The 115,343-nt window shown below is 60.8% G+C and carries 92 protein-coding genes, 1 tRNA gene and 2 pseudogenes (1 of these 95 running past the window's edge); 46 read left to right on the plus strand and 49 right to left on the minus strand.

Translation table 11 applies throughout. The features are described 5' to 3' along the window. Window positions 1–46: 46 nt before the first annotated feature. The 5 genes from D5400_RS06055 (at window position 47) to D5400_RS06075 (ending at window position 5,695) form a co-directional block, all read left to right on the plus strand. Window positions 47–1,489, plus strand: coding sequence for a helix-turn-helix domain-containing protein (locus D5400_RS06055; RefSeq protein WP_126008634.1), 1,443 nt, complete (start codon window positions 47–49; stop codon window positions 1,487–1,489). A gap of 176 nt (window positions 1,490–1,665) precedes the next feature. Further along, window positions 1,666–2,757 carry a polyamine ABC transporter substrate-binding protein gene (locus D5400_RS06060; protein WP_126008636.1) on the plus strand — a complete coding sequence of 364 codons (1,092 nt, stop codon included), beginning with the start codon at window positions 1,666–1,668 and terminating at the stop codon, window positions 2,755–2,757. A gap of 138 nt (window positions 2,758–2,895) precedes the next feature. Next, the gene (locus tag D5400_RS06065) at window positions 2,896–3,972 is read left to right on the plus strand and encodes an ABC transporter ATP-binding protein (RefSeq protein WP_425364912.1); all 1,077 of its coding nucleotides are present in this window, start codon (window positions 2,896–2,898) and stop codon (window positions 3,970–3,972) included. A 2-nt stretch (window positions 3,973–3,974) separates the two neighbouring features. Further along, window positions 3,975–4,880: an ABC transporter permease subunit gene (locus tag D5400_RS06070; RefSeq protein WP_126008640.1), complete on the plus strand. Its 906-nt coding sequence runs from the start codon at window positions 3,975–3,977 to the stop codon at window positions 4,878–4,880. Beyond that, the gene (locus D5400_RS06075; protein ID WP_126008642.1) at window positions 4,877–5,695 is read left to right on the plus strand and encodes an ABC transporter permease subunit; all 819 of its coding nucleotides are present in this window, start codon (window positions 4,877–4,879) and stop codon (window positions 5,693–5,695) included. Before D5400_RS06070 ends, D5400_RS06075 begins: the two co-directional genes overlap by 4 nt. A gap of 48 nt (window positions 5,696–5,743) precedes the next feature. Here the strand turns inward: D5400_RS06075 and D5400_RS06080 are convergent, their stop codons facing one another. After that, window positions 5,744–7,600: an AsmA family protein gene (locus tag D5400_RS06080; protein ID WP_126008644.1), complete on the minus strand. Its 1,857-nt coding sequence runs from the start codon at window positions 7,598–7,600 to the stop codon at window positions 5,744–5,746. Between the two features lie 237 nt (window positions 7,601–7,837). On the opposite strand from D5400_RS06080, the gene D5400_RS06085 reads away from it, so the two are divergent. Next, a complete protein-coding gene (locus tag D5400_RS06085; protein ID WP_245451524.1) occupies window positions 7,838–9,733 on the plus strand; it encodes an acetoacetate--CoA ligase in 1,896 nt (631 codons plus the stop codon). 310 nt (window positions 9,734–10,043) lie between these two features. On the opposite strand, the gene D5400_RS06090 is transcribed toward D5400_RS06085, so the two are convergent. Further along, entirely contained in the window at window positions 10,044–13,508 is a 3,465-nt protein-coding gene (locus D5400_RS06090) for a sensor histidine kinase (RefSeq protein WP_245451448.1), read from the minus strand. Window positions 13,509–13,763: 255 nt separating this feature from the next. On the opposite strand from D5400_RS06090, the gene D5400_RS06095 reads away from it, so the two are divergent. From D5400_RS06095 to D5400_RS06105, 3 genes and pseudogenes are all read left to right on the plus strand, one after another. Beyond that, on the plus strand, window positions 13,764–14,222 hold the full coding sequence (locus D5400_RS06095) for a phasin (protein ID WP_126008648.1): 459 nt from the start codon (window positions 13,764–13,766) through the stop codon (window positions 14,220–14,222). A gap of 190 nt (window positions 14,223–14,412) precedes the next feature. Beyond that, window positions 14,413–14,489, plus strand: a tRNA-His gene (locus D5400_RS06100). Window positions 14,490–14,694: 205 nt separating this feature from the next. Further along, window positions 14,695–15,710, plus strand: a pseudogene (locus tag D5400_RS06105) (IS3 family transposase). 659 nt (window positions 15,711–16,369) lie between these two features. Here D5400_RS06105 and D5400_RS06110 read toward each other — a convergent pair. Further along, window positions 16,370–17,860 carry a ubiquitin-activating E1 FCCH domain-containing protein gene (locus D5400_RS06110; RefSeq protein WP_126008650.1) on the minus strand — a complete coding sequence of 497 codons (1,491 nt, stop codon included), beginning with the start codon at window positions 17,858–17,860 and terminating at the stop codon, window positions 16,370–16,372. A gap of 260 nt (window positions 17,861–18,120) precedes the next feature. Here D5400_RS06110 and D5400_RS06115 point away from each other — a divergent pair, with 260 nt between their 5' ends. From D5400_RS06115 to D5400_RS06125, 3 genes are read left to right on the plus strand one after another with little or no spacing between them, the layout of a single operon-like run. Continuing rightward, window positions 18,121–18,846 carry an inositol monophosphatase family protein gene (locus D5400_RS06115; protein WP_164527809.1) on the plus strand — a complete coding sequence of 242 codons (726 nt, stop codon included), beginning with the start codon at window positions 18,121–18,123 and terminating at the stop codon, window positions 18,844–18,846. Beyond that, entirely contained in the window at window positions 18,740–20,287 is a 1,548-nt protein-coding gene (locus D5400_RS06120; RefSeq protein WP_126008654.1) for an N-acetylneuraminate synthase family protein, read from the plus strand. Before D5400_RS06115 ends, D5400_RS06120 begins: the two co-directional genes overlap by 107 nt. A gap of 2 nt (window positions 20,288–20,289) precedes the next feature. Beyond that, window positions 20,290–21,018: an acylneuraminate cytidylyltransferase family protein gene (locus tag D5400_RS06125; RefSeq protein ID WP_126008656.1), complete on the plus strand. Its 729-nt coding sequence runs from the start codon at window positions 20,290–20,292 to the stop codon at window positions 21,016–21,018. Between the two features lie 61 nt (window positions 21,019–21,079). Here D5400_RS06125 and D5400_RS06130 read toward each other — a convergent pair whose 3' ends face one another. The 9 genes from D5400_RS06130 to rfbA all read right to left on the minus strand — a co-directional run bounded on the left by D5400_RS06130 (window position 21,080) and on the right by rfbA (window position 34,171). Further along, window positions 21,080–25,057, minus strand: coding sequence for a rhamnan synthesis F family protein (locus D5400_RS06130; RefSeq protein ID WP_126008658.1), 3,978 nt, complete (start codon window positions 25,055–25,057; stop codon window positions 21,080–21,082). Further along, a complete protein-coding gene (locus D5400_RS06135) occupies window positions 25,054–26,550 on the minus strand; it encodes a hypothetical protein (RefSeq protein ID WP_126008660.1) in 1,497 nt (498 codons plus the stop codon). Before D5400_RS06135 ends, D5400_RS06130 begins: the two co-directional genes overlap by 4 nt. Window positions 26,551–26,597: 47 nt before the next feature. Continuing rightward, the gene (locus D5400_RS06140) at window positions 26,598–26,921 is read right to left on the minus strand and encodes a hypothetical protein (RefSeq protein WP_205665522.1); all 324 of its coding nucleotides are present in this window, start codon (window positions 26,919–26,921) and stop codon (window positions 26,598–26,600) included. A gap of 31 nt (window positions 26,922–26,952) precedes the next feature. Continuing rightward, complete coding sequence (locus D5400_RS06145) at window positions 26,953–27,687, minus strand: ABC transporter permease (RefSeq protein WP_126008664.1); 735 nt, start codon at window positions 27,685–27,687, stop codon at window positions 26,953–26,955. Between the two features lie 111 nt (window positions 27,688–27,798). Continuing rightward, complete coding sequence (locus tag D5400_RS06150; protein WP_126008666.1) at window positions 27,799–30,609, minus strand: rhamnan synthesis F family protein; 2,811 nt, start codon at window positions 30,607–30,609, stop codon at window positions 27,799–27,801. A 12-nt stretch (window positions 30,610–30,621) separates the two neighbouring features. After that, the gene (locus D5400_RS06155; protein WP_126008668.1) at window positions 30,622–31,539 is read right to left on the minus strand and encodes an NAD-dependent epimerase/dehydratase family protein; all 918 of its coding nucleotides are present in this window, start codon (window positions 31,537–31,539) and stop codon (window positions 30,622–30,624) included. A 51-nt stretch (window positions 31,540–31,590) separates the two neighbouring features. After that, a complete protein-coding gene (gene rfbB / locus D5400_RS06160; RefSeq protein ID WP_126008670.1) occupies window positions 31,591–32,643 on the minus strand; it encodes a dTDP-glucose 4,6-dehydratase in 1,053 nt (350 codons plus the stop codon). 101 nt (window positions 32,644–32,744) lie between these two features. After that, entirely contained in the window at window positions 32,745–33,296 is a 552-nt protein-coding gene (gene rfbC / locus D5400_RS06165; RefSeq protein ID WP_126008672.1) for a dTDP-4-dehydrorhamnose 3,5-epimerase, read from the minus strand. Beyond that, complete coding sequence (rfbA, locus tag D5400_RS06170; RefSeq protein ID WP_126008673.1) at window positions 33,293–34,171, minus strand: glucose-1-phosphate thymidylyltransferase RfbA; 879 nt, start codon at window positions 34,169–34,171, stop codon at window positions 33,293–33,295. The genes rfbC and rfbA overlap by 4 nt, the downstream gene beginning before the upstream one ends. Before the next feature lie 222 nt (window positions 34,172–34,393). Between rfbA and D5400_RS06175 the strand changes: the two genes are divergently transcribed. Next, the gene (locus D5400_RS06175) at window positions 34,394–35,563 is read left to right on the plus strand and encodes a nucleotide sugar dehydrogenase (RefSeq protein WP_280987998.1); all 1,170 of its coding nucleotides are present in this window, start codon (window positions 34,394–34,396) and stop codon (window positions 35,561–35,563) included. A gap of 306 nt (window positions 35,564–35,869) precedes the next feature. On the opposite strand, the gene D5400_RS06180 is transcribed toward D5400_RS06175, so the two are convergent. The 5 genes from D5400_RS06180 to D5400_RS06195 form a co-directional block, all read right to left on the minus strand. Further along, the gene (locus D5400_RS06180) at window positions 35,870–36,217 is read right to left on the minus strand and encodes a hypothetical protein (protein WP_126008675.1); all 348 of its coding nucleotides are present in this window, start codon (window positions 36,215–36,217) and stop codon (window positions 35,870–35,872) included. A 1,196-nt stretch (window positions 36,218–37,413) separates the two neighbouring features. Beyond that, window positions 37,414–39,405: an AAA family ATPase gene (locus D5400_RS21480; RefSeq protein WP_342635469.1), complete on the minus strand. Its 1,992-nt coding sequence runs from the start codon at window positions 39,403–39,405 to the stop codon at window positions 37,414–37,416. Next, the gene (locus D5400_RS21485) at window positions 39,402–39,830 is read right to left on the minus strand and encodes a hypothetical protein (protein ID WP_245451449.1); all 429 of its coding nucleotides are present in this window, start codon (window positions 39,828–39,830) and stop codon (window positions 39,402–39,404) included. The genes D5400_RS21480 and D5400_RS21485 overlap by 4 nt, the downstream gene beginning before the upstream one ends. Window positions 39,831–39,929: 99 nt before the next feature. After that, the gene (locus D5400_RS06190) at window positions 39,930–40,877 is read right to left on the minus strand and encodes a hypothetical protein (protein WP_126008679.1); all 948 of its coding nucleotides are present in this window, start codon (window positions 40,875–40,877) and stop codon (window positions 39,930–39,932) included. A gap of 497 nt (window positions 40,878–41,374) precedes the next feature. Beyond that, window positions 41,375–42,937 (minus strand): site-specific integrase, encoded by a 1,563-nt coding sequence (locus D5400_RS06195; protein WP_126008681.1) that lies wholly within the window; start codon window positions 42,935–42,937, stop codon window positions 41,375–41,377. A gap of 835 nt (window positions 42,938–43,772) precedes the next feature. Here D5400_RS06195 and mbhE point away from each other — a divergent pair. The 11 genes from mbhE to D5400_RS06250 all read left to right on the plus strand — a co-directional run bounded on the left by mbhE (window position 43,773) and on the right by D5400_RS06250 (window position 56,071). Continuing rightward, a complete protein-coding gene (mbhE, locus tag D5400_RS06200) occupies window positions 43,773–46,100 on the plus strand; it encodes a hydrogen gas-evolving membrane-bound hydrogenase subunit E (RefSeq protein ID WP_126008683.1) in 2,328 nt (775 codons plus the stop codon). A gap of 6 nt (window positions 46,101–46,106) precedes the next feature. Then, window positions 46,107–46,511: an MnhB domain-containing protein gene (locus D5400_RS06205; RefSeq protein ID WP_126008685.1), complete on the plus strand. Its 405-nt coding sequence runs from the start codon at window positions 46,107–46,109 to the stop codon at window positions 46,509–46,511. After that, entirely contained in the window at window positions 46,508–46,894 is a 387-nt protein-coding gene (locus tag D5400_RS06210; protein WP_126008687.1) for an NADH-quinone oxidoreductase subunit K, read from the plus strand. The genes D5400_RS06205 and D5400_RS06210 overlap by 4 nt, the downstream gene beginning before the upstream one ends. Continuing rightward, window positions 46,887–48,392, plus strand: coding sequence for a Na+/H+ antiporter subunit D (locus D5400_RS06215; protein ID WP_126008689.1), 1,506 nt, complete (start codon window positions 46,887–46,889; stop codon window positions 48,390–48,392). The genes D5400_RS06210 and D5400_RS06215 overlap by 8 nt, the downstream gene beginning before the upstream one ends. After that, the gene (locus D5400_RS06220; RefSeq protein ID WP_126008691.1) at window positions 48,389–48,724 is read left to right on the plus strand and encodes a Na+/H+ antiporter subunit E; all 336 of its coding nucleotides are present in this window, start codon (window positions 48,389–48,391) and stop codon (window positions 48,722–48,724) included. Before D5400_RS06215 ends, D5400_RS06220 begins: the two co-directional genes overlap by 4 nt. Further along, the gene (locus D5400_RS06225; protein ID WP_126008693.1) at window positions 48,721–49,014 is read left to right on the plus strand and encodes an MrpF/PhaF family protein; all 294 of its coding nucleotides are present in this window, start codon (window positions 48,721–48,723) and stop codon (window positions 49,012–49,014) included. Before D5400_RS06220 ends, D5400_RS06225 begins: the two co-directional genes overlap by 4 nt. After that, complete coding sequence (mnhG, locus tag D5400_RS06230; protein WP_126008695.1) at window positions 49,011–50,243, plus strand: monovalent cation/H(+) antiporter subunit G; 1,233 nt, start codon at window positions 49,011–49,013, stop codon at window positions 50,241–50,243. Before D5400_RS06225 ends, mnhG begins: the two co-directional genes overlap by 4 nt. Before the next feature lie 40 nt (window positions 50,244–50,283). Then, window positions 50,284–51,726 carry a sensor histidine kinase gene (locus tag D5400_RS06235; RefSeq protein WP_205665524.1) on the plus strand — a complete coding sequence of 481 codons (1,443 nt, stop codon included), beginning with the start codon at window positions 50,284–50,286 and terminating at the stop codon, window positions 51,724–51,726. Window positions 51,727–51,730: 4 nt separating this feature from the next. Beyond that, the gene (locus D5400_RS06240) at window positions 51,731–53,056 is read left to right on the plus strand and encodes a sigma-54-dependent transcriptional regulator (protein WP_126008697.1); all 1,326 of its coding nucleotides are present in this window, start codon (window positions 51,731–51,733) and stop codon (window positions 53,054–53,056) included. A 127-nt stretch (window positions 53,057–53,183) separates the two neighbouring features. Further along, a complete protein-coding gene (locus tag D5400_RS06245) occupies window positions 53,184–54,641 on the plus strand; it encodes a phosphohexomutase domain-containing protein (RefSeq protein ID WP_245451450.1) in 1,458 nt (485 codons plus the stop codon). Next, a complete protein-coding gene (locus D5400_RS06250; protein WP_126008699.1) occupies window positions 54,641–56,071 on the plus strand; it encodes a mannose-1-phosphate guanylyltransferase/mannose-6-phosphate isomerase in 1,431 nt (476 codons plus the stop codon). Before D5400_RS06245 ends, D5400_RS06250 begins: the two co-directional genes overlap by 1 nt. Window positions 56,072–56,083: 12 nt before the next feature. Here D5400_RS06250 and D5400_RS06255 read toward each other — a convergent pair whose 3' ends face one another. The 7 genes from D5400_RS06255 to D5400_RS06285 form a co-directional block, all read right to left on the minus strand. Further along, the gene (locus tag D5400_RS06255) at window positions 56,084–57,697 is read right to left on the minus strand and encodes an ABC transporter ATP-binding protein (RefSeq protein WP_126008701.1); all 1,614 of its coding nucleotides are present in this window, start codon (window positions 57,695–57,697) and stop codon (window positions 56,084–56,086) included. Window position 57,698: 1 nt separating this feature from the next. After that, window positions 57,699–58,829 carry an ABC transporter permease gene (locus tag D5400_RS06260; protein ID WP_126008703.1) on the minus strand — a complete coding sequence of 377 codons (1,131 nt, stop codon included), beginning with the start codon at window positions 58,827–58,829 and terminating at the stop codon, window positions 57,699–57,701. Between the two features lie 10 nt (window positions 58,830–58,839). Next, window positions 58,840–59,763, minus strand: a complete 924-nt coding sequence (gene oppB / locus D5400_RS06265; protein WP_126008705.1) for an oligopeptide ABC transporter permease OppB — start codon at window positions 59,761–59,763, stop codon at window positions 58,840–58,842. 114 nt (window positions 59,764–59,877) lie between these two features. Further along, window positions 59,878–61,449, minus strand: coding sequence for a peptide ABC transporter substrate-binding protein (locus D5400_RS06270; RefSeq protein ID WP_245451527.1), 1,572 nt, complete (start codon window positions 61,447–61,449; stop codon window positions 59,878–59,880). 275 nt (window positions 61,450–61,724) lie between these two features. Beyond that, the gene (locus tag D5400_RS06275; RefSeq protein WP_126008709.1) at window positions 61,725–62,258 is read right to left on the minus strand and encodes a hypothetical protein; all 534 of its coding nucleotides are present in this window, start codon (window positions 62,256–62,258) and stop codon (window positions 61,725–61,727) included. Window positions 62,259–62,504: 246 nt separating this feature from the next. After that, the gene (locus D5400_RS06280; RefSeq protein ID WP_126008711.1) at window positions 62,505–64,280 is read right to left on the minus strand and encodes a sodium:solute symporter family protein; all 1,776 of its coding nucleotides are present in this window, start codon (window positions 64,278–64,280) and stop codon (window positions 62,505–62,507) included. Between the two features lie 21 nt (window positions 64,281–64,301). Next, on the minus strand, window positions 64,302–64,565 hold the full coding sequence (locus tag D5400_RS06285; protein ID WP_126008713.1) for a DUF4212 domain-containing protein: 264 nt from the start codon (window positions 64,563–64,565) through the stop codon (window positions 64,302–64,304). A gap of 218 nt (window positions 64,566–64,783) precedes the next feature. Between D5400_RS06285 and ggt the strand changes: the two genes are divergently transcribed. Together ggt and D5400_RS06295 are read left to right on the plus strand one after the other, a co-directional pair. After that, the gene (gene ggt / locus D5400_RS06290; RefSeq protein ID WP_126008715.1) at window positions 64,784–66,538 is read left to right on the plus strand and encodes a gamma-glutamyltransferase; all 1,755 of its coding nucleotides are present in this window, start codon (window positions 64,784–64,786) and stop codon (window positions 66,536–66,538) included. Window positions 66,539–66,596: 58 nt separating this feature from the next. Continuing rightward, a complete protein-coding gene (locus D5400_RS06295; RefSeq protein WP_126008717.1) occupies window positions 66,597–68,438 on the plus strand; it encodes a monovalent cation:proton antiporter-2 (CPA2) family protein in 1,842 nt (613 codons plus the stop codon). A 3-nt stretch (window positions 68,439–68,441) separates the two neighbouring features. Here the strand turns inward: D5400_RS06295 and D5400_RS06300 are convergent, their stop codons facing one another. Genes D5400_RS06300 through D5400_RS06310 form a run of 3 tightly spaced genes read right to left on the minus strand, consistent with a single transcriptional unit; the run spans window position 68,442 to window position 71,696 of the window. Next, window positions 68,442–69,320 (minus strand): NAD(P)-dependent oxidoreductase, encoded by an 879-nt coding sequence (locus D5400_RS06300; RefSeq protein ID WP_126008719.1) that lies wholly within the window; start codon window positions 69,318–69,320, stop codon window positions 68,442–68,444. Window positions 69,321–69,342: 22 nt separating this feature from the next. Next, window positions 69,343–70,182, minus strand: coding sequence for an alpha/beta hydrolase (locus D5400_RS06305; protein WP_126008721.1), 840 nt, complete (start codon window positions 70,180–70,182; stop codon window positions 69,343–69,345). After that, complete coding sequence (locus D5400_RS06310; protein ID WP_245451451.1) at window positions 70,179–71,696, minus strand: NAD(P)H-hydrate dehydratase; 1,518 nt, start codon at window positions 71,694–71,696, stop codon at window positions 70,179–70,181. The genes D5400_RS06305 and D5400_RS06310 overlap by 4 nt, the downstream gene beginning before the upstream one ends. A 55-nt stretch (window positions 71,697–71,751) precedes the next feature. Here D5400_RS06310 and D5400_RS06315 point away from each other — a divergent pair, with 55 nt between their 5' ends. Together D5400_RS06315 and D5400_RS06320 are read left to right on the plus strand one after the other, a co-directional pair. Next, window positions 71,752–72,549 (plus strand): HAD-IIB family hydrolase, encoded by a 798-nt coding sequence (locus D5400_RS06315; protein WP_126008722.1) that lies wholly within the window; start codon window positions 71,752–71,754, stop codon window positions 72,547–72,549. Next, window positions 72,546–73,763 (plus strand): glycosyltransferase family protein, encoded by a 1,218-nt coding sequence (locus D5400_RS06320; RefSeq protein WP_126008724.1) that lies wholly within the window; start codon window positions 72,546–72,548, stop codon window positions 73,761–73,763. The genes D5400_RS06315 and D5400_RS06320 overlap by 4 nt, the downstream gene beginning before the upstream one ends. A gap of 3 nt (window positions 73,764–73,766) precedes the next feature. Here D5400_RS06320 and D5400_RS06325 read toward each other — a convergent pair whose 3' ends face one another. The 8 genes from D5400_RS06325 to blh all read right to left on the minus strand — a co-directional run bounded on the left by D5400_RS06325 (window position 73,767) and on the right by blh (window position 82,390). Further along, complete coding sequence (locus D5400_RS06325) at window positions 73,767–75,518, minus strand: sugar phosphorylase (RefSeq protein ID WP_126008726.1); 1,752 nt, start codon at window positions 75,516–75,518, stop codon at window positions 73,767–73,769. Between the two features lie 57 nt (window positions 75,519–75,575). Continuing rightward, window positions 75,576–76,769 carry an MFS transporter gene (locus D5400_RS06330; RefSeq protein ID WP_126008728.1) on the minus strand — a complete coding sequence of 398 codons (1,194 nt, stop codon included), beginning with the start codon at window positions 76,767–76,769 and terminating at the stop codon, window positions 75,576–75,578. 19 nt (window positions 76,770–76,788) lie between these two features. Next, entirely contained in the window at window positions 76,789–78,024 is a 1,236-nt protein-coding gene (locus D5400_RS06335) for a cation:proton antiporter (RefSeq protein ID WP_126008730.1), read from the minus strand. 87 nt (window positions 78,025–78,111) lie between these two features. Next, the gene (locus tag D5400_RS06340; protein ID WP_126008732.1) at window positions 78,112–79,818 is read right to left on the minus strand and encodes a SulP family inorganic anion transporter; all 1,707 of its coding nucleotides are present in this window, start codon (window positions 79,816–79,818) and stop codon (window positions 78,112–78,114) included. Between the two features lie 33 nt (window positions 79,819–79,851). Further along, window positions 79,852–80,280, minus strand: a complete 429-nt coding sequence (locus D5400_RS06345) for a YeeE/YedE family protein (protein ID WP_126008734.1) — start codon at window positions 80,278–80,280, stop codon at window positions 79,852–79,854. A gap of 11 nt (window positions 80,281–80,291) precedes the next feature. Further along, window positions 80,292–80,714, minus strand: a complete 423-nt coding sequence (locus tag D5400_RS06350) for a YeeE/YedE family protein (RefSeq protein ID WP_126008736.1) — start codon at window positions 80,712–80,714, stop codon at window positions 80,292–80,294. A 51-nt stretch (window positions 80,715–80,765) separates the two neighbouring features. Beyond that, a complete protein-coding gene (locus tag D5400_RS06355) occupies window positions 80,766–81,083 on the minus strand; it encodes an ArsR/SmtB family transcription factor (protein ID WP_126008738.1) in 318 nt (105 codons plus the stop codon). Beyond that, the gene (blh, locus tag D5400_RS06360; RefSeq protein ID WP_126008740.1) at window positions 81,080–82,390 is read right to left on the minus strand and encodes a bifunctional sulfur transferase/dioxygenase Blh; all 1,311 of its coding nucleotides are present in this window, start codon (window positions 82,388–82,390) and stop codon (window positions 81,080–81,082) included. Before blh ends, D5400_RS06355 begins: the two co-directional genes overlap by 4 nt. A gap of 109 nt (window positions 82,391–82,499) precedes the next feature. Here blh and D5400_RS06365 point away from each other — a divergent pair, with 109 nt between their 5' ends. After that, the gene (locus tag D5400_RS06365; RefSeq protein ID WP_126008742.1) at window positions 82,500–83,087 is read left to right on the plus strand and encodes a GNAT family N-acetyltransferase; all 588 of its coding nucleotides are present in this window, start codon (window positions 82,500–82,502) and stop codon (window positions 83,085–83,087) included. Between the two features lie 4 nt (window positions 83,088–83,091). On the opposite strand, the gene D5400_RS06370 is transcribed toward D5400_RS06365, so the two are convergent. The 5 genes from D5400_RS06370 to D5400_RS06390 form a co-directional block, all read right to left on the minus strand. Further along, window positions 83,092–83,790, minus strand: a complete 699-nt coding sequence (locus tag D5400_RS06370; RefSeq protein ID WP_126008744.1) for an ABC transporter ATP-binding protein — start codon at window positions 83,788–83,790, stop codon at window positions 83,092–83,094. Continuing rightward, window positions 83,783–84,526 carry an ABC transporter ATP-binding protein gene (locus D5400_RS06375; protein WP_126008746.1) on the minus strand — a complete coding sequence of 248 codons (744 nt, stop codon included), beginning with the start codon at window positions 84,524–84,526 and terminating at the stop codon, window positions 83,783–83,785. Before D5400_RS06375 ends, D5400_RS06370 begins: the two co-directional genes overlap by 8 nt. Beyond that, the gene (locus D5400_RS06380; RefSeq protein ID WP_126008748.1) at window positions 84,519–85,523 is read right to left on the minus strand and encodes a branched-chain amino acid ABC transporter permease; all 1,005 of its coding nucleotides are present in this window, start codon (window positions 85,521–85,523) and stop codon (window positions 84,519–84,521) included. The genes D5400_RS06375 and D5400_RS06380 overlap by 8 nt, the downstream gene beginning before the upstream one ends. Before the next feature lie 11 nt (window positions 85,524–85,534). After that, window positions 85,535–86,395 carry a branched-chain amino acid ABC transporter permease gene (locus tag D5400_RS06385; RefSeq protein ID WP_126008750.1) on the minus strand — a complete coding sequence of 287 codons (861 nt, stop codon included), beginning with the start codon at window positions 86,393–86,395 and terminating at the stop codon, window positions 85,535–85,537. Window positions 86,396–86,503: 108 nt separating this feature from the next. Next, complete coding sequence (locus tag D5400_RS06390; RefSeq protein ID WP_126008752.1) at window positions 86,504–87,667, minus strand: ABC transporter substrate-binding protein; 1,164 nt, start codon at window positions 87,665–87,667, stop codon at window positions 86,504–86,506. 331 nt (window positions 87,668–87,998) lie between these two features. On the opposite strand from D5400_RS06390, the gene D5400_RS06395 reads away from it, so the two are divergent. The 9 genes from D5400_RS06395 to D5400_RS06435 all read left to right on the plus strand — a co-directional run bounded on the left by D5400_RS06395 (window position 87,999) and on the right by D5400_RS06435 (window position 98,452). Beyond that, complete coding sequence (locus D5400_RS06395; RefSeq protein ID WP_126008754.1) at window positions 87,999–89,570, plus strand: benzoate-CoA ligase family protein; 1,572 nt, start codon at window positions 87,999–88,001, stop codon at window positions 89,568–89,570. A gap of 2 nt (window positions 89,571–89,572) precedes the next feature. Continuing rightward, window positions 89,573–90,391, plus strand: coding sequence for an alpha/beta fold hydrolase (locus D5400_RS06400; RefSeq protein WP_126012850.1), 819 nt, complete (start codon window positions 89,573–89,575; stop codon window positions 90,389–90,391). Then, window positions 90,388–91,953 carry a 3,4-dehydroadipyl-CoA semialdehyde dehydrogenase gene (locus tag D5400_RS06405; protein WP_126008756.1) on the plus strand — a complete coding sequence of 522 codons (1,566 nt, stop codon included), beginning with the start codon at window positions 90,388–90,390 and terminating at the stop codon, window positions 91,951–91,953. Before D5400_RS06400 ends, D5400_RS06405 begins: the two co-directional genes overlap by 4 nt. Beyond that, a complete protein-coding gene (locus D5400_RS06410) occupies window positions 91,931–92,455 on the plus strand; it encodes a DUF309 domain-containing protein (protein ID WP_126008758.1) in 525 nt (174 codons plus the stop codon). The genes D5400_RS06405 and D5400_RS06410 overlap by 23 nt, the downstream gene beginning before the upstream one ends. Before the next feature lie 106 nt (window positions 92,456–92,561). Continuing rightward, window positions 92,562–94,223 (plus strand): 2,3-epoxybenzoyl-CoA dihydrolase, encoded by a 1,662-nt coding sequence (gene boxC / locus D5400_RS06415; protein WP_126008760.1) that lies wholly within the window; start codon window positions 92,562–92,564, stop codon window positions 94,221–94,223. A gap of 30 nt (window positions 94,224–94,253) precedes the next feature. Further along, window positions 94,254–95,705: a benzoyl-CoA 2,3-epoxidase subunit BoxB gene (gene boxB / locus D5400_RS06420; protein WP_126008762.1), complete on the plus strand. Its 1,452-nt coding sequence runs from the start codon at window positions 94,254–94,256 to the stop codon at window positions 95,703–95,705. 78 nt (window positions 95,706–95,783) lie between these two features. Continuing rightward, window positions 95,784–96,989 carry a benzoyl-CoA 2,3-epoxidase subunit BoxA gene (boxA, locus tag D5400_RS06425; RefSeq protein ID WP_126008764.1) on the plus strand — a complete coding sequence of 402 codons (1,206 nt, stop codon included), beginning with the start codon at window positions 95,784–95,786 and terminating at the stop codon, window positions 96,987–96,989. Then, complete coding sequence (locus D5400_RS06430) at window positions 96,989–97,429, plus strand: acyl-CoA thioesterase (protein ID WP_126008766.1); 441 nt, start codon at window positions 96,989–96,991, stop codon at window positions 97,427–97,429. The genes boxA and D5400_RS06430 overlap by 1 nt, the downstream gene beginning before the upstream one ends. A 189-nt stretch (window positions 97,430–97,618) precedes the next feature. Further along, a complete protein-coding gene (locus D5400_RS06435) occupies window positions 97,619–98,452 on the plus strand; it encodes a helix-turn-helix transcriptional regulator (protein ID WP_425364913.1) in 834 nt (277 codons plus the stop codon). 3 nt (window positions 98,453–98,455) lie between these two features. Here the strand turns inward: D5400_RS06435 and D5400_RS06440 are convergent, their stop codons facing one another. Then, window positions 98,456–99,268: an enoyl-CoA hydratase-related protein gene (locus tag D5400_RS06440; protein ID WP_126008770.1), complete on the minus strand. Its 813-nt coding sequence runs from the start codon at window positions 99,266–99,268 to the stop codon at window positions 98,456–98,458. 84 nt (window positions 99,269–99,352) lie between these two features. Between D5400_RS06440 and D5400_RS06445 the strand changes: the two genes are divergently transcribed. After that, on the plus strand, window positions 99,353–101,422 hold the full coding sequence (locus tag D5400_RS06445) for an FAD-dependent oxidoreductase (RefSeq protein ID WP_126008772.1): 2,070 nt from the start codon (window positions 99,353–99,355) through the stop codon (window positions 101,420–101,422). A 35-nt stretch (window positions 101,423–101,457) separates the two neighbouring features. Here D5400_RS06445 and D5400_RS06450 read toward each other — a convergent pair whose 3' ends face one another. The 6 genes from D5400_RS06450 to D5400_RS06475 all read right to left on the minus strand — a co-directional run bounded on the left by D5400_RS06450 (window position 101,458) and on the right by D5400_RS06475 (window position 106,688). After that, a complete protein-coding gene (locus D5400_RS06450) occupies window positions 101,458–101,730 on the minus strand; it encodes a type II toxin-antitoxin system RelE/ParE family toxin (protein WP_245451453.1) in 273 nt (90 codons plus the stop codon). 38 nt (window positions 101,731–101,768) lie between these two features. Then, window positions 101,769–102,044 (minus strand): CopG family ribbon-helix-helix protein, encoded by a 276-nt coding sequence (locus D5400_RS06455; RefSeq protein ID WP_126008776.1) that lies wholly within the window; start codon window positions 102,042–102,044, stop codon window positions 101,769–101,771. Between the two features lie 54 nt (window positions 102,045–102,098). Beyond that, a complete protein-coding gene (locus D5400_RS06460; RefSeq protein ID WP_126008778.1) occupies window positions 102,099–102,800 on the minus strand; it encodes a glutathione S-transferase family protein in 702 nt (233 codons plus the stop codon). A gap of 71 nt (window positions 102,801–102,871) precedes the next feature. Then, window positions 102,872–103,846: a gentisate 1,2-dioxygenase gene (gene gtdA / locus D5400_RS06465; RefSeq protein WP_126008780.1), complete on the minus strand. Its 975-nt coding sequence runs from the start codon at window positions 103,844–103,846 to the stop codon at window positions 102,872–102,874. Between the two features lie 77 nt (window positions 103,847–103,923). Beyond that, complete coding sequence (locus D5400_RS06470) at window positions 103,924–105,549, minus strand: benzoate-CoA ligase family protein (RefSeq protein ID WP_126008782.1); 1,626 nt, start codon at window positions 105,547–105,549, stop codon at window positions 103,924–103,926. After that, window positions 105,546–106,688: an FAD-dependent monooxygenase gene (locus D5400_RS06475; protein ID WP_245451454.1), complete on the minus strand. Its 1,143-nt coding sequence runs from the start codon at window positions 106,686–106,688 to the stop codon at window positions 105,546–105,548. Before D5400_RS06475 ends, D5400_RS06470 begins: the two co-directional genes overlap by 4 nt. Before the next feature lie 96 nt (window positions 106,689–106,784). Between D5400_RS06475 and D5400_RS06480 the strand changes: the two genes are divergently transcribed. The 4 genes from D5400_RS06480 (at window position 106,785) to D5400_RS06495 (ending at window position 109,464) form a co-directional block, all read left to right on the plus strand. Further along, window positions 106,785–107,207, plus strand: a complete 423-nt coding sequence (locus tag D5400_RS06480; RefSeq protein WP_126008784.1) for an acyl-CoA thioesterase — start codon at window positions 106,785–106,787, stop codon at window positions 107,205–107,207. Then, a complete protein-coding gene (locus D5400_RS06485) occupies window positions 107,200–108,018 on the plus strand; it encodes an IclR family transcriptional regulator (protein ID WP_245451455.1) in 819 nt (272 codons plus the stop codon). Before D5400_RS06480 ends, D5400_RS06485 begins: the two co-directional genes overlap by 8 nt. A 98-nt stretch (window positions 108,019–108,116) precedes the next feature. After that, window positions 108,117–108,677, plus strand: a complete 561-nt coding sequence (locus D5400_RS06490) for a DUF2076 domain-containing protein (RefSeq protein WP_126008788.1) — start codon at window positions 108,117–108,119, stop codon at window positions 108,675–108,677. Between the two features lie 91 nt (window positions 108,678–108,768). After that, window positions 108,769–109,464 carry an exopolysaccharide biosynthesis protein gene (locus D5400_RS06495; protein WP_245451456.1) on the plus strand — a complete coding sequence of 232 codons (696 nt, stop codon included), beginning with the start codon at window positions 108,769–108,771 and terminating at the stop codon, window positions 109,462–109,464. A gap of 25 nt (window positions 109,465–109,489) precedes the next feature. Here the strand turns inward: D5400_RS06495 and D5400_RS06500 are convergent, their stop codons facing one another. Further along, entirely contained in the window at window positions 109,490–110,380 is an 891-nt protein-coding gene (locus D5400_RS06500; protein ID WP_164527810.1) for a LysR family transcriptional regulator, read from the minus strand. 112 nt (window positions 110,381–110,492) lie between these two features. Between D5400_RS06500 and D5400_RS06505 the strand changes: the two genes are divergently transcribed. Further along, a complete protein-coding gene (locus D5400_RS06505) occupies window positions 110,493–110,930 on the plus strand; it encodes a c-type cytochrome (protein WP_126008792.1) in 438 nt (145 codons plus the stop codon). 400 nt (window positions 110,931–111,330) lie between these two features. Further along, window positions 111,331–112,020, plus strand: coding sequence for a response regulator (locus D5400_RS06510; protein ID WP_126008793.1), 690 nt, complete (start codon window positions 111,331–111,333; stop codon window positions 112,018–112,020). Window positions 112,021–112,249: 229 nt separating this feature from the next. Here D5400_RS06510 and D5400_RS06515 read toward each other — a convergent pair whose 3' ends face one another. Beyond that, window positions 112,250–113,587, minus strand: a complete 1,338-nt coding sequence (locus tag D5400_RS06515; RefSeq protein WP_164527811.1) for a sensor histidine kinase — start codon at window positions 113,585–113,587, stop codon at window positions 112,250–112,252. A 559-nt stretch (window positions 113,588–114,146) separates the two neighbouring features. Between D5400_RS06515 and D5400_RS06520 the strand changes: the two are divergent. Further along, window positions 114,147–115,343 (plus strand): annotated as a pseudogene (locus D5400_RS06520) (peroxidase family protein); its annotated part runs 3,810 nt beyond the window's last position; the annotation flags it as partial.

Genomic DNA, 115,343 nt, shown 5'->3' on the forward strand with positions numbered 1-115,343 from the left:
ATCTGTTAATTCTGTAAAGGCGACTGACATGTAAAGGTCTTCACAAATGGCCGATCAGAAGATTTTCGCCGGGCCGCGCGTGCGCCGGTTGCGCAACGGCATGGATATGACCCAGACGGCGATGGCCGAGGCGCTCGGCATATCGGCGTCCTATCTCAACCTGATCGAACGCAATCAGCGGCCGCTGACCGTCCAATTGCTCCTGAAGCTTTCCAGCACGTTCAAGATCGACCTCGATGCCCTGCAGGGTGAGACACCCGCATCGGTAACCGCGCTCAAGGAGGTTTTTTCCGATCCGCTTCTTGCCGGTGAGCTGCCCGGCGACCAGGAACTCATCGAGATCTCCGAGGCTGCGCCAAATGCGGCGGCGGGCATGGTGAAGCTCTATCGGGCCTATCGAGAGCAGGCGGAGCGCCTCTCCGATCTCTCCAGCCTGCTGGCGCGCGAGGGGCACGAGACGGTTGCCGCAGGTGCCAAGCTGCCGATCGATGTCGTGCGCGAAACGTTCGAGCGCCGGTCCAACCATTTTGCAGCCATCGACAAGGCTGCAGAGGTTTTTCATGACCGGCTGGCGCCTGGCGAGGATTTGACGGGTGCCATTCGGGCGTGGTTGAGCCGCGAACATGGGATCGTCGTGCGGGCCCTGCCGGTTCATGCGATGCCGAATCTGCGCCGTCGCTACGATCGGCATTCCATGCGGCTTTTTCTGTCGGAGCGTCTGTCGCCATTCGACCAGTTGCGCGAGGTTGCGATGGAGGCCTGCCAGCTGGCCTTGCGCGACGAGATCGGAGCTGCGCTCGATACGCTTGGTCTCGAAGGCGACGAAGCGCGTCGGCTCGCCCGTTTCGAGCTCGCGCGCTATGCTGCGCATGCGCTGATGATGCCTTATGGCGCCTTTCTCGCGGCAGCGCAGCGCGCGCGCTATGACATCGACGTTCTCAGATCCCGATTTCGCGTATCCTATGAGCATGTCGCAAACCGGATCACGACACTGCAGCGGCCCGGGCAGGAGGGCGTCCCCTTCTTCCTGCTGGAGATCGACAATGCGGGCCACAAGTTTCGGCGCTCGGGCGCCAAGGGCTATCCGCATGCGCGCTTCGGCGGTGATTGCCCGAAGCTCAACATTCACGCTGCCTTCTCACAGCCGGGGCAGATCCTCGTCGACGCCGTCGAACTCACCGATGGTGCCGAGTTTCTGGTCGTGTCGCGTACTCTGGAAGGGCCGCAGGCGGCCTTCAACGAGCGGGTGCGGCGCACTGCGTTGCTGCTTGGCTGCGACATAGGGTTTCGCGACGACATCATCTATGGTGGGGCTATCGAGACCAGGCGTGCGGCTGGATCCTCGGTGGGCCGGGAAACAACGAAAGTCGGTGCGGCGTGCCGCCTATGTGAGCGACAGGGTTGCCTTGCGCGCGCCGAGCCGCCAGTGACGCGGCCGCTTGGGCTCGACGAAATGGTGACCGGTCTCAGCGCTTTCGACTTTCAGTAAGTCCGGCGCGTGGACAGCATGCGCGGTGCTGCTTGGAAAGCGGGCGCCACTTGCCATCAATTTAAGCTTGTGAGGCCCGGCTTTCCCGCCTAGTTTTCAGCCAACAGAATGCCCCATCCATCAATCCCACAAAGACGGGCAAACGGGCAAAACGGACATACAGGGAAGCCTTGATCATGAAGAACAGCCGAGTTTTGAGCACAGTCGCAATCCTGCTTGCGGGATCGGTGGCTGCCGGAGCGCAAGACCGCGTGGTCAACGTCTTCAACTGGTCGGATTATATCGACGATGAAATCCTGGCGGAATTCACCGCTGAAACGGGCATTCGGGTCGTCTACGACGTCTATGATTCCAACGAGATGCTGGAGACCCGGCTGCTTGCGGGCGGTTCAGGCTACGATGTTGTCGTTCCCACCGCATCCTTCATGTCTCGGCAGATCGCTGCCGGCGTCTACCAGGAGCTCGACCAGTCGAAGCTCACCAATATCGGCAATATGTGGGACCTCGTGACCGAACGCACAGCGGTCTTCGATCCGGGCAATGCCTATTCGGTCAACTACATGTGGGGCACCAACGGCATCGGCTACAATGTCGGAAAGGTGCAGGAAATTCTCGGAGAGGACAGCATCGACAGCTGGTCCGTCGTGTTCGATCCGGAGATCGCCGCGCAGTTCGCCGATTGCGGCATTCACATGCTGGACTCGCCGATCGAAATCTTCCCGGCGATGCTTGCCTATCTCGGCCGTGATCCGAACTCGACGTCGGCCGAAGATATCGCCGCTGCTGAAGAAGCGCTGATGCAGATCCGGCCCTTTGTGGAGAAATTCCACTCGTCGGAATACATCAATGGCCTTGCCAACGGCGATATCTGCCTGGCGATCGGCTATTCGGGCGACGTTTTCCAAGCGCGCGACCGTGCCGCCGAAGCGGATGCGGGTGTCGAGGTCGGCTACGCGATCCCGGTCGAAGGTGCCGAAATGTGGTTCGACCAACTCGCCATCCCGGCCGATGCGCGCAATGTCGAGGAAGCGCACGAGTTCATCAATTATTTGATGCGTCCTGAAGTCATCGCCAAGGCCTCGAACTACGTCTACTACGCCAATGGCAACGAGGCTTCGCAGGAGTTTCTGGTGGAAGACGTGATCGGCGATCCGGCGATCTATCCGCCCGCCGAGGCGCAGGAAGCGCTCTTCACCAAGCCGCCCTATGACGCGCAGGCCAACCGCCTGATCACGCGCGCCTGGACGCGCGTCAAAAGCGGCCAATAATCACGATCCGCGGGCGCGGTCGGTCGCGCCCGCGCCCTTGGCCAACCGGCCGCAATTCACGGGCAGCAGAACCGCATGAGATCCCTTGGCAATATTCGGCGCTCGTTCGCGCCGTGGTCCGATCCGAACGCCAAGGCGATGATCTCTATTCGGAACGTGACGAAGCGTTTCGGTGACTTCACGGCGGTCGACAACCTTTCGCTGGACATTTACGAACGTGAGTTCTTCGCGCTTCTCGGCGCCTCGGGTTGCGGCAAGTCCACGCTGTTGCGCATGCTGGCCGGTTTCGAGACGCCGAACGAAGGTGCGATCCTTCTCGACGGTGTCGATCTGACGGGTGTGCCGCCCTATCGGCGCCCGCTCAACATGATGTTCCAGTCCTACGCGCTCTTTCCGCATATGACCGTTGCCGACAATGTCGGGTTCGGCCTGAAGCAGGAGAAGATGGCGAAGCCCGCCATCGCCGAGCGCGTCGCGCAGATGCTGAAGCTCGTGAAGATGTCGGAATTTGCCGGCCGCAAGCCGCATCAGTTGTCGGGTGGCCAGCGGCAGCGCGTGGCGCTCGCCCGGGCGCTCGCCAAGCAGCCGAAGGTGCTTCTGCTCGACGAGCCGCTCGGCGCGCTCGACAAGAAATTGCGCGAGGAAACGCAGTTCGAGCTGACCGATCTCCAATATGATCTTGGCCTGACTTTCGTGGTCGTCACGCACGACCAGGAGGAGGCGATGACCATGGCCGACCGCATCGCCGTCATGGATGCCGGGCAGATCCGCCAGGTGGCGACACCGGCCGAAGTGTATGAAGCACCGAATTCCCGGTTCGTCGCCGACTTCATCGGAAGCATCAATCTCTTCGACGGCGAAGTGACCCGTTCAGACGCGGCCTTGACGAAACTGCAGTCGCCGGAGGGCTTTGCACTGCGAATGGTGGATGGTCAGTCGCGCAGCATCGGCAGTCGTCTGACACTTGGACTGCGCCCTGAGAAGATCGCCGTCACCCATACGAAGCCAGATTCCGGCGTCAACGCGGTGGAAGGGGAGGTCTGGGATCTCGCCTATCTCGGCGACATGTCGATCTTCCACGTTAAGCTCGACAGCGGCAAGATCATCAAGGCCAGCGTCGTCAACGCGTCGCGCAGCGGCTCGGAGGTCTTCACCTATCACGATCGCGTCTGGCTATCCTTCGCCGAGGATGCCGGCGTCGTTCTGGAGCGCTGACGATGGGCGCTGCCGCACGCAGATGGCTTCTGATTGCCATTCCCTATCTCTGGCTGCTGATCTTCTTCCTCGTCCCGTTCTTCCTCGTCTTCAAGATCTCGTTTTCGCAGACCAACATCGCGATCCCGCCCTATCTGCCGGTGTTCGAGTGGACGGATGGGTTTGCGGTCTGGATGGAGAAGCTGCGGCAGCTCTCTCTCGACAACTATCTGTGGCTGACCCAAGACCCGCTCTACTTCAACGCCTATCTCTCGAGCCTCAAGATCGCCTTCATCTCGACTGTGCTGGCGCTCGCCATCGGCTATCCGCTCGCCTACGGCATGGCGCGCGCGCCGGCGCATTGGCGGCCGCTTTTGGTAATGCTGGTCATCCTGCCGTTCTGGACGAGCTTCTTGATCCGCGTCTACGCCTGGATCGGCATCCTGCGCCGTGAAGGACTGCTCAACCAGTTCCTGCAGTGGCTCGGCGTGATCGACCAGCCGCTCACCATCATCAACACCGACATCGCCGTCTATATCGGCATCGTCTACTCCTATCTGCCGTTCATGGTGCTGCCGCTCTATGCGGCGCTGGAGCGGATGGACGAGAGCCTGATCGAGGCGGCGCAGGATCTCGGCTGCACGCGCCTTGCGGCTTTCTGGAAAATCACGTTCCCGCTGTCGCTGCCGGGCATCGTGGCCGGATGCATGCTCGTGTTCATTCCGGCCGTCGGTGAATTCGTCATTCCAGATCTTCTTGGCGGGTCGGATACGCTGATGATCGGCCGCACGCTCTGGGTGGAATTCTTCTCCAACCGCGATTGGCCAGTGGCATCGGCGGTCGCCACGCTGCTTCTGCTGATCCTGGTCGTGCCGATCGTGATCTTTCAATACTATCAGGCGCGCACACGCGAGGCCGATACGCGATGAACAGGCACTGGTCCGGCTTCAACATCGTCTCCGTGGTGGTGGGCTTTGCCTTCCTCTACATCCCGATCATTCTGTTGATCATCTACTCGTTCAACGCGTCGCGTCTCGTCACCGTCTGGGCGGGATTTTCTACGCAGTGGTACGGCGAAATGCTGCGCAACCAGGCACTTCTCGACGCGGCATGGGTGACGCTGCGCGTCGCGCTCGTGTCGGCGACAGCGGCGACGTTGCTCGGAACGCTGGCAGCCGTGGTCCTCGTCCGGATCACGCGGTTCCGCGGTCGGTTGCTGTTTTCCGGCATGGTCTTCGCGCCGCTCGTCATGCCGGAAGTGATCACCGGCCTGTCGCTGCTGCTGCTCTTCATCGCGATGAATCTCGACCGCACGATCTTCACCGTCATGCTGGCGCACACCACGTTCTCCATGTGCTTCGTTGCGGTGGTGGTTCAATCACGGCTGGTGACGTTCGACCGGTCGCTCGAAGAAGCGGCGCAGGATCTTGGCTGCACGCCGCTCAAGGCGTTTTTGACGGTGACGTTGCCAGTGATCGCGCCGGCGGTCATCGCCGGCTGGATGCTCGCCTTCACGTTGTCGCTGGACGATCTCGTCATCGCGAGCTTCACGTCGGGCTCCGGCGCAACGACGCTGCCGATGCGCATCTACAGCCAGGTCAGGCTTGGCGTTACCCCGGAGATCAATGCGGTGTGCACGGTGCTGATCGCGCTGGTGACGACGGCAGTCATCATCGCTTCGGTGATCAACAAACGCAGCATGGTCCAGCGCGAGCGTGCCGAGCAGCTTGCCCGAGCCGGCTGAGGGTGGTCGACCCCAAGTCTTTGAGCGTGCAGATCCGCGCTGATCCCGTCAGTTGCCCATCACAGGCGAAATCACCGGGGCAGGCCAGGAGCCGCCGACGAAGAACCGCAAGGCCGGCGGAGCCGCGGGGGCTTCGGCACCCTCGGCGGCTTGAGCCGGCGCATCGGTGATCGCTCCCGACATGGCAAGACTGCCGCGATCGAATGGAATAAGGCCAGACAGCGCGACCGTCGTGTTTCCGGACAGGATCTCGGCCATGTCGATCTCCGCCGTGCCATTGGCGAAGGTGGTGGCGAAGCGTGCGGAGCGGAACGGCAACTCGCCTTCCGATGCGCGTGTGAGGCTGAAGAACCGTTCCTGGGAGGCCAGCGTGCGGAATGTCTGCAGGTTGAAGCCCGGGATCGATCCTTCGCCCATCGCCATTTCAAGCCGGCCCTGCAGGTCGCGTGCAGTCGTTGCCCAGACGGGGTTGGGCGAAGCGACGGTGAGATTGAGCGTGCCACGGCCGCGCGGCAGCGGACCTGTGACACCTACGGCCTGATAGGCGGCACCGAAATCGACGTTCTCGGCCGTAAGCTGGATTTCGCCGCCACCATCGAAACCGTTCTCCGATATGATGATACGGCCCATGATGTGGCCACCATAGGCGGAGGCATCGCCGATGTCGAACAAAGCGCGCCCGCGTTCGATCCGCGCGGCTGCTGCGAGATTTTGAAGTTCCAGCCGTCCGATGCGAGCGGTCTGTGCGGAAAAACGAAGATCAAGCCCGAGCTGACGCAGAAAACCCGTGTCGATCGACGGGGTCAGCTGTCCGCCATCGAGTGGCAGGGGCGCAAACGCGTTCAGGAACGCGCCGACGTCGAGCGCACTGTAGGCCAGGGTCCCGGAGATGGCCGGTGGCGCACCTTCGGTCCAATTGAGAGAAAGCGCTCCGATCCCACGATTGTTGTCGATGTCGAGCAGCACATTGGCTAGGTTCACCTGGCCCGCCGCAGCCTGAATTTCGGCCTCCAGCTCGAGCGCGCTGATCGCTTCTCCGGGCTTCAGTTCTGTCCCGGACCATTGCAGCGCACGGCGCACGGAGGGGCTGGCGAGTTCCAGATCCCCCACGAAGGATGGCGATGCTGAAGCGAGGTTTGCCGTGCCCGAGAGATTGAACGTCAGAAGCTCAGAGGACACGTTGAGCCGGAGCGGCGCCGGCGTGCCATTCAGCAGTTCGATCGGCCGCTCGGCATTGACAACCAGGCGCACGGGCTCGCCGCGCAGAACGCCGCCGAGTTCCAGCCGCGCTCCCATGCCGACCCGTGGCCAGACCAGATTGCCGTTGATCGCGCTGACGCTTTCGCTGCGATCGTTGCGTCTGTCATCGTAGAGAAGCGTGCCGTCGCGAAATTCGAGATTGCCGATCCGTGACATGTCGAAGGCGAAAGGCTGCGCCTCGGCTCCGCTGGTGCTCTCCAGCTCTTCGTCTGTCGCCGAAAGGTGGTCTGCATCATGCCAGTTGCTGACGCCGTTTTCGTCCAGCACCACACGTGCAACAGGGCGCTGCAGGGCAATGTCTGAGAACTCCGGACCACCGAGCACCACGGATGCCAGACCGAAATCGGCCTCGATGGTTTCTGCCGTCAGCAAAGGCTGTTCAGGATCGGAATCGGAATGGATCGTGACGTTGGTGATCTTGATGCTCGGAACCGGGAAGAAGACGATCTCCACGGCGGGATCGAAATCGACGCGGTGACTGGTCGCATCTTCCAGCTCGATGCGGAGATGTTCGCCGATCCGCTGCTCGGACACAAAGAGAGGGATACTCAGCGCGCCGCCGATGATGAGAGCGACGGCAAGGACAAGCACGAGGAGCCATCGGACGCGCCTGAAGCCTTGCCGGGATGTGTCGTCAGCGACCAAATGCGTGTTTCCGAAAAGCCGAATGCGATGATCCTGCCCTGTGGTTAGAGCCTCCTTTCCGCAAATGCAATCAAAGCGAAGGACGGGCAGCCGTGGGTCGCCGCTCCTTCAACAGCGGTCCGCACAATGCTATGCGGATATCGCGTGAGCCTCAGGGAGATGAATCAAGCGATGAAGACGGACGACAATCAATTGCTCTGGACGCCTTCGAGCGCTGACATCGACGCCAGCCGCATGATGGAATTCGCGCGCTTTGCCGGTGCGCGAGCCGACAAGACGTTTGATACGTTCGACGCGCTGCACGCATGGTCGGTCGCCGACATTCCTTCCTTCTGGTCGTCCGTATGGGACTATTTCGAGGTCAGGGGCGAGAAGGGCGAGACGCTGGCGGAGCATCTCGACCGGATGCCGGGAGCATCGTTCTTCCCGGATGCGCGGCTGAATTTCGCCGAAAACCTGCTGTCACGGACAGGTGGCGACGATGCGATCATCTTCCGCGGCGAAGACAAGATCGAAACGCGGCTCTCCTGGGATGAATTGCACGCGCTGGTGTCGCGCCTGCAGCAGGCCATGCGTGCCATGGGCATCGGAGCCGGTGACCGCGTGGCCGCGATGCTGCCGAACATGCCGGAAACCGTAGCGCTGATGCTGGCCGCCACATCGATCGGTGCCATCTGGTCGTCCTGTTCGCCGGATTTCGGCGAAAGAGGCGTGACCGACCGGTTCGGCCAGATTGAGCCAAAGCTGTTCATCGCCTGCGACGGCTACTGGTACAATGGAAAGAAGCAGGACGTTTCCGCCAAGCTCGTGCCGATCGAAGCGTCACTGGCGCCCGAGCTGACGCTGATCATTCCCTATCTCGGCAAGGCGGACGGCATCGCTGGCCAGCTGAAGAACGCGACCACACTGCCCCAATTCATCGCAGCCTATGAGCCGCAGGCCGTCACGTTCGAACGGCTGCCATTCGCGCACCCGCTTTATATCCTCTTCTCCTCCGGCACGACGGGCGTGCCCAAATGCATCATCCACTCCGCTGGAGGCATGCTGCTGCAGCACCTAAAGGAGCATGGTCTCCATTGCGGCATCCGGTCCGGGGAACGGCTATTCTATTTCACGACCTGCGGCTGGATGATGTGGAACTGGCTCGTCTCGGGCCTGGCAGTCGGGGCCACGCTTTGCCTTTACGATGGCTCGCCCTTTTATCCCGACGGAAACGTGCTGTTCGACTATGCCGCCGCCGAGCGCTTCGCCGTCTGCGGAACGTCGGCAAAGTTCATCGATGCGGTGCGCAAGGCTGACCTTGCGCCTGGCCGCGATCACGATCTGTCGGCACTGCGGCTGCTCACCTCCACCGGATCGCCGCTTTCGCCCGAAGGCTTCTCGTTTGTCTATGAGGAGATCAAGAGCGATCTGCATCTCGCATCGATTTCAGGCGGCACGGACATTTGCGCGTGTTTCGTGCTTGGTGTCCCGACGAAGCCCGTGTGGCGCGGCGAAATTCAAGGTCCGGGGCTCGGCATGGCGACGGATGTCTGGAACGACGACGGCAAGCCGATCGTCGGCGAGAAAGGCGAACTGATCTGCCACAAGCCGTTCCCTTCCATGCCGATCGGCTTCTGGAACGACACGAATGGCGCCAAGTACCACGAGGCCTATTTCGATCGCTTCGACAATGTCTGGTGCCACGGCGATTTTGCCGAGCGGACCGAGCATGGCGGGTTCGTCATTCATGGCCGATCCGATGCGACGCTCAACCCAGGTGGCGTACGGATCGGAACCGCCGAAATCTACAACATCGTCGAGCAGATGCCGGAGATCACCGAAGCGATCTGCATCGGCCAGGATTTCGATGGGGACGTGCGCGTCGTGCTCTTCGTGCGCATGGCGGATGGAAAGACCCTGTCGGAGGACCTTCAAAAGTCGATCCGCACGCGCATCCGCCAAGGCGCGTCGCCACGGCACGTGCCGGCAAAGATCATCGCCGTCAGCGACATTCCCCGCACGAAATCAGGCAAGATCACTGAACTGGCCGTGCGCGATGTCGTTCACGGCCGGCCGGTCAAGAACAAGGAGGCGCTCGCCAATCCGCAGGCGCTGGATCTGTTCATCGACCTGCCTGAACTCAGCAGCTGAAGCAGCCCGGCGGTAGCCGCCCCATTGAATGAACGGTCTTTTTCGGAGGATGATGGTTAACCAGCCCTTTCGATCAAATTAACCAAGCAACGACAAGTGTTGCTGATCCGTTAAAATTGAGAAATTCCGTTAAGAGGTTGGTAACGCCGGGCGCGCCATCTTGTGTGCAACTTGAGTGCAGCCACTTGTTGCGACCGTCCCAGCCGATTCGCGTAATGGCTGAGGGTTGTTTCTGCTCAAGCCCGCCGAACAGCATTTTGACTTGAAGGAGGCCGCCGTGCCTCCTTTTTTTTGCGCTGCGTCCTAACGCTTAGTCTGCGAGGACGCGCTGGGACGGGAAGGTCACCTGGACCAACGTGCCTTCGCCCGGTGCGGATTCGATGGCGAAATGCGCCCGGTTCGCTTCGACCATTGCCTTCGTCAAAGGCAGGCCGAGGCCCGTGCCATCGCCACGCGGGCGCATCGGGCTGGTGGGGCCTTGGCGAAATGGCTTCATCGCATGGTCGAGTTCGCTGCGGGACATGCCAATGCCCGTATCGCGAACGCGCATCACGACCTTGCCGCTCGCATCATAGACTGTGGAGACCACGATCTGCCCGCCCGGAGGCGTAAACCGCACGGCGTTTGCCAGAAGGTTGATGGCGATCTGCTTGACCGAGCGTGGATCTGCCACGACGTCCGGCAAAGCGGTGGACAGGCTGGTGCGAATGATGACGCGCTCGGCATTTGCCTGCGGCTGAAGAAGCGACACGGCTTCAGCAAGAAGCTCGTTCAGCGAGACAGCTGCGAAATCCATGTCCTGCTGGCCGGCCTCGATCTTGGAGATGTCGAGCAGGTCGTTGACAATATCCAGCACATGCCGCCCCGAACGGCCGATGTCGTGCGCGTATTCGAGATAGCGTGCAGAGCCCAACGGGCCGAACCGCTCGGTCGACATCATCTCTGAAAAACCTATGATGGCGTTGAGCGGCGTGCGAATCTCGTGGCTGACGCGCGCGAGAAACTCGCTTTTATGGGCGTTGGCCGTTTCGGCGCTGCGCTTGGCAGCACGCAGTTCCTCTTCGGTCCGCTTCCAGTGGGTGATGTCGCGCATCACCGCGCAATACCCGTTGGACCCCCGCAGCCGTCCAAGAGTCATGAAAAGCGGAATGAACCCACCTGAGGCTTCCCGACCGATGACTTCGCGGCCATCATTCAGCACGCTGGCAACGCCATGATCCGAAAGGCTCGCCACATAGTCGAGCACGGCCCTCTGGCTCTCATGGGCAAACAGCATCGCGAAGGGCTGATGCAGCGTCTCGTCGGCCTCATAGTCGAAGAGGGCGCTTGCCGAACGGTTCATCGAACGGATTGAGCCATCTTCGTCGAGAATGACGACGCCATCGGTTGCCGTTTCGAGAATGGAGCGTAGTTCCTCCATCTCGATTTCGGCGTTGGAGGGCGAGGCGCGACGCTCTTCTTCGACATCGACGACAAGCTCCTCGCGGAGCGGCTCGACAACAAGCAGCAGTGCCGAGCCATCGTCCCAGCCGACGGATTGCAGCTTGGCGTCGACCGCGATGGCATCGCCGTTCAGGCGCATGAGGCGCAGGCCCTTGGCGGTCGGGTCGACCGCTGACAAGGCGCTGTCTTCCATGTCGAGAAAGAGCGCGTCGAGACCGCCCGAGCTTTCGAAATGCGCGCTGTCGGTGTAGCCGGTGAGGCTCAGGAACTTTGCATTCGCGTACAACATCCGCTCGCCCCGCAACACGGCCAGAGCGACGGGCAAAGCTTCGATGAAAGCAGCGTTGAGATGGATGCGGCCGGGCCGTCTTGGCGCTTCGCTCGCGACTTCGACCGGCGGGACTTGCGGAAGTTCGGTAACCTCCGCTTGAACCGGATCGATGCGTTCGTCACTGCCACCTTCGGGCGCAGCAGCCGGCTGTGCCGCCGTCACGGCAATCGACAGGTCCGGCTCGGGCAGGGTGACCGCTCCGACGAATTCTGCGGCCGGCAAGGCCTTCGGCAATGTCCGCGCGATAAGCGCGACCGCTGCGACGGGTTCGGCCGGAGGAGGGGGTGCAACGGGGGCTCGCGCTTCTGCAGCCGTTGGGGCAGCCGCATTGCGATCCGCATCTGCGTCTTGCTTACGTGTGGCATCACGGCTTGCTAAACGACGGCCGAGCTCCTCGCCGATCTGATGGAATACGGCCTGATCGATCTTCGACAAGCCCTCGCGCCCGCGGCTGCGATGCTCATCGAGGTCGATGACCTTGTCCGACGAGCGCCTCGCCGGCGTTTCCACGATGTGCAACGCTGGCACCTCACCGCGGAAGGGATCTTCCGCGAGGTTCTCGCCCGGATTTGACGCGCGATGTTTCGCGGCGGGTGGCGCGCTGTCGTCGTTGGACGGCACGGGGATCACCGCCGGCGGGCTTTCCTCGGACGGCCGGCGGAGCGGTAGTTCGATGACAGGATCCTGCGCCTTAAGGTCGAGGATCGCGGGTATCTCGGATAGAAGTGATGGGTCCGCTGCCAGAGGCTCCGGCGTCGGCGACACCTTGGCTTGTGGCGTGAGCGAGAGACCGAGACGACCGGCATCTTCGACAGCTTCGACCACGCGCACGATGCCGAAGCCCCTGAAGCCTTCAAAGGCGCGGTCACGGGAATAGGTGGGCAAAGCGGCCAGGTCGACGGGGACGACCAGAGGCGTGCCCTGCACGGGCCACATCACGGTCTTGCCGGACCAGGTATCGCGGCGGTGCAGCAAATCGATGATCTTGCGCTCGGGATCGAGATTGAAGACCGTTGCCACATCCTCGAAGGACCGGCCGACGATATCGGCTGCATTCGGCCCGACGGTCTTGCCGAATTCCGGCGAGACTTCGCTGAAGCGCCCATCAGACCCAATCTTCCAGGCAAAGCGCACCGGACGCGCCGTGATGTCGAACTCGAACCGATCGACTGCAGAAACGCCCGAGACCGTATCCAATTCACGGGACCTATCGGCACCGGGTGCGGCGGATGCAGGTGCAGGCGGTTGCGTGATCTGAGGTAGCGCTTGCAGCATCGGCGACGGTGCGGCGTCGGTGGTCTGCGGAGATGCGGGAGCGGCCTGCGGCGCAGCCGCTGCCGCCATTTCAACGACGAAGATGAGGTTCAGCGGCTGGCTGTCGCCGATCCGCGCGATAGCGGCGGGCATCGCACCATGGGCCGTGACAATGCTGCGCTTGATCAAGCGGCTTGGCTCGCGATCGACCGAGTCGACCAGGGCCACCAGTTCATCCGGAGAAATCCGCAATCCATCGAAGGTCATCGACTGGGCGAGCATGTTCGCATCGCCATCGAGCACGGCTACATGGGTCTCGGTGTCGCCGAAGCCGGAAATCATCGCCTGGGCGCGGTGGATGCTGTCTCTCAAGCGCTTTTCCGGGGGCATGGCCAGCAGGAGGGCAGGCTCACCGCCACTCAAGGTCATCGGCTCCAGAACGCAAGGCGTGGCGACGCGCCGAAAGCCGGAGCCGACGCGCAAGATGAGCTTCTCGGCCTGGCCGGATGCGGCGACGCGGCCCGCCGCGGTTTCAACCTGGCGCGCGAGCAGGCCTTCCTCGAAAGCCTCGTCCTCCAAAAACGTGTAGATGCTTTCATAGCCGAACTGCGTGGCAGCGGCGCCGTTCGCCCAATAGACGTAATCCACCGTCGGCGACAGCACCGCAAGGCCGGCCCCTTCGGAGTACCGCTCACGGACCGAAGGATGAACGGCGATCTCGATGAACGGATAGTCGTGCGCCGGCATATAAAACCCTATCCGCTGGCCGAATTCGCTGGCAAGGCTTTGTTAATCATAGGCTTCATTAAGGCTTTTTTAATAATGCCCGCGCGCCCGTGGGTCCACCCAAAGCCTCTGCCAGTGCCCTGCTTTCGCGGCAAAAGGTTAACGCTGATGCTGCGTCGCAGGAAAATGTTGCAATGCACAATAACATCCCCTATATCAGCTTCATCGCCAAGGGACGCCTCATGAGAGGGTTCCAAACCAAAGGAGCGCATCATTATGGCTACTGCCAAGAAAACTGCTGAAGCAGAAATCTTCGCTTTTCCGAATTTCGACCCCGCAAAGGTCACCGACACCTATCGCGAATTCGCTGAAAAGGGTGTTGCCCAGTCCAAGGAAGCCTATGCCAAGATGAAGGCTGCCGCCGAAGACGCCTCCAAGACCATGGAAACCACCATGGAAAAGGCGCAGGCCGGCACCGTCGAGCTCGGCCTTAAGGCGATCGACACCATGCGCGTCAACACCGAGACGACGTTCTCCCACATGGAGAAGCTGCTCGGCGTGAAGTCCGTCGCTGAAATGATCGAGCTGCAGTCGTCCTTCCTGCGCACGCAGATGGAAGCCGCCGTCGACCAGGCCAAGGGCTGGCAGGACGCCGTACGCACGGTTTCTGAAAACGTGTCCCAGCCTGGCAAGGTCGCCGTTGAGAAGTCCATGAAGGACATCAACGTCGCCTGATGCGCTGGTTGCCCGGGGCGGGTATCGACAGTCGAAAAGGGTTGGCGCAAGCCAGCCCTTTTTTTCATGTCCCACGGGACGATGCTCCTCAGTCGGACGGCAGTTTCCCTGCAGCTTTCCGCTTGCAAAACCGAAAGCCAGCCGGTATCAGACGCCACACGTGACGCCCCTTATGGGCGCCGACCCTTATGCGGTTGTAGCTCAGTTGGTTAGAGCGCCGGATTGTGGATCCGGAGGTCGGTGGTTCGAGCCCACCCAACCGTACCATTTTATCCAATTAAATCTGATACTTATTGCCAGAGCGGTTTCCGCGAAGTGGACTTTGCCACCTCGATTTTCGCCATTCGTACCATTCTCGTACCATTTTTTAGACTCTAGGCGCTGTGGATGTTTGTCAACAGACTGCGCCGCGATGGTGTTCACAACCCCGGCGTGTATCCTCTTTAGGGACTGGAAGGAGCATAAGGCGGGCATGACGGCCAGCGAGCTTTGCCGCAAGCATGGCATCTCAGACGCGACCTTCTACACCTGGCGCACAAAGTATGGAGGTGTCGGAGGCCAAACGGCTGAAGGCTTTGGAGGAGGCGAATGTCCGCCTGAAGAAGCTTCTGGCAGAGCCGATGATCGATGTATCGACGCTGCGCGAGATGCTGGCAGAAAACTTCTGACGTTCCGCTCAAGGAGAAATGCCGTGAGTTGGGCAGTCGAAGAGAACTCGCAGCGGCGGGCCTGTGCCCTGGTCGGCATTGCGCCGCGTGTCTACCGATACAGATCCAGCCGGTCGGAAGATGCTGCTTTGCGAGCACGTCTGCGGGAACTGTCATCGCAGCGACGGCGGTTCGGCTACCGCCGCATGTACCTGCTGGTGAAGCGGGAGGGTGTTTCGGTGAACTGGAAGAAGCTCTACCGTATTTACAAGGAAGAGCCCCTGACGGTCCGAAAACGTGGTGGGCGCAAACGGGCTCTGGGCACGAGAGCGCCGATGGCCATTCCGCAGGATCCAAACCAGAGATGGTCGCTCGACTTCGTGTCGGACGCGTTGGTCGACGGCCGTCGCTTCCGCATCCTGTGCGTGATCGACTACTTCAGCCGGGAGTGCCTGGCGACAGTGGTCGACAACTCGATCTCGGGCGAACGTGTCGCTCGTGAACTGGATGCGATCGCCGAACGGCGCGGCTACCCCTGCTTGATTGTCAGCGACAACGGCACGGAGCTGACGTTAAACGCCATGCTGACTTGGCAGCAGGATCGCGGCGTCGAGTGGCACTACATCGCACCCGGCAAACCCAAGCAAAATGGCTTCGTGGAGTCATTCAATGGCAGGCTTAGGGACGAATGTCTCAACGAGCACCTGTTCCGAGCTACCGCCATGCACGCGAGATCATCGAGACATGGAGAATAGACTACAACCTGCACCGGCCCCACACAACCTTGATGGGCTCACACCGAACGAATTTGCGATCCTGTCTGGGATGGACCACAGCGTGAACAGAGATAGCCTATGAATGGGGACATTCAGGTGAGGCATGTCAGGTTGGATCTAGAGCGGGTAACTCGTCCCCTAATATGTCAGCGGCAGTTCCGCGATCCGCTCCAGCCCGGGTTGACAGAGATGGACATTATATTGCCAGACGGCGACGATGCTCGCGCAAAATGTCAACATAAGTCCTAAGCAACGCCATCCCGATAGGGCAAAAATGTCAACATTACCGAACGAGCAATCATAACTGCCAGCGATGATCGGGAAAAAATTCGTCTCCTGTACATATTTTTTGTTTGACATGACCTTTTTTATCGATTGTCGGCATTGTTGTTAATTATCGAGAAAATTGATTCGTCAGCTGTTATTCTGTAAGATGGCGCGTAGCCATTCTTACAGTTGAAGGGTCTGTCGGTATGATACTGGTTGGAACTATGCTGTGGCCGAGCGTTCCAGCAGAGTTTCTGATGTCCAGCCTGTGAAGGATCAAATTCTACTGAGATTCGCCAACTGTTGTGACTGGCAAGGGTGGCGCGAAGCGCCTTATCCCAACCTTGAAACCACAAAAAGTCAAATTATCTTTGGCGTGCACCTATTACTAAGTTTGAACGGCATGTTCGATCATAGCATATCAAGATTACAGATTGCAGCGTTATAAGGCAGGCGCTTATTCAATGGAAGTCTTCCCAATTACGTATGTATTTCCGTCGGCTACTGAAGTTATTTGGCCGTTGAATGCAATCATTTGATCAGCCTCCGTCTGATCGAGCGATGAGAAGAGAACCTCTGCGCCGTACATCGCGAACAATTTCGGGTCATTTGATAGTTTCACATCCCATAGGCTTGAAAACATATCGATGACCGGTTTGTAGATCGCGACTACGCCTCCCTCATTGGAGATCAACGACTCAACAGCGTTCGAATTATAAGTCGACAGCTCGAATCCCAAGATGTTCGCCGTCGCAACTGTCCCCGTAGTAAACGCGATGTTGCTTCGGTTTCCTGAGCCCTCGAACAGGATTCGAGGAGCGCTGAACATTTCGATAAATGGAAAACTGGTGTCGGGAAATGCGATTTCGATCTGCGGCTGACCGTAAGCGACAATGTAAGCGTCTGCTAGGTTAATTCCCTCAGTCCTTGCTATGTAAACCGGACTTCTTGTCTGACGGCGAATGGCGACACCGCCACCGGCGTAGGTTCCCAGATTGGTCGTGTCCAAATCAGTTGTAACAGTATCGGCCGTGACAGCGGTGACTTTAGCGATGAGCTGGGACAACTCTCTCATGCCATCGACATAAGCGAAAACCACTTCATCACCTATTTCAAGGCTGTGATCACTCAGCGTGAGTACTGCACTGCGGCTGCTTGTGACGTTGGAAAGGTGCCATTGGTCATGTGTCGGCAGGTAGCGAAAATCACAGTTTCCTTGCAAAGATATGTTGACGTTGCTTGTTGATCCGCGAATGACTTTGCCGAACTCCGAAACGAAGGGATGCGCATCATACCCTTCGACAACCGCAACCCGCCCCTTGTGGTAGCTGTTGTAGTAGGTGCAGTGGTCATGTTTGGCTGTCTCTTGACCAAACGCAATCCAGCAAGCCTCTGAAAAAAAGCCATCGGTCGCCACGTCGTTGAATTGGACGTTATCGCAAAACTGCGCATGCTCCAGCCGCGCAGCCTGCCATGCCGAGCGCGGCATGCGTTCACGGTCTCCGTGAAAGCCGATGCCGTTCATCTCGTAGCCACGCGATCCGCTGAGGTCGAGCATCGGCTTGCCTTCGCATTCCCCGTACAAATGGCCTCCGCTCATTTTCCAGTTCCATGCGGTGATTGCGGTGGCGTCGACGGTATCGGTCAACCGCCATCTTCCTCCGGAAAAGCTCATCTCGATCGGAGCCTGCTGGCCTCCGCTCTGAGCCATCAACTCGCGAAAGTATCGAAACATGGCGTTGATCGCGCCGGTATCATCCTGGATCCCGTCGCCGCGCCCTTGAAACTGGAAGGGAGAGAGTACGATCTCTGATTGGGTTACCCTGCCAGGTGCGATTGCGCCGCTCTGCTGCTCAGCCGGAACAAGGGGCTGTGCTCTCGACACCGATGTGGAGGCAGCGAGGCATCCGGAAGCATATAGGAAGTTCCGTCGTGTCAGTTCTGTCATCAATCAATCCAGTGCGTAAGTCGTCATTTTGGGCGAAGTTGCAACTGGAACGGCGCTGATCAAAGCACCCCTCAGCCGCCCAATACCTTGGAGATTTATTTCTTCCTGAAGGCCTTCACACCGTATCGCTCCGACGACGACTGGCCTCGCTGCGTCCATGCAGATATGTCGGATTGCCCCTGCCCACGTCCAGCCTTGAGGGTAGAGACGAGCGCCACTTTTGTGTAACTAGGCGCAACCATGCCGCCAGGAGTTCCGACTTGACCGATATCCCCTCCCTGCTTCAGCAGTTGCGACATGTGGTAGAGGGCTCCCTGCCAGCACTTCAGGAGAGACGGTTCGACATCACATGGAAGCCGGATGGCAGTCCTGTCACGGCTGCTGATGTGTATCTCGAAGATCTGATCCGAGATTGGCTGACCAACGCGCTTCCCGGCCTCTGTTTCATCGGCGAGGAGAGTTGGACTCCCGATCTCGTGGTGGGGGACGAATGGGTCGCCGTGCTCGATCCTATCGATGGCACCGAGAATTTCTGCTCAGGCCTGAAGGAGTGGGGAACGTCCCTTTCCATCTGGCGCGGTGGAAAGCACGCAGGCAGCATGTTGCTGATGCCGGAACTCGGTGAGGGCATGACGTCGGGAGCGATCCCGCGTGTTCCCCGGTCGCGTATCGTCGGCTTCTCGTCATCATTCAACGACGCGATCGGACAAGGCCTCGCCGAAAATGCCGAGGGTCGGATCATGGGATGTGCCGTCTACAATCTTTTCAATGTCATTCGCGGCGCGTATGCGCGTTTTGTGAATCCGAAGGGTGCCTATAGCTGGGACTTGCTGGCTGGTGTCGCCCTTGCCGAAGAAGCCGGATGTGAGGTGATAATCGATGGTGAAGACTATGACGGACGCTTTCTCCAGCCAGGTAGGCGCTATCGCGTCGACATACGGCACCGATACGATTTTCATCCTGGGGAAGGGACCGTCCGTCGATGAGATACCTGCCGAGGTATTCTCTGGATCTCTCGTCATCGGCGTCAATGACGCAGAGCGGATCTACCCCGCAGACATCTCGATCTTTCATGCAGACTGGGTTGCCCAGGCCCTGCTCGAAAATGGCGCGCGGGCACAGCTTTATCTGACATCGACCGATTTTCGACCGGATCGCGGGCGCGTTTTGCGGGTTCCTCATGCGGAGCTGACGCAGGAGACGGCCGACCTGATGGTGCAGCGGCTGCTCTCCGACGAAGTCGTCATCGAGGATGTGCTCTTCATGTCGGCACTGCGCGTGGCCCGCGAAGTCGCGGATCAACGGGGCAGGCCGCAACAGGTCTATATGGTCGGCTTCGACTTCCGCCCGGAGCTTGGCTATGCCCACCCGGCCGGCCGTCAGTTCACGGTCGGCGATGAAGTCGAGCGCGCGATGCGGATCGGGATGCAGGAGAACTACCTGCTGAACGCGCTCTACATGCTGCAGGGCACGGGACTTGAACTGAACCATGTCGGCAATCGTCCTTACTCGCGGCTGTCGGTCGATGAGCTGGTCGAGAGCTTCAGCCGGAACCGGAGTGGGGACCATCACGAGCGCGATTGGTCCGTGAGTGTCGTCGCGGAGCTGACGACCAATCATTTCGGCGATCGCTTCAGGCTGGAACGCATGGTTCGTGCAGCGGCGGCTGCGGGAGCCGACTTCATCAAGGTTCAGAAGCGCGATGTGGAGAGCTTCTACAGCAAAGAGCAGCTGGCTGCTCCCTATCGCTCACCTTTCGGGACCACCTTTGGTGATTACCGGCGCCAGCTCGAACTGGATGGTGATGATTTCACCTTCATTGCCGATCTCTGCAAGCAGCTTGAAATCCGCTGGTTCGCGTCGGTACTCGATGAAGCGTCCTACAATTTCGTGCTGGACTTCAACCCGGCCCTGATCAAGCTCCCCTCAACCATCTCGGAGTACACGGACTATCTCGCGCGTGTTGCGGCCAGCACGGATCGCGGCATCGTGCTGTCCACCGGCATGACGGACAAGGCCTACGAAGAGTGGGTTCTGCAAACGTTCAAGGAGGCGCCGGAATTGTACCTGATGCAGGCAAATTCCGCCTATCCGACCCCTGCGCGTGATTGCAATGTGGGCGTTGTGCGGCACTACAGTCGCCTGGCAAAATCCAACCCGCGCATCATCCCAGCCTATTCCAGCCACGACGAAAACTGGTTCGGGTCAACACTTGCAGTGGCCGCCGGCGCACGCATGGTCGAAAAGCACGTCAAGTTCGGCAACAGTGAGTGGGCTCACTTCGACGCCGTTGCACTGGATCTGACGACGCCTCAGTTCCGCGAATATGTCGAAAAAATTCGCGAGGCTGAGATCATCGTTGGGTCGGAAGAGAAGTCAGTCGCTCCTAGCGAGCATCATAAATACCGGATAAAAAAAGGCTATTGAACATGCAAAAAGATACTCGCATTGTTGCCTTGATGATCGGGCGCGGCGGGAGTTCGCTGCCTGGCAAAAATGTGCTTCCTGTACACGATGTGCCGCTGCTGGTCTGGGCTGCTGCGGCAGCAAAGCGCAGTCGGTATATCGGTCGGTACTACGTCAGTAGCGACGACGATGAAATTTTAGCGACGGCGGCACGAGCAGGGTACGTGCCGATCCGGCGACCTGCAGAGTTGAGTACGGCGACTGCACAGAGCACTGATGCGGTACGGCATGCTATGGCCATCATTGAAGCAGAGGAGCCTGCTGATATTGTTGTTGTCCAGCATGCCAATGTCGGCACGATAACTGAAAACATCATTGATGACTGTATTGAAGGTCTTATCAAAGACCCCTCATTGTCAGCAGTTGTTCCAAGTCACGAAAAGGCTGAGTACCATCCATATAGGGGGAAGCGAGTCGATAAAGAGGGGCTTATGCTGCCATTTGTTGCAACCGAAGGTCCCGTTTCGGCAAACAGGCAAGATCTTCCAGTGTGTTTATACTTTGATCATTCAATATGGGCAATTCGATCTCAGGCGATCAACGATCCCAATGGACAAGGGCCATGGCCATGTATGGGGCAGAGGATCAAGCCATATTTGACGGAGGGTTGTCTCGATGTCCATGATCTTGAAGATTTGAAGAAGACAGAAGACTGGATCCTCCATCATAAGGTTGCGCGACCAGAGTGGTAACGTAATCATTGCCCGACATCGCAATTTTATGACTTCGGGGCGGCAGCTAGATTTTCGTAGGCTAGATGACGTCTAGCTGCCTAAACTCTCGGAGTGGATCGTTTTGAAATAGGTGAACCACTTCCTGCATGTAATGAGGATAGCGAGTGTTCATCACACTACGACCGGCAAGCTTCCATTTCATCACATCTGTCCCGAAGCTCGTGCTACCTGCATGGCCTATGAAAACATTTGTAGCTGCCCCGACGAAATAGCCGGCGGCGCGAAGGCGCATACTGAAGTCGTTGTCCTCTCCTTGGCCAATTCCAAAGCTCAGCTCATCGTAAAGTCCGACGCAGTTTAAAGCGTTGCGGCGTATGTATGTGCAAAATCCATGGGCAACAGGCATCTCAACGAAAAACGGCGCTCTGCTCTTCACCTTGTTGTCGCGTGCGACAACCCAATGCAAGGGTTCATTCGATAGCTCACTCCCATCTGGGAATGGTATGCTGTAAATTGTTGCATTGTTTGACAAAGGGACGACCGCGGCGACTTTAGGATGGCAATATGCAGCATCTTGCAGACGCACAGCCCAGTCTGTGCAGGGAACGGTATCGCTATTTAGCAGAATGATGTCATCGTCGCTCGCATACAGCATGCCAGAATTAACTGTGCCGCTGAAGCCAACATTTTCGCGATTTTCTAAGTAAGTGAAACCGAAGTTTTTTTCATAGTAAAGACATAGATCTTTCAGGCGCAAGTCCGGCCCGCGGTCCCATACAGTTATGACGCGATAGCTGTTTTCTGGCTGATGCTTCAACAATTGCTCAAAGCACAGCTGAGTGCCTTCATAGTCACCGTAAATCGGCAACACGACGCTAATGCGAGGGCGTACATCACGCGTAAGGCGGCGTGGATCTATGGGGATGGCGGCGCGTCCACGGCTAGACACATCATCAAAAATTTCTTTACTGAGATCGCGATCCCCCTTTAGCTGGTCTGATAAGAAGCCAGTTTTCATTCGTTGAATTCGACCGCTCAAAAGACTTGCCAGCTGGTCGACATGATGACGCGTGGGTACTGTTTTATCTATTCCAATCAAATGATTATCAAAAAGACTGGCAATTTGGTGTCGATTGATGTTTTTTGGATAAGGGTCTTTGTAATCACTCCATATATATTGTCTTAGTGCAGCCAAAAAATGCGCCTCATCAACAATATGCTCACCAACATCCTTACCATTTAGCTCTGATAGGCCCAATGTCAGCAGCGGTTTCTCTTTGAGAAGGCAGATCGAACTGGCTGTTGTTGAGATTGTTATACATATATCGGCATTCTCGATAAGCTCATCGAGAGAGCTCTCACGTGCGATAAGAACAAACTCGGCGGACTGAGCTGTCTGTGAGGGGTGAGGGCGGAGAACAAGAAGCGCATCGGGAAACTTTGATGATACAATTCGACGGATATTGCTGAATGCATCGTCGGAGTTGTTGAACCAATTTACTCTCAGAGGATCCGGGGTAGGGCCGGTTACACCGGCTCCTGCGTCATTCCCGCCAATGACGAGTATCACAGGCCGGCGTTGATCTCGTGCCCGCCGGATAATGGCCAGATCAGACGTCTCCTTTTTCTGAAAAGCGGCGTAAGCTGCATTGGCTTGCTGAGAGCCGTACCATTCTTTGATTTGTGCAAAGCGGCTTTCGGTATGCTGTTCATCGCTGCTCTGAGCAGACACATGTTCGATTAGTCGAGCCCGGCTGGCCGTACCAAACTGGCCAATCGGGTCAATGCTGAATGTCCCCGGAAAGTGGCCCCGCTCGATGATCTGATATTCGATACCGAGCTCTTCGCACAAATATATGAAAAGGCGGCTTTTCGGCGCGGTATTGCCCCAGATGAGGAACATTTTGACGCGGTGACGCACGAGTGCGTCTCGCCAGAACGCATAGACTCTCTGTATGCGCGAAAAGCATGCCTCCAGCTGGTCGCCTTCCGGGTAGTCCGTCTTCAGAAAGATTGCTTCAGAGCGGACCAGAAGCTGCAGCATTTTATCCGGCAAACCATCACATTCCGGCGCCGGAGCGTCGACGGGGATGTGGGAAGGCAGATGCAACATCGCGCGTTCAAGCAGAACGTTCGGGCAGGATCGCGTATGCAGGTATTCAACCGGCGGACCACCGGCCACGACGCAGGCGCTGGTTAATCCTTGCATGCCGAGTTCATGCTGGAGATTTGCCAGGCCCTCGTGCAAGGGCTCCAGGTTGCCCATCCAGCAGTTGATGATGATATCGATCGCGCCGTGCAGAGCCGTGTCCGCATCGGGAAAGAGGCTATGGGTGTTCGCCGCCTGAGAAATAGTGGCAATGCCCTTCGACGCGTTGACAGCGCGAGGAGCCGACAACGACTTGAGATAACTGACGAGAAGACGCCCCACATCTTCGCCGGGCTTCATCCTTAGGCTGTCTTCGGATGGGTGAGAGAGAAGTGCAGGCTCTAAGTTCCAGTCGCTACCGTCGAGCAGCGCGAAAGTCCCGCCGAGGATCGAAGTGATAAGACTGAAAACGCGTTCAACCGCATGAGCCATCTGGCCATTGCGCGTGACTGTTTCCTCGTTGAAGGAGGCTTGATGGATTGTGTCTGCAATCACGCCCGCCAATTGCGCGTCGATCCAGAAGCAGGTCCCAGCGAAAAAGGCCCAGTCGCGGCCAAGCGATCCTTTGCCCAACCCAATCCTGTCCAAGAGCTGAACCAGTCGATCAGCGCTGCCCAGCTCAAAGTCCTGCCCGTTCAGCCAGAACTCGCGCGGACCCGCCATGAGAATCCGGGAATTCGATCGGAACAGTTCAACGACGTCCTGCACGCGCTGTGGCGTGGCGGCGAGCGCATCGAACATCACGCGTCGCCACGTGTCAGGGTATTTGTTGCCCTTCTTGGAGTGCACCTTGCAGAAGAAGCGATAGTTGCGAGGCTTTACTCGGCGAACGGTTTCGAGAAAGGCGGCGACGTCTTGTCCGCGGTTCGGAACCTGGAAGATGTCGCGTGCCCGCGGGAACATCTCGGCGATACGGACGGGATCATGATCCGGTGAGCCTTCCGGAACGCTGATGATGATGTCGACATCTTCCGGAAAGTTCGCGACGAACCGCTGGAGATCGGGCACCGTGTCGAGATGATAGAGATGGATGAGGACGGCATAATCCTTGTTGCCGGTCGGCGCTTCGGCGTTGCGTCCACCCAGTCGAGCAGCGCCGGGCCACCAGGTGGGATGGCCATGGATCTCATAATGCAACAAGGGCAGGAGAGGTGACTGGCTCGCGTCCGGTGCTGCCTTGAGGTATCCCGCGGTATCGAACCACGGGCCGGGGTTGCGCTCCAACTCGTTGCCGATGCGCAGGTAGTGTTCCAGAGGGGAGAGGCCGGTCAGGGCGACTTCGCCGTAGGTCGTCTCGTACCAGTTCTCGGAAAAGAACGGGCTTGAACGTAGCAGGATCGCTTGATCGACGCTGCCTAGCGGAACTTCGGAGCCATTGACCTCAATTTCAGAGCGCAGACAAACCGCAGCCGCGTGCATCAACGGGCCAAGCGCCGCAGCCAAATCGAAGAGGATGCCGGTATTTCGGCCGCCGTTTGGGACCCGGTGGGCGGTTCCACCAATGCAGATCGACACGTCGAGCCCGAGATCGAGCTGTGGCAGTTCACCATCGAAATGGCGGAGAAGATCGAGAGCGCCCCGAGGGTGAAACGTCCTCATGTCGAACTTGAAGCCGGTATTTGCCGGGCTGGTTACTCCCAAGAGCTTGTCGATGTCACCGCGCGGTTTATCGCTTGTGGTGCTGGCGATGTGAAAGCCATGCACAAACAAATCAAGCGTCAACGTCTCGTGCGGATTATCCCTGCAAAAGAGCCAGCCGTGGAGTTTGCCATCCTGGGACATGCCGTCGAAGTGGCCGCGCCACTTGGAGCCACCCTCAAGATTGGCAAGACCGCTGGTTACATGGACCATAATGATCGCTTCCGTCTTTCGAATCAGCTTGGGAGGACTGATGAGGTTGCCCTTCAACGCTTCGTCTTAAATGGGAGGCGCCGTGCCATCATGCGAAATGGGCGTGTCAGACGCCAAGAGAGGGTGGAGCGGGCTTCCGCCAGTTTGACTTCGGCCGAGGCCGCCCGTGCTCCCAATGTCGCGAGCTGGTGCTGGACGTTGTTCAGCTGCTGACGCACGGCATCTCGATCCGCTGCAATCTGCGATCGATCCAGTTCGACTGCGGCTGCGTTTTCCACCAGTGCGGCAAGATGGCGATGTGCCTCATCGCGCTCCGCGGCAATCCTCGCGCGATCCAGTTCGACCGCAGCGGCGTTTTCCGCTAATGCCGCTAGATGCTGATGAGCTTCATCGCGCTCATGGCTGATGGTTGCAAGGTCTTCCGCATGTTGGGCCGAGCGCGCGGTCGCCTCGTCCTGATAACGAAGGATGACTGTCTGGATCTTGGCGAGTTCAGCGTCCCGACGCTCGGTCGCTGCCCTCAGCTGAGCGTTCTCTTCGCTTCGTTTCTTCACTTCGACTTCAAGCTCAGCAAGTCTCTGCTGTGCTGCGGCGAGGGCAGTGCGGGCTTCGCTCAATTCATTCCAAACGTCGTCACGTTCCGCTTTGCTTTGGGCGAGCATGCTCGTGTGACGATGGACTTCGGCCGCCAGACCATCGCGCTCTGTCGTCAAAGCTTCGATCTGGTTCTGTTGCGCTACAGTGCTTTCTCTGAGTTCCAAGAGTTGTTGTTCTACGCGTTGAACCTCATCATCTCCTTGCGGGCGCAAGGCGGATAGCTCGGCGATCCGAGCGAGAGCCCCGTCGCGCTCCTCCTTGAGGCGAACGATGACGTTATGTCGTTCATTGCTTTTGGCGCGCACCGCCTCGATCTCAGTTCGGATCGCATCACGCTCGCCGCGTGCCTCATCCCTTTCAAGGAGCAGCGCCCGCACCTTCGGGGAGACCGCGCCGCTGAATGCTGCAGCACTCTCGTCGAATGATGCCTTGATGACGTCCAACCTCTGGTGATCGTTTAGGTCTTCGCCCTTTGACGCCCATCGCTCAAGGATCGTGTACACTTCATCGATCCAGTTCGTGAGAAGTGCATGAGAAGCGACGGCCGAAGCCGCAGCCTTGTTGTGTCTCAGTTCTGGCCGGATGATGTCGTTCAGGTCCTTGGCGTTGGACGCCGCGAGCTTCGGCCAGGCCAAATCAAATTGACGCGAGATTTTCTCCGCGACAGCGGGCCAGTCGTTAAGAACCGCATCATAACTGGTGAAGGTGCGCCGCTGACCGCGGCTTCCAGCTTCAGCGTCCAGAACGTAACGCAGCCAGACCAGCTTCGAATAATCAAGGTCCAATCCGTTCCGATTATGCAGCGATGCCGCAACCTCGCTTGGTTCGCGATGTGTATGAACGAACAGCGGTTCGACATCGAGATCGTCAAGGGCATCCACCCACAGCGGAACCAGCCTGCACGTCCGCGGATCCTTGGCGACGAAAAGCGCCGAACTTCCGAACTCGGACATCGCCACCTCTTTCAAGGCTGCTCGATACTCGTGAGCTTTCGGCGATTTCATCCAACCTGGGGGAAGGGTCTGTAGTCGTCCCACGTGAGCCCTGCGCTCGCAAGAACCTTGTCCTGGAGCATATAGATCGGTCGGGACTCAAAGTGACCGAGTTCGTTGTTGGCAGTTGGGCCAAGCAAGTTCGCTGGTCCGTCTCCACCAAGCCGCATCATCAACCCGGCCAAAGCGGACGTGCCCGAGCGGTGCATGCCAAGGACCACCAGTGCCTTCCGAGCACGAGCGGCGCTACGGTTCCGCGAATCGCCGCTCGAATCGAGCGGGCGCTTTTTCTTGATTTTCATCGCTTTTCCTCTGCGCTGGGCATCGATCACGGGAGGTACTTTCCAGGCTTTGTAGGAAGCCCTAATACACCAATGTCCGCGAATAGCGCTCCACGAGCAGTCCAAGAAGAAGCGTAATTGCGCCACATGCGATCAGGTATCCCTTGTCGAGAACCTGGGTGGGATAATCCAGATAATAGGCCGACCGCAACCATTCGACGCCGTGCAATACGGGGTTCCAAGCGAGGACCTCGATCACTGGGGCGGGCAGTGATGAAGCAACAAAAAGCGTCCCCGAAAGAATATAAACGAGGATGGTGGCGAGCATGTATGCCATCGCGACTGCCGGTACAATGGCTGCAGCCAAGCTCATCAAGAAGCCAACGCCTATTGCCAGTACGAGGGTGGCTGCAAGGGCTGCTACGGCGTTTGGTACATCAATCGGCAATGCCGGTTGCCCCATGAGAGCAAAGATCAAGACGACGAGCACTGCCATCAGGCATGATCCGAAAACTTCTAACACTGCGCGTCCGAAAATGATGTCGGTCACGCGGATCGCCGGAAACGATAGCATTGGTCTGTTGGCCTGGATCGAAACCACCATCATCCGAGATACATACATGAAGGCCAATGTCGGGACCAAGCCGGTACCAAAAAAAAGCATTAGGCTGTCGCCGTACGGTGCTGAGCGTCCCAACACGCTGTAGATCAGCAACAAGATCATCATGTGTCCGAGCGGAAAGAAGATGACGATCAAAAATCCAAGACCGTGATCGAAAAAGCGCGTACGCATATCACGCAGCATCACTGCCTTCATGACATTGCCCTTACGACGGGCTGCGGTCAGGAAAGACGTACGACTTGGCACAGCGGTTTCCTCTTCGAAGGCATTCGAGCATCAGTCACTGAAGCAGCACGATGATCTCGGCTACCTGGTTAAGCCTCTGCCATGAATGGCTTTCACGCTGTATCCGGCATCTTCCACGATAACCGGAGTGAGGCGTTCTAGCGCGTGTAGGATTGTCCCATCATAAGCTACCGGTTCTTCTGGAAAATCGGACAATTCAAATTCGGCACCGAAAAGTCTACTCAGCGCTTTCGTTCTGGCGAAGAACATGTTTCCGACTGGAAATTCAATAAACTCCGGGACCGACGACAACCCGACGCGCGGCGCAATCCGAGTGGCAACGTCAAAATTATCGGTCCATCCGACGGATTGAGGATCCTCGGGATAAATGAGCCCTAATTCTGGGTTTCGATCGAACGCTGCTAAAATTTGGTCCAAGGATTTATATCGGCCTCCCAGCAACGTTTCGAGTAGAAAGTCGCGCCAGACTGAGACCGTATCTTCTGCGATGTCCATGCTCTTCTTGCTATGGATGTGCCCGATCACTTCGAAATCAGACATGCGGTCTTTGAACCCACACAGGAATGGACCGATGTCCCGGCCCTTATTCGGAACAACCCGAATTTCTACAGAACCCGAATAATTTGAGAACGCCTCAGCTGCGACCGACGTATTGATCGTTTCGGTGACGGTGATTAGCAAGGTCGGGCGCGAACGATTGAGGGAGATGCGTCGGCAGATTTCCAGAGCTTGGTCCGGATAATGAAGATGAATATGCAGGGCCACATCCGCGTCCCTCAAGGGAACAGCCGGTTTGTCGCTCTGCTTAAGCTGCACGACATCACGGACCCATGGCCCAGATGGTCGACCTGCTCGCAAGAAGTGCGCATAAGCGTTCTCATATGGCAGCTTTGCAAGCGAAGGATGGGACGCGGCATAGTGAGCTGGATAAAAGCCGGGTATTGGCCGGCGTTCTATGCCATTCGACGTTCTGTTTACGGATGCAGCGCACAGCCGGACATAGTTGGACACGACGTCTTTCTGATCAGGATCGTCCTGGATACCGAGCATGTCGAAATCGACACCGCCATGCTTTAATATCGTCTCGACATCTGTTCGCTCTTGTCGGCTAATGGCCACGGCTTGCTCAAGCAGGTTTTGAAGGTTGTCGACATAGTCGACCATGTTGAATTGCTTGGAGGCCAGCCGCTTCAGATGCTCGCTGGTCTTTCGGCTTCTCTTCTCGTTCGACTGCAGTTCAATGAGAGCCGCAGCCGCTGCCTCGATGTCCAGATATGGAACGACGAGCGATGAAAGCAACTCATCGGACTCCAGGTATTCGGAGACGCCATTGGCGTCTTTGAATGAGACCAACGGCAGTCCTTCAGCGATTGCATCGATCGCAACGTTCGGAAACGGATCCAGCCGCGAACTAAGAAGCATCGCATCTGCCGTTCTATACAGTTTCAATAACGCCTCAGCATCCATTGCGGGCATCAGAGAAACGACATCATCGAGACCACTGCGTTCGATTTGATCCTTCAACCAAGCGGAGTAGCCAAGATCGCGCACTGGATCATAGCCCTCTCCAACCCACACAAAAGCGACATTGGTTTCGGGGTTTAGTCGCTTATAGGCTGCCGCTGTGGCGATGAACAGATCAACACCTTTCCGGTACTGGACGTATCCGCAGCCGATGCAAACAAAATCAGCCTTGTCGAATTCAACTGAGGGCTTAGCGGCGACAGTATTGTCCGAGACTGTTGCTCCTACGTTAGGAATTACGCAGCGGCCTTGTGGTCGAACCACCGAATGTCGGAAATGGCCGGTGATGCCAGCTTCTAGTGCTGACTTCTGGGTCAGGGATGACGAAAAGACCACTCTCTGCGAGCTTGCTAGCACAGTCGCAAGGGTGAGCGGTTGCACATAAGTCGCGAATTCATGAATGAGCGACACGATGGGGACATTGGCAACTGAAAGCGCCGCCACGATTGCGGCCGTTTCGACGCTGTTTGCGAGAGCAGCGGTTACGTTGAATTCCGAGACCAGCGGCTGAATAAGCTTTGCCGCTAGCAACTCCGAACTCATTCTGCCGATGTTCACATCGCCGACAACAATCTTAACCGCGAAATCGCCAGCATAGCGAAGCAGCGGGCCATCTCTCAAAGAGATGAGGACGACGTTGTGCGTTCGAGCAAATTGCTCAAGTAGGTTTATCCCGAGAATGGGGGCGCCCGTGAACGATCCCTCGTGAATAACCAAAGCGACTGTTTTTTTGGAACTATCGTAAACGCGCTTTCCGGGCCGAAAACACGAGCCGAAATCGTAGTGACCAATTCGGCCCTCCTTTCTGCCATGAAGCAAATAATGATAGAAAAGGGCGCCGTAATTTTTCAGATCGGAATAGGAGCGGTAAACAACAGGGTCGAAATTGGGGTTTGGCCTAAAGCCTCGCGATTCACCCTTTGCCAGATAATGACGTACGGCTTGTTCAGCGTTTTTGAAACGCTCGCCACTTTGCCCTGCGTAATAGTCGACGTCGAATTCCCCTGAATCGATGATTACTCTTTTGATGCTTTTAGCAACGCCGTCAGTGGAACTGATTGGTGACTTAGCCGCCCGTCCCTCTTTGTGCCCATACCGGACATAATGGACGAAAAGGGGTAGCGACCAACCACTCAGATCGGGGTTGGCAGTAAGATAGTATCTGGGATCAAAACCGGGATTGGCGCTAAGGCCTCGGCGTTCGCCCGATTCGATATAATGATATATGGCTGTATACAGGCTAAGATGTCTTTTGCCAGACTGCTTCCGATAATGGTCTAAATCAAACAGTTTGCTATTCTTAATTTCGATCAGAGACCGAATAGTGTCTTTATGAGAGAGTCTCATTACATTGTCCAATCATCTGGTTTTTTTGGCCTGAATGGCTCTGGCAAATGCTCGAACACTACTTTCTGGATCAGCGCTTGGTTTCCACTGCAACAAATCTGAGGCGCGCTGAACATCAAGAATGCTGGCTTGTATGTCAAAAGGCCTTGCGTCCAGATACTTGACGTTGGCCTTCAAGCCAATTTCTTCTTCAAATATTGCAATTAGTCGATTTAAGGATAATCCAATACCTGCGCCTATGTTAAAGACAGAGGGCCTTCGGACGGATGCGCCTTCTTGCAGCATAATTTTAGTGAGCGCTATGGATACATCACGAGCCGGAATGTAGTCGCGCAGATTTTCTCCATCACCCCAAATTGTAATGGGTTCACCTTTTGCGATTTTCTTTGCAAAGATGGGGATGACGCCCTGAAGGCGTGCGGCGGACTGCCCCTCTCCAAATGGGTTGCTAACACGGGCGATGCGTATATCGGCTCCAAGATGCGAATAGTAATCAGCATATTGCTCGGCGGACGATTTTCCCAACCCGTAGGCACCGATCGGATTGAGGGGACATGTTTCCGGCGTCGGAGTAATTGCCGCATTGCCATACACAGTTCCACCAGATGAGACGAAAACGATCGGGATCTTTTGTGATCGAGCGAACTGAAAGAGGGCGACTGTGCCCGCTACGTTTGTAGCAATGTCTTGATAGGGATTTGCTTCCGCAACAGCGGGTGTGGTCGACCAAGCGAGGTGAAATATTCCATCGGCTCCCGTCGCTGCCAGGTTCGACAGAGTGGTCAAATCGCCAAGATCGAAATGCACCATCGTTTGATGCGCGACAGAGTGCCGACCGGCTCTAATCACCTCATGACCACTATGATCGAGGTGTAAGGCCAGATCTGAACCCAAAAAGCCAGTCGAGCCGGTCACAATGTATCGCGCCATCGGATCAGCCTATGTCTGAAGGCGTTCGGTCATTTCCCCCAATCAGCACTCTCATGCGTATTGCTTCTCCAGCCAGTTCTTGTAGGCGCCGGATGTGACGCGGTCGACCCAGCCCTGGTTGGCGAGGTACCAGTCGACGGTGCGGGCGATGCCGGTGTCGAAGGTCTCGGCGGGCTGCCAGTTCAGTTCGGTCGCGATCTTGGTGGCGTCGATGGCGTAACGCTTGTCGTGGCCGGGCCGGTCGCGGACATGGGTGATCTGGCTGGCGTAACTCTGGCCGTCTGAGCGTGGGCGGCGTTCGTCGAGCAGCGCGCAGATGGTGCGCACCACCTCGATATTGGTCTTCTCGTTGAAGCCGCCGATATTGTACTTCTCGCCGAGCCGACCGGCTTCGAGCACGCGGCGGATCGCCGAGCAGTGGTCGCCGACATAGAGCCAATCGCGGATCTGCGTGCCGTCGCCATAGATGGGCAGGGGCTCGCCCTTGAGCGCCCGGTGGATGACGAGCGGGATCAGCTTTTCGGGGAAGTGATAAGGCCCGTAATTGTTGGAGCAGTTGGTGATGATCACCGGCAGCCCGTAAGTGTGGTGATAGGCGCGGGCAAAATGATCCGCCGCCGCCTTGGAGGCCGAATAGGGGCTGTTCGGCTCGTAAGTGTTGGTCTCCGAAAACGCCGGCGCATCGCGATCGAGCGAACCGTAGACCTCGTCGGTCGACACATGGATGAAGCGGCGTCCGTCTGAGGCAGCATTCGGTCCCCAGGCGTGGCGGGCGGCTTCGAGCAGGCGGAAGGTGCCGGTGACATTGGTGTCGAGGAAGGCTTCGGGGCCATGGATCGAGCGATCCACATGGCTTTCGGCGGCGAAATGGACGACGGCGCGGATATCGTCGGAGGCGAAGATTCTCTTCAGCGCGTCTGCGTCGCAGATATCGGCCTGGACGAAGCGGTGCGCCGGGTTGCCTTCGAGCGAGGCCAGATTGTCCATGTTGCCGGCATAGGTGAGTTTGTCGAGATTGATGACAGGCTCGTCGCTGGCCTTCAGCCAGTCGAGGACGAAATTGCTGCCGATGAAGCCGGCACCGCCGGTGACGAGAATGGTCATGGAAAAAGCTGTCCTGTCGTCTGTTCTTGCGCCGCTACATCGTTCAACCGGGTGAGGCAACCATCACGAGCGTATTGCAACCCGCTTCCTGAGAGTGCCGCTTATTCAAAATGCTTCGCGTCCTTCAGGGGCGGAGCCTTGCCATCCTTCTCCGACACCTGGATGACGGCCGGATCGAGATGCCAGTCGATGCCAAGCTCCGGATCGTTCCAGGCGATCGCACCCTCGCATTCCGGCGCATAGGTGTCGGTCGTCTTGTAGAGAAACTCGGCATGGTCGGAAAGTGTGACGAAACCATGGGCAAAGCCCGCCGGGATCCACAGCTGCCGCTTGTTCTCGGCCGAGAGCACCGCCCCCACATGCTGGCCGAAGGTCGGCGAGGAGCGGCGGATATCGACGGCGACGTCATAGACCTCGCCGGAGACGACGCGCACGAGCTTGCCCTGCGCATGCGGCGGCAGCTGGTAGTGCAACCCGCGCAAGACGCCACGCGACGAGCGGGAGTGGTTGTCCTGAACGAAGGTGACGTCGGCACCGGTGCCCTCGCGGAACCGTGCCGCGTTGAAGCTCTCCATGAAGAAGCCGCGCTCGTCGCCGAAGACCTTCGGCTCGATCAGGAAGACGCCGGAAAGCGCAAGCTCCTCGAACATCATGCCAGAACCCGATCGCTCAAGAGCTGGATCAGGTAACGGCCGTAATTGTTCTTGGCGAGCGGAGCGGCAAGCGCCTTCAGCGTATCCGCATCGATCCAGCCGGAGCGGTAGGCGATCTCCTCGGGGCAGGCGATCTTCAGGCCCTGGCGATGCTCCAGCGTGGCGATGAAGTTGCCGGCATCGAGCAGGCTGTCATGGGTGCCGGTGTCGAGCCAGGCATAGCCGCGCCCCATGATCTCGACGTTCAGCAGGCCCTCGTCGAGATATTGCTGGTTGAGATCGGTGATCTCCAACTCGCCCCGGTGCGAGGGCTTCACCTGGCGTGCTCGATCGACGACGGAACCATCATAGAAATAGAGCCCGGTGACCGCATAATTCGACTTCGGTTGCTTCGGCTTCTCCTCCAGGCTCAGCACCTTGCCGTCCTGGTCGAACTCGACGACGCCGTACCGCTCCGGGTCCTGGACGTGATAGGCAAAGACGCTGGCGCCCTTCTCGCGCGAGGCCGCATTGTCGAGCAGTCTGCGCAGATCCTCGCCATGGAAGATGTTGTCGCCGAGCACCAGCGCGCATGGCGAACCATCGAGGAACTCAGCCCCGATCAGGAACGCCTGCGCCAGGCCGTCGGGCGACGGCTGCACGGCATAGGAGAAGCTGATGCCCCAGCGCGAGCCATCGCCCAGCATCTGCTCGAAGCGCGGCGTGTCCTCCGGCGTCGAGATGATCAAAATGTCCCGGATGCCCGCATGCATCAGCGTCGAGATCGGATAATAGATCATCGGCTTGTCGTAGACTGGCAGCAGTTGCTTGGAGACTGCGCTTGTCACCGGATAAAGCCGCGTTCCGCTGCCGCCTGCGAGTATGATGCCTTTCATGACGCGCCCTTTTTTGCTGTCGATGCCGCGTGTCGATGATCACGCGAATTAGACGTTGGCAGTAAGGATGTGTCTTTTTCCCGTCAAATGGTTTGTTGGCGGGAGTGAATTACAATAGGTCACGATCCGGCAAGTGACTGGTCGCCATTACGTCTGTGATTGTGAGCCAGATAAGCTTTGCTGCAGGCTCAGCCGTATTCAACAAGAAAGCTCTGATTTCTGATGATGAAAATCGCCGTTGCCGGTGCCGGCTATGTCGGTCTCTCCAATGCCGTCCTTTTAGCCGCAGCGCACGATGTTGTTGTTTATGATGTCGATGACGATCGAGTTGCCAAGATCAATGCCAAGAAGTCACCGATTGCCGATGAAGATATCGAAAGGTTCTTACTCGAACGCGACTTATCGATCTCGGCGACCACGAATGATCAGGCTGCCTTTGAGGGGGCCGACTATGTGATCGTCGCAACGCCGACGAACTACGATACGCATACCAACCGTTTTGATACGCAGAGCGTCGAAGGTGTGGTCCAGACCGTTCGGTCAATCAATTCGACGGCGGTCATAGTCATTAAATCGACAGTTCCAGTTGGTTACACGGCTCACCTCAGCGCTAAAACCTCCGACTGTCGGATACTATTTTCCCCAGAATTTCTTCGCGAGGGGCGCGCGCTTCGGGACAACTTATTCCCCTCACGCATTGTTGTGGGGGGACTGCGTCAGGATGCTGAGGCATTTGCAGACATACTTCGTTCTGCTTCGAGTAATCCCGATGTATCGATCCTCCTAACTGGATCGTCAGAAGCAGAGTCCATCAAGCTTTTCTCCAATTCCTACCTTGCTATGCGCGTAGCCTTTTTCAATGAACTCGATACTTATTCGATTACAAATGGGTTGGACACTCAGTCGATCATCGAAGGCGTAGGATTAGACCCGCGCATCGGAAGCCATTACAACAACCCGTCGTTTGGATATGGAGGCTACTGCCTGCCAAAAGACACTAAGCAACTCCTAGCAAATTTTGAAAATATTCCGCAGAGCTTAATCCGTGCAGTCGTCGAGGCGAACGATGTCCGCAAAGACTTTATCGCTGATAGGGTGGCATCAATGTCCCCACGCGTCGTTGGGGTTTTTCGTCTCATCATGAAGAAGGATTCGGACAATTTTCGCGAGTCGTCGATCCAGGGGATTTTGCAACGGATCCGAGATCGCGGAATCGAGGTCTTAATTTACGAGCCAAATTTGTCTGAAAATCGATTCCTGGAGTGCGAAGTGGTCCGAGATGTCAGCGACTTTAAAAACCGGTCAAATATCATCATATCCAACCGCAAATTTGAAGAACTGGAAGATGTGACCCATAAAGTATATACCCGCGATATTTTCGGGAAGGATTAAGGCAGCTAGCCATGATCGTTTTAGAACACGTTTCGAGTGCACCTCGAACGCGATCCTTGCCGGATCGAAGGATCATCGCGTCGACTGATACTGGGTGGCTGCGGCGATCGAGGATAGGCGTGCTCGACAGGAGGGAACACTGTTCCTGGATTCGATTTTGCGCGCCTAACATTTCTGATTCACATTCGGAGAATCCCGTTTCTAAAGTAGGGAGTAACGGAGGGAATGCCGGGATTGGTGTTGAACGGCGTTTATAAGGTCGTCCCGTAATCCTTTGGTCGCGGCGGGCAACCCAGGCTGCTGATGTCAGTCACCCATATCGCTCAGGTGCCGCTTCCGGCGAAACGGAGGCTTGTTTGATTGACGGTACCGCTCAACGAGTTCGTCAAGCGCGATCTCGCTTTGGCGCTCGTCGAAGCCCTGAGCTTTGAGCGCTTCAAGAACAGTACACTGCATCCAGTCGCGGTGTTTCGGCTCAGCTTTCTCTGCCATCCGGATCGACTTCCACAGCCAAACGCGTGCGATGTCGTCGCGATCAGGACGTCGCAAGTCCCGCATCTCATCTCGATAGGCCTGTTGCCGCTCACGCTGCTCTCGCCGCCGGATGGCTGCTTGGCGCGTTTCTGTTGTGCGCTTCTTGGAACGGCTGGTCATGAGCAGCATCCCTTCGGTCCAATGTTGACACGGCGGCGCATGCGCGGCCGGTGGCGTGACGTTCTGGACGTTGGGTGAGTTTGGCAGGCGTCGAGGCGGGTGATGGTCGTTGGCTTTGGTCGATGGGTCATGGAGAATGCTCTGGAGCAAGATGCCCCTTTATAAGGGTGCGTCGCCAAGCCTGTCGGCGCAATCCATCGCATTGGAATTCGTGCAGATGCGGACAGCGCACTTAGCCCATGCTGCCCAGGGTCGGCTCATCCCGTCACCAGCCACACGTGCAAACGCCGTTCAGCGGGTGAATCGCTTTCGTTAACGTCTGAATCTAAAACATCGAAATCGGATTGAATTACTTCAAATCGACCCGAAGTGTTTGAATGTTCGCACACATCGGGATGCCTTCAGGCGAGGCCTCATGAGAAAGCGGCTTTTTTCTTCGAATATAGGCCGCGAGCGATTCCAACCGGCCAAATTGCGCACATTTAGGGATGCATGCCGGTCGACCATCCGGCCGTGACGTCAACACTGATGCCGATAGCGAGAATGGGTGTCATATCCCCTAACGGCGTTTGTCGATGAATCGCAAATGTCACGACGTGAATCAGCATTGTCGACGGCCACCGGGGGGCTGCGGTCGGTAGAGTGCCAACGGCTCTCTGCCCCGATTGCGTCGGCTGGAAGAACGCTTGGAAAAGGACCGTCGAAAGCATGGGGCGAAGCACGTCCCTGCGGATCCGAGCGGACTTGGGCGGTCTTCTCGGGACAGCTTTACGCTCAAGAGCAGTGCCGACCCAAGATCAAACGCCGTTGCTGCGTGACTCGCGTTTATCGCATTCAGAATCGCGAAAATCGATCTATGGATCGCCGAAGCAAGCATTGAAGCCATGTGCGGAGACATCATCTCAATTGAATCTGCCCAGCACGCAAATCGAAATGTCTTCATCCGCCAAGCCCTGGGGGCGTGGCCCTTACGTGGGAAGGGGCATGGCGCAGGGAGTCGACGTACCGGATGCAGGTCGTCCCGTGGTTTCAATTGTGCCGTCATGTCAACATCGCGCATCTTGGCCGACCACCGCGCATGGCCTGCAAACGCCGTTTGCCGGTGAATCGGAAATCTCAAGCTGCTTGATGGATGGGCGAGGGGACTGCATTCGGGAAGTGATCTCCATCCGTTCGTGCTGCCCCTCGCTATTTAATCATGCGACGTTTTTCGTCTGCGCTGCACCACAACGTTTCGCTGATGTCCGCTGCCTCTCCATGAGGCTCTTCACCTGATGCCCAGGCATCGATCCATTTCGCACCAAATGCTTTGCGATAGCCTCGACCGCCTGCCGATCAGCCGAAACAATGTCCTTTGCTGTCTTCAGGCAGGATTTGAGGATGGCATCTACCCGCCCTTTGAGTTTGAGGTCGGATCGACGTAACCGATCGAGAGAATAAGCGTCTTGCGCGTCGTGGTAGACTAAAGACGAGCCAAACCCCATTGAGGTTTCCATGATTGTGGCGAGGTCAGTTGCCCGCTGCAGGTCGCTGCCGGGCACGGCACCCGCGCCATCTGCATGTTCGCCGTAAAACACGGTCTCCGCTGCGATGCCTGCCATCAGGATGGTGACTTCTTCTAGATAGCTTGCACGCGATCGCCGCTTCAGCGGCTGCTGCTGAATCGTAACGTGGCCGCCTAGCCCAGCATGATCGCGCCGGATGGTGCGGTTGATCTCGATCATCTCGACACCGCGCCCGAGTGCAGATGCTACGACCGCATGGCCAGCTTCATGGATTGCCATGACGTCAACGAGGTCGTCGGGCACCGCGATCTCTTGCGGAAGTTCGGCCATGAAGTCGTCGAGGGTGACGGCCCGACGTTCCTTGCGCGCACGCCGCCTCGCTCGGCGACAGAGCGCTTCGAGGTCAGCACCCGACCAGCCATCGGTCACCGACGCGATCTTCTCGACCACGTCATCGGCCAGCGCATCTGTCTGATGGACACGCAGGATGGCTCGCCGTGCTTCTTCGTCAGGAAGTGGAATGTCGATCTGACGATCAAGCCGTCCTGGGCGCAGTAGAGCCGGGTCGATCCCGTCGCTGTCGTTACAGGCACCGACGATGACGACACCTTCACGGTCGTCGAGCCCGTCGATGCACTCCAACAAACCGTTGACGACCTGAATCGAATAACTGGCGTGATGATCGCTAAACCGCGCTCGATCTCCGATCGAGTCGAACTCGTCGATGAACAGAATGCTCGGTGCATGTTTGCGGGCCTCCGCAAAATCCTTGCGCATGGCCTTGAGGAGATCACCGAGATGACCGGTCGCTTGCCATCGTGCAACAGACGCAGCGACGAGATGAGCGTCGCAACTCCGCGCCAGTGCCGCAGCGAAGGTCGTCTTGCCTGTCCCGGGCGGTCCGCACAGAAGAACACCGCGATCGACATCGGCCCAAGCGAGCGCTCCGGCTTTCCATGCAGCCAGGTCTGACGCGAGGTCGAGGCCCCAGCTCTTAGCGGCACCGTAACCGGCGAGTTCCTGGAGCGTCATCAAGCGCGGCTGCCGCGATGATGCGTCGGGCTGCTTTGACCGGCTCTCTTTCGCATCGTCCTCCGCGATGGCTGCTTCGACTTCATTGATGATCTCGCTGACTGATCGCCGCCGTCCCGTTGCAAGCGCCACGAGATCGATCGGCAGGCGCGCAATACGGTCGATCTCCCCGTTTGTGGCGGCCAGGCCGAGACAGACTTTCAGCGCTGCCCGCCAGTGCGCAGGTGTCGGAGGCTGCATCTGCAGCACAGCATCGAAACCCAAACGACACCTATGGGGGATGAAATCTAGGCTATGCGTTAGGAGCAGATACCTTGGCATCTCCATCAGCCGGACGGGCAGATCCTCCAACCACAATGGCGATGTCTCTGCATCCACTGGGTCGACGTCATACTCGAATAAATCCTGGAGATCGGGCTTACACTTAGACAAAGCGCGCCTTGCAGCGCTGACCATTGTCTTGGGCTCAAAACTCGGCGGCACGAGCAGGATGAACCGTCCCGGTTGCCCGGAGCGGAATTCGCGCTCGTTCCGGAGAGCGCGGACGATGATCGCCCGGCGCAGGAAACGCGCGAGACTCATGAAGCTTTTGTGCTCCTGTCGTTGTGACTGATCGGTGATGTGTCGAGGAAACGTCGCGTAAGCTTTCATGCGGCACCCCCGATCGCGTTGTTGGTGTTTGGCTGGAGCCGGACGCGTCCGTCTGGATCGGTGATGTACAGAAGCACCCGACTGTGGATGTGCTTGAGAACAAGAAGGGCGGCGTGATCCCCGGCGAGCCCGTGCCATCCGAGCTGCGCCAGGATGACGTTCGGAACAGAGCCTGGGCGGAAATTGCCCATCCGTGCAAAGTTCATTGCAAGCCCGATGAGCACTGCGGCATCCGGCAAATCAGAAACGAGGCGCGCCTTGCCGGATGCGGGCCGTGCTTGCTCGATGACTTGATCGCCAGCTCCACATGGCTGTTGAGAGCGAGCGATTGACGGATCGGATGTCGGACGGACGCGACGGGAAAGACGTTTCTCGGACGCCGCTTCGAGGGTGGGATTGACGGGGAATTTGATTGGCTTTTGCATGACACAGCTCCGCTGCTGCCGCTGCTCTCTCTGGGCGCGGCGCAGTTCAAAAGATGATGAGGGATGAGTAGCGGAGGGCAGGGGCCGAGCCCCTGCGCCTCAGGCGCTGACGCTGACTGGGTGCAGTCGCGCGAGACCGACCGGCGCTATGGGTGCAGCCCGGCGGTGTGGTGGTATTCGCTTCGTGCCGTTACCGAGATCGTCTTCGTCATCAACATCGGTCGATGCAGCGTCGCCAGATGACGGATCGGAACCGATCGTCGTTGCGAACCGCGACAGACTGAAAATGCCGACAGCGATTTCCCGCAAAAGCGCGTCGACTGCTGCCCGATAGACAACCCGGCATTGCTGCAGATCAGCCGCGAGGCCCGGCATACCGAGCAACGCGTCTAGATGACAGAGACCGAAAATGCCGTCTCCGTACGAAGCACGGCTGTCGGCCAGATCGAGGATCGCGATCTCGGTGCGCGTCACCATAGTTCGCTGATGCTCGGTGTATAGGATCTGCGGAGCAACCAAAGCAGCGGCCAACATGCGGGTCTTCAGCTGGTTGAGTTGGCGGTTGCCGGAATAAGACGAGAGAGACCGTTTGACGTCGACAATGATCGCGCGGCTGGTCGCTCTCTCAATGACGATGAGGTCGGGACGATAATGACGCGTCGCCCGTCGATCCGGATCAACTGCCAAGCTCGAAAGTCGCGACCACTCATTCAACGCAAGCATGCGCTCGGCGTCTTCGAGCACGGGCAGATCGATGCCGCTATCGAGAACCCGGAATCGGGGTTCGGATGAGACCTTTTCCCGTAGCAGCTGTTCCAGCATGCGCCCCTCGGCCGCGGCTACCTGCGCAGCAAGGGCAATGAGGCCAGCGGACTGCCAGTGCGCATCGACGCTTGCGGAGTGGCAGGATCGAAGCTGCCGAATGGCATCGTCGACGACCCGCCGATGCTGTAGGTCGACTGCATGCGACGACGCGGTCGATGATGGTGTTGAAAAGGAAGCTTGGTTTGCGGACGCAGCAAGGCGCACGGCATTGGAAGATGACATGATAGATTCCATCCTGGAACTGGCGCATCAGACGCGGAGGCGAGCGCAGATCAGGCGGCATCGAACCGGCGCAAAGGGAAGCGCTGGAAAAGATGACGCGACTGTTCAGCAGCTTGGGCGACTGGATGCGGAAGATTGAACTGAGGTGAGAAAGCCGTGGCGGCCGGGTCTACAGCGGACGACTGGCTATGCCGGGGTCGCGCAAGTCTGGGTGACACGATGGCGCTATTGGCGAAACGACGCGGTTGTGGGTGCTCGTTCTCAGTTCTAGGCAGGATGGGGGAATCTGGATATCTGTGTGCATAGCCTGGTGAACCTTTCAGGAGGTTTGGCGGGTCAGGCCTTCGGCAGTGTTGGTAGCACTGGCGGAGGCCGTCTCTCACGATGTGAGAAGATCTAGAATATGCGGTAGATCTGATAATTCAATTGGATAATGCCTCTCGGGCTATCCTTCCGTATCTAATGGTTAATGGCGTGCAGATCTGCATTCTTGCAGATCATGCTGCTTCTCGCTGATCCATCTGCTTAGCCTTTTCTTCCTCATACGCATCAAGGATGCTGTCGGTCCAGGCGGTCATCGCCGTCGACTTGAGGTTGATGTGCTGCGCGCCGCCGTAGGCCATCAATGTGATGCGCGCGGCGCGCTGTCGCCGAAACTCCTCCCGCTGCAGCATCGTCATCCGCTCGTCGTCGAGGCTTTGCGACAGTTTAATCTCGTGCGCCATGATGGCGGATGCGCCGCCAGGCATTCCCAGCTCATCCATTCGCTGGAGCAGGGTGCGGCGGATGTCGTGGGGCGACCACCATAGAATGCCTCTCTCGCTGAAGAGGTCGACCCGGGTCTTCTTGCGCGTCGGTGCGTCGTCGGTGCCTTGTTTCTTCGTGCGCTTTTGGTCCCTCATCGCCATGCGCTTCATCACGTTGTTGATGACTGATTTATGGGTGGGCTTGTCGGGGTTCGTTGAACTCGGGAAGGCCCAGTCGCTTCGGCCGACATATTTGCATTTCGCCAAGTGCTCCTGGATTTTGGCCGAGGCGCGCGGTGGTATCGGCAACACATGCGTCTGCCTGTTTTTCATGACGGACCCGTCCCAGGCCGCGAGCATCCAACCCTCGCGACCAGGCATCGTGTCCGCGTTGAAGTCATATGATTTCAGCATCAAGCCCGCTTGGGCCCGCTGGGCGGTCAGGGCTAGCCACCAGAGCCCCGCCAAGGCGCTCGGTGCCACGCCGACTTTCTTGTTGTATCGGCCCGGGAACGGCTTCGTCGAATACTCCTCTGCAATCAGCAGAGTTTTTACGATTTCCTGAATAGTTGGTCTTCGTGTCCTCGGCCTGACCCCGAAGGGGCTCGAAAGCATTCGCCACCACGGCTCGACTGTCTCCAGTCCCGCCTCCATCGAGTGAAACGCCGCTACGTGATCCATGACCGATCGGAAATTTGTGAGAAGCTTCTCCGAGGGTCGGATGCCATGCTTGTCTTTGATGGCCTTTCGCAGCGTTTCGATTTCACCTCGGGTGATGGAAGTGACCGGCTTCTCCAGCAGCGGCTGAAGGATCGGGCGGCTGAACGTGTGGCGGTATTCATCGACCGATCTGGGTCGCAGCGGTCGCTGCGCACTCGCATCCGACCGTTCCTTCAACGTCTCCTCAAGGCATGTTCGAAAAGTCCAAGTTTCTGCAACTGGCCTCACCGCAGAAACGGCCTTGTCATGATCCTTCAGGGAATGCCGGTTGGAAAGGTAATCGTCGACGAGCGCCTCTTCGCCATTTCGGATCATCGCCTGGACGTGACCAGCAATCTCCTTGGCTTCGATGATCCCCTTGATGGCCCACGGGTGCGTCTTTGGATGAGCGTAGCCGATGACCTTGGAGACCTTTGTGGTCTTCACCATCCAGGACACTTTGCCGCCTCGAAGGCGGAGCGCCAGGCCACGATGGCCTCGGTCCGTGAGGGTGTAGCTCTCATCGATTGCACCCTTCTTCGAGTTCTTGAGCGCTGCCCGGGAAGCCGCATCTACGTGGTGCATTTCAATGTATAGGTTGTGCTTTCCAACCATGAGTTTTGGGCTCCCAGAAAAATCCGTACCATTCTCGTACCATTTCAAATTTGTTGACAAGCCCTTTTCGCACAACGTGTTGAGTGATTCGTTAATGCCGAAACGAGCTCAAAACGTCAAAAAATGTCAACATTATCAGAAATTTATGCCCCAAAAGCGCTGCGCCATCGGGAGTTGTCAACATTTTTGGCTACAACCGAAAAAACCTCTACTTCGGATTGTGGATCCGGAGGTCGGAAGTGAAGGTCGAAGACGATTTCTGTGGGATACACAACCTGAAGACGAATCCCAATTAAGCATTGAAGATAGCAGAGATGGCTGCGGCGACGTTGATCTGCATCAGACGCAACTGGTCCCGTTCAACGCGTTGGGATTTCTAACCGATAGTTCGAGATGGATCCGTAGGGTAGTTTCGGATCGGGTGACGCGTGTAGAAGCTAGGTTCTTTCGAGCCGGCTGAGGCAACGACACTTATTCAGGTCGCTCCGCGTCACGGTATTAGGTCGTGCCGGCGGGGCGGGTGACGCGCACGTCAAAAAATCAGTGGTCATCGCCGTTCCCCCTGCATCTCAACCTGGATGTCCAGATGTTGCCGAGCGGTTAGCAGGCATCCAGCGGCCATGTCTTAAAAGTGCAGCAGGCGGCGATGCTCCGCCGTGCCGTCTTTATTCATGTCCCCTATAGCCGCGCATGTTCGAAATTTCGAACTCAAGTCGTGAAGCCGTGTTCGGCTTTCTGAACGTCCAGCCAACTGAATTATCCCAAGCATCTGAATACGTGGAACTTTCCATTCTGGCATGCCGCTTGCTGCTCTGATCGTGACCAGCAAAGAGGAATGCATGCCGTGACATTTGAATGGAGCATATTGATCGCTTTGGCGGGGGCCGTGGTTGCCCGGCCGGTTTCGTCGGTTTTGGGGCGGCACACGGGGTGGGCGATCAGTCTCATCCCGCTGTTCATCTTCGTGTCCATCTTCCTTCACGTCGCGCAGGTTGCGGGCGGAGAGGTGCTGTTTTCGCAGCTGTCCTGGGTGCCTTCGCTTGGGGTCGAACTCGCCTTCAGGCTCGATGGTTTCTCGCTCCTCTTTGCCTTGCTCATTACCGGGATCGGCACGCTGGTGACGATCTATGCGGGCGCCTATTTTGCCGAGAAGCCGAGCGGTGAGCTTGGCCGCTTCCTCAGCCTCATCATGCTGTTCATGACGGCGATGCTCGGCACGGTTCTGTCCGACAACCTCATCGTCATGTTCGTCTTCTGGGAACTGACGAGCCTCGCATCGTTCCTGCTGATCGGCTTCGACGGCCACAAGGAGGCTGCCCGCAAGTCGGCTCTTCAGTCGCTCATCGTCACTGGCGGCGGCGGGCTCGTGCTGTTTGCCGGCATCGTCGTGATCGGCATGACGCTCGGCACGTTCTCGTTCACCGAGGTGCTGGCGCGTTCCGACGAACTGGTTGCCAGCCCCTGGGCAGGCACAATCGCCGTGCTGGTCATGATCGGCGCTTTCACCAAGAGTGCGCAGTTTCCGTTCCACTTCTGGCTCCCGAATGCCATGGCGGCGCCGACACCGGCATCGGCCTATCTGCACTCGGCCACGATGGTGAAGCTCGGTGTGTTCCTTCTGGCGCGGTTCGATGGGGTCTTCGCCGAAATGCCGGCTTACGGGCATACGCTCGTCGTCGTCGGTTCCCTGACGATGATCGTCGCGGCGCTCCAGGCACTGCGCGCCGAAGGCTTCAAGGCGGTGCTGGCGCAATCGACCGTCGCGTCGCTCGGCATTCTCGTCATGCTGATCGGACTCACTGGCGAGGTCGCAGCCGTGGCGACGGTCGGGTTTATCCTGGCGCATGCGCTCTACAAGGCGGCGCTCTTCTTCTGCGCGGGCACGGCTATTCACGCCACGGGCGAGGCGAGCCTCAACAGGCTCGGCGGACTTGCCCGCTTCCTGCCGATCACGGCGGTTGCAGCCGTGCTGGCCAGCCTGTCCATGGCCGGTCTGCCGCCATTCGTCGGCTTCATCTCGAAAGAGTATCTATTCGAAGCCCAACTCGCCAACGACTGGAACATCATCCCGATCGCAGTGGCGGTGCTCGTTAACGCGGTGATGGTGGGTGTCGCCGGCGTCGTCTCCATCCGTCCGTTCTACTTCAAGCCGGAACGGGTCTCGGAAGTCCATCACGGCGAGACGGCCGGCCTGCTCATCGGTCCGATGCTGCTTGCCGCCGGCGGCATCCTGATCGGTCTCGTCCCGGCACCGGCCGCGCAATGGCTCATCGGTCCGGCCGCTTCGGCCCTCTATGGACAGCCGATCGACGTGTCGTTCTCGCTCTGGCACGGGCTGACCCCGATGCTGTTCCTGTCGGCGCTGGTCGTCTCCATCGGCGCGCTGATCGTCATCAAGTGGACGCAGATCCACACGGCGCTGAAGAGCTTCGATCATGCCTATGGGTTCCTTGGCGACCGCTTCTATCATGGTGCGCTGAATGGCGTTCTCGGTGCGGCGCGTATATCGACACAAACGCTGCAGAATGGCGACCAGCATCGTTACACGACGATCGTTCTGCTGACGGTCATCGCCGGGCTGGTCATTGCGTTCTTCGCAGCGCCGAGCGGGGATTTTCTGGCGGGTGAGGGCGATATCCGCATCTCGGTCGCGCTGGTTCTCCTGCTCACCGTCGTCGGAGCGGGGGCGACCATCGTGGTGCGCTCGCTGATCGCCGGCCTCGTGTCCGTCGGCATCGTCGGCTTCGGTTCGGCAGTCATCTTCATGCTGAACGGTGCTCCCGACCTGGCGCTGACGCAGATCGCGGTCGAGACCCTTATCGTGATCCTGATGACGGCCGTTCTCCTGCGGCTGCCATCGCGCACCCGTCATTCTCGCACGGTCTCCGAACGGCGGCGCGACGGGCTGATTGCGGGTGGCTTTGCCGCCGTGATGTTCGTCGCGCTCGCATCCATCGGGGTGACACCGGTCGATCTCAGGCTGTCGGAGTATTTCGGCGAGACGAGTTATCTCGAAGCCTATGGCCGCAACGTCGTGAACGTCATCCTCGTCGACTATCGCGCGATCGACACGCTTGGCGAGATCGCCGTCGTCGCCATCGCCACCATCGCAGCGTGGGGCCTGCTGCGCGGTGCCATCAAACCCCTTCGCACAAAGGAGTAAGCGGTCATGTCCGTCATCTTCTCAACCATGTCGCGGCTCTTCTTCGTGCTGATGCTGGTCGCCTCGATCTACATGCTGTTTCGCGGTCACAACGAGCCGGGGGGCGGGTTCATCGGTGGGCTGTTCGCAGCGCTTGCCTTTGCGCTTCTGGCGCTCGCCGACAGTGTTGCGGCGGCACGCAAGGCCTTGATCGTCCATCCGGTCGTGCTGATCGGCTCCGGGCTCTTCCTCGCCTTCCTGAGCGGTCTTCCAGGCCTCTTCTCGGACGGGTCCTTCCTGACCCACTGGTGGGCGGAACTCGGCTCCACGCATCTCGGCACGGCAACGATCTTCGACATCGGTGTCTTCATGGTCGTCATTGGCGGCGTTCTCGCCCTGGTATTTCGTTTTTATGAAGGAGTGGAGCAGTGAGCCTGATCTACGCTTTCGCAGTCGCGGCCCAAATGGGTGCCGGCGTCTATCTCCTCTTGTCGCGTCACGTGATGCGCATCCTCTTCGGGGTGGTGCTTTTGTCGACGGCGGCAAACCTGCTGATCTTCGTCTCGGGTGGCCTGCAGTTCACCGCTCCGCCGGTGATCCCGCAGGGTCAGCAAATGCTCGGCGAGGGAGCGGCCAACCCGCTGCCCCAAGCTCTCATCCTGACCGCAATCGTCATCGGCTTCGCGCTCGTGGCCTTTGCAGCCGCGCTCGTGTTGAAAGCCTATCAATCCTTGGGCTCGGTCTTCACCGACGAACAGAACGATGCCGAAGAGCTCGGCTCGCCCTTTGCCAAGAAGGCTGCCGACAATGTTTGATACGCTTCTCCTCTGGCCCGTCATCCTGCCGCTTGCCGGTGCGGCACTGGCAGCTGCGCTACATGCCTTCCCGGCTGTACAGCGGCAGGTGGCGCTCATCACCATGGTCCTGACCTTCGGCGCCTCGCTGTTTCTCGTCGATGCGGTCATGGAAGGCGCGATCCTGACCAAGGCATTCGGTGGATGGATGCCGCCTTTCGGCATCGTTTTCGTTGCCGATCGCTTCAGCGCCGCGATGGTCGTGATCTCGAGCCTGCTTGCGCTCTGTGCGCTCGTCTTCGCCATGGGCGATCTGCGTCAGCGGCAGGTGCGTTCGGGTTTCTATCCGCTCTTTCTCGGCCTGATGATCGGCGTCAATGGCGCGTTTCTGACCGGCGACATCTTCAATCTCTATGTGTGGTTCGAAGTGATGCTGATCGCGACGCTCGGTCTCATCACGCTCGATCGGACACGGGCGCAGATCGACGGCGCGATCAAATACGCCGTGCTGAACCTCTTCTCCACCATCCTGTTCCTGATGGCCGTCGGTCTGCTCTATGGAGCAACCGGCACGCTGAACATGGCGGATCTGGCGGTGGTGCTGCCGCAGACCGAGCCATCGGCTGCGCTGACGCTCACGGCGATGATGTTCCTGCTTGCCTTCGGCATCAAGGCCGGGTTCTTCCCGATGTTCTTCTGGCTGCCGGCCTCTTACCACACGGCGTCCATCATCGTTTCGGCGGTCTTTGCCGGCCTGCTGACGAAGGTCGGCGTCTACGCGCTCTTCCGCGTCTTCACGCTGTTGTTCGAGGTGGATAACGGCACACTGAAGCCGCTGATCGCGGTCATCGCGGCTGGAACGATGCTGTTTGGCGTGTTCGGAGCCGCGATCCAGTGGGATGTGCGCCGTATCCTGTCGTTCCATATCATCAGCCAGATCGGCTACATAATGCTGGGCCTGGCGGTGGCGACGCCGCTCGCGCTTGCCGGCGCCGTCTTCTACATCATCCACCACATCGTGGTGAAGGCGAACCTCTTCTTCGTCGCCGGCGCCATTCACCGGGCCACCGGGTCGTTCGACCTGCGCAAGTCCGGTGGGTTGATGAAGGCTTCGCCGCTTCTGGCAGTGCTTTTCGCCATTCCGGCGCTGTCGCTGGCAGGCATACCGCCATTGTCGGGCTTCTGGGCCAAGTTCATGGTCGTCGATGCGTCCTTCCAGGGCGAGGCGGCATGGCTTGCCGCCGTTGCGCTGTTCGTCGGGCTTTTGACGATCTTCTCGATGAGCAAGATCTGGATCGAGGCTTTCTGGAAAGAACACCCGCGTGCCGTGCGTGCGCGTCCGGTTCCGGCGGTCATGCTGGTGCCGATCGCGGCGCTCGGCATCATCACGCTCGCCATCGGCTTCAATCCCGAACCGCTCGTCGCATTCTCGAACCTGGCTGCGGAGAGCATGGGCGATCGCACGCAGCTCATCGGCGCCTTCTATGGCGGTGAGCACACAGCAGGAGTAACGCCATGAACTTCCTCAATCGCTCCGTTCAGGCGGTGGTTCTGTCTGCCGTCTTCATCAAGGAACTGGTGCTCTCATCGGTTGCAGTGGCGCGTCAGGTTCTCGGAGACAGCGCTGCTCTGCGGCCGGCAATCCTGGCGGTTCCGGTGGGCTTGCGCAGCCGTGCGGGCATCACCACACTCGCCAATTGCGTCAGCCTGACGCCTGGAACCACCTCGCTGCATGTGAGCGAGGACCTGTCCACACTTTACGTCCACGTTCTCGATGCACCGGATCCGGACGCCGTGGTGACAAGCATCAAGAATACATTCGAGACGCGCATCAAGGAGATTGAAGGATGATCGAGTTTCTGGACGGCATTCTGTCGACCTTCGCCGCGGCGATGATCGTGATTCTGATGGTGCCGCTCACGCTGGCGGCCATCCGCATGATGACGGGGCCCGGCTATGCGGATCGCTTCGTTGCACTCGACATGCTGACGGGGATAGCGGTCGCCATCGCGGCATTGACGATGATCGTGACCGGGCGCCGGGAATTTCTCGATATCGCCTTCGGCATCGCGCTCATCGGCTTTCTCGCGACATGCTCGCTGTCGGCCCTGCTCGAGAAGAAGAAGGAGAACGAGAAATGATCGCGCTTCTCTCCATTCTGTTCAAGCTCGCGGGCGTTGTCTTTCTCTGCATTGCGGCACTTGGCGTGATGCGCCTGCCCGATCCGTTCCAGCGCATGCATGCCGCCACCAAGGCTGGCACGCTCGGCGCTGGCCTCGTCATCATCGGCAGCGTCATCGCCCATGGCGCGCTCGATGCGACGATCCTCGGTATCTTCACCGTCATCTTCCTGCTTCTGACCGTGCCGGTTGCCGGCCATCTTCTTGGCCGGGCCGCCTATGTATCGGGGGCGCGGCTGTCGCTTGGCGGTGACAACGCTCTCGAAGGCGTGCTCGAGCGGTCGAGCCTGCCGCTGGACGAGCGCATGGGCTGGCTTCCGGCGAATGTAGATGGCGTGAAGTCGCCGGCACCAAAGGCATTTGCGCCGGAGCGATCGAAGGCCTCGCTGCAGCGCCTGGAATCGGTGCGTTTCGCTGTGATCGATGGCAATGTCGATCTGGTCGCGCAACGTGCCTCCAGCGTTGCGAAGCAGAACGAGGCCAAGCTTTCCGCGCACGTGCTCATCGATGGCCATGCGATCGACACGGCGGAAGATCCGGCGCAGATGCGCCGGCTCATCCGCGACCGCGCAAGCAAGGCCGTGAACACGCTGAAGAGTTTCATCGGCGTCGATGCCGTGCTCAATTACAGCGAGGGCGATCCGGAACAGCTGCTCGCCTGCGACGGGTCGGGAGAGGAACTTCTCGTCCTGCCATGCCAAGGCTGGTTCCATCACCAGGTCGAGGGGCGCCGCAGCCTGACGACATGGGAGCCGGATGGTCTCTTGCGGCTACCGTCCGTTCATCGGGGCCCTGTGCTATTTGCCGGCAAGCACCTCGCGTCGGGTGCGGCGACGATCGTCGTGCGCGACTGTGCGGAGGACCATCTGCCCGCGCTGGTGGAATGGGCGCTCTTGGCGCAGTTGTGGCCAGTGGAGAGTCTCGTCCATGTCGCGGATCGCAGTGCCGACACGCGCGCGATCGAAGAAATTGCCAGGAACTTCCGTTGCGGATACCGGCTCATCGAGGCGAGTGCAGAGGGTTGCGCCATCCCGGATGAACTGCGGGATGCGGACGCCGTCATCCTTGGTGCAACACCCAAGCCGCTTCGCACCAGCTGGTTCGGCGCCCATTGGCGGTCGCGCATCGCCCCAGACATGAGCGGCGACGTGCTTATCATGGAAGCGCCGGCAGGCCGTGCTTCTGCCTGAGTCTGTTGCAGCGGCGGCAAGGTGATGTATGGCTGTTGCCATGCAGTCGCGACTTCGCCAGACCTTGCCGCTGACCCTGGCTTTGCCGCTGTTCGTGGCGGTCGCGATCTTCGTCGTCGCGGTCGGTACGACCCAACTCGGTATAAGGCTGCTGCAGTCCAACAGCGAGTCGGCGCTGCGCGATCAGGCTGCTGTCTTTCTCGACGCGCTTGCGGGCAATATCGCAGCCGAGACGTCCGACACGCCGGCGGCCGTGGAACGGCAACTCGAGGCGTCGCTGACCTATCGGACGGCGCTGCTCGAAGAAGCCATGGCGGCACGCTGGACGGACGTATCCGGTACCACGCAGACGATGGTTCTTGGCGAAGCCCACCGATCGCTTCTCGCCACGGCACTCGATGACGCAGCACATCTTGGTGCCGGCGAAACGGTCTTCAGCGCGTTTCCCGATCGGGGTCTGCTTCTCGTTCTCAGAACCTATGCCATGGACGATCGCGTCCTGTTTCTGGCTGCGACCTTCGACACGACGCCTGTCAAGGAGACGGCCGACACGGCTTCGGGGGTCGCACTCGGCATCGATTTCCTGGTCGCGATCATCGCCGCCATAGCCGTTTACATGATCACCCGGCGCGCGCTTGCCCCGCTCGACACATTCATCAACCGGCTGGCTGACCAGGACGCGCTGACGACGGCGTTGGCCTCGTGGCGTCAAGGCGACGAGTTGCGCCAGCTGGAAGCGGCTTTGGCACTCCGCGAGCGATCTGAAGCCGAACGCATGAAGCTGCTCGAACAGATGGCGCAGCAGGAGCGCGATGCTCTTCTCGCGCGCATGGCGGCTGGGATCGCACACGAGGTGCGCAATCCGCTGGCGGGCCTGAAGAACGGCGTTTCGACCTTGAAACGATATGGCGACCGCCCGGAGGTTCGCGAACAGACGCTCGACTTGCTCGAAAAGGGTCTCGACAGCATCGGTCGTGTCGTCGACGTGACGCTTTCGACCTATCGTCGGCGCTCGGGCACCAGCCGCCTGTCTGCACGCGATATCCGCGATCTCGACCTTCTCATCCAGCCCGAGGCAAGACGGTTCGGCGTTCAGCTTGAGTGGGTACTCGACGAAGCTGTGGCGATCGATGTTGACGGCGATGCGTTACGGCAGATCCTCATCAACCTGCTCTTGAATGCCGTGCGGGCTTCGCCTGCCGAGGGGAAGGTGACCGTCACGCTCGCACAGGATGTGCGAGACCACACCGTTTCGATCGAGATTCAGGATGAAGGCCAGGGAATGCCGCCTGAAATGGTCGCCGCGATCATCTCGGGCCAGTTGGAAGCGATACCGGCCGAGCGGGGCATCGGTATCTGGGTCATCGCCAATCTGGTCGAACAGATCGGTGCCAGCCTTTCGATCCGCAGCGAGGATGGCGCCGGAACGATGGTCAGGATAACGCTTGCCGCACCAACCGCTCCAGCGGCAACCAACGGGTGACTTGATGTCTGGTGCACTGATCTTGCTGGTCGAAGATGATGCCACGCTTGGAGCATCTCTGCGCCAGCGGCTGGAACTGGAAGGGTTCGGCGTCAGCTGGGCGCGATCGGCCGCGGAGGCGCGCACTCTGCTGGCGTCGCTGCAGCCGGCGATCATCCTTTCGGATATCCGCCTGCCGGATGGCGATGGCGAGACGGTCATGCGCAGCCATTTCGACCGCAATGGCCTCGTGCCGACGATCTTCATGACGGCATTCGGCGACATCGACCAGGCCGTGCGGCTCGTGCGTGCCGGCGCGCTGAACTACGTGACGAAGCCCTTCGACCTTGATCAGCTGATCGAGGAGCTTCAAAACATCACCCGCAGATCGCTGGTGAAGGAGGCTCCGGCCGATCCGTTCGAAAACAGCCCGGCCATGCGCGAGATCGGGCAGATGCTGAAGCGTGCGGCGGCGACCGACATGCCCGTGCTGCTGCTTGGCGAGACGGGCACGGGCAAGGAGGTCGCCGCGCGCTATCTCCATGCCAGCGGGTCACGGTCGTCGGCGCCGTTCGTTCCCGTCAATTGCGGGGCGCTGCCTGCTGATCTTGCCGATTCGATGATCTTCGGTCATGAGCGTGGCTCATTCACCGGCGCGGTCGGCGCACATCGCGGCTTCATCGAGGAAACGGAAGGCGGGACGCTGTTCCTGGACGAGATCGGCGATCTCCCGCTCCCACTGCAGGTGAAGCTTTTGCGGGTGCTGGAATCGCGCGAATACCGACGGCTCGGCGGCAGCGATACGCGGAACTTCAATGGTCGGATCGTCTGTGCGACGAACCGGGATCTCGCCGCGCTCGTCGCGGAGGAGAAATTTCGCGAAGATCTCTGGTTTCGTATCAACGTCATCACGCTGCAGCTTCCGCCGTTGCGCGAGCGTGGCAGCGACATCGGTGGGCTGTTGAGAACCTTCGTCGCTTCGGCGGCGCAAAAAGCAGGTCGACTGCCACCGGAAATCCATGCGGAAGCGATCGATGCTGCGCTGGCGCATGGCTGGCCGGGCAACATCCGCGAGATGATCAACCGCGTCGATCGGGCGGTGGCGCTCGGCAACGACACCGTGCTGACCGCACGCGATCTTTTTCCCGACGGCAGCGTCGCCCGATCGGAGCCACGGGCACAACCCGTGGACGACACGCTATCAGCCGCCCGGGAGGCGGCCGAACGTGCCCAGATCGTCTCGGCTCTCGCCAAGACAAACGGCTCTTTGAAGGACGCCGCGGAACTGCTCGGCGTGTCGCGCACGACGTTGTGGGACAAGATGCGCCGTTACGGGCTCGGCGACCAATGATGCCCTTGATTGAAACTGGCCACCTTTGCGGGAAGCGCTATCTGTCATGTCTTGCGCCCGCATTTCAGGATTGTCCCGCCTCTCATGAATTTGAATCTACCTGTGCTCAGGCCTGTCCGGTATCCACGTGAGCGAACTAACCGTGTCTGAGGCCGTCAAATTCGGCACCAGCGGCGTCCGGGGCCTCGCTGATCGCCTGCTCGGCGGCGATGCGGGCATCTACACACGGGCCTTTATCGAGCATCTCATGCGCTCCGGCCTAGTCGCGGCGGGCGGCTCAATTGCTGTCGGCGAGGATTTGCGGCCGAGCTCTGCTGCAATCGGCGAGGCGGTGTGCGCAGCGATCTTTCAGGCTGGCCTAAAGCCCGTGCGCTGTGGTGCCGTCCCGACGCCCGCTCTGGCGTGCTTCGCGATGGGCCGTGGCATGGCGGCGATCATGGTGACGGGTTCGCACATTCCAGCGGATCGCAATGGGCTGAAATTTTACCGACCGGATGGCGAAATCGACAAGCAGGACGAAGCCGCGATCATGCAAATCCTTGCCGAGCAGAGCTCGCATGCGGTCGGCGCGCATTCGACAGGCGAGGTGGCCGCAGCCGAAGCCGACGCGCTCGCGTTCTATCGCGATCGGTATCGCGGCTTTCTGCCCGACGCGGCGCTTGCCGGTCGCCGGGTCGGGATCTGGGAACAATCCTCCGTCGCGCGGTCGTTGCTTGGCGAGATCGTCACCTCATCGGGTGGCGAGCCTGTGCTGCTCGGTCGCTCTGCACAGTTCGTGCCCGTCGATACCGAGGCGCTGGGCGCGACCGATGCCGCTCGGCTTGCTGCCTGGATCGTCAGCGAGCAGCTCGATCTCATGATTTCGACCGATGCGGATGCCGATCGCCCGCTTGTCATCGACGAAAAGGGGCGGCAGGTGCGCGGCGATGCGCTCGGCCTGATCGCCGCGAAAATTCTCAACGCAGGCAGCGTCGTCACGCCCGTGACCTCGAGTTCGGGAATCGAAGCGGGCCTCTCGGCGCCCGTGCTGCGCACCCGGGTCGGTTCGCCCTTCGTGATTGCCGGCATGGCAGAAGCCGTCTCTGCCGGCCACCGAAACGTCGTCGGCTTTGAGGCCAATGGCGGGTTTTTGACCGGCAGCGACATCACCTATTCAGGCCATGTGCTGCCGGCCTTGCCGACGCGCGATGCGCTCTTGCCGATCCTCTGCATATTCATTGCCATGGGCGAAACCGGCGCGGCTGCCTCGGAAATCGTTTCGGGGCTTGGCCTGCCTGTGGCGCTCAGCGATCGGCTTCAGAATTATCCGATCGCCAAGGGCCAGACGCTCATGCGCCGGCTGGCGGACGACGCGGCGTTTTGCGAGCAGTTTCTCGATGGTCTCGGTGCCGTCGAAGGAAAAGATGCGACCGACGGCGTGAAGTTCTTCCTGGCTGAACGGATGATCTTGCATTTACGCCCGTCCGGCAACGCACCTGAAATGCGCTGCTACGTGGAAGCGCCGAACCGAGATGCCGCGGAGGCACTGCTTACGGAAGGGCTGAGGCGCCTGAAGGCGTTCGCTCTCGTGGGAGTGGAACACTGATGCCGGCATCGGCGCCGCTCATTCCGGTGCTTCTGGCGGGCGGGTCCGGCTCGCGGCTTTGGCCGCTGTCGCGTCAGCTGAACCCAAAGCAGTTTTTGCCGCTGACCAGCGATCGCACCATGCTGCAAGAAACGGCGCTGAGACTTTCCGGCATGGCGGCCGACCCGATCCTCATCTGCAACGAGGAGCACCGGATCCTGGCCGCCGAGCAGTTGCGCGGCATTGGTGCCAAGGCTCAGTCGATCGTGCTCGAGCCGGTCGGTCGCAACACGGCACCGGCCATCGCGGTCGCAGCGCTGAGGGCGCTTCAGGTGCATGAGGATCCGCTTCTCATCGTTCTGGCAGCGGATCACCTGATCCAGAATGTCGGTGCTTTTCGGCAAGCCGTCGAAAAGGCGCTGCCGCTCGCTCAGGACGGCCGGCTGGTGACCTTCGGCATCGTGCCGGACCGAGCCGAGACGGGGTATGGTTATATCCAGCAGGATGCTGCGATCGGTGAAGTCGGCTTCGAAGTCGCCTGCTTCGTCGAGAAGCCGGATCGGTCGACCGCTGAGGACTACATTGCTTCTGGCGACCACCTCTGGAACAGCGGCATGTTCCTTTTCCGGGCAAGCGATTATCTTAAAGAGCTCGAGCACCATGCGCCAGAGATCGTCGCGGCGTGCCGCCAGGCGCTCGACGGGGCGGTCGCCGATCTGGATTTCCTGCGCCTGGACCGGGCCGCATTCGAGGCGTGCCCAGCGGTCTCCATCGACTATGCCGTGATGGAGAAGACGACGCGGGCGGCGGTCGTGCCGCTGGATGCGGGATGGAGCGATATCGGGTCCTGGTCGGCGCTGTTCGATGTCCGGGAAAAGGACGCCGACGGCAACGCCTTTCGCGGCGATGTGATCGCGATCGCAAGTTCCCGTAGCTTCGTGGAAGCCGATCACCGACTGGTCGCCCTTGTCGGCACGACCGATCTCGTGGTGATCGAGACGAAGGATGCGGTCCTCGTCGCACACAAGGACAAGGTTCAGGACGTGCGCCACATCGTCGACGCCATCAAAGCCGATGGCCGTCGCGAGCATCTGAACCACCGCGAGCTCTATCGCCCCTGGGGCGCGATCGACACGGTCGATAGGGGCGGGCGCGATGCGGTGAAGCGCATCACCGTCAAGCCGGGAGCGGCCATGTCGACGCAGATGCACCACCACCGCGCCGAGCACTGGATCGTCGTGAGGGGCACGGCGAAAGTAACGATTGGCGATCGCGAGGTGATGCTTTCGGAGAACCAGTCGACCTACATCCCAGTCGGCGAGGTCCATCGGCTGGAGAATCCGGGCGTCATCCCGCTGGAGATCATCGAGATCCAGACCGGCAGCTATCTTGGCGAAGACGACATCGTGCGCTTTGCGCCGCCGAAGCTGCCCGGCGACGACGATCGTTGAGCCGACAGTCGATCAGGCGATGCGCCGGAACCTCGTCTGGTCCACCGCCGCCGCCATCAGTGCTTGCGTGTAGGCTTCCCGCGGATGATCGAAGATCGCGGCTGTCGCACCTTCCTCGACGATCCGGCCCTCCTTCATCACGATGATGTGGTCGGCCATGGCCCGCACCACCGCCAGATCATGGCTGATGAATAGATAGGCGAGGTCGTGCGCCTTCTGGAGGTCGCGCAGGAGATCGACGATCTGTTTCTGCACCGAGCGATCGAGCGCCGAGGTCGGCTCGTCCAGCACGACGATCTTGGGCTTGAGGATCATCGCGCGTGCAATCGCGATGCGCTGGCGCTGGCCGCCGGAGAATTCGTGCGGGTAGCGGTTGCGCATCAGCGGATCCAGACCGACTTCGGCAAGCGCCTCGATCGCACGGGCATCGCGTTCCCGTCTGGTGAGGTGCGGTTCGTGCACCAGAAGGCCTTCCGTCACGATCTGGCCGACCGTCATGCGGGGCGACAGCGACCCGAAGGGATCCTGGAAGACGAGCTGCATCTCGTGCCGCAACGGCCGCATGGCCTCGCGATCGGCGTGGGAAATGTCTTTGCCTTGAAACCGCACTGCGCCCCTGGATGGCGCGAGCCTTAGAAGCGCCCGCCCGAGCGTCGATTTGCCTGACCCCGATTCACCGACGATCCCGATCGTCTGGCCTTGTCGTAACTGCAGGGAAATGCGGTCGACGGCCTTCAGGTCGATGGCGGGCCCCTTCATGAAGCCGCCGCCGACGCGGAAAGTGACGGCGACATCGCGGCCCTCCAGCAGCACCGGTGCCGTCGGTGGCGGCGGTGCCTTGATGCCGGTCGGCTCGGCCGCGAGCAGCATCTGCGTGTAGGGGTGGGCAGGGGCGGTGAACAGCACTTCGGCGTCGTTCGTCTCGACCACCTCGCCCCTCTGCATGACGTAGACGCGGTCGGCAAAGCGCCGGACGATACCGAGGTCGTGGGTGATGAAGACGATCGCCATGCCGAGCCGCTTCTGCAGATCGGCAAGAAGTTCGAGGATCTGCGCCTGGATCGTCACGTCGAGTGCCGTCGTCGGTTCATCGGCGATCAGGATGTCTGGGTCGTTTGCGAGCGCCATCGCGATCATCACGCGCTGGCGCTGGCCACCCGACAGCTCGTGCGGATAGGCATCGATCCGCCGTTCCGGGTCGGGCAGCCCGACGAGCTTCAACAGCTCGATGATGCGCGGCCGCACCTCGCTGCGCTTCAGCTTGCCGTGGTGGATGATGGGCTCCGCCAGCTGCCGGCCAATCTTGTAGAGCGGATCGAGCGAGGTCATCGGTTCCTGGAAGATCATGGTGATCTTCTCGCCGCGGATGCGGTTCAGCGCCCGGTCGGAAAGGCCGATGATCTCCTTTCCGCGGTATTGCGCCGAGCCATTCGCCCGGCCATTGCCGGCGAGCAGGCCCATGATCGCCATCATGGTCTGGCTCTTGCCGGAGCCGGATTCGCCGACGATCGCGACCGTTTCACCCGGCATCACGTCGAGGTCGATGCCTTTGACGGCGTAGACGGGCCCGTCATTGGTACCGAATTCGACCTTCAGATCGCGCACTTTGAGGATCGGGTCGCTCATTCTATCGGTCCTTCGGATCGAGCGCATCGCGGAGGCCATCGCCCAGGAAGTTCAGCGCGAAGAGGATGATCGTCAGCGTCACCGCCGGATAGATCAGGAGCCAGCTCGCGCCGCGCATGTTCGCTGCGCCATCGGAGATCAGAAGCCCGAGGCTCGTCAGCGGCGGCTGGACGCCGAGGCCGAGGAAGGAGAGCAGGCTTTCCAGGAGGATCGCCTTCGGCACAAGAAGCGTGACGAAGACGATGACCGGGCCGAGCGTGTTCGGGATGACGTGCCGGCGCAGGATACCCCAACTCGTCACGCCCATGGCCTGGGCGGCTTCCACATATTCCTGCCTTTTGATGGTGAGCGTCTGCCCGCGCACGATGCGAGCCATGTCCAGCCATTCGGTGCAGCCGATGGCGATGAAGATCAGCACGAAACTTCGGCCGAAGAAGACGACCAGCAAGATGACGAAGAAGATGAAGGGCAGCGAATAGAGGATGTCGACGAAGCGCATCATGACGTTGTCGACGCGGCCACCGAGATAGCCGGCGACGGCGCCGTAGGTGACGCCCAGCACAAGCGCCATCAGCGAGGCGAGAAGCCCGATCGCAAGCGAGATGCGGATGCCGATCATCGTGCGGGTCAGCACGTCTCGGCCATTGGCATCTGTGCCGAAGAGGAAGCGCAGCCGCTGCACGTCGGCCACCATTTCGGCGCTCAAGCCGTCGGCGCTGAGGTTTTCAAGGCGCGCATTGGAGAAGAGGTCGGAGCGGTCGACATAGCGGGTGATGCGGTCGTCGATCGGCTCGTCGTTCGAAATGAGCGCCCGTGCGGTCTGGCCCTCGATCGTGATTTCGCCGATCGTGACACGGCCGCGTTCGATCGCGCTTTCGAAGGCCGGCGTGATGTTTTCGGCGCGGGGATAGGCTTCGAAACTGGCCGGCGCGCGTACATATTGCGGATAGATGCGGTCATAGGGGTGCGGCGAGAGCATCGGCCCGAAGATGCCCGTGAGGGCCAGGGCGATGAGCACGATCATCGAGACGACGGCCGCCTTGTTGCGGCGCAGGCGAAGCCAGGCATCCTGGCCGAGGGAGCGGCTTTGACGGTAGTCCAGTTCGGAATGGGCGGAGATTGTCTCGGTCATCGCATGGTCCTCAATCGTAACGCACGCGCGGATCGAGCCACGCATAGAGGATGTCGACGATCAGGTTGAAGATCACGACGAAGACGGCGATGACGATCACCGTGCCCATGACGAGCGTATAGTCGCGCCCGAGCGCCCCTTGCACGAAATAGCGTCCGATGCCGGGAATGCCGAAGATGGTTTCCACGACGACGGAGCCGGTGAGCAGGGCGGCTGCCGTCGGGCCGAGATAGGAGACGACGGGCAGCATTGCAGCACGCAGCGCATGGGTGACGACCACGACGCGGGTCGGCAGGCCATAGGCGCGGGCGGTGCGCACATGGTTCGATCGCAGGGCCTCGATGGTGGCGCCACGCGTCAACCGCGCAATGATCGCGATCTGGGGCAGGGCAAGGGTCGCAACCGGCAGGACGAGATAGCGGAACTGCCCGCCGCCCCAGCCGCCGGCTGGCAGCCAGCCGAGCATGACGCCGAAGAACAGCGACAGGACGGGTGCGATCACAAAGGGCGGTATGGTGATGCCGAGCGTCGCGGTGCCGACCACCATGTAGTCGATCCAGGTGTTTTGACGCAGAGCCGCAAGCGCGCCGAGAGCCGTGCCGACGATCAGCGCCAGCGACAGCGCCATGGCGCCCAGCTGGATGGAAACGGGCAGCCCGGTCCGGAACAGATCCATCACCGAAAAGTCGCGCCGCGTGAAGCTTGGGCCGAGATCTCCCTGCGCCAGATTGCCGAGATACAGCAGATATTGCTGCCAGAGCGGCTTATCGAGATTGTAGGCGCGGTTGATGTTTTCCATGATCAGCGGATCGAGCGGGCGTTCGAGATCGAACGGACCGCCGGGCGCGATGCGGATCATGAAAAAGGCGAGGGTGACGATGATGAACACCGTCGGTATGGCGCTCAACAGACGCCGCAGCACATAGCCGACCATTTAGGGTTTCCTGACGACGCCTATCGGCGAAGGACGGCGCTCTCAGCGCTCAGAGAAATCAACCGGCGATCCAAGCCATCGCTGGCCTGAGATCGCCGGGTGAGGGCTGAAAGCCTATTCGGTGATCGACATCCAACGGCTGCCGTGGACGTTCATGACGTTGTCTTCCCAGCCGACGAGACGATCCGACACGAGCGCATTGGCCGTGTAGTAGAGGATCGGGATGACCGGCACTTCCTGCAGCAGAAGCGTTTCTGCCTCTTTCAGGATTTCAGCGCGCGTATCAATGTCCGTTTCCACGGAGGCCTGATCCATCAGCTCGTCGTAATCCTCGTTCACCCAGCGGGAATAGTTGAAGCCGAGATTGTCGCTCTCATGCAGGAAGAGGAAGTTTTGCGGATCGGAATAGTCGCCGATCCAGCCGGCGCGAGCGACATCGAAATCGCCGTCTTCACGCAGATAGTTGAAGTAGGTGGCGCCTTCCATTTCGACGGTCGTTGCCTGGATCCCGATATTGCCCAGCATATCGGCGATCGCGGTCATCGTGTTCGCGTTGTTTTCCGACGTGTTGTAGAGCAACTCGATGGACAGCTCGTTCTCGCCGTAGCCGGCTTCTTCCAGAAGCGCGATCGCGGCATCTTCGCGGTCCAGCATGTCGTCATCGGCATAGGGCATTTCCGCCGGCTCGCCGTAATTGCCGATGCCCTGCGGCACGTAGGAGTGGGTCGGGATCATTGCGCCCTGCCAGATTTCCTCGGCCAGGAACTCACGGTCGATCGCCATGGACATCGCCTGACGGACGCGCGGATCGGAGAGACCCTCCTTCGTCGTCTTCACCGGCAGGTAGTAGGTGCCGAGATAGGGGACGATGCGCAGCGCATCGCCGAGATTGGCTTCCATATAGTCCATCTGCTCCAGCGGAACGTCGGAACAGGAATGGACCTCGCCGGCCTCGAAACGGCGCAGGCAGGTCGCGCGCTCTTCGAAGGGGATATAGTTCACGACGTCGATCGCGACGTTGTCTGCGTCATGGAACTCTGGGTTCTTGCGCATCACGATCTGGTCGTTCGGCGTGAAGCTTTCAAGCATATAGGCGCCGTTGGTCACCAGATTGCCGGGGCTCGTATAGTTCGAACCGTGCTCCTCGACAGACGCTTGATGAAGCGGCAGGCCAGTCTGGTGGGTCAGAAGCTCAAGAAAATAGGGAGCCGGTGTCTTCAGGGTGATTTCCAGCGTGCGGTCATCGATGGCGCGGGCAGCGATGTCCTCGAGCGCGCCATCGGCCGTGTTCGCCTCTTCGGCGCCTTCGATGACATAGAGCATGTTGGCGTATGGCGCTGCCGTTGCCGGATCCTGAATGCGGCGATAGGCGAAGACGAAGTCGTTCGCCGTCACCGGATCGCCGTTCGACCAGCGTGCGTCTTCGCGCAGATAGAAGGTGTAGGTCATGCCATCTTCGGAAATGTCCCACCGCTCGGCGACGCCCGGCACCACTTCGGCGTCGGCGCCTTGCACGACGAGCCCCTCGTAGAGATCGCGCATAATGTGGCCTTCCGCCACCGTCGACGTCAGATGGTGATCGAGCGTCGAGGGGTCGGTGTCATTGCCGCGGTTATAGACCATCTCTGCGTCCTGCGCGGAAGCGCCCGTCGGAAGGGCTGAAATGGCCAGCGCGGAGGCCAGCATCGTCGAAGTGAAAAGGCTCTTGAGCATCGATCGGTGTTCCCTGTTGTCTTGTTCTTCGATGGCCCCTGCAGCGACGTGCGACCACGTCTTCTGCACCCCCACCTGTGAAGGTGTTGGAATAAAATTTCCGAGTCAAGCTGAAGCGGACAGGCCGCACACGCTGTCAAAGGGCTTTGAATGGATCGAACGCCCGGCGTCCGGTTTTGATCGTAAAGTTGCGCAAGCGGCAAAAGCGACAGCCTCAGGTGGCTGCATCGCCTAAGCCTTAGATGGCTTCAACCGATCGGAGCGGGCTCGGCGCAGACGATGGGGATCAGCGGATGATCATCCTCGAGATCGACCCAATTGACGTTTTGCGGCATGCCGCGTTCGTCGAACTCGGTGGAATCGGTGAGATCGGCGCGGCGCGTATCGCTGCAATCGAAGATCTGGCGCGCCTGTAGCGTCGGCTGGTAGCGCTGAACGAAGATGATGTCCGCCATGACATAACCCGGCAGCGCTTCGTTGCGCTGGATCGACGCCCGATCGACGGCGGTGAAGCGGTTGATGCGCGGCTTGATGAGCGTCCAGGGCTGGAGGGCGCCACTATAGGTGAAGCTCTCGACGACAGCGACACGCTCGGGCAGTTCCGCAACGGTACGGCCGTACCAGGAGTAGTCGTTCCAGAGGACGAAGACGAGAAGCGATATGCCGCCGACGATCGGCATCAGGCCCCGCGGCACGGGCTTTTTGGCAAAGCGATAAGGCAGCGAAGCGATCGCCCCGGCGCTGACGGCCACGAGCAGGCCCCCGATCAAGATAAAAAACATCGTCTCTTCCCGCCAGGATCGCGTCGGTGCTCCCCCAAGCCCGTGCGTGATCCACCCCGATCATCGAGCGTGGACGAAGCATCCCACGCCGCTGTGCATTCCAAAGCCCCTCATCGCCCGAATTGCGCTTCGGATCAACCAATCGCGGGCCAGAAGGTAAAAAGACCCCGCAAACAGAAGCTTGCGGGGTCTTTTCTGGTCATTTCGACCATTCCCGGACGTAAAGACCGGGAGCGGTCTTATGTCTTAGTGGTCCAGCGCTGCGCTGGCGCCACGCGGCGTGCGAACGCTTTCGACGAGGTCCTGGATTTCGCGCGGCGGTGCTTCGGTCGCGTTGGACACGAAGTAGGCAACGGCGAAGTTCAAAATCGCGCCGATCGTACCGAAGGATGCCGGCGAGATGCCGAAGATCCAGCCAGCCGGATTGTCCGGCAGGATGTTGGTTTCCGGAATGAACAGGAAGCCCTTGTACGCGAAGACGTAGGCGCAGGTCGTGATCAGACCGACGAGCATGCCTGCGATGGCACCCGACGAGTTGATGCGCTTGGAGAAGATGCCCATCATCAGTGCCGGGAAGATCGTCGCTGCAGCAAGGCCGAAGGCGAGTGCCACGGTCTGGGCTGCGAAGCCGGGCGGGTTGAGCCCGAGCCAGGTTGCAAGCGCAATGGCGCCGGCCATGGCAACACGGGCGGCGAACAGCTCGCCCTTTTCAGAGATGTCCGGCTTGAACACGCTCTTGATCAGGTCGTGCGAGATCGCCGAAGCGATGGCGAGCAGCAAGCCTGCCGCCGTCGACAGGGCAGCAGCGAGACCACCGGCAGCGACAAGTGCGATCACCCAGCCCGGAAGATTTGCGATTTCCGGATTGGCGAGAACCATGATGTCGTTGTTGACGGTCAGTTCGTTGCCCTGCCAGCCACGCTGCGTGGCCGTTTCGGCATAGGCTGCGTTGTTGGCATTGTAGAACTGGATGCGGCCGTCACCGTTCAGGTCGTTGAAGGTGAGGAGGCCGGTGGTTTCCCAGTTGCGCATCCACTCAGGACGATCTTCATAGACGAGAGCAGTCTCTTCCACGGCGCCATTGCCGGGGTAGATCGTCTCGATAAGGTTGAGGCGCGCCATCGCACCGACGGCCGGAGCCGTGAGGTAGAGAATGGCGATGAAGACAAGCGCCCATCCGGCAGACCAGCGTGCGTCGGATACCTTCGGCACGGTGAAGAAGCGGATGATGACGTGCGGCAGGCCGGCAGTACCGATCATCAGGGACATGGTGAACAGGACGATGTTCAGCATGGAATCCGTCGAGCCGGTGTACTGGTTGAAGCCGAGATCGGTCACGATCTGGTCAAGCGTCGCGAGAAGTGGCTGGCCGGATGCCGTGTGCTCGGAGAAGAGACCGAACATCGGAAGCGGATTGCCCGTCAGCTGCAGCGAGATGAAGATCGCTGGGATCGTGTAGGCAAGAATGAGCACGACGTACTGGGCGACCTGCGTATAGGTGATGCCCTTCATGCCGCCGAAAACCGCGTAGAGGAACACGATCGCCGAGCCGATCAGAAGGCCGGTGGTGGTGTCGGTTTCCAGGAAGCGGGCGAAGGTGACACCGACGCCGGTCATCTGGCCGATAACGTAGGTAACCGAGACGACGATGAGACAGACGACGGCCACGATGCGCGCTGTGCGCGAATAGAAGCGGTCGCCGATAAATTCCGGAACGGTGAACTTGCCGAACTTGCGCAGGTAGGGCGCAAGGAGCATGGCGAGCAGCACGTAGCCGCCGGTCCAGCCCATGAGATAGGTCGAGTTGTCGTAACCGACCGAAGCGATGAGGCCCGCCATCGAAATGAACGATGCGGCCGACATCCAGTCAGCAGCCGTCGCCATCCCGTTCATCACCGGATGAACGCCGCGGTTTGCGGCATAGAATTCGCCGGTCGTTCCGGCGCGTGAATAGATCGCAATGCCGATATAGAGCGCGAAGCTCAGCCCGACGACGATCAGATTGAGTGTATATTGATCCATGTTACCCCTCCCTCTCGCGGTCTACTGTTCGTCGACGTCGAATTCGCGGTCGAGCTTGTTCATGCGCCAGGCATAGAAGAAGATCAGACCAAGAAAGACGAGGATGGAGCCCTGCTGGGCGAACCAGAAACCGAGATCAGTGCCGCCGACTGGAATGCCGGAGAGCAGTGGGCGCAGAATGATGCCGAAACCAAACGAGACCAGCGCCCAGATGACGAGCGAGAACTTGATGATCCGGAGATTGGCCTGCCAATAGGCATCGGCCTGTGCGGACTTGGGATCCAAAACGATTACCTCCCATTTCGAGCCGTGGCGCGGCCACGGCAAACCCCTGCGGCCAGCCTATGCCACCGCAATTGAACCGTACTGCCGAGCCCGAAATGCGACCAGTTAGCCGTTCGGATTATAAACGAAGGGCGAATGCGGCCAGGAACCGGCACTTTGCCCTTTCGGCCTAGAGCACTTAGGATATGTTCAGGCTGGGGCGAGAGGAGAAAGCTGCAATGATCTCAAGGTCTTGGTGTGCACCCATCGCTGCCCTGCTCGTCTTAACCAGCGGCGAAACGCTTGCGCAGGAGGCGCGCCCTGCGCCCGAGCAGGCGACCGGGCGGATCCAGCAGGCGACTGTTTACGCACAGGATTTCATGGTCGCCGCTGCCCATCCGGCCGCAAGTGAAGCGGGAATGACGGTTCTGGAAGCCGGCGGCAACGCCATCGACGCGATGGTTGCGGTGCAGATGATGCTCAATCTCGTCGAGCCGCAGAGCTCCGGGATCGGTGGTGGTGCCTTCCTCGTCTATTTCGACGCCGAAACTGGATCGGTGCGCACGTTCGACGGGCGCGAGACGGCGCCGAAGGTCGCGGGCCCGAACCTCTTCCTGGGGCTCGACGGGAAGCCGATGGAATTCTTCGATGCGGTGGTCGGCGGGCGCTCGGTCGGCACGCCGGGAACGCTGAAGCTGATGGAGGAGACCCATGCGCTCTATGGCAGCATGCCGTTTGCTGAGTTGCTTCAGCCGGCCATCGACCTGGCAGAGGACGGGTTCGAAGTTGGCCCGCGGCTTGCCGGGCAGCTTACCGGCGACGGCGCCGCGCGGCTCCAGACGTTCGAGACCGCGCGCGACTACTTCTTTCCAGGAGGAAAGGCACTTCAAGCGGGAGATATCGTTCGCAATCCGGAGTTTGCGGAGACACTGCGGCGCGTGGCGGAGGAGGGCACCGAGGTCTTCTATGGCGGCGAGATCGGGCAAGCGATCGTCGAGACGGTGCGCACCGCGCCCGGTCGCCCGGGGCTGCTGTCGATCGAGGATCTCGAAGCCTATGAGATCGTGGAGCGTGAGCCGGTGTGTCATCCCTACCGCGTCTACGAGGTGTGCGGCATGGGGCCGCCGAGCTCGGGCGCGACGACTGTCGGCCAGATGCTCGGCCTGCTCGAACATTTCGACATGGCGTCGCTCGGGCCAGACGATCTTGATGCCTGGCACCTCTTCAGCGAGGCAAGCAAACTCGCCTTTGCCGACCGCGCGATGTTCCTGGCCGATGCCGACTTCGTCGACGTGCCTGTCGACGGTCTTCTCGATCCGGCCTATCTGACCGCTCGCGCCCAATCGATCTTGCTGGATGAAGCCGCCGCTGCACCGGTTGCTCACGGCAATCCGCCGTGGCGCGCGCGAAGAGCGCAGGGACCGGACATGTCCCCAGGCCGCGCGGGAACCAGCCATGTCTCCATTGTCGACGCGGACGGCAACGCGGTCTCTCTGACCACGACGATCGAGGGCGGGTTCGGCTCGCAACTGATGGTCGGTGGATTCCTCCTCAACAACGAGCTCACCGATTTCTCGTTCTCGCCGCGCGACGAGGCTGGCCGACCGATCGCGAACCGTGTGGAAGGCGGGAAGAGGCCGCGCAGTTCCATGGCGCCCACGATCGTGCTGGAGGATGGAGAGCTCGAACTCGTCATCGGCTCGCCGGGCGGCGTCTCGATCATCGGCTATGTGGCGCAGGCGCTGGTGGCGACGCTCGATTGGGACATGGACCTGCAGGCCGCCATCGATCTTGGCCATGTCTTCAATGCGAATGGCGCAACAACGCTCGAAGCAGGAACCGAAGCCGAGCGTTTCGCCGATGAGCTGACCGCGCGCGGCCATGAGGTGCGCATCGGTGACATGAACAGCGGCCTGCATGCGATCCGCGTCGAAGATGGAGGCTTGGCCGGTGCGGCCGACCCGCGCCGCGAGGGCCTCGTTCTCGGACGATAGACAAATCCGGGCGGTCGTTTAGAGGTTCATGATCTGAACGCCGACGAGAGAGCGCAGCATGGCAGTCGAGGGATCCGGATCCGATCTGGCGCAGGTGGTCGTTTTGCTCTCGGCTGGCGTGCTGGCCGTGCCGATCTTCAAGCGCCTCGGCCTTGGCTCGGTGCTCGGCTATTTCACGGCGGGCCTCATCATCGGGCCGTTCGGTCTCGGATTCTTCTCCGATCCTGAAGCGATCCTGCACATCGCCGAACTCGGCGTCGTGATGTTCCTCTTCGTCATCGGGCTGGAAATGCAGCCTTCGCGGCTCTGGAATCTCAGGCGTGAAATCTTCGGCCTTGGTCTATCGCAGGTGTTCTTCTGCGCTTTCCTGTTGACGTTGATCGGGGTCTATCTGCTCGACCTGTCGCCGGTCATCGCCTTCGTTGCGGCCTCCGGTTTCGTCTTGTCGTCGACGGCCGTCGTCATGCAGATGCTCGACGAGCGGGGCGAGACATCCACGACGGAAGGGCAGCAGGCGGTATCGATCCTGCTACTCGAAGACCTGATGATCGTGCCGCTTCTTGCGATCGTCACCTTCCTGGCACCGGGAGAAAGCGCGACGTTGACTGAGCGCTTGGTCGACATCGCGATCGCGATCGGCGCGGTTGCGGCGCTCATTCTCGCCGGGCGCTTCCTGCTCAATCCGTTCTTCAGCATTCTGGCGGCGGCGCGGGCGCGCGAGGTGATGACGGCCGCCGCCCTTCTGGTCGTGCTCGGGTCGGCGTTGCTCATGGATGTCGGCGGCCTGTCGATGGCGATGGGCGCGTTTCTTGCCGGTGTGCTTCTGTCGGAATCGACTTTCCGGCATCAGCTGGAAGCCGATGTCGAACCATTCCGCGGCATCCTGCTCGGCCTCTTCTTCCTCGCCGTGGGCATGTCGCTTGATCTCTCCGTCATTGGGGCGGAATGGCAGATGATCCTGCTTGCCGTTGCGGCTTTCATGGTCACGAAGGCGATCGGCATCTATGTCATCGCGCGGATCTTCGGCACGGCCAACCGGGCGGCGATCACCCGCGTGGCACTCTTTGCCCAAGGCGGCGAGTTCGCCTTCGTCCTTTATGCGGCGGCGCTTGCCGGCGGCATTTTCGACGCGCGCACCAACGCGATATTCTCCGCCGTGATCATCCTTTCCATGGCGCTGACGCCGTTGATCGGGATAGCGCTTCAACGCCTGATGCCGCGCGCGCCGACCGATCTCGACGGTATCGACAAGGCCGATGGGCTTGAAGGGAACGTGTTGATGATCGGCTTCGGCCGGTTCGCGCAGGTGGCCAGCCAAGGCCTGCTCGCGCGCGGCTTCGATGTCTCGATCATCGAAAACGACGTGGAGATGATCCGGGCCGCAGCCGATTTCGGCTTCAAGGTCTACTATGGCGACGGGACGCGCCTCGATACGCTGCATGCATCGGGCGCTCGCGAGGCGGAAGCGATCCTCGTCTGCGTCGACGATCGTGCTGCCGCCGACCGGATCGTGGAACTGGTCAAGCACGAGTTTCCATTGGCCAAGCTCTTCGTGCGTGCCTTCGATCGCGGCCACGCGCTCGATCTCATCGCCAAGGGCGTCGATTACCAGATCCGCGAGACCTTCGAATCCGCGATGCGCTTCGGTGAGGCCGCGATGATCGAGCTTGGCGTGTCAGTCGAGGATGCGCAGGCGATCAGCGCGGATGTGCGCCGGCGAGACGAGGCGCGGTTCGAGCTGCAGATCGTCGGCGATATCTATTCCGGCAGCGATCTCATGCGCGGCAACATGCCGAAGCCTACGCCGCTGACGACGCCGCGGCGGGCCGGCAAGGTCTATGGCGCCGACACGCTCGGTGAGAGCGCGACATCCGACCGCGACAACGAGCGGATCGAATAGTATTCAGCGTTTGGTGCGGCCGATCAGCTCGAGATAGAGCGCCGCGTGATCGAGATCCGGTTCGTTCATCGTGTGGACAAGCGTCTCGTAGCGTTCGCGAATGCTCTCGGCGAGCGGCAACTCGATCGCGAGCGCATCCGCTTCCTTCACGATGTTGTTCATATCCTTCAGCTGGATCGAGGATTTGGCACCCGGCGTGAAGTCGCGGCTGTCCATGCGCCAGCCATGGAGCTGGAGGATCGCGGAATCGGCAAAGCCTCCCTTCAGCGCATCACGGAACGCTTCCGCGTTGCCGCCGCCGGACTGAACGAGCAGGGTCGCCTCGGCGACCGCACCGATCGTGATGCCGACGATCGCCTGGTTGGCGAGCTTGGCCAATTGGCCCGTGCCGGATGCACCTACGCGCACCGGCCGTCCCAGTGCCTTAAGAACGGGGGCGGCTTCATCGAAGGTCGCTTCGCCGCCGCCGGCCATGATAGCGAGCGTTGCGGCTTCGGCGCCCTTCGTGCCGCCGCTGACCGGGGCATCGAGGTGGCGTAGTCCGAGCGCCTCGAGCCTTTCGGCATGGTCACGGGCTTCGGCCGGGGTGATCGAGCTCATGTCGATGAAAATCGCGCCGCTCTTCATGGACGCTGCCACGCCTTGGCCGAACAGAAGATCGGCAACGGCCTCGCCATTGCTGACGATGGCGATGACCATGTCGGCTTCTCTCACCGCGTCGGCGGCGCTGGCGGCGATCTCGGCGCCGAGCTTGCCGAGCGGCTCGGCTTTCTCCCTGCTTCGGTTCCAGACCGTCAGGCGGTGGCCGGCCTTGAGCAGGTTTTCGGCCATGGGCGCGCCCATGAGGCCTGTGCCCAGGAAGGCGATGTGTCGCGACGTCATGGTGAAATGCCCCGAAAGTCCGTCAGAAAGAAGTGAGAAGTGCCTGTGTCAATGGGCTGTCGCGCCGAGCAAGGCCATCGATGACATCGAAATGGTGCGTCGTTTCATCGACGTGAAACTTGGTCTCGACGCCGAAACCGTCCCAGAGTTCGGGCAGGATGCGGCTCTGGCGCAGAAATTCAGGCCGCTCCTTGCCACCCACCCAGGCGAGAAGGCGCGTGCCGGCAAGCGGGCGCAGGAGCGCCGGGCTTTCCCGATATGCCTCTTCCTCATCGATCGCGAGGATCGCGTTCATCTCGGTCAGCATCAGCGGGCGAAGATCGTGCACGCCCGAGATTGACACCACGTTGTTCACACGCTCCCGGACGGGTACGGCAAGCGGGGAATGCTCCGAAACCATGCGTGAGACGAGATGACCGCCGGCCGAGTGACCAGCAAGCCGGATCGGGCCAGCGACCCTATCGCTCGCCTTGACGATCGCTGCCGCGACCTCGCGGCCGATCCGCGTCAGCCGCGCCTCGGGTGCCAGCGTGTAGGACGGCATTGCCACGGCGAAGCCTCCATCGACCGCGCCACGTGCCAGATGCGACCAGAAGGATTTGTCGAAAGCTTTCCAGTAGCCGCCGTGGACGAAGACGACGAGGCCCTTTGGCGATCCGACCGGCAGGAAGAGATCCAACTTGTTGCGCGGCTCGGGGCCATAAGACATATCGATCTCAGCGCGACCGTCCTGTTGAAGCTCGGCGCGGAATTGAGCTGCCTCTGCCGCCCAGCGATCTGGATAGGCTTCTGCGCCGTCGATATAGGCACCGTTCGTATAGGCGTCGTCCCAATCGGTGATCGGGTATTCCGGTTTCGTCATGTGGTCCTCCCGATCCCGGCCGTTGTGCCGAGATCCTCGATCAAAGCGCCTACCGCCTGATGCAGGGCCTTGTCCAGATCGTCCGCCGTCAGTCCAGGTCCCGCGATTTGCCCTGCACGTCCGTGAAGCCACGCTGCAGCGCTCGTGGCTTCGAAGGGTGGCATGCGCTGTGCGAGCAGCCCGCCGATGATGCCGGCGAGCGTATCGCCGGAACCAGCCGTGGCGAGCCAGGGCGGTGCGTTCGTGTTCACCGCTGCGCGACCTTCGGGCTCGGCGATGACCGTGTCGCCGCCCTTCAGCAGAACCGTCGCGCCGCTGGCGACGGCGGCCCGCTCGGCGACGTCGATTTTCGAAAGGCTTTCGTTTTTCCCCAGATCTGGAAACAGCCGTGCGAACTCGCCGGAATGGGGTGTCATGACGACTGGCGCGCGACGCTCATGGATGCGCGTGAAAAGCGCCTGCGGATCATTCTTGAAGACCGTCAAGGCGTCGGCATCCAGCACCAGTGCGGCGCTGCTCTCTAATGCCGCCAGCACCAGATTACGGCTTGCATCGTCGATGCCGAGGCCCGGACCGATAACGACAGCATTCAGGCGCTCGTCTTCGAGCAAGGTTTTCAGATCGTCGGCATCATCGCAGCGGGCGAGCATGATGGCCGTGAGATGTGCGGCGTTCACCAGAAGAGCGCTGCCCGGCGAAGCCACGGTCACCAATCCGGCGCCCGCGCGCAGGCAGGCGGTTGCCGCAAGGCGCGCGGCACCCGTGCGGGTGGGGCCGCCGGACATGACGATGGCGTGGCCTCGTCCGTATTTGTGCCCTTCCGCCGAGGGAACCGGGTAGGCGGAAGCCCAGAGTTCACGGACATTTTCGAAGCGCCGGATGCCGAGCGTTTGAAGCACCGCGTCGTCGATGCCGATCTGCGCAATGCGGATTTCGCCGCAATGGGTACGGCCCGGGAAGAGAACGTGGCCCGGCTTTTTGCGGAAGAAAGTGACGGTGCGCGTCGCTTTGATCGCCGTCCCCCGCACCGTGCCGCTTCGACCATCGATGCCGCTCGGCAGGTCCACAGCCAGCACGGGGATACCGGATCGGTTGACGGCGTCGATCGTCGCGGCAGCTTCGCCCTCGACGGTGCGATCGAGACCGGCGCCGAAGAGCGCATCGATGACGATCCCGAAGCGGAACAGGTCAGCTGGCAATGCCGAGGATGTCTCACCCTGCCAATCGGCAAAAGCCAGTGCCGCATCGCCGCGCAGCCGCTCACGCCTGCCGATGAGAACGACGCGCACGGGCAGTCCCCGCAACCGCAGCACTTCCGCCGCCACGAAGCCGTCGCCACCATTGTTGCCGATGCCGGCCAGCACGAGTACACCGCGTTGCGCCGACGGAAACTTCAGCGCTGCCTCGGCGACAGCTTGCCCTGCCACGCGCATGAGATCGATGCCGGGCGTGCCCATCTCGATCGCCAGGCGGTCCGCTTCGCCCATTTCGCCTGGGGTCAGAAGTTCATGCATGGAATTTCAGAGGCTTGTCATTTGTGCAGAGCACAAAATCTGGTAGCTCAAGATCATGATCATCTTTTCCGATCTCGACGGGACGCTGCTCGATCACGCGACCTACTCCTTCGACGCAGCCCGGCCTGCGCTCGATGTCGTCAAGGCTAACGGCATCCCGCTCATTTTCGCAACCAGCAAGACGGCTGCCGAGATCGAGCCGCTGAGGGAAGCGACCGGCATTCACCTGCCCGCGATCGTCGAAAATGGCGCTGGCATCGCCTGGCCTGGCCATGCCGACGGACAGGAAGATGCATACCGACAGGTCCGCGCGGCGTTGGACAGGGTGCCGAAGCCGCTTCGCGCACTCTATCGCAGCTTCGGCGACATGGACGATGCCGAGGTGGCAGGGCGCACGGGCCTGTCGCTCGAGGGAGCCAGCCTTGCCCGTCGCCGGCTCTTTTCCGAGCCGGGGCTGTTTTCCGGCAGCGCTGAAGAGCGCGCCGCTTTTCTGGATGCACTCAAGGCGGAAGGCTTGTCCGCGGTGCAGGGAGGACGTTTTCTCACGATCTCGGCCGGCGCGAGCAAGGCCGATCGCATGACGGAGATCGTCGCCTGGCACGAAGCTGAAACAGGGCGAGCAGGCAGGCCGACGCTCGCGCTCGGCGATGCGGCCAACGACATCGCAATGCTCGAGGCAGCCGACTACGGCGTGGTCGTCGCAAACAGGGCGCACCCGCCGCTTGCGCCGTTGGCAGGCGAGCATGCAGGTCGGATCAGCCGTACCGAAAAAGAAGGTCCGGCCGGATGGAACGAGGCGGTGCTCTCGTTCATTCGGCGCGTCGGAGCGATCGAGAAGGGGACAGCACAATGACCGATTTTCACCAGACAGGCGCGATTGCGACCCTGCACAATCTCACGCGCCGGCCGGTCGAGGAGATGGAGCGCGAACTCGTCGCCTTCAGCGAAAACAGGCCGATCTCGTTGATCCTGCCTTCGCTCTATTCGGAACTCGAAGGCGAGGCGCTGCCGCTGATCCTCGATCACCTGACGAAGGTGCCGTATCTGAAGGAAATCATCATCGGCCTCGATCGGGCGAGCGAAACGGAGTTCCACAAAGCCAAGGAGTTCTTCGGTCGCCTGCCACAGCACCATCGCATTTTATGGAACGACGGGCCGCGGTTGACGGCGATCCACGACAAGCTGATGGACTATGGCGTCGCGCCAACCGAATTGGGCAAGGGGCGCAACGTCTGGTACTGCATGGGCTACGCGCTGGCATCCGGGCGATCGGATGTTGTGGCGCTGCACGATTGCGACATCGTCACCTACCACCGCGAGCTGCTCGCGCGCCTGGTCTATCCCGTTGCCAATCCGCGCTTCGGCTATGTCTTTGCCAAGGGCTTCTATTCCCGCATCGCCGACGGCAAGCTCAACGGGCGCGTGTCGCGCCTGCTGGTCGGACCGCTGCTCGATGCTTTGGAAAAGACCATCGGACCCCAGCAATACATCGATTATCTGGCTGCCTTCCGCTATCCGCTCTCCGGCGAGTTCGCGATGCGCATGGCGACCATTCCGGATATCCGTATTCCGACCGATTGGGGCTTGGAAATCGGGGTGCTGTCGGAGATGCGCCGCAATGCCAGCCAGCGCTCCATCTGCCAGGTTGATATCGCGGACGTCTACGACCACAAGCACCAGGACCTGTCGCAGGACGATGCGGAAAAAGGCCTTTCGCGTATGTCGATCGACATCACCAAGGCCGTGTTCCGCAAGCTCGCGACGGAAGGCGTTACCTTCACCTCCGGCACGTTCCGCTCGGTCAAGGCCACCTATTACCGGGCGGCGCTCGACATGATCGAGAGTTATCACGCCGACGCGGTGATGAACGGCCTCCGGCTCGATCGCCACCGGGAAGAGCAGGCTGTGGAGCTCTTTGCCGGCAACATCATGAAGGCCGGCGAGATGTTCCTCGAAAATCCGATGGAGACGCCGGTGATCCCCAATTGGCGGCGGGTCAATTCAGCCGCGCCAGGCATTCTCGATGATCTGCGCGATGCGGTGGAGGCCGACAACCGCGGCAGTTAAGCGTTAAGCGGTTCGGTTGGCGAGCCAGACGCACTGATAGGGGTGAAGCTCGATGGCGGTGCCGATTTCGGCATCGATCTCGTTGCCGCTCAAAAGATCCGTCCAGGTCTCGCCCTTGATCAGGTTCAGGCTAACGAGAGGCAGCGTGATTGCACGATCCGTCACGTTGTGGATGGCGAAGATCGACTGTTCCCGGTCGATGCTCTGGCGCCAGACGCCGAAGAGGCCTTCGCCCAGTTGCAGCGTGAACTGCGTCGCATTGGGATGAAACGCCTTCTGGGCGGTGCGGATGTCGATCTGGCGCTTCAGTTCGCCAAGGACGATGGCCTGCTCGCTTTCGGCGTCCGCAAGGCGCTCTTTCAAAGCATCGTAGTCCCATTGGTGGCGGTTGAGCGACCGGTTGTGGCCTGTGCGCGCGCGCCGATCGTGGTCGTTGGGGGTGGCGAGCAGGCTGTGGATATAGAAGGCGGGCATGCCTTCGAGCGCCATCATGATCGTCTGCGAGCACAGGAAGCGCTCGCGGCGCCATTCGTCCGGCGTGCCGTCGATCTTGCCCTGGAAGGCGTCGAATAGCGCAATGTTCATCTCGTAAGGCCGGTAGGTGCCGTCCGGCATGGCGCGCAGAGACACCGCGCCGCCGAATGCTTCCACGGCGGCGATCATCATGGCGATCTCCTCGTTGGGCAGAAGGCCCTCGGCTGGCCGCAGACCAATGCCGTCATGGGATGCGACGAAATTGAAATAGAAGCAGCCGGCAGGCGCCGGCGGCATCGTCATCTGCCAGCGGTTGAGCGCTGTCGCGTCGCCCGAGAGAAGCGCGTGAACGACAAGGGGCGGAAAAGAGAAATTATAGACCGCATGGGCCTCGTTGCGGTTCCCGAAATAGGAGAGGTTCTCCATGTTCGGAACGTTGGTTTCCGTAATCAGAAGCAGCGGCACCTCGGCGTAGTCGGCGAGCGTGCGCATCAGCCGGACGATCTCGTGCGTCTGGGGCAGGTGGATGCAGTTGGTGCCGATCTCCTTCCAGACGAAGGCGACGGCGTCGAGCCGGATCGTGCGGACGCCGCGATCGATGTGAAAGCGCATGATGCGCAGAAACTCGATCAACATCTCCGGATTGGCGAAATTCAGATCGACCTGGTCTTCGGAGAAGGTACACCAGACGTGTCGCTCGCCATGCGCCGTTTCCACCTTCCGCAGAAGCGGATGCGGACGTGGACGCACGACGGCGGAAAGATCGGTCGCGGGGTCGACTTCGACGAAGAAGCCGCTACCGGGCTCCTCGCCGCGCAGATACTGCTTGAACCAGAGCGATGCAGAGGAAACGTGGTTCAGCACCAGATCGGCCATCAACCGGTAGCGCCGGCCAAGCCTCTGGAGGTGCTTCCAGTCGCCGACATCGGGGTTGACGCTGTAATAGTCCACGACGGCAAAACCATCGTCGGATGTGTAGGGGAAGAACGGCAACACGTGGACGCTGTTCACGCTGCCATCGAGATGCGTATCGAGAAAATCATGCAGCAGCGCGACGGGGGCGGTCTTCTCGTCGATCAGCGAATTGCCATAGGCGATCAGAACGGTGTCGCGCTCGCTCCAGGGCGGCTGGTTGGTCAGACGGCCTTTGCTGCGCGGCTTGGCCTTCCCGCTTTCGGGCCAGAAGGCCGCAATCATCGCATCGGTCAGAGCAGCGCTGTCGCGCTCCGGGTAGATGAAGGCGAGATGGCTTTCCAGGCGCGAACGGAGAAATGAGGGCATCGAACAAACTTACCGCGCTGCAACAGCAAAACTCAATGGGTTAAGCAGGAACGTGGCTCAAGTGCGGCGGGGCGCCATACGGCGCGTCGCGAGATAGACGCAGACGCCACCGGCAATGGCGGCAAGCAGGATGATGATCAGCACGGTGTCGTAGCCACCGAATTCCCAGACCAGCGATCCGAAAAACGGCGCAACCGCAATGCCGAGCAGGTAGGGCGCCGCGAGCGCGCCGGCGACCGCGCCGAAATTGGTCGCGCCCATGGATTCGCGCGTGATGGCAGGCTTTGCGATGCTCATGACGCCGAAGCAGGCGCCCTGCAGCAGCACGAACCCCGCCACGAACGGGGGAACCGCTGCGGCGGCGATCAGGGCCAGCGTCGCGAGCGTGATGCCGCTGAAGCAGGCGAGCACGATCGCCCTGTTGGATGTTCGATGGGCGGTCAACATCATTGCGATCCGACCGACGACCTGCATCGGCCCGATCATGGATGCCGCAAATACTGCGCTCGACGCATCGAAGCCGCGTTCGCGCAAAAGCGGCAGAATATGGTTCAGGATTACCCCGTGATTGATGGCGATCAGCGTGAAGCCGGCAGCCAGCAGCCAGAAGGTTGCGCTGCGAAGATGCGCGCTCCCATGATGGAGCCCTTCAGGTGCGCTGGAGGTCGTCGTGCGGCGGAAGCCGGTTTCGAAATGGCGCGCGCCGAGCCACATGAGCGGTGCGGCGATGAGGATGATCAATCCGGCATAGGTCATGGCAGCCACCCGCCACGACGCGGCCTCCGACACATAGTGGCCGAGCGGAAACGACAGCGTGCCAGCGAAGCCCGCAACAAGCGTAACCAGCGTGATTGCGCGTGTTGCCGTCGGCCCGATCGCCCGGGTCATGAACGCGAAGGTCGGTTCATAAAGGCCGCCGCCCATTGCAATGCCGATCACCGCCCAGGCCAGGTAGAACTGCCAGAGCGTTTGCACCTGCGACAGCGTGAGCATCGTCAAGCCGCCAAGCAGAATGCTGCCGGTGAGCACGAGGGGGCCGATGCCTCTGTCGATCAGCCGGCCGACCAGGGGCGACACCAGCGCCGAGGCGACGATGGCGAGGGTAAGCGCGCCGGTCAGCGCCGGCTTCGACCAGCCGAAGTCGGCTTCGAAATGCACGAAAAGCGCTGGAAACGCATAGAACGTGCCGCACCAGATCAGTGTTTGGGCAACGGCGATGGCGGCGATCGCCCATGTGTCAGTGCGGTGCATAGGGTATCCGTCTCATCGGTCAGGCGGTCGTGTCTGTGTAGCGCTTGACGACGATGCCGGCCGTGAAACCATGCACGATCGATGACAGGACGATGACAAGTGCCGTCGCCGCCCACAATTTTTCCATGTCGGCGAAGGCTGCGTGCCCACCGGCAAAGGCCATGTAATAGATCGAACCGACACCGCGCACGCCGAAAAAGGCAACGTCGTTTCGCGCCTGGCCGCCGAGCGAGGTGCCCACGAGCGACAGCCATGCAATGACCGGGCGGATCACGAAGATCAGGAGAGCGGCCAGCGTTGCAAGGCGCCAGTCGATCAGCGGCAGGAGATCGAGGAACACGCCACCCAGCATGAACAGCATGACGGCGGTCAGCGCGTATTCCAAAGGCTCGATGAAGTCGTGGAGCTTGCGATGATAGACGTTCTCCGGCTCGTAGCGCCGGATCGTCAGACCCGCGACGAAGACGGCGACGAAGCCATAGCCCTCCACCAGTTCGGTCGTGCCGTAGCACAGGATAACGGCGGCAAAGGCGATGACGCCAGCGCCGGACTTGGCGATCGGGTTATGGCTCGGGATGGAAAAGACGATGCGTGAGAGGATGTAACCGGTGACGAAGCCGCCGGCGATGCCCATGGCGATGCGGTAGACGACATCGCGCAACAGCCATTCGAGCCCCCACTCAGCGGGTACGAAACCCTGCGCCGCAACGATGATGGCCAGATACACGAAGGGGAAGGCGAGCCCGTCATTGAGCCCGGCCTCGGTCGTCAGCGCAAGGCGCACCGGATGCTCGTTTCCCCGCTGCGGCGGGCCGACCTGGAGGTCGCCGGCCAGGACCGGATCGGTCGGCGACAGCGCGGCTCCGAGCAGGATCGCACCGGCGATCGACAGGCCGGCGAAGGCCCAGCCGGTCAAGGCAACAGCCGCAATCGTCAAAGGCATGGCGATGAGCAGCAGGCGCATGGTCGGCGTCAGCAACTGCCGGTTGAAGCGCGTATCGATCCGAATGCCAGCGCCGAAAAGCGCCACGATAACGGCAAATTCGCTGGCAATCTCCCACAGATACCCATCCTCGATCGGGTGCAGGATGTCTGGCATGCCAGGAAAGAAGGTGTAGGCAACGAGCCCCGATGCGATCAGCAGGGCGGAGGCGGCCGGCTCCCAGCCGGGGATGAAGCGGGGGAACCAATAGGAGTTGACGACGCTCGCGCCGATTACGAGAAGCAGGACATGGTAGCTGCTGAAATCGAACATGCATATCCAGGGCGGCGGTTGCCTGGTGGAATCGTGCCGCTTGTCCTGTCTATAGCGTCTCTCCGCGCGCGATGACGACGCCTTTTCTCAATCGGTCGCACGCATCGCGGCGAATTGCGAGAGATGAACGCCGCCCGTCAGATGTGCGAGAAATTGCGTGGTCCGCAACCGGTCCATCACTGGCCCCTTCACCTCGCTCAGATGCAGGCGAATACCGGAATCCTTCAGTCGCTGATTGATCTCTTCGAGGCTTTCCAGCGCGCTTGAATCGATGGCGTTTACGGCCGAGCACATGAGGATGACGTGGCGCAGCGCTGGCCGTTCGGCGACAAGTTCGGCGATGCGGTCTTCGAGGAAACGGCTGTTGGCGAAATAGAGGCTCTCATCCACCCGCACCGTAAGCACATGGGGCACTGTCTGCACCTGATGGCGGTCGACGTTGCGGAAATGCTCGGTGCCCTCGACATTGCCGACGATTGCGATGTGTGGGCGGCTCGTACGGTGCAAATGCAGGACGAGCGAAAGGACGACGCCGAGCACCACGCCAGGCTCGACGCCGAGCAGCAGCGTGCCAATGATCGTGGCAGCCATGGCGGCGAAATCGGTTCTCGAATAGGCCCAAAGCCGCCACAGCGCACCGAAATCCACGAGTGAGAGCACGGCGACGATGATCGTGGCCGCCAGCGTGGCGCGGGGCAGATCTGCGAGAAACGGTGTGAGGAACAGCGTCGCCAACGCGATGCCGAGCGCGGTGAAAAGACCGGCAGCGGGCGTCTGCGCGCCTGCATCGAAGTTGACGACGGACCGGGCAAAGCCGCCTGTCACAGGGTAGCCGGCCGAGAGGCCCGAGGCGATGTTGGCGGCGCCAAGCCCGATCAGTTCCTGGTCCGGAACGATGCGCTGGCGGCGCTTGGAGGCGAGCGTCTGTGCAACCGAAATGGATTCGACGAAGCCGATCAGACTGATCAGCAGCGCCGGAACGAAGAGTGCCTGCACGACGCCGAGATCGATTACGGGCCAGCCGGGGACCGGCAGACCTTGCGGGATTTCGCCGACGAGGGCGATGCCACGTGCACCGAGATCGAGAAGCTTCACGGCAACGACGGTGACCAGAATAGCGAAAACCGGACCTGCCTTCGCGATCATGTCGGCCGGGCGCGAGCCGAGACCGAGGCGCATCAGCATGGCTTTGAGGCGCAGGCGGATGGCGTAAAGGAAACCGAGCGTAAGCACGCCCAGAACAAGCGTCGGGACATTGATCGCCTGGGCGTTGGCAAACAGCGCAGTGCCGATTTCCGGCAGCGTGTCCCCGCGCACGGGAACGCCGAGGATCGTCCCGAACTGGCCGATGGCAATCAGCAAGCCCGATGCGGTGATGAAGCCGGAGATCACCGGATGGCTCAGGAAATTGGCGAGAAAGCCGAGGCGCAGGATTCCCATGACGAGCAGGATCGCGCCGGAGAGTAGCGCAAGGACGATCGCGGCCGTGAGATAGTCTGCCGTGCCTGCAGCCGCCACTTCGCCCACGGCCGACGCCGTCATGAGTGAGACGACGGCCACCGGGCCGACGGCAAGCGTGCGGCTTGTGCCGAAGACGGCGTAGGCGGCGAGCGGAAGGATCGATGCATAAAGCCCGACCTCCGGTGGCAGGCCCGCGAGCATGGCGTAAGCCAAAGACTGCGGAATCAGCATGATCGTCACGATGACCGCCGCCAGCAGATCGTCCGCAAAGGTCACGCGGCTATAGCTGCGGCCCCAGGTCAGGATCGGAAAATAGTGGTGGAGCGCGGCCATGGACCAGGTGCCTTTCGTTCGAAAATCAGCCGTTCAGGCCCTGCGCGGTTGCGGCAGGGCGCCGATCATGCGCGCGCCCCACATGCCGATCAGCATGGCCGGGACAAACGCCAACGTGCCAATCGCACCAAGACTGAGCGCGGTCAGTGCAGGACCTGGGCAGAAGCCGCCAAGGCCCCAGCCGATGCCGAAGATCGCCGGCCCGATGAGGATGCGGCTGTCGATGTCGGTGCGGGTCGGCAAATGGAAGCGATCGGCCAGAAGCGGCTTGTCGCGCTTCAGCACAAAGCGGTAGCCGATGAAGGCGACGATGACGGCGCCGCCCATGACGAAGGCGAGCGACGGATCCCAGGTGCCGAAGACATCAAGAAAATTAAGAACTTTCGCCGGGTCGGACATGCCGGAGATGACGAGGCCGACGCCGAAGAGCAGACCGATGACGAGATTGATGAGAATGGACATGGTGCTGTTCCTCAAAGGACGTGGCGCGTCGCGAACACCGTGACGAAGGCGGTGGCCATGAAGACGATTGTCGCAACGAGGGACCGGGCCGAAAGGCGCGAAAGGCCACAGACGCCGTGGCCGGAGGTGCAGCCATTGCCGTAGACCGAGCCGAAGCCGACCAGCAGGCCCGCCGCCACCATCAGGGCGACATTGGAGGACACGGTTTGCGTGACGGGTGCGCCGGTTGCGAACCCATAGGCGAGCGGTGCGGCGATCAAGCCGATCACAAAGGCGAGGCGGCTTCTAAAGCCAGCGTCCTCATAGGGCGGAAGCAGGCGGCCGGCGATGCCGCTGATGCCTGCGATACGTCCTTCAAAGGCCATCAGCAGCACAGCGGACAGGCCGATGAGCGCGCCGCCGGCAAGCGAGGCGAGGGGGGTGAATTCGGTCATGGTTCAAGATCCGATCGGGGCTAGGGCCAGGCCCCGGGCCAGGGGGAAGTGTCAGGGCTTTTCGCAGAACATGCGGTGCATCATCGCCACGAACTCCGCGACGCGCGCATCTGCGAGGCTGTAGAAAACGGATTTCGACTCCTTGCGGCCGGCGATGAGGCCGGCTTCGCGCAGTTCGGCGATTTGCTGGGAGAGGCCGGGCTGGCGAATGCCGAGTCCGTCCTCCAGTTCGCGCACGGAACGTTCGCCTTCAACGAGAGCGCAGACGATCATCAGCCGGTTGGGGTTGGAAAGCTTTTTCAGAAAGTCGGATGCTTCGCCGACATTCTTCAGCATGTCCTCGACGGCTGCGGTGGTGAGTTCGCTCATCCGTCGGTGTCCCATGGTGCGCCGCCGAGAGCATCGAGCGGCAGTTTGAGATAGCGCCGGCCATTGCTCTCCGGCTCGGGCAGGCGACCGCCATTCATGTTCACCTGCAGGGAATGCAGGATGAGTTTCGGCATCGGCAGGGTCTTGTCGCGCGCCTCGCGGATTGCGACGAACTCGGCCTCGGACTTCGCTTTCGAGATGTGCGTGTTCTTCGCCTTCTGCTCAGCGACGGTCGACTCCCAGAGCGGCTCGCGGCCGTCCGGCTGATAATCGTGGCCGGTGAAGATGCGCGTGTCGTCGGGAAGCGCCAGGATTGCCTGGATCGAGTTCCAGAGCCGAGAAGCGCTGCCGCCGGGAAAATCCGCGCGCGCCGTGCCGCTGTCCGGCATGAAAAGCGTATCATGCACGAAGGCGGCATCGCCGATCACGTAGGTGATCGAGGCAAGCGTGTGGCCGGGTGAGAACAGGATATTCCCGTCGATCCCGCCCAGCTTGAAGGTCTCGCCCTCGGCGAAGACCTTATCCCACTGCGACCCGTCGGCCGGGAAGTCCGGCCAGTTGTAGATGTCTTTCCAGAGCTTCTGGACCTCGACGACCTTCTCACCGATCGCCGTCGGCGCGCCGGTCTTTTCCTTCAGGTAGCGGGCGGCGGAGAAATGATCGGCGTGGGGATGCGTGTCGAGGATCCACTGAACCTTGAGCCCGTGCCTTTCCACATAGGCCAGGATCTTGTCGGCGTTCTGCGTGCCCGTCGCACCGGATTTTTCATCGAAATCCAGGACCGGATCGATGATGGCGCAATCCTTCGTCGCCGGATCGGAAACCACATACTGGATGGACGAAGTGCGCTTGTCGAAGAAGCCGGCCACATCCGGGCGTTGTTTCTTTGCTGCACGCTTGGTGAGCCACGCCTTGACGCTGCCGAGGTCGGCGCCGTGTTCGGCGGCAAGTGCATCAAGGTCGTCGAGCGTCATGCGGCCATCCAACACTTCGCCTGCTGCCCAGAGTCCGAGCGAACGGCCGCCGAGCCTGCAATGGGCGAGAACCGGCCCGTCAGCGCCCTCAAGTGCCTTCTGGAACTGGCGGACGCGGTCTTCCGTCACGACGCCCGGCGTCATGGGAATGTAGACGAAGTCCATATTGCGCGATGTTGCCGCTTTGCGCGCGGCTTCCAACGCCGGCTGGTCATCTGCCTCGCCCGAGACGCGATTGTTGATCACGCGGGTGACGCCTGCCTGCCGGGCGCGATCGAAGTCGGCCTCGCTGGGCTGGCCGGAAATCCATAGCTTGTCGGTGATCTTTTTCATGTCGTCATCTTTTCGATAGTGTCATAGGAGCCGGTGTCGGCTTGGTAGCGATTAAGTAATATCGATTGCAAAAAAATGCAATAGAAAATTTGCATGTGATGAGGCCGGGATGAGATTGGAGCTCCTCAGGGGATCGGCGATCGGCCCGCATGTGGCGGATCTTGCGCGATTGAGAACGACCGTCTTTCGTGCCTTTCCCTATCTCTATGAAGGCTCCGATGCCTATGAAGAGCGCTATCTCGCCACCTATGCCAGGTCAGCGGATAGCGTTTTCGTTCTCGCATTCGATGGCGAGCGGGTGGTCGGTGCGGCGACCGGCATGCCCATGGCCGACGAGACGAATGAGGTGCGGGCGCCCTTCCTCGATGCCGGATGGGACGTCGATCGCATCTTCTATTACGGCGAATCCGTGCTCTTGCCGGACTATCGCGGGCAGGGGATCGGCGTACGCTTCTTCGAGGAACGCGAGGCCCATGCGACGGGCCTCGGCCGGTTCGACTGGACGGTGTTCTGCGGGGTGATCCGACCAGAGGATCATCCGAACCGACCGGCCGATTACGTCCCGCTCGACGATTTCTGGTGCAGACGGGGCTATGCGCCGCTCACGGGTCTCGAGACGGCGTTCAGCTGGCGTGACATTGGCGATGATGCGGAAACGGCCAAACCCATGCGGTTTTGGGGCAAGCGGATCGGCTAGAGCTTCAAACGCCGAGCCACTTCTTCTGGACGGCCTTGTCGGCAATGATGTCTGCGGACGAACCTTTCCAGACGGTCTCGCCGCGGCCAATCACATGGACGTCGTCAGCAAGCTCCGTCGCAAATCCGAAATTCTGTTCCACCAGCACCATGGTCATGCCGGCGGCTTTTAGTTCCGAGAGCTTCTCGTGGATCTGGCGCACGATGATGGGCGCTAGGCCCTCCGTCGGTTCGTCGAGCAGAAGCAGTCGCGGGTTCATGAGCAGCGCGCGCGCAATCGACAGCATCTGCTGTTCGCCGCCCGAGAGTTCGTTCCCCCCGTTCGACAGGCGACGAGAGAGGTTCGGGAAGAAATCGAGCACCCGCTCCATGGTCCATTCGGCACTGGCCGGCGCCAGGCGCGTGGCGAGCTGCAGGTTTTCCTTGACCGTGAGGGATGGAAAGATGTCGCGCGTCTCGGGCACATAGGCGATGCCGCGACGGGCAATGTCGAATGTCCGCTCGCCGGCTATATCCTTGCCCTCGATCCGGATCGCGCCGCGCGTTGCCGGCAGGAGGCCCATGATGGCCTTCATGGTCGTCGTCTTGCCGGCGCCGTTGCGTCCGAGAATGGCAAGCACGCGCCCTGCGGTGGCACGGAGATTGAGGCCGTAGATGACCTGCGTTTCGCCGTAGCCGGTGTGGAGGTCGTCGATCTCAAGCATCCGCGCGCCCGCCCAGATAGATTTCGTTGACGAGGCTGCTGCCGCGCGTCTCGTCCGGCGTGCCTTCGAAGACGAGTTCGCCGTAATTGAGCACGCTGACGCGGTCCGCGACATCGAGCGCGAGATCCATATCGTGCTCGATGATCACCACCGTCAGGTCGCGGGGCAGCGTCTTCAGCAGGCGGTGAAAGCCGTGGATCATCTCTGGGCCGACGCCGGATGTCGGCTCGTCCATCAGAATGACGCTCGGATCGGTCGCCAGCGCAAGACCGACTTCGAGCTGCCGCCGTGCGCCATAGGAAACCGCATCGACCGGATGGTCCAGAAGTTCAGACAGCCCGACCTTAGCCGCTACATCGCGAACCTTGGCCAAAATATCGGTGTCGTTCAGCGTATCGCGCAGAAACCAACCCGATGCCCCGGATGCTGTTGCGACCGCCAGCGCCAAGTTCTCCTTGAGCGTCAGCTCGGTGAACAGGTTGTTCTTCTGGTAGGAGCGGGCAAGTCCGCGTTTTGCCCGCGCTTCCACCGTGTCGCCCGTCACATCGCGGCCATCGAGGTGGATCGTGCCGGCGGATGGCTTCAATTCGCCGACGAGGATGTTGAAGAGCGTGGTCTTGCCCGCGCCGTTGGGGCCGAGGATGACCCGGCGTTCGCCCTTCTCAACCAGGATCGTCACGTCATTGGTGACGTTGATCTGGCCGAAGGATTTCTTGAGGCCGCGTGCTTCAAGCATGGCTGGCATCCTTCTCGGCGGCGACTTCGAGCGCAGAAGCCTTGGGGGCTACCTTCTTGCGGCGTTCCAGCAGGTGTTCGATCTGGCCGTAGGCTCCGCGGTTGCCGAGCACGACGACGAGAATGAGGACGAGGCCGACGACCATGTGCCAGTAGCGGGTGACCTCGCTGACTTCGTGCTGGAGGAAGACGAAGAGCACGGCGCCAACGGCAGCGCCGACCAGGGTGCCAAGCCCGCCCAGGATGACGATGACGAGCGCTTCGCCGGACATCATCCAGCTCATCATTTCAGGCGAAACGAACATGGTTTGCTGCGCGGCGATCGTTCCAGCGAGGCCTGCCAGCGCCCCTGAAATGCCGAAGGCGAACGCCTTGTAGCGCAGTACCGGCAGACCAAGCGCGCGCATGCGCACCTCGTTGGAGCGGATGCCGACGAGCGTGCGGCCGAAGCCGGAGCGCATGATGAAGGCGGCGACAGCGTAGGACAGCGCCGCGAAAACGATGGCGAGAAGCGCGAATTGCAAGGAATCGTTCGTATCGATGCCGATCATCGACAGATCGAGGCGGGCGACGCCCGACATGCCGTCATCGCCGCCGAGCGCGCGATTCTCGAAGGTGTAGACATAGACCATCTGGCCGAAGGCGAGCGTCGTCATGATGAAGAAGATGCCGCTGGTGCGCGACGTGACGGCACCGACGAAGAGCCCGAACAACCCGCTTGCCGCTATGGCGGCAACCAGAGCGATGAAGGGCGAAACGCCCATCATGCCGGTCAGAACGGCGAAGACATAAGCACCGATGCCGAAGATGGCGCCGTGGCAGAGCGAAACCATGCCGCCATAGCCGGCCACCATGTCGAGGCTGATGGCCAGGATGACGAGATAGGCCGCCTCAATCACCAGTTCGCGGCCGTAAAAGCCTGCAAAGACGGTGTAGATCGCCATGCCGATGAAGAGTAGGAGGATGGTGACGGTTTTGGTGGTCGTCTGGTGAAACATGATGCCGCCCCTTACGCCTTCGCCGGAAACAGGCCGGCCGGCCGGAAGATCAGCACCGCCGCCAGCAGGGCGTAGATTGCGACTGATGCCAGTTGCGGCGCGAGCACGGCGCCGAAGGTCTGGATGAAGCCGACGAGCAACGAGCCCGCGATGGCGCCCTTGAGGCTGCCAAGGCCGCCGATGACCACGACGATCAGAACCGGGATCAGAAGCTGAGTGCCCATGCTCGGTGTCACTGAAAGCACCGGCGCCGCGACCGCTCCTGCAAGTCCAGCCAGCGCGCAGCCGATGCAGAAGACGATGAAAAACAGGCGCTCCACATTAATGCCGAGGCAGGCGGCCATCTGGTCGTTGTCGACGCCGGCGCGGATCATCGCGCCGATCTGGGTGCGCGAGAGCAGCAGCCAGAGGCCCGCCATGACGGTGAGGCCGAGGCCGATGATGAAGAGACGGTAGGTCGGGTAGGCAACGCCCAAGACTTCTGAGCGGCCCGTGAACAGCTGCGGCTCGGGGATCGACAGCGCGAGGTCGCCCCAGATGATGCGCGTGATGTCGAGAAGCACGAAGATGAGGCCGAAGGTGACGAGCACCTGGTTCATCGGCCCGGCTTTTCGCATGCGGCGGATGAGACCGAGATAGAGCACGACGCCGGCCAGCGCGACGGCGATCGGAGCCAGCAGAAACGCGCCCCAATACATGCCTGTCAGCGCGAAGGCCGACACGCCGACATAGGCGCCAAGCGCATAGAGCGCGCCATGGGCGAGATTGACGAAATGCATCAGCCCGAAGATGACGGTCAGCCCGATCGACAGGAGAAAGAGCAGCATCGACAGCTGGAGCCCGTTCAGGGCCTGCACGATCCAGAAATTCATGGCGTCCGCTTCGGTCCGGTAGGGATAAGGGTGGCGGGAACACGAGAGCTCCCGCCATTCATGCGATCGGTGTCGCGACGAGCGACGCCTCAGGCAACCGTTTGCGGCTTAAAGTTCGCAGCCGTTCGGTTCGTCGCGGACGGCTTCGACCGTATCGAGCAGTTCCTGCGTCAGCTTGCCGTCTTCGCCTTCGACGATGTCGTAGATATAGACGTTCTGGACGATGTTGTTGGTGGCCGGATCGATTTCGAGCGGACCGCGCGGACCTGTGTACTGCACGTCGCGCAGCGCTTCCTTGATGGACTCGCGATCCGTGGCGCCGGCCTTGACGGCTTCCACGAGCGCGCGGCCGGCGTCGTAACCCTGAACTGCGTATTCGGAGGGCAGGCGGTTCGCCTTGGCCTGGAAGGCTTCGACAAAGGCCTTGTTTTCCGGCGTATCGAGCGTCGGCAGGTAATGCAGCGACGTGATGACGCCCAGTGCTGCCGGACCTTCAGCGTCGAGATAGAGCTGCGACGTCAGGAAGCCTGAGCCATAAAGCGGCGTCTCGTCCTTGATGCCGAAGGAATCATACTGCTTGACGAAGTTGATCGCCTCGCCGCCGGCATAGAAGACGAAGATCGCGTCCGGATCGGCAGCCTGCGCCGTCGTCAGGTAAGGTCCGAAATCCTGTGTCTGGCCGAAGGGCGTGTAGTCCTGGCCGAGCACTTCGCCACCGGCGGCCTCGAAGGCCGTGACGAAGGCGCCGATGTGCTGGCGGCCGGCGGCGTAATCGGGAGCGAGTGTGTAGACGGTGCGCACGCCCTGATCATAGAGCCACTGGCCCATGGGGCGGTTGACCTGCGCATTCGAGAAGGACACGCGGGTGATGTAAGGGCTGCAATCGGCGCCGGTTGCTTCGTCGTTACCGGCGTTGGAAACGATCAGCGGCGTCTGCGACTGGTCGACGAAATCGCGGATGGCTGCCAGAACGCCCGATGAAACGAGGCCCGTCAAGACGTCGACTTCGTCCTGCAGAACGAGCTTGCGAGTGGCCGCGACGCCGACCTGCGGCGAGGCTTCGGTGTCCTCGCGGATGATGTTGAAGCGATCCGTCATGCCCGCTTCTTCGAGCGCCAGCACGAACCCTTGATCGATCTCTTCGCCGAGCGAGGCGTAGACGCCGACGTAGGGCAATATCATGCCGACATCGATAACGTCTTCCTGCGCCATTGCAGTCGTCGCGCTGAGTGCAAACGCGCCCGCCAATGCAGATTTTACTGTCAGATTCATGGTGTTCTCCTCCCGTTTTCTCCTCGACCGAGCTTTCCCGTTCGTGAACCGGAAAGCAAGCGGCCGTCTCCTCCACCCAAACTCTAATCAAGCAGCGAGCGGCATTCAAGCAATATAATGCACAAGCATCCAGATTTCGGCCTTGCATGTCCATCTATATGATAAATATGTATAAATTGACTTGGACAGGTTGTTTGACGTGTCGTGGGCCGGCAAAAGAATAGGCATTATCTTGCAACATGCGGTTTGCTAGGCCATAGTGCCGGTATCGGAAGCGGCGCGGGAGATCGCCGTTTCGGCCGCCAAAGCGGTGCCGATGTGCTTTGGAAAAATGGGAGGACTGGCGTTGCGTAGGGAGAACGCGAACGCTGCGGAATTCTTCGTGGATCGCCACGTGGAAACGCAAGCAGCCGACAAGAACGCCTTCGTCGAAGGTGTCGATCAGGGCAGGTCCCTGACCTATCGCCAACTTGCCGAGCAGGCCGGGCGCATGGCTTCGCTTTTCGAGCGCCACGGGCTCACTCGGGAAGACCGCGCCGCGATGATCGTGCTCGACACGATCGAGTTTCCGGTGATTTTCTGGGGCAGCCTGAAGGCGGGCATCGTGCCGGCCCCGTTGAACACGCTGCTCTCTGCCGATCTTTACGCCTTCATCCTGCGCGACAGCCGCGCCAAAGCGCTGTTCGTCTCCAAGGCGTTGCTGCCGGTGGTCGAGCCCGTGCTCAAGGACATGCCGTTCCTGAAGGCCGTCTTCGTGATCGGCGGTGATGGCAATGAAGGTTACCTCGATTTCGCAGCGGAACTGGATCTCAGCGCGTCGTCGCCGGACACGCTTGAGGTCTGCGGCGACGAAACGGCTTTCTGGCTCTATTCCTCAGGCTCGACGGGCGCGCCGAAAGGGGTTCGGCACGTTCATTCCAGCATGCGCGCGACCTACGAGACCTACGGCGTCCAGGTTCTTGGGATCCGGCCCGACGACGTCGTCTTCTCGGCGGCAAAACTGTTCTTCGCCTATGGTCTCGGCAACGGCATGACTTTCCCGATGGGCGCCGGGGCGACCGCGGTCCTCTATCCGGGCCGGCCCGTGCCTGCGGATCTCTTTGCCGTCACCGAGCGCGTGCAGCCGACGATCTTCTATGGTGTTCCGACGCTCTACGCCTCGATGGTGCAGGCGATGCGGGATGCACGTCCTGCCGGTTTCGAGCGCCTGCGCCAGTGCGTTTCCGCGGGCGAGGCGCTGCCCGAGGAAGTCGGAAAGCGCTGGCACGCGATTACCGGCGTCGACATTCTCGATGGTGTCGGGTCCACCGAGATGTTGCACATCTTTCTCTCCAACGCGCCTGGCTCGGTCGCCTACGGCACGTCCGGGTTCGCCGTGCCTGGTTACGAACTGCGTCTCGTGGATGAAGCAGGCGCCGATGTGCCGGTCGGCGGTGTCGGCGAGCTTCTGGTTAAGGGCCCCTCGGCTGCCGACGGTTACTGGAACCAGCGGGAGAAATCCCGCAGCACCTTCGAAGGCCATTGGACGCGGACAGGCGACAAATACGAACGGCGGGCCGACGGGCGCCTCGTTTACTGCGGCCGTACCGACGACATGTTCAAGGTCTCCGGCATCTGGGTCGCGCCGTTCGAGATCGAGCAGGCGCTGATCACGCACCCTGCCGTGCTCGAAGCCGCGGTCATTGCGCAGAAGGACGAAACGGGGCTCGACAAGCCCAAAGCCTTCGTTGTCGTGAAAGACAAGCCTGCGCCCGCCGATCTCCGTGACGTGTTGAAGGAGCATGTGAAGGAGAAGGTCGGGAAATGGAAATACCCGCGTTGGATCGAGATCGTCGACGAGTTGCCGAAGACCGCGACAGGCAAGATCCAGCGCTTCAAGCTGCGCCAGCAGGAGGTTGCATGACCATGCGCTGGGAGACGGGCAGCGAGCTTACGATTCAGGCTGGCGGCAAGAGGCTGGAGGCGCGGTGCTTCGGGCCTGCGCCCGGCGATAAGCCAACGATCGTCATGCTGCATGAGGGCCTCGGCTCGGTCAGCCTCTGGCGCGACTTTCCGGAGCAGCTTGCAGAGCGGACAGGCTGCGGCGTCTTCGTCTATTCGCGCGCCGGCTATGGCAAGTCCGAGGCCGCAGAGCTGCCGCGTCCGCTCGACTACATGACGCGAGAAGCGGTCGATGTGTTGCCGGAGGTGCTTGATGCTATCGGCTTCCAGGAAGGCGTGCTTCTCGGGCACAGTGACGGCGCCTCGATTGCGGCGATCTATGGCGGGAGCGTTCAGGACCACCGGGTTCGCGGTCTCATTCTGATCGCACCGCACTTCTTCACCGAAGCGGAAGGCTTGGCCGCTATTGCCGAGGCCAAAATTGCCTATGAAACCGGTGATCTTCGCGAGAAGCTCGCGCGGCATCACGCCCAAGTGGATGTGGCGTTCAATGGATGGAACGAGGCCTGGCTCGATCCTGCGTTCAAGGCATGGAACATCGCCGAGGTGATCGACTATTGGCGCATTCCCGTGCTCGCGATCCAGGGCCGAAACGACCAGTACGGGACGCTGGCGCAGATCGAAGAAATTGAGAACCGCATCTATTCGCCGGTCGACGTCGAAATCTTCGACGATTGTCGGCACGCGCCTTTCATCGACCAGAAGGACAGGACGCTCGACGTCATCTCCGACTTCGTCGCACGGCTCGACCGGATCGAGCACAGTAAAGTGGAAATCGCATGAAACTGGAAAGCTATGTCGGGGACCAATGGCGCGCCGGCGACGGTCACGCACGGGCGTTCATCAATCCGACCACCGGCGAAGCGCTCGGTGAAGTGGTCGATGGGGGCTTCGACATTGCGGAGGCACTGAATTTTGCGCGCGAGAAGGGCACGACCGCATTGTCCTCCATGAGCTTTGCCGAGCGCGGCAATCTCCTGCGCGGCATCGCGGATGTGCTGACGGCAAATCGCGAGAAATATGGCGAGATCGCTCGGCTGAACTCGGGCAACACGGCGGGTGATGCGGCGATCGACATTGATGGCGGCATCGCGACGCTCAAGGTGTATGCCCGCTACGGCAAGACGCTGGGTGACGCGCATGCGCTCATGGAACCGGGCCAGGATCAGCTGGCCAAGGAGCCGGTTTTCTTCGCGCGGCACGTCTGGACCACTCGACCGGGCGTCGCGCTGCAGATCAACGCCTTCAACTTCCCATCCTGGGGCCTGTGGGAGAAGGTATCGACTGCGTTGCTCTCTGGCGTCGCCAGCGTCGCCAAGCCTGCCTCAGCGACGGCGTGGCTTTCGCACGAAATGGTGCGCGACGTGATCGCCGCCGACATTTTGCCCGCCGGCGCGCTTTCGCTCGTTTGCGGTAGCGGCGCCGGTCTTGCCGATCACCTCGGTGCGATGGACAGTCTCGCCTTCACGGGGTCGGCCGATACGGGGCTGAAGCTGCGCTCGGGTGAGCGCCTGTTGGAAAGCGGTGCGCGGGTCACGATCGAGGCCGATAGCGTCAACGCGACGATCCTCGGGCCAGACGCCGCGCCGGGAACGGCCGTGTTCGATCTCGCGGTTCGGGAAGCGGTGAAAGCGCTGACCGTGAAAGCGGGGCAGCTTTGCACCAACATCCGGCGCATTCTCGTTCCGGTGCAGCATCGGGCGGACTTCGAGGAGGCCGTCGCGGCCAAGCTCGATCAGATCGTCGTCGGTAATCCTGCACTCGAAACGGTCCGGATGGGGCCGCTCGTCGATCTCAAGCAGCGCGATACGGCGCTTCGCGGCATCGGGGCGCTGAAATCCGAAGCGCGCGTCATTCGTGGCGGCGGCATCGGGCAGGCGGAAGGCGCGGACGCGCAAAAGGGTGCCTTTTTGCAGCCGACGCTTCTGCGATGTGACGATCCCGTTGGTGCGCGGTTGGTGCATGAGACCGAAGTGTTCGGGCCGTGTGCGACCGTCATGGCCTATGAGCGTGCTGACGACGCCGTTCGCCTTGCGGCGCGCGGTGGCGGTTCGCTCGCCGTCAGCCTCTTTTCCGATGACGTTGCAGTCCAGGCGCAGATGGTTGCTGGACTTGCGCCGTGGCACGGCCGGCTGCTGGTTGTCGATGAGACGGTCGGGAAGAACCACACGGGGCATTCGATCGTCATGCCGCAATGTGTGCATGGCGGTCCGGGTCGTGCCGGCGCCGGCGAGGAACTCGGCGGCCTTCGCGGGCTGCGCTTCCACATGCAGCGGTCCGCCATCCAGGGCTCGCCCGCTCTCTTCGAGGCGCTGCAAAGCGATGCGGTCGAAGCCGGTCTCTGAAACCGCGCGGGCGCAGGCGGCCTATCGTGCCGCATATGAGTGGCCGCTCCCACCGGAACCTTACCTGCCGGGACTGACGAAGCGGCCGGATAGCAGCGATGACGTGCATCGCGTGGCGGCTCTCGCGCCCGATCCGACCGACCCGAATGCGTGGCGCGAGAACGCCGCGTATCTGGCGGGGTTCAGGCTTTATAATGCAGGGTTCGGTTGGGAAGCGCATGAGGTTTGGGAGCCAGTCTGGATGCATGCGCCGCCCCACGGCGCGGAACGTTACCTGCTGCAAGGGCTGATCCAGCTTGCCAATGCCCGGCTGAAATTCGCGATGAAGCGCGATCGGGCGGGCGGCAGGCTGGTGGGGATTGCGGCCGGGCTGCTCGAACTCGCCGATTATGCGGCACGGGGAGAGGACGTGATGGGCGTCGATCTCCCGACGCTTCTCGGAGACACCCGTCTCGCGAGCGATATGCCTGGGCGAACACCAGAACTGCATTATAATGCATAAATTGATATTAAGATTTCACGATAGCGCAGTTTTATGCCCATGATGGGTGGACAGCGTGCATTAAAATGCACTAAACGTTATCAACGAACGACAAGGGAGGACAGTCGTGTCCAAGCGCATCGATTTTCAGGTCGACCCGGAGAGCTACCGCCATTGGCGTGTGGAGTATGAGGGCGACGTCGCGAAGCTCTACATGGACGTCGACGAGAAGGGCGGCCTCTTCGAAGGCTACGATCTCAAGCTCAATTCCTACGATCTTGGTGTCGACATCGAGCTTGCGGACATCGTGCAGCGTATGCGCTTCGAGCACCCCGAGGTGAAGGCGATCGTGCTTCAGTCTGGCAAGGATCGCGTGTTCTGCGCCGGTGCGAACATCCGCATGCTCGGCAGCGCCACCCATGCCCACAAGGTCAATTTCTGCAAGTTCACCAACGAAACGCGCAACACGTTCGAGGCTGCCGGCCGTGAGTCGGGCCAGCACTACATCTGCGCCGTGAAGGGCGCCTGTGCGGGTGGCGGCTATGAACTGGCGCTTGCCTGCGACCACATCATGCTCGTCGATGACGGTGCGTCCAACGTCGCGCTGCCGGAAGTGCCTTTGCTGGCCGTGCTTCCGGGCACGGGCGGCCTCACGCGCGTGACCGACAAGCGCAAGGTGCGCCGCGATCTGGCCGATGTGTTCTGCTCGATCGAGGAGGGCGTGAAGGGCAAGCGCGCCGTCGACTGGAACCTTGTCGACGAGATCGTCGCGAAGTCCAAGTTCGAAGAAACGATTTCGGAGCGCGCCAGCGAATTCGCCGGCAAGTCTAGGCGCGCTGCGGCCGAGAAGGGCGTCAAGCTGACGCCGCTCAACCGCACCTTCAACGACGATGGCGGCGTGACCTATTCCACCGTGGAGGTGGACCTCGATCGCACGAAGGGCATCGTCACCATCACCATCAATGGTCCTGATGGCCAAGCACCGAAGGATGCCGCAGACCTGCTCGCGCAGGGTGCCGATGCCTGGATCCTGCGGGCAGCGCGCGAGCTCGACGATGCGATCCTCCATCTGCGGCTGAACGAGCTGGAACTCGGCACCTGGGTCATCCGCAGCCAGGGCGATCCTGCCGCTGTGTTGGCGCATGAAAAGGTGCTGACGGACAACGCCGATCACTGGCTGGCCAACGAAATTCTTCTCTATTGGAAGCGCGTGCTGAAGCGTGTCGACGTCACCTCGCGCTCGCTCGTGGCGCTCGTGGAGCCGGGCTCATGCTTTGCCGGCGTGCTGGCCGAACTGCTCTTCGCCGTCGACCGTTCCTACATGGCCGAAGGCGATTTCGAGGGCGACAATCGCCACGTCGCGTCGATCACGCTGTCCGATGCGAATTTCGGACCGTTCCCCATGGCCAACGATCTGACGCGTCTTCAAACGCGGTTCCTCGGCGAGCCTTCGAAAGTCGATGAGGCCAAGGCGCGGATCAGTGAACCGCTCGAAGCGTTCGATGCCAACGAGCTTGGCCTCGTGACCTACTGCTTCGACGACATCGACTGGGAAGACGAAGTGCGCATCTTCCTCGAAGAGCGTGCGTCGTTCTCGCCGGATGCCATGACGGGCATGGAAGCCAATCTGCGCTTCCCCGGACCTGAGACCATGGAGACACGCATCTTCGGTCGGTTGACCGCCTGGCAGAACTGGATTTTCCAGCGGCCGAACGCCGTTGGCGAAAATGGGGCACTGCAACGCTACGGGACGGGGATCCGCGGCGATTACGACATGCGCCGCGTGTGACGGCGTCGGACATCATCGAGGAGAAGACGAATGCTTGATCTCATCAATGTCGCCTACGATACCCAGATCCCGAACAATGTGGGTCTGTCCTCCGACAAGCGCGTGCTGAAGGCGCTGGAAAAGTGGCACCCCGGCTATATCAGCTGGTGGAACGACCTCGGGCCGGACGGCTTCCAGGAAAGTCTCGTCTATCTGCGCACCGCGGTTTCGGTCGATCCCAAGGGCTGGGCGAAGTTCGACTACGTGAAGATGCCCGAATATCGCTGGGGCATTCTCTTGGCTCCGCAGGTGGAGGGTCGGACGATCCCGTGCGGCGAACATGCAGGCCAGCCGGCCTGGCAGGAAGTGCCCGGCGAATACCGCAACATGCTGAAGCGGCTGATCGTCATCCAAGGCGATACGGAGCCGGCGTCGGTCGAGCAGCAACGCCATCTCGGCAAGACCGCGCCGTCGCTCTACGACATGCGCAATCTCTTCCAGGTGAATGTCGAAGAGGGCCGTCACCTCTGGGCTATGGTCTATCTGCTGCAGAAATATTTCGGTGCCGATGGCCGCGAAGAGGCGGACGACCTGCTGCGCCGGACCTCCGGGTCGGAAGAAGCACCGCGCATGCTGGGCGCCTTCAACGAGGCGACGCCGGATTGGCTGTCCTTCTTCATGTTCACCTATTTCACCGACCGTGACGGCAAGATGCAGCTGGAGTCGCTGGCCCAATCGGGCTTCGACCCGCTGTCGCGCACCTGCCGTTTCATGCTGACGGAAGAAGCGCACCACATGTTCGTCGGCGAGACGGGCGTCGGCCGTGTCATCCAGCGTACCTGCGAGGCGATGAAGGAAGCCGGTATCGAGGATCCCTACGATATCGAGAAGGTTCGCGCGCTCGGCGTGATTGATCTGCCGACGATCCAGAAGAAGCTCAACCTGCACTATTCGCTGTCGCTCGATCTCTTCGGTTCGGAAGTGTCGACCAATGCGGCGAATGCGTTCAACGCGGGCATCAAAGGGCGCTACCAGGAAGCCAAGATCGACGACGACCACAAGCTTCACAACGACACCTATCCCGTCATCCAGCTTAAGGACGGCAAGATCGTGTGGGAGGAAGTCGCAGCACTTTCGGCCATCAACATGCGCCTTCGCGATGACTACGTCCGCGATGCATCCGGTGGCGTGAAGCGCTGGAATGCGACGATCGAAAAGACCGGCATCCAGTTAGAGATGAAGATGCCGCACCAGGGCTTCTACCGTCACATCGGCGTCTTCGCCGACGTCAATGTCGATCCGGACGGCACCATCATCTCCAAGGAAGAGTGGGATGCGAAGAAGGACGACTGGCTGCCGACCACGGCAGACGGCGATTTCATCCAGTCGCTCATGAAGCCCGTCTGGGAGCCAGGCAAATTCGCCGGCTGGATCGCGCCGCCACGCGTCGGCATCGACAACAAGCCGGGCGATTTCGAATACGTTAAGCTCCACATGGCTTGACGGCAGGCTCGCGAATTTCAGTGGCGAGCGCCAATCTCGCCACTGATCGCATTGGTGACCACGGGAGGCACCCGCCCCATGAACGCTCCGCTGAAACAGCACCTGATCGACCCGGAAATCTGCATCCGCTGCTATACCTGCGAGGAAGCCTGTCCGATCGATGCGATCACGCACAACGAAGACAATGTCGTCGTCGATGCTGCGAAGTGCGATTTCTGTATGGCGTGCATTTCGCCTTGCCCGACCGGGTCGATCGATGCCTGGCGGGTCGTCATGCAGCCCTATTCGCTCGAAGAGCAGATGAGCTGGATGGAGCTTCCCGAGCAGGAGGAGATTGCCAAGCCTGATGGGACGGGGCCTGCTGAGGGTGGTGACGTCGAGGCGCTCGAGGATTCCGTCGAGCGGTTGCTCGCCGAAGCCCATGCGGGTGCTGGCGGCAAGGCGCGCGCGCCCGCGACCGCATCGAAGCCCTCGATCAATCTCTACAATCTCAAGAAGCCTGCTGTCGGTATCGTGCAGGGCAATTACCGGCTGACGAGCGAAAGCGCCGACAGCGACGTGCGCCACATCATCATCGATCTCGGCAATCAGCACTTCCCGGTTCTTGAAGGCCAGAGCGTCGGCATTCAACCACCCGGCACGGATGCCAGCGGCAATGCCTATCTGCCGCGGCTTTACTCGATCTCCAGCCCACGCGATGGCGAGCGTCCGAACACCAACAACATTTCGCTGACCGTCAAGCGCGAGGAGCAGGGGGTCTGCTCCAACTATGTCTGCGATCTGCAGAAGGGCGACGAGGTTCGGCTGACCGGGCCGTTCGGCGCGACGTTCCTGATGCCGAACGATCCCCAGGCGCAGATCGTCATGATCTGCACGGGCACCGGCTCGGCACCTTTTCGCGCATTCACCATGCGCCGGCAGCGGCTGACGGCCGATGGGGGAGAGCGCATGCGGCTCTTCTTCGGCGCCCGCACGTCCGATGCGCTGCCTTACTTCGGGCCGCTCAAGAAGGTGCCTGACACCATCCTCGAAAAGCACCTCGTCTTCTCGCGGGCCGAGGCGGTGGAGAAGGAATATGTGCAGGACCGTATGCTGAAGCAGCGCGCGGATTTGGCCGGGCTGCTCTCAGCACCGCACACGCATATCTATGTGTGCGGGCTGAAAGCCATGGAGCACGGCGTCGAGGCCGCGTTCGAACAGATTGCCAAGGATATCGGGACCGACTGGGTGAGCCTGCGCGATCAGATGCGCGAGAGCGGCCGTTACCATGTCGAGACCTATTGATGGCTGAAGCTGGCGAGCCTTCGGACCTCTTCGTTCACGCCATCACGGTTCAATGGGCAGACTGCGATCCCGCGCGCATCGCCTATACCGGCCAGATCCCGAAATTTGCTCTATCGGCCATCGATGCATGGTGGGCCGAGCGCGTGGGCATCGACTGGTTTGCGCTCAATGTCGATCACCGGATGGGGACCCCCTTCGTGCATCTCGACATGGACTTCCGCTCGCCGATCACGCCGCGGCATCCGTTGTTTTGCACCGTGATGCTTAGCAAGCTCGGGACAACGTCGCTGACGTTCAGGGTGGTAGGCCGGCAAGATGGCACTGTCCGCTTTGAAGGCAATTTCGTGTGCGTTGCCGTATCCGCGGATGATTTCAGGCCGGGATATCCTTCGGCGGAAATTCGCACCCGGCTGGAGAGCCTTTTGAGCGAGCGGCTTTGATCGATTGCGTTGCTGTGGACCGGCAAAAAGTAGGGCTGTTCAATCAGTAAGATGAAATATAATGCATAAAGCGTTGGCCCTTCTGGCCCGCTGCATTATGGTTCGGCTATGGATGAGATCGTCACATTTGGCGGCAGAGTGACGCTTGGTCAAGACCGCCAGGCGGACGATACCGAGCGTTTTCTCGAAATGGTGGGCGATCGGGTGCGCGCGGCGCGCAACCGCCGCAGCATTTCGCGCAAAACGTTGTCTGAAATTTCAGGCGTCTCGCAACGGTATCTCGCCCAGCTGGAGAGCGGCACGGGCAACATCTCTATCCTGCTTCTGCGACGTGTGGCGGAAGCGCTCGATCATAAGATCGAATGGCTGGTGGGCGAGGAAGATCCCTATACGTCCGATGCCGTTGCCATGATGTCGCTCTATCGCCAGGCGACCGGTGAGCAGCGCATGCGCGTTCTCGAAATCCTCGACCCCGACAATCCGCATCTGCGGCGCTCGCGGCGACTGGCCTTCATCGGCCTGCGCGGTGCGGGCAAGTCCACTATCGGGCGTCTCGCCGCAGACCGGCTCAAGCTTCCGTTTCTCGAACTCAACGAAGAGATCGAGCAGGCGAGCGGCATGCCGGTCAACGAAGTGATCGCGCTTTATGGCCAGGAAGGCTATCGGCGGCTGGAGAAGCAATCGGTCGAGCGGATTGCTGCGACCTATGACTCGATTGTGCTGGCGGTTGCGGGCGGCATCGTCTCGGAGCCCGAGACGTTCAACTATCTTCTGCGCCACTATCACACGATCTGGCTGAAGGCGCGGCCGGAGGAGCATATGGGCCGGGTGCGCGCACAGGGCGATGAGCGCCCCATGGCCGGCAACCCGGCGGCGATGGACGAACTGCGCAACATCCTGATGAGCCGGGAAGCGCTCTACGCCCGTGCCGAAGCGCAAATCGACACGAGCGGGCGCGGTCTCCCAGAAACGCTGGATGCCGTGCTCGACCTCATCGAAAAGCGCGGCTTCCTCCGCGCCTGACGATCAGCGGCCCTTGAACGTTGCCGGACGCTTCTCCAGGAACGACAGCACGCCCTCGCGGTAATCTTCCGAGCGGCCAGCGACGCCCTGAAGACGCGCCTCGTCAGCCAGGTACTCATCGAACGACATTGTATCGGCTGCAGCGACGGCTTTCTTGATCAGCCCGTAGCCGAGCGTCGGGCCTTCGACGAGGCGGCGGGCAAGGGCGCTCGCCTCGGCTTGGAGTTCGTCTTCCGGCATGCTTTTCCAGATCAGGCCGGCGGCGGCGGCTTCGCTGCCTGACAGGCTGCCTGCCGTCAGCAGAAGTGCGCGTGCTCTTGCTGCGCCGAGCGCATGGACGAGCGTGTGTCCGGCCCCCGCGTCGACCGAGAGACCGACCTTCGCGAACGACCAGATGAACTTGGCATCATCGGCAGCCAGCACGATGTCGCCGGCGATGGCGATCGATGCGCCGGCACCTGCAGCCGCGCCATGAACGGCGATCACGACGGGCTTCTCGATCGTGCGGATCAGCGTGACGATCGGATGGAAGAGCTGTTTCTGGATCGCTTCGAGATCGAACGGCTCGGTGAATTTCCGCGGGTCGCGTGCCGAGAGGTCCTGGCCCGTGCAGAAGGCACGGCCGGCGGCCCGAATGAGCACCGCGCGGATGGCCCGATCGGCGGCGGCACGTTCGAGCGCTGCGCGGAACTGTAGGAGCATCGCTTCGGTCAGCGCATTCATGCGCTCCGGCCGGTTCAGGGTGATGGTCATCACGCCGGCTTTGATGGTCTCTTCGATCAGGCGATCGGCCTGATCGTCATTCTCTTTTGACATTCGTCGGGAATCCACGCAGTTGGCAGTTTGAATATCGTCACGATGCACTATACCGCATCTCGCAACAAGGCTCGGAGGAACATCATGGCCGTCACAGTCGCGCGCGAAGGATCCATCGCTATCGTCCGGCTCGACAACCCGCCGGTGAATGCGATCGGGCTTTCGGTGCGCCAGGGGCTGATGCGGGCGCTGGAGGAACTGGCCGATGCTGCCGATCTCAGGGCAGTGGTGCTGACCGGATCGGACACGATCTTCGCCGCCGGCGCCGATGCACGCGAGTTCGACGCGGACCCGGTGGCGCCGCATCTTCCCGATATTCTGGACGCCATCGAGAATGCGCCCCAGCCCTGGATCGCCGCGCTGACGGGCGCGGCGCTCGGCGGTGGCTGCGAACTGGCCCTTGCCTGCCGCAAGCGGATCGCCGGCCCGAAGAGCACGATCGGCCTGCCGGAAGTGACGCTCGGCGTGGTGCCGGGTGCCGGTGGCACACAGCGGCTGCCGCGCCTGGTGAGTCTCGCACCCGCACTCGACATCATCGCGAATGGTCGGACGTTGAAGGCCAACGAAGCGCTCGACGTGGGGCTGATCGACGAAATCGCGGAGGATCCGCTCGTTCGGGCACGGCAGATTGCCGAGAGCGAGGACCTGTCGGCGATCTTGCCTTTGTCGCAGCGACCGCAGGTGGCTGACGATCAGGCGGCTGTTGATGCGGCTAAAGAACGGGCAGCCAAGCGCATGCGCGGACAGGACGCGCCGCAGCGCGCGATCGAACTTGTCGCGCTTTCGAGCTCGATGCCGTTCGCGCAAGCCATGCTGGAAGAGCGGCAGACCTTCCTGACGCTGCGGCAGGGTGCGCAGGCCAAGGCGCTGCGGCATGTGTTTTTCGCCGAGCGCGGGGCAAAGAAGCCGGCGTGGGTGGAGGCGCAGCCGGTGGACGTGAAGACGGTCGTCGTCATCGGCGGCGGGACGATGGGCGCCAGCATCGCTTATGCGCTCGACAGTGCGGGACATGGCGTTGCGTTGGTTGAAACCGACGCGGATGCCAAGGAGCGCGCCAGCCACAATGTCGGCCGGTTGTTCAAGGACGCGGTGAAGCGCGGCCTGATGAGCGAGGCAGACGCCGCCAAGCGGCAGGAGCGCATCCAGTTGCTCGTTGGTTACGACGGTCTGCCCGAGGCGGAACTGGTGATCGAGGCTGCTTTCGAGAGCATCGAGGTGAAGCGGGAGATCTTCTCCACGCTGGACCGCGTCATGCCGGCCCACGCGGTGCTTGCGACCAACACGTCCTATCTCGATGTCAACGAGATCGCCGCGTCGACATCGCGGCCGGAACGTGTTCTCGGCCTGCATTTCTTCTCGCCGGCTCATATCATGAAGTTGCTGGAGATCGTTCGCGCCGACCGGACGTCACAGGAGGCGCTGGCAACGGGCTTTGCCGTTGGTGCCAAGCTGCGCAAGATCCCGGTGCTTGCCGGCGTCTGCGATGGCTTCATCGGCAACCGCATTCTGTTCCGCTATCGAGAGGAAGCGGACATCCTCATGATGGACGGTTCCCTGCCATGGCTCATCGACGAGGCCATGGTGGACTTCGGCATGGCGATGGGTCCCTATGAGGTGCAGGATCTTTCGGGCCTCGACATTTCCTACGCCCAGCGCAAGCGTCGTGCACCAACGCGTGACCCCAATCGGCGCTATATTCCGATCGCCGATCGCATGGTGGAAGAAGGCCGGCTCGGGAAGAAGGTCGGCGTCGGCTGGTACCGCTATCCCGGCGGCGGCGGCTCCGTTGTCGATCCGCTGCTCGAGGATTTGATTACGGAAGAGGCCCATTTCGCCAAGGTTACGCGCCGCGACGTTTCGACCGCGGAAATCCGTGAACGGCTGATGCTCGCCATGATCAACGAAGCCGCCGACATCCTGCATCAAGGCATCGCGGAAAAAGCGGCCGACATCGACCTCGTAATGATCCACGGCTACGGCTTCCCGCGCTGGCGCGGCGGCCCTCTCCACTACGCCGACACGCTGGGCGCAGCCGCCATCCTCGCCCGCATCGAAGAGTTCGAAAAGCAGGGCCCGATCATGTGGAAGCCGAGCCCGCTCATTCGCGAACTGGCGGAAACGGGCGGGCGGTTTGCTGATGTGAAGCGTGGGTGAGGGGCCAACGAAGACCAGAAGTTTCGGGCTAATCCCTATTGCCGATCAAGATCGTCGGTCTGCACGTCATCGGGTGCCAGTGCGTCTCCCTGCCGTGCAAATCTGATCGCAAGAATTTCTACAGTGTCCCGTCGGACTCGCGCCGTCAGGATGAAGGGGCTGGCATGGATTTTTCGGGTTTCCGGGAGCAGGCCGCGTTCCGTCATTTTGGGAAACGAGCCAAGCAACGATTTTTTTCGTTCGAGACGCTCGATAATCTTGAGAGCGGTGTTCGGACTATCCTCGGCAATTTTCGCCAGCGCTTTCAATAGAAATCGCTCGGCGCGGGGAGATAGGCGTACCCGCATCATCCCGTGCGACGAATGTTCCCGGTCGCCGTCTCTGTCACTATCTCTCGAGCCCTACGCATTACTTCGTCGAGATCGGAACCTAGGCCTTGATCCAGTTCGACCATCCCTTCCGCTTCATCTAGGATATCCGCGCCTTCTTCTTCGAGGTAGCGTTTCAATGCGCGGACCATCAGCCAGCTTCGGTCTCGATCCAGATGGCCAGACAACGCATCAAAACGCTCAACGATATTGCTGGGTAGGCGAAGAGAAATCTGAACCTTGTCTTCGGGCATCGACTGCTCCTGTCTTACAGTGAGATACATCATATCACGCCGACGTCTGGCGTCCTAACTGATATCCAGCAAGTGGCGCGCGCTTTGGTTATAGAGCGTGGTGTTGTTGCCCGAATTGTGCTCGCCCTTGTTCTGGCGGTCCTTCATAAGCGCGATGGCGCGTTGAACGGCCGGACGGGCCTTGATCGTTTCGCGCCAGCGCTTCACTTCGGGGAATGGCTCGAGCGAGACATCGAGGTTCTTGGCGATGAACGCCCAGGGAAAAGCCAGCATGTCGGCGATCGAATAGCTGCCGACGATGAATTCGTCCTGCCGCAGGCGTCGTTCGAGGACTGCGAGAGAGCGTTCATATTCGCCGCGATAGCGCTTCAGGGCGTAATCCTGTCCGCCGGTCGGCCCGAACATGCGGAAATGCGCCAGCTGGCCGGCCATCGGGCCCTGATTGCCGGTTTGCCAGAAGAGCCATTCCATCGTCTCTTTCCGGGCGATCGGATCATGCGACATGAAGCGCCCGGTCTTTTCGGCGAGGTACCAGAGGATGGCGCCGGATTCGAAGACCGGGATGGCTCCACCGTTTCCGCCACGGTCGACGATCGCAGGCATCTTGGCGTTGGGACTGATCGCCAGAAATCCAGGCGTCAGCTGGGCGCCGTGGAAAATGTCGAGAAAGCGGGCCTGGTAGGGCAGGCCGCATTCCTCCAGCATGATTGCCACTTTCCACCCATTGGGCGTCGGGGCGTAATAGAGATCGATCATCCCGTCTCTCCCTGATCGCAAATGCGAAGCCTTGTCGCCTTCGTCTTCTTATCAGGTTCGAGTTGCGCGCGTCAGGCGTTGCCGCGGGCTTCGCGCCAGAGGCCGAGCTTTTCCTGCACCGCTCGATCGGAATAGGAGAACAGAACCGTTTCCTCCGCCGGTTCATGGACGATCGTCTTCCAGGATGGGGCGACGAAAATGTCCTGCGGTCCCCATTCGATGACGGCATCGCCGATCCGGCTTTTGCCGCGGCCTTCGACGCAGACGAAGATCGTGGCATCGGTGGAGCGATAGGGGGTCGTGGCACCTGCAGCGAGAAGCTGGATGAAGGTCGCGATCGTTGGCATCGCGAAGCCGCCATCGAGCGGGTTCGTGTAGCGGAGCTTGTAGCCGTGGCAGGGGTCCGGATCGCCACCATTCTTCATGGCCTCGAGCGTCGCGCGGCTCTTTTCGTACGGGTAGTTGAAGATCGGCGAGACGTGGCCACCGCGCGGCGCGTCGACCGGCATGAGATTGTTGCCGAATTCGTTGTAGGACTGACCCGTCTGTCGCGTGATCTGCTGCGCATCCTCGCCAAGACCTTCGGCAAAGGATGCGTCGAGGAATGACACCAGCGGAATATCGAGGCCGTCCAGCCAGAACATCGGCTCCTCGGTCTCGTTGCCGTGGTCGTGCCAGGCCATCTGCGGCGTGATGACGAAATCGCCGTACTGCATCACGGTCTTTTCTCCGTTGACCGCGGTATGGGCACCGGAGCCTTCGAGAACGAAGCGCAGAGCCGATTGCGTGTGGCGATGCGCCGGCGCCACTTCGCCTGGAAGCACCAGCTGCACGCCGGCATAAAGCGAGGTCGTGACCTTGGACTCACCGCGCAAGCCGGGATTCTCCAAGATAAGTACCCGGCGCTCGGCCTCCTTGGCGGTGATCAGACCGCCGGCTTCCATCATGGCCGTGCGGATTTCGGAAAACTTCCAGCCCACGGCCTGGCATTTGGAGACCGGTTCGGGCGTGACCAGCGCGCCGAGAACCGTCCAGAGCGGCGTCATGTTCTGCTTGTCGATTTTCTCGTAGAAGGCGCGGCGCTCGGGGTATCCTGCGGCTTGGGGTGCATTGCTGTTCTCCTCTAGAGGCGGGCGAGCGCCTGGCGGTCGAGCTTGCCGGTTCCGGTCTTCGGCAGTTCCGGCAGGTAGGTGACGATGCGTGGATATTTATAGGGCAGCAGGCGCTGCTTCACATGGTCCTGTAGAAGCTTCGTCGTTGCGGCGTCGGGTGTGAACCCATCGCGCAACCGGACGAATGCCTTCAGGGTCATGCGCCGATCGTCCATCTGATGTGCGAGCACGGCGCATTCGTGGATATGAGGGTGTTCGGCGAGGCACCGCTCCACTTCGAGCGGCCATACCCATTGGCCGGACACCTTGATCAGATCGTCGGCCCGACCCTGGAAGAAGTAGAAGCCGTCCTTTTCGATGAAGCGGTCGCCGGTGTAGAGCCAGTCGCCGCGCATGGTCTCGGCGGTCTTGTCTGGCCGGTTCCAGTAGCAGGGGGCCGTCGAATGGCCGCGGACCCACATGACCCCTTCTTCGCCAGGTGCGACTTCGCGATCGTCCTTGTCCTTCAGCAGGATTTCGTAGCCGGGAACGCGCTTTCCGGCCGACCCGATGCGCTTCTTCTCGGGAAGATTTGACAGGTAGATGTGCAGCACTTCGGTCGAGCCGAGGCCTTCCATGACATCGAGCCCGGTGAGGCCTTTCCAGGCGTTGAAAATGTCTTCCGACAATGTCTCGGCGGCAGAGACGGACAGGCGGATCGAACCGAGGTCGCGGTGATCAACGTCATCGGCGCGGCAAAGCGCGGTGTAGAGCGTCGGCAGGCCGAAGAAGATCGTGGGGCGGTAGTCCTCGATCGTAGCCAGGATCCTGTCCGGCTCGGGCCGGCCCGGCATGAGAAGGCTGGTCGCGCCGGCTGCGAACGGAAATGTGATGCCATTGCCGAAGCCATAGGCGAAGAAGAGCTTCGGTACGGAAAAGCAGATGTCGCCGGGCGTGACGTCCAGGAAATGCCGGGCGTAGCTCTGCACCGTGTACGCCATGTCGTGCTGGAGATGGACGATGCCCTTCGGGCGCCCGGTCGAGCCGGACGAATACATCCAGAAGCACATATCGTCCGGGCCGGTGTCGGCTACGGCAAGGGTGTCGCTCTGGCCACTCACGAACTCGCTCGCATGGACGAAGCGCTCGTCGGGCGTCGCACCTTCGCCATTGGCGATCACGATGTAATCCAGCGCGATGCCGGCCAGTGCCTCGTCGGAGAACTTGTCGACGAGATCCGCTTCGCACAGCGCGATCCGGGCGTCGGTATCAGAGAGAAAGAAATTGAGGAGGTCGGGCGTCGTCAGCGTGTTGAGCAGCACCGGAACGAAACCGGCCCGCACGGCACCGAAGAAGGCGGCCACGAACACGGGTGTATCGTCGAGGAAGAACGGTATCCGGTCGCCGCGCTTAAGCCCTGCCGCGACGAAGGCATTGCCCCATCGCGAAGCCGAAGCGCAAAGCTGGGTATAGGTCAGCGTACCCGCTGGACCGGTTGCGGCGATGGCGTCGGGATTGCGATCGAGGTTGTCGAAGAGGATCGCCGATGCGTTCGGATGATCTTCCTTGATGAAGCCGATTTCCCGGCCGCCGGATGTGTCCCCAACGGGATCGGTGATGGGAGAGATCGTGGCTGCGCGGATGGCTGTCGCACTCATGCCGTGCTCCTCAGTTTCGAAGCTTCGTATTTGGCCATGAAATTCGGCGCGAGCAGGCGCAGCCTCGCCATGTCGATGCGGCCGGATCTGGTGATGTAGTCGAAGCCGAAATCCAGCGGGTCCAAGGCGATTTTCTCGGCGAACCGGTCGTACCATTCGGCCGACGTGTTTGCCGCGGTGACGATCTTCTTGGCAATGGGCAACCGCTCCTGCTGGTAGGCTGCAAGCGCGTCTTCGAGCTTCTCGTGGGCGTCGAGCGCGCGGGCGAGCGCGATGGCATCTTCCATGGCAAGCCGGGTGCCGGAGCCGATGGAGAAATGCGCCGTGTGCGCCGAATCGCCCAATATGGCGCGGTTGCCGCTGACCCAGCGCTCGCACCAGAGCTTGGGGAAGCGCCGCCAGACCGAACGGTTGGTGATGAGGCGCGCTCCGCCAAGCGTGGTGGCAAAGATTTCCTCGCAGATCCGCGCAGAGGCTTCCTCGTTCAGCCTGTCGAAATCATAGGCCGCGAAAGTTGCCGCATCGCATTCGACGATGAAGGTCGAGCGGTCGGGCGTGTAGCGATAGTGGTGCGCGTTGAACGTGCCGCGCTCGGTTTCGATGAATGTCTGGGTCAGGGTGTCGAATGGCCGGTCGGTACCGAACCAGGCAAAGCGATTGTCAAAATGGTCGAGCGTCGTGCCGAACGCATCCTCGTCGGCTCGGCGGACGAGAGAATTCAAGCCGTCGGCGCCGACGACAAGATCGGCTTCCAGGGCATCGAGATCGGAGACGGGCTGTCCGAAAAGCAGTTCCACGCCTTCGGCGCGCGCGCGCTCCTGCAGCAATTGTAGGAGATGGAGCCTGCCGATCGCGGCGAATCCGATGCCGTCGATAACGACGCGCTCGCCCTTCAGCACCAGCGTCATGTTGCGCCAGCGCTCCATATGCGGCGTGATCAGGTCGTGGGTCTCCGGGTCGTCCGCCTTCAGAAAATCGAGCGCCTGATCGGAAAAGACCACGCCGAAGCCAAAGGTTGCATCCGACGCGTTCTGCTCGCGAACGACAATGCGCGCGCCCGGCATCTTTCGTTTCAGCAGGATACCCGCATAAAGACCGGCCGGGCCGGCACCGATGATGTCGATTGTGGAAAGCTGCAACTCGCTCCGCCTCCTCTCCTGCGATACGAGCCTTAGATATTGACAGTGAGGCTAACCAAGGATTGCATCATATGCAAATAATTTTACGGAGCGGAAATGACCGCTGAGACTTTCAAGACCGACGTGACGGTCAGCTTTGGTCATTGCGACCCGGCGGAGATCGTTTTTTATCCCAACTTCTTCCGGTGGTTCGACGCGGCCTTCCATTCGTTTCTGGAAAGTCGCGGCTGCGGGCAAAAGCGGCTGAAGCACGACCTCGGCACCGTGGGAACAGGCCTCATCGACGTGGGCGCGACATTTCGTTCGCCGGTGACTTTCGGCGAAACGCTGACGCTGTCGCTGACGATCGTCGAGTGGACGAGCCGCACCGTGAAGATCACCTATGAAGGGCATGTCGGTACGCGCCTGGCCTTCACCGGCCATGAGGTGCGCGGGCTTTTCATGGCGGAGGAGGGCGGTCGGCTTCGCGCGGCGCCCATCGAGCCTTTCAGGCAAATGCTGGAGCGAGGCCGTGGCTGAGAGCGACGAGCAGGGCCTGGCGACCGAGGCGACGGGCGGCATCCAGTCGCTCGACGCGGCGCTGCGGGTCCTGCTAGCCATGGGCGAGATGAAGGGCGCGGTGGGGCTTTCGGAACTTGCCCGTGCCTGTCACATGCCGGCAAGCAAAGTGCATCGCTATCTTGCCTCTTTCATCCATGCGGGCCTCGTTCGGCAGAACGGCCGGTCGGGGAGCTACGATCTTGGGCCTCGTGCGATCGATCTGGGGTTGGCGGCCCTCGGGCGGCATGATTTCGTCAATTCGGTCGCCGAAGGCATGCCCGAATTGACGGCGCAGACGGGGCTGACCTCGCTTCTCTGCGTCTGGGGGAATTCCGGCCCGACCGTCGTGCGCTGGGAGCGGGCAGCGTCCTTCATCGTCACGTCGCTCGGGCTCGGCACGACCTTGCCTCTGCTGACATCCGCGACGGGCCGTGTTTGCCTCGCCTATCTGCCGGCTCAAGTGACCGAACGGCTGCTGGAGGCCGAACTGGCACGGGCCACGGCCAGTCCGCGGATTTTCGACGGGCATCTGCCAAATCGAGCCGCCATCGCCACGCTGACCAGTGACATTCGCCAACGGGGCTATGCAACGGTGGACGGGCGGTTCATACCGGGGCTTGTGGCGATGGCCGCACCCATCCTCGATTGGCAAGGCCAAGCGCAGGCGGTGTTGACGCTGATCGGAGCCGACCCTTCCAGCATCGCCGAAGGATCGCGGGCGTTGTCTTCCCTCAAGAGCTTTTGCGCCCGCGAGGCGGTTCCAACTGGCAAGCCGACTGGTATCGCCTAACGACTGCGGATGGAACGATATCCCCCTCGTCGTCTTTTCGTCACGCAAATCAGCACCTATGTGGTTCGAACACTGAAAGCATCGAGGAGGCCCTGGGCATGGACGGTAATGACAAGAAGGCAATCGAGGATCTGTTTGCCCGGCTGACCGAGGTCGAGCGGCAGGGTATGGCGCGCGACGGGGAGGCTGAGGCCTTCATCCGCGACCAGATCTCGGTTCATCCCGGTGCTCCCTACTACATGGCGCAGACCATCGTGGTGCAGGAGCAGGCCCTTCAAGCGGCTCAGGCGCGTATCGAGGCGCTGGAGCAGCAACAACAGAGCGCGCCGGAGAGTGGCGGGTTTCTCGGCGGGCTCTTTGGCGGCGGGCAGCGGCCTTCCGGCCGGGTACCCAGCATTCCGCGCCGAAGTGCAGCCGGTGCCGTGCCGCCGCAAAGTGCTGCATTGGGTGGACGGGGCGCGGGTGGCGGTGGCTTTCTTGCCGGTGCCGCGCAAACAGCGATGGGTGTCGCTGGTGGCCTGCTTCTCGGCAACATGATCGCTGGCGCCTTTGCCGGTGATGAGGCTGACGCAGCCGAAGAGGTGCCGGCCGACGATGTGCCTGCGGACGATTTCGGCGGCGACGACATGGGCGGCGATTTCGGCGACATGGAGTTCTAACCGCTTCAGCCCCGCTTTTCCGGGGAGACCGAAGCGGCTATCACAGTGCGCAGCATAGGCGGCCGGGAAGGTCGTGCGGAGCTCTTGCAGCATGACTGGTCCGGTGGACGATCCCGCGGTTGATGAAATCCCGATGGATGGCGACCGACGCTTGCGTCGGCGTTTCCTGAAACGCCGCAAGAAGAAGCGGCCGCGGTTTTCACGGATACTCGAAGGATTGGCTGGCGATCCGACGCGTCAACGCGTGTCGGTCGGCGACATCATTGCGGCTATGGGCGATCGTGCTTTCGGCGCGCTCATGCTCGTGTTCGCGCTTCCGAACGCGATCCCGACCCCGCCCGGAACATCAGCCATTCTGGGCGCTCCGTTGGTCTTTCTGGCCGCGCAGATGATGTTCGGGCGGCGGCCTTGGCTGCCGCAGTTCATCGCCAATCGCTCCATGGCACGGCAGGATTTCGCCACGCTCGTCGGGCGTCTGGGGCCGTGGCTTTCGCGTGCGGAAAAGCTGCTGCGTCCGCGCCTCAGCACGCTCACGCTGCCGCCGATGGAATACCTGATCGGCTTCGTCTGCCTGATCCTGTCGCTTGTGCTCGTGTTGCCGATCCCGCTTGGCAACATGCTGCCGGCGATCGCCATCAGCATCTTCGCCTTCGGCGTTCTCGAGCGGGACGGTGTCTGGACGATCGCAGGCCTGATCATGTCGGCCATCTCGCTCTTCGTCGCGGCGGGCGTCGTCTATGCGCTGATCAAGGCGGTGTTTTACCTCATCGCCAACGCTCTGCACTGAGCGCAGGCCTTTCCCGAGCATGGGTTTAGGGACGGCCCTCCATGGTAGCCTTTCGTCGCCGCAGTGCCCGAGCAAGGAAATCGCAAAGCGTGCGAACGCGCTGGGGCGACTGATGGCCCTGCGCCGTCAGCACCCAGATGAACGTATCCATTTCGCGCCGCACCGGGCCGATGCGCATCAGCCCGTCCCGACTATCCCCCATGCAGCACGGCATGATGCCGAGCCTGCGGCCGCTCAAAAGCATCGCTGGAACGAGCGCAAAGCTGTCGGCGCGAAGGACGATGCGTTCGGGCTGCACGTTGTCGCTGATCCAGCCATGAGCGGGCGAGCCGGCGAGCGCCTCGCCGAGCCCCACCCAGGCGCACTGCTCGGTAAGCGGATCATCGATCTTCGCGAACTCCGTTGTGGCGCCATAAAGCGCAAAGGACAGGCCCGTTACCCTACGGCCTGTTAGCCATTGCGGCGGGGCGCGTGAAGGACGCACGGCAATGTCGGCCGCGTAGCGAGCGATATCCAGCTTGGAATTGGTGACATGCGTTTCGATGACGATATCGGGGTGCAGCGTCCCGAACTCCGCAATCATGTCTTCGAGGCCGCAGAGATAGATCGTGTCCGTGGTCGTCAGTTTGACGCGGCCCTCCAGGCGCCGGTGCCGCCCGAGGATTTTCTGCTCGATCTCCGCCACCGAATGGCTGACCGAGCGGGCGATCTCGACGATAGCATGGCAAGTGGGCGTCGGGCGGTAGCCGGACTGATCGCGATCGAAGAGCTTGACGCCGTAGTGCTTTTCCAGCGCGCTCATCCGGCGAAGCACCGTGGTATGGTCGACATCCAGCGCTGCGGCGGCAGCTTTGGCAGAGCCACCATCCACGACGGCAAGTACGAACCGAAGATCGTCCCAATTGGCGGAATGCATAATCGCACAACCTGACTGCATTGCTGCAAATTGTCGAGCTTAGAAGCGCGGTCTACAGTCAGTTATGCGATTTTGTCTTTGATGCACCAATTGAGGCGGAGGGAGATCGGTGTTGAGGAAGTTCAGCCTGGCGCTAGCCTGCCTTCTGATCTGCACGGGAGCGGCTAGCGCCGATGAGATCGAAGAGCGTCAGGCGCTGATGAAGCGCAATGGCGACACCATGAAGATCCTGGCGCCGATGGCCAAGGGCGAGGCGCCGTTCGACCAGGCGGCGGCCATGGAGGGCTTTGAACACTTCGTCGACACCGCCAATCGTCTGCCGGATCTGTTTCCCGAAACGTCGCGAACCGGCGGCGATACGGAAGCGAGCCCGAAGATCTGGGAGGATCAGGCTGGTTTCCAAGCGCAGATCGATGCATTTCGGGAGGATGCAGAAGCGGCTGTCGCTGCCGCGCCGGCAGACCTGGCGAGCTTTCAGACCGCATTCGGCTCGGTTGCCGAAAACTGCGGCGATTGCCATGAAACCTATCGCATCGAGAAGGAAAATTGACATTTCTCCGCCAGGCAGCGCTCGACTGTAACAATTCCCGCGCGCAATCCTGAGTGGAGGCCCGTTGATGGACAGGCGATGCCGACCCGACCCGGGATGGTGTTCCAAGCTGGGTCGAACGAGGGGTCTCCGCCCGCTCCGCGAAGGCCGGTCGCGCGAAGTTAAGCTTGCCCGTCAACGGGTTGTTCTTCGTCCCGGAAAGGGAATTTAGCGTTTTGAAATGTCAATCATGCTGACTTACTTAATGCTTATGCACCCACCACCGGTGGCAGCACGATGTGTACAATCCGCAAACTGTTGAAGGCCAGAATAGGCCGGTTAATCACAAATTAACAAACCCGTTTACAGCGAATTCTGCCGCGCGTAATATGCTGAATAGTTGAGACAGCGGGGGTTCAACATGTCGGCGATTTCTATCGCGTTCGTCGACGATCATCCTATCCTGTTAGAGGGGATCGTCAGCGTCTTTTCACGCAGTAATGAACTGAATATCGTTGCCAAGGGCTACACCACGGAAGACGCGCTGAAGATTGCCGAAACGCACTCTCCAGATATATTGGTCGTCGACCTGAGCATGCCCGGCGATATCTTCGAAGCGATTTCGAGGATCTCGGGACGGCAGACCAACACCAAGGTCATCGCCTTCACAGCAGCCACGGGTATCGATCAAGCGGTTCGGGCGCTCGATGCCGGGGCAAGCGGCTACGTTCTCAAGGGCAGCACGGCAGACGATCTACTGAATGCCGTCCATGCGGTCCGAACGGGCGAAACATTCATCACCCAAGGCTTTGCCGGCAAGGTGATTGCAGCTCTTCGCAACGCGTCGCTTCGCAAGGCTGCGGCCCAGGCCATCAAGCTCAGCATTCGCGAAGAACAGATCGTGCGGCTTCTCATGCGGGGCCGGACCAATCGCGAGATCGCCGAGCAGCTCCACATCAGCGAAAAAACGGTCAAGCACTACATGACCGTGCTGATGCAGAAGCTGAACGTGCGCAATCGCCTCGAGGTGGTCATCGCGGCGCAGAAGCTGGGCGACGTTGTGGACCCCGGAGCTGCCGCAGCTTCGGCGCATCAGACTTATTTGAACTGATCCAAGCACACGCCTTCGAAAGACATGTGGGGATGTCTTTCAGGGTGATGCTGCCCGGCACTATGAGTATAGAACGATCCGGGCAGCCGAAAAGATGTTTCGATGAGGGCGCCGGCGTCATGACGCCGGCGCTCTTTTTCGTGCGCGGAGCAGTTGCAATGCTGTCAGGCGCGCGTGACTGGATCGAATCGGATTGCGAGAATGGCCAACTTTGGGCTCGGCACATTGCCTAAAGTTGCGGGATATGCGCCGTGATACGGGTGCCGCCTTCGCGTGAGCTTTGCACATCGAGACGGCCCGCGAAGGCGCGGATGCGGTTCCGCATCCCCTTCAAGCCTAGACCGTGCGAGGCGGTGGCGACTTTGAGACCTTCGGCTGCGTGAGCACTCATGCCGGGTCCTTGATCGGACACCACCAGCTCGATTTCTTCGGCGTTGGAATGTGCTGCCACATGCTGGCCGACGCCGCCCGCATGTTTGACCGCGTTCGACAGGCCCTCCTGAACGATGCGGTAGGCGCAGATCTTCACCGGGTGAGATACCGAGGAGGGAAGTGTTCCGATGTCGGTCACGACACTGGTGCCGGTGAGGTTCTCATGTCGGTTGACGGCGAGGTTCACCACTTCTGCCAGCGAAAGATGTTCAAGCTCGGGGAGAGAGAGGCCGGCCGAGACGGTGCGGATCTCGGTCATGATCTCCTCGGCCAACGCGATGATCTCGCGGTCGCTTTCAGCTCGCTCTTGTGCCGTCATCTGCCCGTCGGTGAATGCACCGGATCGTGCTCCAAGCTTCAGGATGAGCAGGCTCAGCAGTTGCACCGGGCCGTCATGCAGATCTGAGCCGATGCGCCCGAGCAGCGTTTCGTTCGTGCGGGTGGAGTCAACGCGCGCCTTGTCGGCGCTGCGGCGCAGCCGTGCATTCTGGGCGGCCAGCTCGTTGGCTTCCTGAAGCTGGATACGCAGCTGCAGATCCTGCGCCTCGATCCTCTTGCTACCGCGCCGGACGAGCACATGCAGCAGTCCAAGCATCGGAATGGCTGTCACGGCAACGAGCAACCACGTCCAGGTTTCCAGGCGTCTGATCTCTGCCTGCAACGACGTCGCCTGCTGGTAGAATTCGCCGACGGCGACGATTTCGCCGGTGTCGCGATCGCGCAGCGGTGTGTAGATTTCCACGAGCGGTACGCCGACTTCGATGAGCCTGTCAGCATCGTCGTTCTGGCTTTCCTCGTAGCTTGTAACCACGCGACCGGCGAACGCATTGGCGAGATCATCGCTCGTCGATTTCAGGCCGATATTTGCCTTCTCGTCGCTGTAGATGACGATGCCGTCGCGGTTCCAGATTTTGACGGAGACGATCTGCCTCTGATCGACATTGCTGTTCATTCGGCCGTCAATCTGCCGGTGCACGTAAGGGGGGAGGGTCCCCTCAGGGGTCATGTTCTGCACATAGCGTTCCAGAAAGCTCTCGATATAGACCGCGCCGAACTCGCCGGCGGATTTCAGGATCGCGTTTTCCAGCCTGCTGTTTGCCCAGTAGCCCAGAACGAGCATGAGCGTGAAAACCACTGCCGTCGCACCGAGCATGAACTGACTGGCAAGGGTACCTGGGAAAAGCGTCCGCCACACTGTTCGCCATAGCGATACGGCTGTTCGCGCATGATCGCCATTCGAGCCGAGCGGCCCCGAGGTGGTCCTTGACGTGGCGCGCTCAGGCATCCGGTGCGATCCGAGGCGAGGCAGTCATCCTGCAAAGTCCCCAAGTGAAGTCGGCTGCATTTCCCATAGTTTATAGCACAAAGTTTAGCGAATGATGGATCGCAGTGGCGCGCAACCGGCGGTTCAAGTTGCGAAGCAGCAAAAGCGCTTGCTGTCATCGGACCAAAGTCGGTGATCGTCTCTCCTCCAAGGTCGATATTCGTCCCCTCCGAAGTCCTTCTACACCGTTCGACCTTGTGTGCTCGTCACGAAAGCGGGCGCAAGGGATGATCATGCCAGGCTCAGCCAGGTTCCGATTGGGGGAAACGATCGGAACAGGCCGGCTCGGGAGCGAGCGTTTCCGGGGATCGATGGAGCCAGGAAACTCGCGCGTGCTGGACTAGGGGCACGCCATCCGATGGAGGGCACAATGGCCGTTAAACTCAATCTCGCCGACCTGGAGTTCATCCTCAAGCAGATCAAGATCGCGGAGGGTAACTCCACCGCGCATTCGGGCACGAACGCCCGTGAGTTGACGGACATCTACGTCGACGCGCTGGGCAATGTCGTTCCGCAAGGGACGCCCGGCGCCGTGCTGGCGATCCCGGATCCAAAGACACCGTTTGGTCTGCGCACGGTCGACGGCAGCTACAACAACATTCTGCCGGGGCGCGAAATGTGGGGCGCTGCTAACCAGCCGATGCCGCGCCTCTTCGAGCCGACCTTCATCAACGACAATGACGGCGACAGCCTCGATCTCAACGGACCCGGTCCGGGCGGCGTTCTTCAGAACGGCAACTATGCGCCTGGCTCGAGCGTCGTCGATGCCGATCCGCGTACGATCTCCAACCTCGTTGCGGACATGTCGATCAACAACCCGGCCGCGATCTTTGCGGCGCTGGTTTATGCCGGATCGGAAGATCCCCAGGCGGATCTCGAGGCGATCCTTGCGCGAAAGATCACGCCCACTGCCGCAGCCGAAGCGCTTGCCGCGGCGCAGCTTGCCGTTGATGAGGCGACGGACCTGCTGACGCAGGCCATCGCGGAATTCTCGCCGACCGATCCGACGACGATCGACACCATTCAGGACGCCGCCATCGATCTCGCCGAAGCGGAAGCAGCACTTGCTGAAGCACAGGCGGTCGCCGCCGATCCGCAGGCCGCGATGCGCGCATTGGCCGAAGAAAAAGGCATCACCTTCAACGGCAACACGATCGACATTCCGAACGTCGCACCCGACGAAGGTCTTTCCGCACCGTTCAATGCCTGGATGACCTTCTTCGGCCAGTTCTTCGACCACGGTCTCGACCTCATCACGAAGGGCGGTTCCGGCACGATCTACGTGCCGCTCGCAGCCGACGACCCGCTTGTCACGCACGGGCCGGACGGTATCGCCGGCAATGGCGACGAAGTCCGTCCAGAGTCGCAGTTCATGGTGCTGACGCGGGCGACGCCCGCCCCCGGCCCCGGCGGCGTCCCGACCCAGACCAACGTGACGACGCCGTTTGTCGACCAGAACCAGACCTACACGTCGAACGCGTCGCATCAGGTGTTCCTGCGCGAATACACGCTGGTCGACGACAAGCCGATGGCAACAGGTCGGCTTTTGGGCAGCGAAGATGGCGGC

This window comes from Georhizobium profundi, assembly GCF_003952725.1.
In the GTDB taxonomy this organism is placed as follows: domain Bacteria; phylum Pseudomonadota; class Alphaproteobacteria; order Rhizobiales; family Rhizobiaceae; genus Georhizobium; species Georhizobium profundi.

Bases quoted from the DNA above. Each gene is read 5' to 3' on its own strand.
- D5400_RS06075 (WP_126008642.1), top strand. From the start codon at position 4,877: ATGAACAGGCACTGGTCCGGCTTCAACATCGTCTCCGTGGTGGTGGGC.
- D5400_RS06330 (WP_126008728.1), bottom strand. From the start codon at position 76,769: ATGCACCGCACTGACACATGGGCGATCGCCGCCATCGCCGTTGCCCAA.
- D5400_RS06370 (WP_126008744.1), bottom strand. From the start codon at position 83,790: ATGCTTGAGATCGACGACCTCCACACCGGCTACGGCGAAACGCAGGTC.
- D5400_RS06225 (WP_126008693.1), top strand. From the start codon at position 48,721: ATGATCGAGTTTCTGGACGGCATTCTGTCGACCTTCGCCGCGGCGATG.
- D5400_RS06175 (WP_280987998.1), top strand. From the start codon at position 34,394: ATGATGAAAATCGCCGTTGCCGGTGCCGGCTATGTCGGTCTCTCCAAT.
- D5400_RS06205 (WP_126008685.1), top strand. From the start codon at position 46,107: ATGTCCGTCATCTTCTCAACCATGTCGCGGCTCTTCTTCGTGCTGATG.
- D5400_RS06095 (WP_126008648.1), top strand. From the start codon at position 13,764: ATGGCTACTGCCAAGAAAACTGCTGAAGCAGAAATCTTCGCTTTTCCG.
- D5400_RS06155 (WP_126008668.1), bottom strand. From the start codon at position 31,539: ATGGCGCGATACATTGTGACCGGCTCGACTGGCTTTTTGGGTTCAGAT.
- D5400_RS06510 (WP_126008793.1), top strand. From the start codon at position 111,331: ATGTCGGCGATTTCTATCGCGTTCGTCGACGATCATCCTATCCTGTTA.
- D5400_RS06380 (WP_126008748.1), bottom strand. From the start codon at position 85,523: ATGTTTCACCAGACGACCACCAAAACCGTCACCATCCTCCTACTCTTC.
- D5400_RS06460 (WP_126008778.1), bottom strand. From the start codon at position 102,800: ATGATCGATCTCTATTACGCCCCGACGCCCAATGGGTGGAAAGTGGCA.
- D5400_RS06480 (WP_126008784.1), top strand. From the start codon at position 106,785: ATGACCGCTGAGACTTTCAAGACCGACGTGACGGTCAGCTTTGGTCAT.
- rfbC (WP_126008672.1), bottom strand. From the start codon at position 33,296: ATGATGTTCGAGGAGCTTGCGCTTTCCGGCGTCTTCCTGATCGAGCCG.
- D5400_RS06240 (WP_126008697.1), top strand. From the start codon at position 51,731: ATGTCTGGTGCACTGATCTTGCTGGTCGAAGATGATGCCACGCTTGGA.
- D5400_RS06220 (WP_126008691.1), top strand. From the start codon at position 48,389: ATGAACTTCCTCAATCGCTCCGTTCAGGCGGTGGTTCTGTCTGCCGTC.
- D5400_RS06455 (WP_126008776.1), bottom strand. From the start codon at position 102,044: ATGCCCGAAGACAAGGTTCAGATTTCTCTTCGCCTACCCAGCAATATC.
- D5400_RS06375 (WP_126008746.1), bottom strand. From the start codon at position 84,526: ATGCTTGAAGCACGCGGCCTCAAGAAATCCTTCGGCCAGATCAACGTC.
- D5400_RS06410 (WP_126008758.1), top strand. From the start codon at position 91,931: ATGCGGTCGAAGCCGGTCTCTGAAACCGCGCGGGCGCAGGCGGCCTAT.
- D5400_RS06070 (WP_126008640.1), top strand. From the start codon at position 3,975: ATGGGCGCTGCCGCACGCAGATGGCTTCTGATTGCCATTCCCTATCTC.
- D5400_RS06350 (WP_126008736.1), bottom strand. From the start codon at position 80,714: ATGACCGAATTCACCCCCCTCGCCTCGCTTGCCGGCGGCGCGCTCATC.
- blh (WP_126008740.1), bottom strand. From the start codon at position 82,390: ATGAAAAAGATCACCGACAAGCTATGGATTTCCGGCCAGCCCAGCGAG.
- D5400_RS06065 (WP_425364912.1), top strand. From the start codon at position 2,896: ATGATCTCTATTCGGAACGTGACGAAGCGTTTCGGTGACTTCACGGCG.
- D5400_RS06340 (WP_126008732.1), bottom strand. From the start codon at position 79,818: ATGGCCGCGCTCCACCACTATTTTCCGATCCTGACCTGGGGCCGCAGC.
- D5400_RS06495 (WP_245451456.1), top strand. From the start codon at position 108,769: ATGACTGGTCCGGTGGACGATCCCGCGGTTGATGAAATCCCGATGGAT.
- D5400_RS06430 (WP_126008766.1), top strand. From the start codon at position 96,989: ATGGCTGAAGCTGGCGAGCCTTCGGACCTCTTCGTTCACGCCATCACG.
- D5400_RS06435 (WP_425364913.1), top strand. From the start codon at position 97,619: ATGGTGGGCGATCGGGTGCGCGCGGCGCGCAACCGCCGCAGCATTTCG.
- D5400_RS06120 (WP_126008654.1), top strand. From the start codon at position 18,740: ATGGTGAAGACTATGACGGACGCTTTCTCCAGCCAGGTAGGCGCTATC.
- D5400_RS06320 (WP_126008724.1), top strand. From the start codon at position 72,546: ATGACCGATTTTCACCAGACAGGCGCGATTGCGACCCTGCACAATCTC.
- D5400_RS06445 (WP_126008772.1), top strand. From the start codon at position 99,353: ATGGCCGTCACAGTCGCGCGCGAAGGATCCATCGCTATCGTCCGGCTC.
- D5400_RS06145 (WP_126008664.1), bottom strand. From the start codon at position 27,687: ATGAAGGCAGTGATGCTGCGTGATATGCGTACGCGCTTTTTCGATCAC.
- D5400_RS06255 (WP_126008701.1), bottom strand. From the start codon at position 57,697: ATGAGCGACCCGATCCTCAAAGTGCGCGATCTGAAGGTCGAATTCGGT.
- D5400_RS06275 (WP_126008709.1), bottom strand. From the start codon at position 62,258: ATGTTTTTTATCTTGATCGGGGGCCTGCTCGTGGCCGTCAGCGCCGGG.
- D5400_RS06280 (WP_126008711.1), bottom strand. From the start codon at position 64,280: ATGGATCAATATACACTCAATCTGATCGTCGTCGGGCTGAGCTTCGCG.
- D5400_RS06310 (WP_245451451.1), bottom strand. From the start codon at position 71,696: ATGCATGAACTTCTGACCCCAGGCGAAATGGGCGAAGCGGACCGCCTG.
- D5400_RS06395 (WP_126008754.1), top strand. From the start codon at position 87,999: ATGGGAGGACTGGCGTTGCGTAGGGAGAACGCGAACGCTGCGGAATTC.
- D5400_RS06405 (WP_126008756.1), top strand. From the start codon at position 90,388: ATGAAACTGGAAAGCTATGTCGGGGACCAATGGCGCGCCGGCGACGGT.
- ggt (WP_126008715.1), top strand. From the start codon at position 64,784: ATGATCTCAAGGTCTTGGTGTGCACCCATCGCTGCCCTGCTCGTCTTA.
- mnhG (WP_126008695.1), top strand. From the start codon at position 49,011: ATGATCGCGCTTCTCTCCATTCTGTTCAAGCTCGCGGGCGTTGTCTTT.
- mbhE (WP_126008683.1), top strand. From the start codon at position 43,773: ATGCATGCCGTGACATTTGAATGGAGCATATTGATCGCTTTGGCGGGG.
- D5400_RS06060 (WP_126008636.1), top strand. From the start codon at position 1,666: ATGAAGAACAGCCGAGTTTTGAGCACAGTCGCAATCCTGCTTGCGGGA.
- D5400_RS06090 (WP_245451448.1), bottom strand. From the start codon at position 13,508: ATGCCGGCGCACGACTATCCGTTCATCGAGATCGCCGTTCATCCTTCG.
- D5400_RS06400 (WP_126012850.1), top strand. From the start codon at position 89,573: ATGCGCTGGGAGACGGGCAGCGAGCTTACGATTCAGGCTGGCGGCAAG.
- D5400_RS06325 (WP_126008726.1), bottom strand. From the start codon at position 75,518: ATGCCCTCATTTCTCCGTTCGCGCCTGGAAAGCCATCTCGCCTTCATC.
- D5400_RS06345 (WP_126008734.1), bottom strand. From the start codon at position 80,280: ATGTCCATTCTCATCAATCTCGTCATCGGTCTGCTCTTCGGCGTCGGC.
- D5400_RS06250 (WP_126008699.1), top strand. From the start codon at position 54,641: ATGCCGGCATCGGCGCCGCTCATTCCGGTGCTTCTGGCGGGCGGGTCC.
- oppB (WP_126008705.1), bottom strand. From the start codon at position 59,763: ATGGTCGGCTATGTGCTGCGGCGTCTGTTGAGCGCCATACCGACGGTG.
- D5400_RS06390 (WP_126008752.1), bottom strand. From the start codon at position 87,667: ATGAATCTGACAGTAAAATCTGCATTGGCGGGCGCGTTTGCACTCAGC.
- D5400_RS06135 (WP_126008660.1), bottom strand. From the start codon at position 26,550: ATGTCCGAGTTCGGAAGTTCGGCGCTTTTCGTCGCCAAGGATCCGCGG.
- D5400_RS06335 (WP_126008730.1), bottom strand. From the start codon at position 78,024: ATGTTCGATTTCAGCAGCTACCATGTCCTGCTTCTCGTAATCGGCGCG.
- D5400_RS06470 (WP_126008782.1), bottom strand. From the start codon at position 105,549: ATGAGTGCGACAGCCATCCGCGCAGCCACGATCTCTCCCATCACCGAT.
- D5400_RS06490 (WP_126008788.1), top strand. From the start codon at position 108,117: ATGGACGGTAATGACAAGAAGGCAATCGAGGATCTGTTTGCCCGGCTG.
- D5400_RS06355 (WP_126008738.1), bottom strand. From the start codon at position 81,083: ATGAGCGAACTCACCACCGCAGCCGTCGAGGACATGCTGAAGAATGTC.
- D5400_RS21480 (WP_342635469.1), bottom strand. From the start codon at position 39,405: ATGAAAGCTTACGCGACGTTTCCTCGACACATCACCGATCAGTCACAA.
- D5400_RS21485 (WP_245451449.1), bottom strand. From the start codon at position 39,830: ATGCAAAAGCCAATCAAATTCCCCGTCAATCCCACCCTCGAAGCGGCG.
- rfbA (WP_126008673.1), bottom strand. From the start codon at position 34,171: ATGAAAGGCATCATACTCGCAGGCGGCAGCGGAACGCGGCTTTATCCG.
- D5400_RS06295 (WP_126008717.1), top strand. From the start codon at position 66,597: ATGGCAGTCGAGGGATCCGGATCCGATCTGGCGCAGGTGGTCGTTTTG.
- D5400_RS06315 (WP_126008722.1), top strand. From the start codon at position 71,752: ATGATCATCTTTTCCGATCTCGACGGGACGCTGCTCGATCACGCGACC.
- D5400_RS06270 (WP_245451527.1), bottom strand. From the start codon at position 61,449: ATGCTGGCCTCCGCGCTGGCCATTTCAGCCCTTCCGACGGGCGCTTCC.
- D5400_RS06305 (WP_126008721.1), bottom strand. From the start codon at position 70,182: ATGACGAAACCGGAATACCCGATCACCGATTGGGACGACGCCTATACG.
- rfbB (WP_126008670.1), bottom strand. From the start codon at position 32,643: ATGACCATTCTCGTCACCGGCGGTGCCGGCTTCATCGGCAGCAATTTC.
- D5400_RS06500 (WP_164527810.1), bottom strand. From the start codon at position 110,380: ATGCATTCCGCCAATTGGGACGATCTTCGGTTCGTACTTGCCGTCGTG.
- D5400_RS06180 (WP_126008675.1), bottom strand. From the start codon at position 36,217: ATGACCAGCCGTTCCAAGAAGCGCACAACAGAAACGCGCCAAGCAGCC.
- D5400_RS06190 (WP_126008679.1), bottom strand. From the start codon at position 40,877: ATGTCATCTTCCAATGCCGTGCGCCTTGCTGCGTCCGCAAACCAAGCT.
- D5400_RS06385 (WP_126008750.1), bottom strand. From the start codon at position 86,395: ATGAATTTCTGGATCGTGCAGGCCCTGAACGGGCTCCAGCTGTCGATG.
- D5400_RS06260 (WP_126008703.1), bottom strand. From the start codon at position 58,829: ATGACCGAGACAATCTCCGCCCATTCCGAACTGGACTACCGTCAAAGC.
- D5400_RS06300 (WP_126008719.1), bottom strand. From the start codon at position 69,320: ATGACGTCGCGACACATCGCCTTCCTGGGCACAGGCCTCATGGGCGCG.
- gtdA (WP_126008780.1), bottom strand. From the start codon at position 103,846: ATGACGCCGCTCTGGACGGTTCTCGGCGCGCTGGTCACGCCCGAACCG.
- D5400_RS06110 (WP_126008650.1), bottom strand. From the start codon at position 17,860: ATGACAGAACTGACACGACGGAACTTCCTATATGCTTCCGGATGCCTC.
- D5400_RS06365 (WP_126008742.1), top strand. From the start codon at position 82,500: ATGAGATTGGAGCTCCTCAGGGGATCGGCGATCGGCCCGCATGTGGCG.
- D5400_RS06150 (WP_126008666.1), bottom strand. From the start codon at position 30,609: ATGAGACTCTCTCATAAAGACACTATTCGGTCTCTGATCGAAATTAAG.
- D5400_RS06055 (WP_126008634.1), top strand. From the start codon at position 47: ATGGCCGATCAGAAGATTTTCGCCGGGCCGCGCGTGCGCCGGTTGCGC.
- D5400_RS06235 (WP_205665524.1), top strand. From the start codon at position 50,284: ATGCAGTCGCGACTTCGCCAGACCTTGCCGCTGACCCTGGCTTTGCCG.
- boxB (WP_126008762.1), top strand. From the start codon at position 94,254: ATGCTTGATCTCATCAATGTCGCCTACGATACCCAGATCCCGAACAAT.
- D5400_RS06440 (WP_126008770.1), bottom strand. From the start codon at position 99,268: ATGTCAAAAGAGAATGACGATCAGGCCGATCGCCTGATCGAAGAGACC.
- D5400_RS06085 (WP_245451524.1), top strand. From the start codon at position 7,838: ATGGAATTCGCGCGCTTTGCCGGTGCGCGAGCCGACAAGACGTTTGAT.
- boxA (WP_126008764.1), top strand. From the start codon at position 95,784: ATGAACGCTCCGCTGAAACAGCACCTGATCGACCCGGAAATCTGCATC.
- D5400_RS06125 (WP_126008656.1), top strand. From the start codon at position 20,290: ATGCAAAAAGATACTCGCATTGTTGCCTTGATGATCGGGCGCGGCGGG.
- D5400_RS06215 (WP_126008689.1), top strand. From the start codon at position 46,887: ATGTTTGATACGCTTCTCCTCTGGCCCGTCATCCTGCCGCTTGCCGGT.
- D5400_RS06195 (WP_126008681.1), bottom strand. From the start codon at position 42,937: ATGGTTGGAAAGCACAACCTATACATTGAAATGCACCACGTAGATGCG.